This window comes from Pseudomonas sp. YQ_5 (genome assembly GCF_043103305.1).
Taxonomy (GTDB): Bacteria; Pseudomonadota; Gammaproteobacteria; order Pseudomonadales; family Pseudomonadaceae; genus Aquipseudomonas; species Aquipseudomonas putida_Y.
This window is the reverse complement of sequence record NZ_JBICJS010000011.1, coordinates 1-107,652: the sequence shown is the minus strand read 5'-3', so window position 1 is coordinate 107,652 and position 107,652 is coordinate 1. Positions and strand designations below refer to the sequence as shown.

Annotated in this window: 110 protein-coding genes, 1 tRNA gene, 1 pseudogene and 1 riboswitch; of the genes and pseudogenes, 70 read left to right on the top strand and 42 right to left on the bottom strand. The window is 60.9% G+C overall.

The features are described 5' to 3' along the window. The 31 genes and pseudogenes from ACF8EA_RS02085 to bfr form a co-directional block, all read left to right on the top strand. A pseudogene (locus ACF8EA_RS02085) lies at positions 1-231 on the top strand (elongation factor Tu); the annotation flags it as partial. Positions 232-373: 142 nt separating this feature from the next. Beyond that, positions 374-685, top strand: a complete 312-nt coding sequence (gene rpsJ, locus ACF8EA_RS02080) for a 30S ribosomal protein S10 (RefSeq protein ID WP_003186070.1) — start codon at positions 374-376, stop codon at positions 683-685. Positions 686-765: 80 nt separating this feature from the next. Beyond that, positions 766-1,401, top strand: a complete 636-nt coding sequence (gene rplC, locus ACF8EA_RS02075; RefSeq protein ID WP_003255486.1) for a 50S ribosomal protein L3 — start codon at positions 766-768, stop codon at positions 1,399-1,401. 12 nt (positions 1,402-1,413) lie between these two features. Continuing rightward, positions 1,414-2,016 carry a 50S ribosomal protein L4 gene (rplD, locus tag ACF8EA_RS02070; RefSeq protein WP_392521027.1) on the top strand — a complete coding sequence of 201 codons (603 nt, stop codon included), beginning with the start codon at positions 1,414-1,416 and terminating at the stop codon, positions 2,014-2,016. Next, complete coding sequence (gene rplW, locus ACF8EA_RS02065) at positions 2,013-2,312, top strand: 50S ribosomal protein L23 (protein WP_003255484.1); 300 nt, start codon at positions 2,013-2,015, stop codon at positions 2,310-2,312. Before rplD ends, rplW begins: the two co-directional genes overlap by 4 nt. Before the next feature lie 14 nt (positions 2,313-2,326). Continuing rightward, positions 2,327-3,151, top strand: coding sequence for a 50S ribosomal protein L2 (gene rplB / locus ACF8EA_RS02060; RefSeq protein WP_003255483.1), 825 nt, complete (start codon positions 2,327-2,329; stop codon positions 3,149-3,151). A 16-nt stretch (positions 3,152-3,167) separates the two neighbouring features. Beyond that, positions 3,168-3,443, top strand: a complete 276-nt coding sequence (gene rpsS / locus ACF8EA_RS02055) for a 30S ribosomal protein S19 (RefSeq protein WP_003255482.1) — start codon at positions 3,168-3,170, stop codon at positions 3,441-3,443. An 11-nt stretch (positions 3,444-3,454) separates the two neighbouring features. Then, positions 3,455-3,787, top strand: coding sequence for a 50S ribosomal protein L22 (gene rplV, locus ACF8EA_RS02050; protein ID WP_003103908.1), 333 nt, complete (start codon positions 3,455-3,457; stop codon positions 3,785-3,787). Positions 3,788-3,800: 13 nt separating this feature from the next. Then, positions 3,801-4,487 (top strand): 30S ribosomal protein S3, encoded by a 687-nt coding sequence (gene rpsC, locus ACF8EA_RS02045; protein WP_003255481.1) that lies wholly within the window; start codon positions 3,801-3,803, stop codon positions 4,485-4,487. A gap of 12 nt (positions 4,488-4,499) precedes the next feature. Further along, a complete protein-coding gene (rplP, locus tag ACF8EA_RS02040) occupies positions 4,500-4,913 on the top strand; it encodes a 50S ribosomal protein L16 (RefSeq protein WP_003255479.1) in 414 nt (137 codons plus the stop codon). Continuing rightward, entirely contained in the window at positions 4,913-5,104 is a 192-nt protein-coding gene (gene rpmC, locus ACF8EA_RS02035; RefSeq protein WP_002555481.1) for a 50S ribosomal protein L29, read from the top strand. Before rplP ends, rpmC begins: the two co-directional genes overlap by 1 nt. A 2-nt stretch (positions 5,105-5,106) precedes the next feature. Continuing rightward, on the top strand, positions 5,107-5,373 hold the full coding sequence (gene rpsQ, locus ACF8EA_RS02030) for a 30S ribosomal protein S17 (protein ID WP_003255478.1): 267 nt from the start codon (positions 5,107-5,109) through the stop codon (positions 5,371-5,373). Between the two features lie 23 nt (positions 5,374-5,396). Further along, positions 5,397-5,765, top strand: coding sequence for a 50S ribosomal protein L14 (rplN, locus tag ACF8EA_RS02025; protein ID WP_002555479.1), 369 nt, complete (start codon positions 5,397-5,399; stop codon positions 5,763-5,765). A gap of 11 nt (positions 5,766-5,776) precedes the next feature. Then, positions 5,777-6,091: a 50S ribosomal protein L24 gene (gene rplX, locus ACF8EA_RS02020; RefSeq protein WP_003255476.1), complete on the top strand. Its 315-nt coding sequence runs from the start codon at positions 5,777-5,779 to the stop codon at positions 6,089-6,091. Between the two features lie 20 nt (positions 6,092-6,111). Next, the gene (gene rplE, locus ACF8EA_RS02015; RefSeq protein WP_003255474.1) at positions 6,112-6,651 is read left to right on the top strand and encodes a 50S ribosomal protein L5; all 540 of its coding nucleotides are present in this window, start codon (positions 6,112-6,114) and stop codon (positions 6,649-6,651) included. Positions 6,652-6,664: 13 nt separating this feature from the next. After that, entirely contained in the window at positions 6,665-6,970 is a 306-nt protein-coding gene (gene rpsN / locus ACF8EA_RS02010; RefSeq protein WP_003255472.1) for a 30S ribosomal protein S14, read from the top strand. A 208-nt stretch (positions 6,971-7,178) separates the two neighbouring features. Then, positions 7,179-7,571, top strand: a complete 393-nt coding sequence (gene rpsH, locus ACF8EA_RS02005) for a 30S ribosomal protein S8 (RefSeq protein ID WP_003255471.1) — start codon at positions 7,179-7,181, stop codon at positions 7,569-7,571. A gap of 12 nt (positions 7,572-7,583) precedes the next feature. After that, positions 7,584-8,117: a 50S ribosomal protein L6 gene (gene rplF, locus ACF8EA_RS02000; protein WP_003255469.1), complete on the top strand. Its 534-nt coding sequence runs from the start codon at positions 7,584-7,586 to the stop codon at positions 8,115-8,117. A gap of 10 nt (positions 8,118-8,127) precedes the next feature. After that, the gene (gene rplR, locus ACF8EA_RS01995) at positions 8,128-8,478 is read left to right on the top strand and encodes a 50S ribosomal protein L18 (RefSeq protein WP_003255467.1); all 351 of its coding nucleotides are present in this window, start codon (positions 8,128-8,130) and stop codon (positions 8,476-8,478) included. A gap of 3 nt (positions 8,479-8,481) precedes the next feature. After that, a complete protein-coding gene (gene rpsE / locus ACF8EA_RS01990) occupies positions 8,482-8,982 on the top strand; it encodes a 30S ribosomal protein S5 (RefSeq protein ID WP_003255465.1) in 501 nt (166 codons plus the stop codon). 2 nt (positions 8,983-8,984) lie between these two features. Continuing rightward, the gene (rpmD, locus tag ACF8EA_RS01985) at positions 8,985-9,161 is read left to right on the top strand and encodes a 50S ribosomal protein L30 (protein ID WP_003255463.1); all 177 of its coding nucleotides are present in this window, start codon (positions 8,985-8,987) and stop codon (positions 9,159-9,161) included. Positions 9,162-9,164: 3 nt separating this feature from the next. Next, positions 9,165-9,599, top strand: coding sequence for a 50S ribosomal protein L15 (rplO, locus tag ACF8EA_RS01980; RefSeq protein WP_003255461.1), 435 nt, complete (start codon positions 9,165-9,167; stop codon positions 9,597-9,599). Then, entirely contained in the window at positions 9,600-10,931 is a 1,332-nt protein-coding gene (gene secY / locus ACF8EA_RS01975) for a preprotein translocase subunit SecY (protein ID WP_003255459.1), read from the top strand. A 28-nt stretch (positions 10,932-10,959) separates the two neighbouring features. Further along, positions 10,960-11,076, top strand: coding sequence for a 50S ribosomal protein L36 (gene rpmJ / locus ACF8EA_RS01970; protein ID WP_002555468.1), 117 nt, complete (start codon positions 10,960-10,962; stop codon positions 11,074-11,076). 131 nt (positions 11,077-11,207) lie between these two features. Beyond that, positions 11,208-11,564, top strand: a complete 357-nt coding sequence (gene rpsM / locus ACF8EA_RS01965) for a 30S ribosomal protein S13 (protein ID WP_012316515.1) — start codon at positions 11,208-11,210, stop codon at positions 11,562-11,564. Between the two features lie 18 nt (positions 11,565-11,582). Further along, positions 11,583-11,972: a 30S ribosomal protein S11 gene (gene rpsK, locus ACF8EA_RS01960; RefSeq protein ID WP_003255454.1), complete on the top strand. Its 390-nt coding sequence runs from the start codon at positions 11,583-11,585 to the stop codon at positions 11,970-11,972. Between the two features lie 15 nt (positions 11,973-11,987). Further along, positions 11,988-12,608 (top strand): 30S ribosomal protein S4, encoded by a 621-nt coding sequence (rpsD, locus tag ACF8EA_RS01955; protein ID WP_003255453.1) that lies wholly within the window; start codon positions 11,988-11,990, stop codon positions 12,606-12,608. A gap of 22 nt (positions 12,609-12,630) precedes the next feature. Next, positions 12,631-13,632, top strand: a complete 1,002-nt coding sequence (locus ACF8EA_RS01950) for a DNA-directed RNA polymerase subunit alpha (protein WP_003255452.1) — start codon at positions 12,631-12,633, stop codon at positions 13,630-13,632. A gap of 42 nt (positions 13,633-13,674) precedes the next feature. Beyond that, the gene (rplQ, locus tag ACF8EA_RS01945) at positions 13,675-14,061 is read left to right on the top strand and encodes a 50S ribosomal protein L17 (protein WP_003255451.1); all 387 of its coding nucleotides are present in this window, start codon (positions 13,675-13,677) and stop codon (positions 14,059-14,061) included. Positions 14,062-14,233: 172 nt separating this feature from the next. Continuing rightward, positions 14,234-15,673: a catalase gene (locus tag ACF8EA_RS01940; RefSeq protein ID WP_392521026.1), complete on the top strand. Its 1,440-nt coding sequence runs from the start codon at positions 14,234-14,236 to the stop codon at positions 15,671-15,673. Between the two features lie 163 nt (positions 15,674-15,836). Next, positions 15,837-16,301, top strand: coding sequence for a bacterioferritin (gene bfr, locus ACF8EA_RS01935; protein ID WP_003255449.1), 465 nt, complete (start codon positions 15,837-15,839; stop codon positions 16,299-16,301). 72 nt (positions 16,302-16,373) lie between these two features. Here the strand turns inward: bfr and uvrA are convergent, their stop codons facing one another. Next, the gene (gene uvrA / locus ACF8EA_RS01930) at positions 16,374-19,208 is read right to left on the bottom strand and encodes an excinuclease ABC subunit UvrA (protein WP_392521025.1); all 2,835 of its coding nucleotides are present in this window, start codon (positions 19,206-19,208) and stop codon (positions 16,374-16,376) included. A 129-nt stretch (positions 19,209-19,337) separates the two neighbouring features. Here uvrA and ACF8EA_RS01925 point away from each other — a divergent pair, with 129 nt between their 5' ends. Both ACF8EA_RS01925 and ACF8EA_RS01920 read left to right on the top strand, forming a co-directional pair. Continuing rightward, positions 19,338-20,732 (top strand): MFS transporter, encoded by a 1,395-nt coding sequence (locus tag ACF8EA_RS01925; protein ID WP_021783896.1) that lies wholly within the window; start codon positions 19,338-19,340, stop codon positions 20,730-20,732. A 9-nt stretch (positions 20,733-20,741) separates the two neighbouring features. Beyond that, complete coding sequence (locus ACF8EA_RS01920) at positions 20,742-21,284, top strand: single-stranded DNA-binding protein (RefSeq protein WP_021783897.1); 543 nt, start codon at positions 20,742-20,744, stop codon at positions 21,282-21,284. A gap of 90 nt (positions 21,285-21,374) precedes the next feature. On the opposite strand, the gene ACF8EA_RS01915 is transcribed toward ACF8EA_RS01920, so the two are convergent. Further along, positions 21,375-22,757, bottom strand: coding sequence for a PLP-dependent aminotransferase family protein (locus tag ACF8EA_RS01915; protein ID WP_392521024.1), 1,383 nt, complete (start codon positions 22,755-22,757; stop codon positions 21,375-21,377). A gap of 200 nt (positions 22,758-22,957) precedes the next feature. Between ACF8EA_RS01915 and ACF8EA_RS01910 the strand changes: the two genes are divergently transcribed. From ACF8EA_RS01910 to ACF8EA_RS01870, 9 genes are all read left to right on the top strand, one after another. Further along, positions 22,958-23,743: a TSUP family transporter gene (locus ACF8EA_RS01910; RefSeq protein ID WP_103443400.1), complete on the top strand. Its 786-nt coding sequence runs from the start codon at positions 22,958-22,960 to the stop codon at positions 23,741-23,743. A gap of 21 nt (positions 23,744-23,764) precedes the next feature. After that, on the top strand, positions 23,765-24,526 hold the full coding sequence (locus tag ACF8EA_RS01905) for an SDR family NAD(P)-dependent oxidoreductase (RefSeq protein ID WP_021783900.1): 762 nt from the start codon (positions 23,765-23,767) through the stop codon (positions 24,524-24,526). A 147-nt stretch (positions 24,527-24,673) separates the two neighbouring features. After that, positions 24,674-27,742, top strand: a complete 3,069-nt coding sequence (gene fdnG, locus ACF8EA_RS01900; RefSeq protein ID WP_392521023.1) for a formate dehydrogenase-N subunit alpha — start codon at positions 24,674-24,676, stop codon at positions 27,740-27,742. Continuing rightward, positions 27,742-28,692, top strand: coding sequence for a formate dehydrogenase subunit beta (fdxH, locus tag ACF8EA_RS01895; protein ID WP_021783903.1), 951 nt, complete (start codon positions 27,742-27,744; stop codon positions 28,690-28,692). Before fdnG ends, fdxH begins: the two co-directional genes overlap by 1 nt. Then, positions 28,689-29,345: a formate dehydrogenase subunit gamma gene (locus ACF8EA_RS01890; protein WP_021783904.1), complete on the top strand. Its 657-nt coding sequence runs from the start codon at positions 28,689-28,691 to the stop codon at positions 29,343-29,345. The genes fdxH and ACF8EA_RS01890 overlap by 4 nt, the downstream gene beginning before the upstream one ends. 4 nt (positions 29,346-29,349) lie before the next feature. Beyond that, positions 29,350-30,276 carry a formate dehydrogenase accessory protein FdhE gene (fdhE, locus tag ACF8EA_RS01885; protein WP_392521022.1) on the top strand — a complete coding sequence of 309 codons (927 nt, stop codon included), beginning with the start codon at positions 29,350-29,352 and terminating at the stop codon, positions 30,274-30,276. A 138-nt stretch (positions 30,277-30,414) separates the two neighbouring features. Beyond that, the gene (gene selA, locus ACF8EA_RS01880) at positions 30,415-31,842 is read left to right on the top strand and encodes an L-seryl-tRNA(Sec) selenium transferase (protein ID WP_392504462.1); all 1,428 of its coding nucleotides are present in this window, start codon (positions 30,415-30,417) and stop codon (positions 31,840-31,842) included. Continuing rightward, positions 31,839-33,761: a selenocysteine-specific translation elongation factor gene (gene selB / locus ACF8EA_RS01875; RefSeq protein ID WP_021783907.1), complete on the top strand. Its 1,923-nt coding sequence runs from the start codon at positions 31,839-31,841 to the stop codon at positions 33,759-33,761. Before selA ends, selB begins: the two co-directional genes overlap by 4 nt. A gap of 6 nt (positions 33,762-33,767) precedes the next feature. Continuing rightward, positions 33,768-33,863, top strand: a tRNA-Sec gene (locus ACF8EA_RS01870). 83 nt (positions 33,864-33,946) lie between these two features. Here the strand turns inward: ACF8EA_RS01870 and ACF8EA_RS01865 are convergent. Then, entirely contained in the window at positions 33,947-34,945 is a 999-nt protein-coding gene (locus ACF8EA_RS01865; protein WP_392521021.1) for an asparaginase, read from the bottom strand. Between the two features lie 63 nt (positions 34,946-35,008). Continuing rightward, a complete protein-coding gene (locus ACF8EA_RS01860) occupies positions 35,009-36,451 on the bottom strand; it encodes a sodium:alanine symporter family protein (RefSeq protein ID WP_021783909.1) in 1,443 nt (480 codons plus the stop codon). 178 nt (positions 36,452-36,629) lie between these two features. On the opposite strand from ACF8EA_RS01860, the gene ACF8EA_RS01855 reads away from it, so the two are divergent. Continuing rightward, entirely contained in the window at positions 36,630-37,439 is an 810-nt protein-coding gene (locus tag ACF8EA_RS01855) for a helix-turn-helix transcriptional regulator (RefSeq protein ID WP_021783910.1), read from the top strand. 11 nt (positions 37,440-37,450) lie between these two features. On the opposite strand, the gene ACF8EA_RS01850 is transcribed toward ACF8EA_RS01855, so the two are convergent. Genes ACF8EA_RS01850 through ACF8EA_RS01840 form a run of 3 tightly spaced genes read right to left on the bottom strand, consistent with a single transcriptional unit; the run spans position 37,451 to position 40,154 of the window. Continuing rightward, positions 37,451-38,296 (bottom strand): alpha/beta hydrolase, encoded by an 846-nt coding sequence (locus tag ACF8EA_RS01850; RefSeq protein WP_135192536.1) that lies wholly within the window; start codon positions 38,294-38,296, stop codon positions 37,451-37,453. 8 nt (positions 38,297-38,304) lie between these two features. Beyond that, positions 38,305-39,096: a TSUP family transporter gene (locus tag ACF8EA_RS01845; RefSeq protein ID WP_021783912.1), complete on the bottom strand. Its 792-nt coding sequence runs from the start codon at positions 39,094-39,096 to the stop codon at positions 38,305-38,307. Between the two features lie 17 nt (positions 39,097-39,113). Next, positions 39,114-40,154: a hypothetical protein gene (locus ACF8EA_RS01840; protein ID WP_392521020.1), complete on the bottom strand. Its 1,041-nt coding sequence runs from the start codon at positions 40,152-40,154 to the stop codon at positions 39,114-39,116. Positions 40,155-40,415: 261 nt separating this feature from the next. Here ACF8EA_RS01840 and ACF8EA_RS01835 point away from each other — a divergent pair, with 261 nt between their 5' ends. Next, positions 40,416-41,300: a sugar nucleotide-binding protein gene (locus ACF8EA_RS01835; RefSeq protein WP_021783916.1), complete on the top strand. Its 885-nt coding sequence runs from the start codon at positions 40,416-40,418 to the stop codon at positions 41,298-41,300. After that, entirely contained in the window at positions 41,293-42,225 is a 933-nt protein-coding gene (locus tag ACF8EA_RS01830; protein ID WP_021783917.1) for an NAD-dependent epimerase/dehydratase family protein, read from the top strand. The genes ACF8EA_RS01835 and ACF8EA_RS01830 overlap by 8 nt, the downstream gene beginning before the upstream one ends. Positions 42,226-42,255: 30 nt before the next feature. Here ACF8EA_RS01830 and ACF8EA_RS01825 read toward each other — a convergent pair whose 3' ends face one another. Then, positions 42,256-42,699 (bottom strand): helix-turn-helix domain-containing protein, encoded by a 444-nt coding sequence (locus ACF8EA_RS01825; protein WP_021783918.1) that lies wholly within the window; start codon positions 42,697-42,699, stop codon positions 42,256-42,258. Between the two features lie 102 nt (positions 42,700-42,801). Here ACF8EA_RS01825 and ACF8EA_RS01820 point away from each other — a divergent pair, with 102 nt between their 5' ends. Further along, a complete protein-coding gene (locus ACF8EA_RS01820; RefSeq protein ID WP_392521019.1) occupies positions 42,802-44,007 on the top strand; it encodes an MFS transporter in 1,206 nt (401 codons plus the stop codon). Here ACF8EA_RS01820 and ACF8EA_RS01815 read toward each other — a convergent pair. From ACF8EA_RS01815 to ACF8EA_RS01795, 5 genes are all read right to left on the bottom strand, one after another. Beyond that, complete coding sequence (locus ACF8EA_RS01815; RefSeq protein WP_021783920.1) at positions 43,995-44,678, bottom strand: OmpW family protein; 684 nt, start codon at positions 44,676-44,678, stop codon at positions 43,995-43,997. The genes ACF8EA_RS01820 and ACF8EA_RS01815 overlap by 13 nt on opposite strands. 109 nt (positions 44,679-44,787) lie before the next feature. After that, the gene (locus tag ACF8EA_RS01810) at positions 44,788-45,300 is read right to left on the bottom strand and encodes a DUF3299 domain-containing protein (protein WP_392521018.1); all 513 of its coding nucleotides are present in this window, start codon (positions 45,298-45,300) and stop codon (positions 44,788-44,790) included. Positions 45,301-45,426: 126 nt separating this feature from the next. Then, positions 45,427-46,692 (bottom strand): ABC transporter permease, encoded by a 1,266-nt coding sequence (locus ACF8EA_RS01805; RefSeq protein ID WP_392521017.1) that lies wholly within the window; start codon positions 46,690-46,692, stop codon positions 45,427-45,429. Beyond that, a complete protein-coding gene (locus ACF8EA_RS01800; protein WP_392521016.1) occupies positions 46,692-47,402 on the bottom strand; it encodes an ABC transporter ATP-binding protein in 711 nt (236 codons plus the stop codon). The genes ACF8EA_RS01805 and ACF8EA_RS01800 overlap by 1 nt, the downstream gene beginning before the upstream one ends. Then, complete coding sequence (locus ACF8EA_RS01795) at positions 47,403-47,990, bottom strand: DUF2796 domain-containing protein (RefSeq protein WP_392521015.1); 588 nt, start codon at positions 47,988-47,990, stop codon at positions 47,403-47,405. A 129-nt stretch (positions 47,991-48,119) separates the two neighbouring features. Between ACF8EA_RS01795 and ACF8EA_RS01790 the strand changes: the two genes are divergently transcribed. Continuing rightward, positions 48,120-48,464 (top strand): hypothetical protein, encoded by a 345-nt coding sequence (locus ACF8EA_RS01790; protein ID WP_392521014.1) that lies wholly within the window; start codon positions 48,120-48,122, stop codon positions 48,462-48,464. 151 nt (positions 48,465-48,615) lie between these two features. On the opposite strand, the gene trxA is transcribed toward ACF8EA_RS01790, so the two are convergent. From trxA to ACF8EA_RS01775, 3 genes are read right to left on the bottom strand one after another with little or no spacing between them, the layout of a single operon-like run. Further along, positions 48,616-49,488, bottom strand: coding sequence for a thioredoxin (trxA, locus tag ACF8EA_RS01785; protein WP_021783926.1), 873 nt, complete (start codon positions 49,486-49,488; stop codon positions 48,616-48,618). A gap of 31 nt (positions 49,489-49,519) precedes the next feature. After that, a complete protein-coding gene (locus tag ACF8EA_RS01780; RefSeq protein ID WP_021783927.1) occupies positions 49,520-50,179 on the bottom strand; it encodes a methyltransferase in 660 nt (219 codons plus the stop codon). After that, positions 50,180-50,626: a YbaY family lipoprotein gene (locus ACF8EA_RS01775; protein ID WP_021783928.1), complete on the bottom strand. Its 447-nt coding sequence runs from the start codon at positions 50,624-50,626 to the stop codon at positions 50,180-50,182. Positions 50,627-50,732: 106 nt separating this feature from the next. On the opposite strand from ACF8EA_RS01775, the gene nrdR reads away from it, so the two are divergent. From nrdR to ACF8EA_RS01715, 12 genes are all read left to right on the top strand, one after another. Continuing rightward, on the top strand, positions 50,733-51,197 hold the full coding sequence (nrdR, locus tag ACF8EA_RS01770; protein WP_003255402.1) for a transcriptional regulator NrdR: 465 nt from the start codon (positions 50,733-50,735) through the stop codon (positions 51,195-51,197). A 2-nt stretch (positions 51,198-51,199) separates the two neighbouring features. After that, positions 51,200-52,330: a bifunctional diaminohydroxyphosphoribosylaminopyrimidine deaminase/5-amino-6-(5-phosphoribosylamino)uracil reductase RibD gene (ribD, locus tag ACF8EA_RS01765; RefSeq protein WP_021783929.1), complete on the top strand. Its 1,131-nt coding sequence runs from the start codon at positions 51,200-51,202 to the stop codon at positions 52,328-52,330. A 42-nt stretch (positions 52,331-52,372) separates the two neighbouring features. Continuing rightward, complete coding sequence (locus tag ACF8EA_RS01760) at positions 52,373-53,038, top strand: riboflavin synthase (RefSeq protein ID WP_003255399.1); 666 nt, start codon at positions 52,373-52,375, stop codon at positions 53,036-53,038. Positions 53,039-53,056: 18 nt separating this feature from the next. Next, positions 53,057-54,148: a bifunctional 3,4-dihydroxy-2-butanone-4-phosphate synthase/GTP cyclohydrolase II gene (gene ribBA / locus ACF8EA_RS01755; RefSeq protein ID WP_021783930.1), complete on the top strand. Its 1,092-nt coding sequence runs from the start codon at positions 53,057-53,059 to the stop codon at positions 54,146-54,148. 91 nt (positions 54,149-54,239) lie between these two features. Further along, positions 54,240-54,716: a 6,7-dimethyl-8-ribityllumazine synthase gene (gene ribE / locus ACF8EA_RS01750; RefSeq protein ID WP_003255395.1), complete on the top strand. Its 477-nt coding sequence runs from the start codon at positions 54,240-54,242 to the stop codon at positions 54,714-54,716. Then, entirely contained in the window at positions 54,713-55,213 is a 501-nt protein-coding gene (gene nusB, locus ACF8EA_RS01745; protein ID WP_003255393.1) for a transcription antitermination factor NusB, read from the top strand. Before ribE ends, nusB begins: the two co-directional genes overlap by 4 nt. Positions 55,214-55,231: 18 nt before the next feature. Continuing rightward, positions 55,232-56,200, top strand: coding sequence for a thiamine-phosphate kinase (gene thiL / locus ACF8EA_RS01740; protein ID WP_028697793.1), 969 nt, complete (start codon positions 55,232-55,234; stop codon positions 56,198-56,200). Further along, complete coding sequence (locus tag ACF8EA_RS01735; RefSeq protein WP_028697792.1) at positions 56,197-56,700, top strand: phosphatidylglycerophosphatase A; 504 nt, start codon at positions 56,197-56,199, stop codon at positions 56,698-56,700. Before thiL ends, ACF8EA_RS01735 begins: the two co-directional genes overlap by 4 nt. A 16-nt stretch (positions 56,701-56,716) precedes the next feature. Further along, positions 56,717-57,460 (top strand): ABC transporter substrate-binding protein, encoded by a 744-nt coding sequence (locus ACF8EA_RS01730; protein WP_028697791.1) that lies wholly within the window; start codon positions 56,717-56,719, stop codon positions 57,458-57,460. Between the two features lie 180 nt (positions 57,461-57,640). Then, positions 57,641-58,258, top strand: coding sequence for a GTP cyclohydrolase II (ribA, locus tag ACF8EA_RS01725; RefSeq protein ID WP_003255389.1), 618 nt, complete (start codon positions 57,641-57,643; stop codon positions 58,256-58,258). After that, entirely contained in the window at positions 58,255-58,674 is a 420-nt protein-coding gene (locus ACF8EA_RS01720) for a hypothetical protein (RefSeq protein WP_021783934.1), read from the top strand. The genes ribA and ACF8EA_RS01720 overlap by 4 nt, the downstream gene beginning before the upstream one ends. After that, positions 58,674-59,486: a cobalamin-binding protein gene (locus tag ACF8EA_RS01715; RefSeq protein WP_021783935.1), complete on the top strand. Its 813-nt coding sequence runs from the start codon at positions 58,674-58,676 to the stop codon at positions 59,484-59,486. Before ACF8EA_RS01720 ends, ACF8EA_RS01715 begins: the two co-directional genes overlap by 1 nt. Here the strand turns inward: ACF8EA_RS01715 and ACF8EA_RS01710 are convergent. The 5 genes from ACF8EA_RS01710 to ribB form a co-directional block, all read right to left on the bottom strand. After that, positions 59,464-61,335, bottom strand: a complete 1,872-nt coding sequence (locus ACF8EA_RS01710; RefSeq protein WP_392521013.1) for a TonB-dependent receptor domain-containing protein — start codon at positions 61,333-61,335, stop codon at positions 59,464-59,466. The two genes, ACF8EA_RS01715 and ACF8EA_RS01710, sit on opposite strands and share 23 nt — an antisense overlap. A gap of 103 nt (positions 61,336-61,438) precedes the next feature. Next, complete coding sequence (gene dxs, locus ACF8EA_RS01705) at positions 61,439-63,334, bottom strand: 1-deoxy-D-xylulose-5-phosphate synthase (protein WP_103470211.1); 1,896 nt, start codon at positions 63,332-63,334, stop codon at positions 61,439-61,441. Positions 63,335-63,511: 177 nt separating this feature from the next. After that, positions 63,512-64,399, bottom strand: a complete 888-nt coding sequence (ispA, locus tag ACF8EA_RS01700; RefSeq protein WP_103443416.1) for a (2E,6E)-farnesyl diphosphate synthase — start codon at positions 64,397-64,399, stop codon at positions 63,512-63,514. After that, positions 64,396-64,638 (bottom strand): exodeoxyribonuclease VII small subunit, encoded by a 243-nt coding sequence (locus ACF8EA_RS01695; RefSeq protein ID WP_003255380.1) that lies wholly within the window; start codon positions 64,636-64,638, stop codon positions 64,396-64,398. The genes ispA and ACF8EA_RS01695 overlap by 4 nt, the downstream gene beginning before the upstream one ends. 244 nt (positions 64,639-64,882) lie before the next feature. Continuing rightward, a complete protein-coding gene (ribB, locus tag ACF8EA_RS01690; protein WP_392521012.1) occupies positions 64,883-65,533 on the bottom strand; it encodes a 3,4-dihydroxy-2-butanone-4-phosphate synthase in 651 nt (216 codons plus the stop codon). Between the two features lie 80 nt (positions 65,534-65,613). Next, positions 65,614-65,755: riboswitch (FMN riboswitch) on the bottom strand. A 149-nt stretch (positions 65,756-65,904) separates the two neighbouring features. Between ribB and ACF8EA_RS01685 the strand changes: the two genes are divergently transcribed. The 6 genes from ACF8EA_RS01685 to ACF8EA_RS01660 all read left to right on the top strand — a co-directional run bounded on the left by ACF8EA_RS01685 (position 65,905) and on the right by ACF8EA_RS01660 (position 77,812). Continuing rightward, the gene (locus tag ACF8EA_RS01685; RefSeq protein WP_031322473.1) at positions 65,905-66,885 is read left to right on the top strand and encodes a zeta toxin family protein; all 981 of its coding nucleotides are present in this window, start codon (positions 65,905-65,907) and stop codon (positions 66,883-66,885) included. A 446-nt stretch (positions 66,886-67,331) separates the two neighbouring features. Beyond that, complete coding sequence (locus ACF8EA_RS01680) at positions 67,332-68,912, top strand: diguanylate cyclase (RefSeq protein ID WP_392521011.1); 1,581 nt, start codon at positions 67,332-67,334, stop codon at positions 68,910-68,912. Between the two features lie 133 nt (positions 68,913-69,045). Continuing rightward, positions 69,046-70,176 carry a response regulator gene (locus ACF8EA_RS01675; RefSeq protein ID WP_392521010.1) on the top strand — a complete coding sequence of 377 codons (1,131 nt, stop codon included), beginning with the start codon at positions 69,046-69,048 and terminating at the stop codon, positions 70,174-70,176. 62 nt (positions 70,177-70,238) lie between these two features. Next, positions 70,239-71,936: a putative bifunctional diguanylate cyclase/phosphodiesterase gene (locus ACF8EA_RS01670; protein WP_392521009.1), complete on the top strand. Its 1,698-nt coding sequence runs from the start codon at positions 70,239-70,241 to the stop codon at positions 71,934-71,936. Positions 71,937-71,982: 46 nt separating this feature from the next. Continuing rightward, positions 71,983-76,860, top strand: coding sequence for a PAS domain S-box protein (locus ACF8EA_RS01665; protein WP_392521008.1), 4,878 nt, complete (start codon positions 71,983-71,985; stop codon positions 76,858-76,860). Continuing rightward, positions 76,850-77,812 carry a diguanylate cyclase domain-containing protein gene (locus tag ACF8EA_RS01660; RefSeq protein ID WP_392521007.1) on the top strand — a complete coding sequence of 321 codons (963 nt, stop codon included), beginning with the start codon at positions 76,850-76,852 and terminating at the stop codon, positions 77,810-77,812. Before ACF8EA_RS01665 ends, ACF8EA_RS01660 begins: the two co-directional genes overlap by 11 nt. A 186-nt stretch (positions 77,813-77,998) precedes the next feature. On the opposite strand, the gene ACF8EA_RS01655 is transcribed toward ACF8EA_RS01660, so the two are convergent. From ACF8EA_RS01655 to ACF8EA_RS01610, 10 genes are all read right to left on the bottom strand, one after another. Next, positions 77,999-78,457, bottom strand: coding sequence for a hemerythrin domain-containing protein (locus ACF8EA_RS01655; protein WP_392521006.1), 459 nt, complete (start codon positions 78,455-78,457; stop codon positions 77,999-78,001). Between the two features lie 568 nt (positions 78,458-79,025). Next, a complete protein-coding gene (locus ACF8EA_RS01650) occupies positions 79,026-79,727 on the bottom strand; it encodes an XRE family transcriptional regulator (protein WP_103443419.1) in 702 nt (233 codons plus the stop codon). Between the two features lie 186 nt (positions 79,728-79,913). Next, positions 79,914-80,441, bottom strand: coding sequence for an inorganic diphosphatase (gene ppa, locus ACF8EA_RS01645; protein ID WP_003255365.1), 528 nt, complete (start codon positions 80,439-80,441; stop codon positions 79,914-79,916). A gap of 92 nt (positions 80,442-80,533) precedes the next feature. After that, positions 80,534-81,349 (bottom strand): zinc-dependent peptidase, encoded by an 816-nt coding sequence (locus ACF8EA_RS01640; RefSeq protein ID WP_021783944.1) that lies wholly within the window; start codon positions 81,347-81,349, stop codon positions 80,534-80,536. 24 nt (positions 81,350-81,373) lie between these two features. Continuing rightward, a complete protein-coding gene (locus ACF8EA_RS01635) occupies positions 81,374-82,021 on the bottom strand; it encodes a DedA family protein (RefSeq protein WP_021783945.1) in 648 nt (215 codons plus the stop codon). A gap of 189 nt (positions 82,022-82,210) precedes the next feature. Further along, entirely contained in the window at positions 82,211-82,669 is a 459-nt protein-coding gene (locus tag ACF8EA_RS01630; RefSeq protein WP_028697785.1) for a GNAT family N-acetyltransferase, read from the bottom strand. A 108-nt stretch (positions 82,670-82,777) separates the two neighbouring features. Continuing rightward, complete coding sequence (gene eutC, locus ACF8EA_RS01625; RefSeq protein ID WP_392521005.1) at positions 82,778-83,596, bottom strand: ethanolamine ammonia-lyase subunit EutC; 819 nt, start codon at positions 83,594-83,596, stop codon at positions 82,778-82,780. An 8-nt stretch (positions 83,597-83,604) separates the two neighbouring features. Continuing rightward, complete coding sequence (locus ACF8EA_RS01620; RefSeq protein WP_021783948.1) at positions 83,605-84,999, bottom strand: ethanolamine ammonia-lyase subunit EutB; 1,395 nt, start codon at positions 84,997-84,999, stop codon at positions 83,605-83,607. 46 nt (positions 85,000-85,045) lie between these two features. After that, complete coding sequence (gene eat, locus ACF8EA_RS01615; protein WP_021783949.1) at positions 85,046-86,494, bottom strand: ethanolamine permease; 1,449 nt, start codon at positions 86,492-86,494, stop codon at positions 85,046-85,048. Positions 86,495-86,720: 226 nt separating this feature from the next. After that, positions 86,721-88,241: an aldehyde dehydrogenase family protein gene (locus ACF8EA_RS01610; RefSeq protein WP_392521004.1), complete on the bottom strand. Its 1,521-nt coding sequence runs from the start codon at positions 88,239-88,241 to the stop codon at positions 86,721-86,723. A gap of 254 nt (positions 88,242-88,495) precedes the next feature. Here ACF8EA_RS01610 and ACF8EA_RS01605 point away from each other — a divergent pair, with 254 nt between their 5' ends. The 4 genes from ACF8EA_RS01605 (at position 88,496) to ACF8EA_RS01590 (ending at position 92,837) form a co-directional block, all read left to right on the top strand. Then, positions 88,496-90,511 carry a sigma-54-dependent Fis family transcriptional regulator gene (locus ACF8EA_RS01605; RefSeq protein ID WP_392521003.1) on the top strand — a complete coding sequence of 672 codons (2,016 nt, stop codon included), beginning with the start codon at positions 88,496-88,498 and terminating at the stop codon, positions 90,509-90,511. Between the two features lie 66 nt (positions 90,512-90,577). Next, positions 90,578-91,927 carry a UDP-N-acetylmuramate:L-alanyl-gamma-D-glutamyl-meso-diaminopimelate ligase gene (mpl, locus tag ACF8EA_RS01600; protein WP_003255349.1) on the top strand — a complete coding sequence of 450 codons (1,350 nt, stop codon included), beginning with the start codon at positions 90,578-90,580 and terminating at the stop codon, positions 91,925-91,927. Beyond that, on the top strand, positions 91,924-92,553 hold the full coding sequence (gene ubiX, locus ACF8EA_RS01595; protein ID WP_021783952.1) for a flavin prenyltransferase UbiX: 630 nt from the start codon (positions 91,924-91,926) through the stop codon (positions 92,551-92,553). The genes mpl and ubiX overlap by 4 nt, the downstream gene beginning before the upstream one ends. Next, positions 92,550-92,837 carry a YceK/YidQ family lipoprotein gene (locus tag ACF8EA_RS01590; protein WP_209968201.1) on the top strand — a complete coding sequence of 96 codons (288 nt, stop codon included), beginning with the start codon at positions 92,550-92,552 and terminating at the stop codon, positions 92,835-92,837. The genes ubiX and ACF8EA_RS01590 overlap by 4 nt, the downstream gene beginning before the upstream one ends. Positions 92,838-92,912: 75 nt before the next feature. On the opposite strand, the gene ACF8EA_RS01585 is transcribed toward ACF8EA_RS01590, so the two are convergent. The 7 genes from ACF8EA_RS01585 to ACF8EA_RS01555 form a co-directional block, all read right to left on the bottom strand. Continuing rightward, positions 92,913-93,557 carry an oxidoreductase gene (locus ACF8EA_RS01585; RefSeq protein ID WP_392521002.1) on the bottom strand — a complete coding sequence of 215 codons (645 nt, stop codon included), beginning with the start codon at positions 93,555-93,557 and terminating at the stop codon, positions 92,913-92,915. 27 nt (positions 93,558-93,584) lie between these two features. Then, entirely contained in the window at positions 93,585-95,318 is a 1,734-nt protein-coding gene (locus ACF8EA_RS01580; protein ID WP_392521001.1) for a C13 family peptidase, read from the bottom strand. Between the two features lie 212 nt (positions 95,319-95,530). After that, positions 95,531-96,595 (bottom strand): 2,3-butanediol dehydrogenase, encoded by a 1,065-nt coding sequence (locus tag ACF8EA_RS01575; protein WP_223279163.1) that lies wholly within the window; start codon positions 96,593-96,595, stop codon positions 95,531-95,533. A gap of 52 nt (positions 96,596-96,647) precedes the next feature. Then, the gene (locus ACF8EA_RS01570; protein WP_103463366.1) at positions 96,648-97,754 is read right to left on the bottom strand and encodes an acetoin dehydrogenase dihydrolipoyllysine-residue acetyltransferase subunit; all 1,107 of its coding nucleotides are present in this window, start codon (positions 97,752-97,754) and stop codon (positions 96,648-96,650) included. Next, positions 97,751-98,773, bottom strand: coding sequence for an alpha-ketoacid dehydrogenase subunit beta (locus ACF8EA_RS01565; RefSeq protein ID WP_021783957.1), 1,023 nt, complete (start codon positions 98,771-98,773; stop codon positions 97,751-97,753). The genes ACF8EA_RS01570 and ACF8EA_RS01565 overlap by 4 nt, the downstream gene beginning before the upstream one ends. 33 nt (positions 98,774-98,806) lie before the next feature. Further along, entirely contained in the window at positions 98,807-99,784 is a 978-nt protein-coding gene (locus ACF8EA_RS01560; protein ID WP_010951830.1) for a thiamine pyrophosphate-dependent dehydrogenase E1 component subunit alpha, read from the bottom strand. Between the two features lie 22 nt (positions 99,785-99,806). Next, positions 99,807-100,862 (bottom strand): ATP-NAD kinase family protein, encoded by a 1,056-nt coding sequence (locus ACF8EA_RS01555; protein WP_392521000.1) that lies wholly within the window; start codon positions 100,860-100,862, stop codon positions 99,807-99,809. Between the two features lie 283 nt (positions 100,863-101,145). On the opposite strand from ACF8EA_RS01555, the gene ACF8EA_RS01550 reads away from it, so the two are divergent. Next, positions 101,146-102,999 carry a sigma-54-dependent Fis family transcriptional regulator gene (locus ACF8EA_RS01550; RefSeq protein WP_392520999.1) on the top strand — a complete coding sequence of 618 codons (1,854 nt, stop codon included), beginning with the start codon at positions 101,146-101,148 and terminating at the stop codon, positions 102,997-102,999. A gap of 55 nt (positions 103,000-103,054) precedes the next feature. On the opposite strand, the gene accC is transcribed toward ACF8EA_RS01550, so the two are convergent. The 4 genes from accC to ACF8EA_RS01530 all read right to left on the bottom strand — a co-directional run bounded on the left by accC (position 103,055) and on the right by ACF8EA_RS01530 (position 107,399). Continuing rightward, on the bottom strand, positions 103,055-104,410 hold the full coding sequence (accC, locus tag ACF8EA_RS01545; RefSeq protein ID WP_003255333.1) for an acetyl-CoA carboxylase biotin carboxylase subunit: 1,356 nt from the start codon (positions 104,408-104,410) through the stop codon (positions 103,055-103,057). A 17-nt stretch (positions 104,411-104,427) separates the two neighbouring features. Then, complete coding sequence (gene accB, locus ACF8EA_RS01540; protein WP_021783960.1) at positions 104,428-104,892, bottom strand: acetyl-CoA carboxylase biotin carboxyl carrier protein; 465 nt, start codon at positions 104,890-104,892, stop codon at positions 104,428-104,430. 99 nt (positions 104,893-104,991) lie between these two features. Next, positions 104,992-105,447, bottom strand: coding sequence for a type II 3-dehydroquinate dehydratase (gene aroQ / locus ACF8EA_RS01535; RefSeq protein ID WP_003255330.1), 456 nt, complete (start codon positions 105,445-105,447; stop codon positions 104,992-104,994). A gap of 179 nt (positions 105,448-105,626) precedes the next feature. Further along, on the bottom strand, positions 105,627-107,399 hold the full coding sequence (locus ACF8EA_RS01530) for a protein-disulfide reductase DsbD (protein WP_392520998.1): 1,773 nt from the start codon (positions 107,397-107,399) through the stop codon (positions 105,627-105,629). Between the last annotated feature and the right edge of the window lie 253 nt (positions 107,400-107,652).

The window sequence follows — 107,652 nt, the reverse complement described above, 5'->3', positions numbered from 1 at the left end:
CGTCACACTCCGTTCTTCAAAGGCTACCGTCCACAGTTCTACTTCCGTACCACTGACGTGACCGGTAACTGCGAACTGCCGGAAGGCGTTGAAATGGTAATGCCAGGTGACAACATTCAGATGACTGTTACCCTGATCAAGACCATCGCAATGGAAGACGGTCTGCGCTTCGCTATCCGTGAAGGCGGTCGTACCGTCGGCGCCGGCGTTGTGGCCAAAATCATCGAGTAATCACTCGACCGATTGAAAAAAACCCCCGCTCAGCGGGGGTTTTTTTTATTGGGTTGACACTAAATGGGGGCGTCTATAGAATCACGCCTCCTTTTAGCGGGCGTAGTGCGTCCGTTGGGAACAGCCTGGAGTCTGAAATCCAATGCAAAATCAGCAAATCCGTATCAGGTTGAAGGCTTTCGACCATCGCCTGATCGACCAATCCACCCAGGAAATCGTGGAAACCGCGAAACGTACTGGTGCACAAGTGCGTGGTCCTATTCCACTGCCTACCCGCAAAGAGCGTTTCACCGTTCTGGTTTCTCCGCACGTCAACAAAGACGCGCGTGACCAGTACGAGATTCGCACTCATAAGCGTGTTCTGGACATCGTCCAGCCAACGGATAAAACCGTTGACGCGCTGATGAAGCTTGATCTGGCGGCAGGTGTGGAAGTACAGATCAGCCTCGGCTAAGACTTCGGTCTAGTCGTGTAACGCTCTGAAATGGGCGGCCATAGCGGGTGAAAGCCCCGTACACTCATGAGGTTTACAACATGACTATTGGTGTAATCGGTCGCAAATGCGGTATGACCCGCATTTTCACCGAAGAAGGTGTCTCCATTCCGGTCACGGTCATTGAGATCGAGCCGAATCGCGTCACCCAGTTCAAAACTGAAGAAACCGATGGCTACCGTGCAGTGCAAGTCACTGTCGGCGAGCGTCGTGCTTCGCGTGTGACTGCCGCTCAGGCAGGCCACTTCGCCAAGGCCAACGTTGCCGCTGGTCGCGGTGTTTGGGAGTTCCGTCTTGAAGAAGGCGATTTCCAGGCTGGCGATCTGATCAAAGCTGAACTCTTCACTGCAGGCCAGCTGGTTGACGTTACTGGTCAGTCCAAAGGTAAAGGCTTCGCCGGTACCATCAAGCGCTGGAACTTCCGTGGTCAGGACAACACCCACGGTAACTCCGTGTCGCACCGTGTTCCTGGTTCCATCGGCCAGTGCCAGACTCCTGGTCGTGTGTTCAAGGGCAAGAAAATGTCCGGTCACATGGGCGCCGAGCGCGTGACTGTTCAGTCCCTGGAAGTAGTTCGCGTAGACGCTGAACGCAACCTGCTGCTGATCAAGGGTGCCGTACCTGGCGCTACTGGCGGCGACGTGGTTGTACGTCCAGCTGTCAAGGCTCGCGGTTAAGGGGAAACTGACATGCAACTTAATGTAAATGACGCTCAGGCGATCGAAGTTTCCGAACTGACTTTCGGTGGCGAATTCAACGAGACGCTGGTTCACCAAGCAGTCGTGGCCTACATGGCTGGCGGCCGTCAGGGCACCAAGCAGCAGAAGACCCGTTCCGACGTGGCTGGTGGCGGTAAGCGCCCATGGCGTCAGAAGGGTACTGGCCGTGCTCGTGCTGGTACCACTCGTGGTCCGATCTGGCGTGGCGGTGGTGTAACCTTCGCAGCTCGCCCTCAAGATCACTCGCAAAAGCTCAACAAGAAGATGTATCGCGCAGCTCTGCGCTCCATCCTTGCTGAGCTGGTGCGTAGCGACCGTCTGGTCGTGGTTCAGGACTTCGCTGTTGAAGCACCGAAAACCAAAGATCTGCTGAACAAGCTGAACGGCATGGGTCTGAGCGATGTATTGATCGTTTCCGACTCTGTTGATCAGAACCTGTACCTGGCTGCTCGTAACCTGCCGCACGTCGATGTACGTGACGTACAAGGTTCCGACCCGGTCAGTCTGATCGCATACGAGAAAGTGTTGATCACTGTCTCGGCCGTGAAGAAATTCGAGGAGCTGCTGGGATGAACCAGGAACGCGTATTCAAAGTCCTCCTTGGCCCGCACGTTTCCGAGAAGGCTACCGTTCTGGCTGAGAAAAAAGGCCAGTTCGTATTCAAGGTTGCTACTGATGCAACCAAGCTGGAAATCAAGAAAGCTGTCGAAGGCCTGTTCAACGTAAAAGTTGAAAACGTGTCGACTGTTAACGTTCTGGGTAAAACCAAGCGTACCGCACGTGGTCTGGGCAAGCGTAATGACTGGAAGAAGGCGATCGTCTCCCTTCAGCCAGGCCAAGATCTCGATTTCAGCAGCAGTGCTGAGTAAGGAAGGGGTGCATCATGGCAATCGTTAAATGCAAACCGACTTCCCCTGGCCGCCGTTTCGTGGTCAAGGTGGTCAACAAGGAGCTGCACAAAGGCGCTCCTCACGCACCGCTGATCGAGAAAAAATCGAAGTCTGGTGGTCGTAACAACAATGGCCGCATTACCACTCGTCACGTTGGTGGTGGTCACAAGCAGCATTACCGTCTGGTCGACTTCCGTCGCAACGACAAAGATGGCATTCCAGCCACTGTCGAGCGTATCGAATACGATCCAAACCGTACTGCTCACATCGCCCTGCTGTGCTACGCAGACGGTGAGCGTCGCTACATCATCGCGCCTAAGGGCGTGAGCGCTGGCGACCAGCTGATCGCAGGTGCCCTGGCCCCAATCAAGGCCGGTAACTCCCTGCAGCTGCGCAACATTCCAGTAGGTAGCACCATTCACGGCATCGAACTGAAGCCGGGTAAAGGTGCTCAGATCGCTCGTTCCGCTGGTGCTTCGGCTCAGCTGATCGCTCGCGAAGGTGTCTACGTGACCCTGCGTCTGCGCTCTGGTGAAATGCGTAAAGTCCTGGCTGAGTGCCGTGCGACCCTGGGCGAAGTCTCGAACTCCGAGCACAGCCTGCGTTCGCTGGGTAAAGCTGGTGCCAAACGCTGGCGCGGCGTTCGCCCAACCGTTCGTGGTGTTGCCATGAACCCGGTTGACCACCCACACGGTGGTGGTGAAGGTCGTACCTCCGGTGGTCGTCATCCGGTATCGCCATGGGGCTTCCCAACCAAGGGTGCTAAAACCCGTGGTAATAAGCGTACCGACAACATGATCGTCCGTCGTCGCAAGTAACTAGAGGGATACGACAGTGCCACGTTCTCTGAAAAAAGGTCCTTTTATCGATCTTCACCTGTTGAAGAAGGTCGAAGTGGCGGTGGAGAAGAACGATCGCAAGCCAGTTAAAACCTGGTCGCGCCGTTCGATGATCCTGCCACAAATGGTCGGTCTGACCATCGCGGTTCACAACGGTCGCCAGCATGTTCCAGTTCTCGTGAACGAAGACATGGTCGGCCACAAACTGGGCGAGTTCGCCGGTACCCGCACCTATCGCGGGCACGTGGCTGACAAGAAAGCCAAGCGTTAAGGGGTAAGGAAATGGAAGTAGCCGCTAAGTTGTCGGGCGCTCGCATCTCCGCCCAGAAAGCCCGCTTGGTCGCCGACCAGATCCGCGGGAAGAAGGTGGGCGAAGCGCTCAACCTGTTGGCCTTCAGCAGCAAAAAAGCCGCTGAAATCATGAAGAAAGTCCTCGAGTCGGCCGTAGCCAACGCCGAACACAACGAAGGCGCAGACGTTGATGACCTGAAGGTCTCCACCGTCTTCGTCAACGAAGGGCGTTCGCTGAAGCGCATCATGCCACGTGCCAAAGGCCGTGCTGATCGCATCGTCAAGCGGTCTTGCCATATCACTGTCAAGGTTGCGGACAAGTAACGGAGTCGATCAGATGGGTCAGAAAGTACATCCCACTGGCATTCGCCTGGGAATCGTCAAGGAGCACACCTCCGTCTGGTACGCAGACGGTGCTACTTACGCAGATTACCTGTTGAAGGATCTGAAAACGCGTGAGTACCTCCAAGACAAACTAAAAAGCGCGTCCGTAAGCCGTATCGATATTCATCGTCCGGCTCAAACTGCACGCATCACCATCCACACCGCTCGTCCCGGTATCGTTATCGGTAAGAAAGGTGAAGATGTCGAGAAGCTGCGTCAGGACCTGACCAAGCAGATGGGTGTGCCTGTGCACATCAACATCGAAGAGATCCGCAAGCCGGAACTCGACGCTATGCTGGTTGCGCAGAGCGTAGCTCAGCAGCTGGAACGCCGTGTAATGTTCCGTCGCGCCATGAAGCGCGCGGTACAGAACGCCATGCGTATTGGTGCCAAGGGCATCAAGATCCAGGTGAGCGGTCGTCTCGGCGGTGCTGAGATTGCTCGTACCGAGTGGTATCGCGAAGGTCGTGTGCCTCTGCACACCCTGCGTGCCGATATCGACTACAACACCTACGAAGCTCACACCACTTACGGTGTGATCGGTGTGAAGGTTTGGATCTTCAAAGGCGAAGTTATTGGTGGTCGCCAAGAAGAACTGAAACCACAAGCACCAGCGCCTCGTAAAAAAGCTGCTAAGTAAGGGGTACGCCAAATGTTGCAACCAAAGCGTACAAAATTCCGCAAGCAGATGACTGGCCACAACCGTGGTCTGGCACTGCGCGGTAGCAAAGTCAGCTTCGGCGAATTCGCCCTGAAAGCTGTTGCTCGCGGTCGCCTCACCGCTCGCCAGATCGAGTCCGCACGTCGTGCGCTGACCCGTCACGTTAAGCGTGGCGGTAAGATCTGGATCCGTGTGTTCCCGGACAAGCCGATCTCCAAGAAACCTCTCGAGGTTCGTATGGGTAAAGGTAAGGGTTCCGTGGAGTACTGGGTTGCCCAGATTCAGCCAGGCAAAGTCCTGTACGAGATCGAGGGTGTTTCTGAAGAGCTGGCGCGCGAAGCTTTCGCCCTGGCTGCTGCAAAGCTGCCTCTCGCCACCTCCTTTGTTAAGCGGACGGTGATGTGATGAAAGCGAATGAACTTCGTGAAAAATCGGCACAGCAACTGAACGAGCAACTGCTCGGCTTGCTGCGCGACCAGTTCAATCTGCGTATGCAGAAAGCAACTGGCCAGTTGGGGCAGTCGCACCTGCTCTCGCAAGTTAAGCGTGACATCGCTCGCGTGAAAACTGTGCTCAACCAGCAGGCAGGTAAGTGATCATGGCTGAAGCTGAAAAAACCGTCCGTACGCTGACTGGCCGTGTCGTCAGCGACAAAATGGACAAGACCATCACCGTTCTGATCGAGCGTCGCGTAAAGCACCCGATCTACGGTAAATACGTTAAGCGTTCGACTAAGCTGCACGCGCACGACGAAGCCAACCAGTGCAAGATCGGCGACAAGGTTTCCATCCGTGAAACCCGTCCGCTGGCCAAGACCAAGTCCTGGGCACTGGTTGAAGTCCTCGAACGCGCTGTTGAAGTCTAAGGGCTAGGGGTCGGAGAAATTTTATGATTCAGACTCAATCCATGCTCGATGTGGCCGATAACAGCGGCGCTCGTCGCGTCATGTGCATCAAGGTACTCGGCGGTTCGCACCGCCGTTACGCCGGCATCGGTGACATCATCAAGGTTACCGTCAAGGAAGCAATTCCGCGCGGTAAGGTCAAAAAAGGCCAAGTGATGACCGCTGTTGTCGTACGTACCCGTCACGGTGTTCGTCGCGCTGACGGTTCCATCATTCGTTTCGACGGCAACGCTGCTGTTCTGCTGAACAACAAGCAAGAGCCGATCGGCACTCGCATCTTCGGGCCAGTGACCCGTGAGCTTCGTACTGAGAAGTTCATGAAGATCGTCTCGCTCGCCCCTGAAGTGCTGTAAGGAGATCCGACATGCAAAAGATTCGTCGTGACGACGAGATCATCGTGATCGCCGGCAAAGACAAAGGTAAGCGCGGTAAGGTGCTGAAGGTTCTGGCTGATGACCGTCTGGTTATCGGTGGCGTGAACCTGGTCAAGCGTCATACCAAGCCTAACCCGATGGCGGGCGTACAGGGCGGTATCGTCGAGAAAGAAGCGCCTCTGCACGCTTCCAACGTTGCCATCTTCAACGGTGAAACCAACAAGGCTGACCGCGTTGGTTTCAAAGTAGAAGACGGTAAAAAAATTCGTGTCTTCAAGTCGACCCAAAAAGCGGTTGATGCTTGAACACTGCTAGGTAGAAGACCATGGCACGACTGAAAGAGATTTACCGGAACGAAATCGCTCCTAAGCTTAAGGAAGAACTTAAGCTGTCGAACGTGATGGAAGTTCCGCGCGTTACCAAGATCACCCTGAACATGGGTCTGGGCGAAGCGATCGGCGACAAGAAAGTCATCGAGCACGCTGTTGCCGACCTGGAAAAGATCACCGGTCAAAAGCCGGTCGTGACTTTCGCTCGCAAATCCATCGCTGGCTTCAAAGTCCGCGAAGGCTGGCCGATCGGCGTCAAGGTGACCCTGCGTAGCGACAAGATGTACGAATTCCTGGACCGCCTGCTGGCGATCTCCCTGCCTCGGGTTCGCGACTTCCGCGGCCTGAATGCCAAGTCCTTCGATGGTCGTGGCAACTACAGCATGGGCGTGAAAGAGCAGATCATCTTCCCGGAAATCGACTACGACAAGATCGATGCTCTGCGCGGTTTGGACATCACCCTGACCACCACTGCTCGTTCGGACGACGAAGGCCGCGCTCTGCTGCGTGCTTTCAAGTTCCCGTTCCGCAACTGATTGGAGTAGGAAAATGGCCAAGAAGAGCATGAAAAACCGCGAGCTGAAGCGTCAGCTCACGGTAGCAAAGTTCGCTAAGAAGCGTGCTGAGCTGAAAGCGACCATCGTCAACCTGAACGCCTCTCCAGAAGAGCGTTTCGCTGCCGTTGTCGCTCTGCAGAAGCAGCCACGCGACGCTAGCGCCTCGCGCCTGCGCAACCGTTGCCGCCTGACCGGTCGTCCTCACGGTGTATACCGTAAGTTCGGCCTGGGCCGTAACATGCTGCGTCAAGCTGCAATGCGCGGTGACGTACCAGGTCTGGTCAAGGCCTCCTGGTAATCGCTGCAGGCAAGGCACGGGTGGAAGGGGAGTAATCTTCCGACCGCCGGTGACCTTGCCAACAAACAAGCCCCTATATGGGGCTTGTTTCGTTTCTGCCTTGTGTCTAGAATGACCGGCTCACCTGAGCCTGGGTTTTTGCCCAAACCGTTCGGGTGGTTGTCATAGCCGCAAGGCTAATAATTCTTGTATCAGGAGCATCTAGCCCATGAGTATGCAGGACCCGTTAGCGGACATGCTAACTCGCATCCGTAATGCCCAGATGGCTGAAAAGTCCGTCGTAAGCATGCCTTCCTCTACCCTGAAGGTCGCGGTTGCCAAAGTTCTGAAGGACGAAGGTTACATCGCTGGCTACCAGGTAACTGGTGAGGCCAAGCCTTCCCTGTCGATCGAACTGAAGTACTTCGAAGGCCGTCCGGTCATCGAGGAACTGAAGCGCTCCAGCCGTCCAGGCCTGCGCCAGTACAAGGCCGTCACCGATCTGCCGAAAGTACGTGGCGGTCTGGGCGTGTCTATCGTCTCCACCAACAAAGGTGTGATGACTGATCGCGCTGCGCGCGCTGCCGGTGTCGGCGGCGAAGTTCTGTGCACAGTGTTCTAAGGGGGGATAGACATGTCTCGCGTCGCTAAGAACCCCGTTAAGCTGCCATCCGGTGTCGAAGTCAAATTCGCCGGTCAGCAGCTTTCGGTGAAGGGTGCCAAAGGTACTCTCGAACTGAACGTTCACTCGTCTGTTGAAGTTACCGAAGAGTCTGGTGAGCTGCGTTTCGTCGCTCGCAATGGTGACCAGCAAGCTCGTGCCATGGCCGGTACCACCCGCGCTCTGGTCAACAACATGGTCCAAGGCGTAAGCCAAGGCTTCGAGCGCAAGCTCCAGCTGGTCGGTGTTGGTTACAAGGCACAGGCTAAAGGCACCGTCCTGAACCTGGCCCTGGGCTTCTCTCACCCAGTGGACTACGAACTGCCAGCCGGTATCACCGCTGAAACGCCTAGCCAGACCGACATCCTGATCAAGGGTATCGACAAGCAGCTGGTAGGTCAGGTGGCCGCTGAAATCCGCGACTTCCGTCCGCCAGAGCCTTACAAAGGTAAAGGTGTGCGTTACGCGGACGAAGTAGTCCGTCGTAAAGAAGCCAAGAAGAAGTAGGGCCTAGTAAATGACCGACAAAAAAGTTATTCGACTGCGTCGCGCTCGCAAAGCACGTCTCAAGATGCACGAACTCGAAGTCGTGCGCCTGTGCGTGTTCCGCTCCTCGCAGCACATCTACGCCCAGGTCATTTCGGCCGACGGCAGCAAGGTTCTGGCAAGCGCCTCGACCTTGGACAAAGACCTGCGTGATGGCGCCACTGGCAACATCGACGCGGCCACTAAGGTTGGCAAGCTGGTAGCTGAGCGTGCGAAAGCCGCCGGTGTATCTCAAGTTGCCTTTGACCGTTCCGGCTTCAAGTACCATGGCCGCGTCAAAGCGCTGGCTGATGCTGCTCGTGAAGGCGGGCTGGAGTTCTAAGTTATGGCAAATAACGATCAAAAGCGCGACGAAGGCTACATCGAGAAGCTGGTTCAAGTTAACCGCGTTGCCAAAACCGTAAAAGGCGGCCGTATCTTCACCTTCACCGCGCTGACCGTGGTGGGTGATGGTAAAGGTCGTGTTGGCTTCGGCCGTGGCAAGTCGCGCGAAGTACCAGCCGCGATCCAGAAAGCCATGGAAGCTGCTCGCCGCAACATGATTCAGGTTGACCTGAAGGGCACCACCCTGCAGTACGCCACCAAGGCTGCCCACGGCGCCTCGAAGGTTTACATGCAGCCTGCCTCGGAAGGTACCGGTATCATCGCCGGTGGCGCAATGCGTGCTGTCCTGGAAGTTGCTGGTGTTCAGAACGTTCTGGCCAAGTGCTACGGTTCGACCAACCCAGTGAACGTGGTTTACGCCACCTTCAAGGGTCTGAAAGCCATGCAATCTCCTGAATCCATTGCCGCCAAGCGTGGCAAGAGCGTCGAGGAGATCTTCTGATCATGGCAACCGTAAAAGTAACGCTGATCAAGAGCGTCTCGGGCCGTCTGCCTAACCACAAGCTGTGTGTTAAAGGCCTGGGTCTGCGTCGCATCGGTCACACTGTAGAAGTCCAGGATACTCCCGAGAACCGCGGGATGATCAACAAGGCTTACTACATGCTGAAGGTCGAGGGCTAATCGATGAAACTCAATGATCTGAGTCCAGCGCCGGGTTCCCGTCGCGAGAAGCATCGTCCAGGTCGTGGTATCGGTAGCGGTCTGGGTAAGACCGGCGGCCGTGGCCACAAAGGTCAGACTTCCCGTTCGGGTGGTTCGATCGCTCCTGGCTTCGAAGGCGGTCAACAGCCGCTGCACCGTCGCCTGCCGAAGTTCGGCTTCGTTTCCCTGAAAGCCATGGACCGCGCTGAAGTGCGTCTGTCCGAGCTGGCCAAAGTGGAAGGCGACGTGATCTCCGTGCAATCCCTGAAGGATGCCAACGTGATCAACCAGCACATTCAGCGTGTGAAAATCATGCTGTCTGGCGAAGTTACTCGCGCAGTCACCATCAAGGGTATCGCAGCCACCAAGGGTGCGCGTGCGGCTATCGAAGCAGCTGGCGGCAAATTCGAGGAATAAATGGCTAAGCAAGGTGCTCTCTCTTCGCTCGGTAAGGGCGGGATGTCGGAACTCTGGGCTCGTCTGCGCTTTCTGTTCATGGCGATCATCGTCTATCGGATAGGTGCGCATATCCCGGTTCCCGGCATCAATCCGGACCGTCTGGCGGATCTGTTTCGGCAGAATGAGGGGACCATTCTTAGCTTGTTCAACATGTTTTCCGGTGGCGCGCTTGAGCGCATGAGCATCTTTGCACTGGGGATCATGCCGTACATTTCGGCATCGATCATCATGCAATTGATGACGGCGGTCAGCCCGCAACTGGAGCAGTTGAAGAAGGAAGGTGAAGCTGGCCGTCGCAAGATCAGCCAGTACACCCGCTACGGCACCGTTATCCTGGCACTGGTCCAAGCCATTGGCATGTCCATTGGCCTGGCCAACCAGGGCGTGGCGTTTTCTGCAGGCCTGGGCTTCCACGTCGTCGCTGTTTCCACTTTCGTGGCAGGCGCGATGTTCATGATGTGGCTGGGCGAGCAGATCACCGAGCGCGGTGTGGGCAACGGTATCTCGATGTTGATCTTCGCAGGTATCGTTGCCGGTCTTCCGAGAGCAATCGGGCAGTCTTTCGAGTCTGCGCGCACAGGCGATATCAACATTTTCGCCCTGGTCGCTATCGGTCTGCTGGCAGTAGCGATTATCGGTTTTGTGGTGTTCATTGAGCGTGGTCAGCGTCGTATCGCCGTTCATTACGCCAAGCGTCAGCAGGGCCGCAAGGTCTTCGCTGCGCAGACCAGCCACTTGCCGCTGAAGGTGAACATGGCAGGGGTTATCCCGGCCATTTTCGCGAGCAGCATTCTGCTGTTCCCGGCTTCGCTGGGTGCCTGGTTTGGTCAGTCTGAAGGTATGGGCTGGCTGCAGGACATCTCGCAGTCGATCGCTCCTGGTCAGCCGTTGAACATTCTGCTGTTTAGTGCAGGGATCATTTTCTTCTGCTTCTTCTACACAGCGTTGATGTTCAATCCGAAAGACGTAGCGGAAAACCTGAAGAAGTCCGGTGCCTTTATTCCGGGTATCCGTCCTGGTGAGCAGTCTGCGCGCTACATTGATGGCGTTCTGACCCGTTTGACCATGTTCGGTGCTCTTTACATGATGGCCGTCTGCCTTCTGCCCCAGTTCCTGGTGGTGGCAGCAAATGTGCCGTTCTACCTTGGCGGGACCTCGTTGCTGATTGTGGTAGTGGTTGTGATGGACTTCATGTCCCAAGTACAATCGCACCTCGTTTCGCACCAGTACGAATCCCTGATGAAGAAAGCCAACCTGAAAGGCTACGGTGGCAGCGGTCTGCTGCGCTGATACGCCCCTAAGGTTCGAGGAGTCGGTAATGAAAGTTCGTGCATCGGTGAAAAAGCTGTGCCGTAACTGCAAGATCATCCGTCGCGAAGGCGTCGTACGAGTGATCTGCAGCGCGGAACCGCGTCACAAACAGCGCCAAGGCTGAGTGTGATCTGCGCTTCAAACCCAGCAGCTAGTGTGCTGCTGGGTTGATTATTCGTTTCTACAGCGATATTATCTCGCGCCCTATTTCTTGGCTTCCGGGGCGTAGGTAGCTGTCAATTGGAGTCCCACTGAATGGCCCGTATTGCAGGCGTCAACATTCCAGATAACAAGCATACTGTTATCTCGCTGACCTACATCTATGGTGTCGGTCGCACAACTGCACAGAAGATTTGTGCAGACGCTGGTGTAAACCCAGCCGCTAAGATCAAGGATCTGAGCGACGAGCAAATCGAAACCCTGCGTGGCGAAGTCGCGAAGTTCACCACCGAAGGTGACCTGCGTCGTGACGTCAACATGAAGATCAAGCGCTTGATGGACCTGGGTTGCTACCGCGGCCTGCGTCATCGTAAAGGTCTGCCGGTTCGCGGTCAGCGCACCAAGACCAACGCACGCACCCGTAAGGGCCCGCGTAAGCCGATCCGCAAGTAATCGCCCAGGAATATAGACATGGCAAAACCTGCTGCTCGTCCTCGTAAGAAAGTCAAAAAGACAGTGGTTGATGGCATCGCCCACATCCACGCTTCTTTCAACAACACCATCGTGACCATCACCGATCGTCAGGGCAATGCTTTGTCCTGGGCGACTTCCGGTGGTTCGGGTTTCCGTGGTTCGCGCAAATCCACCCCGTTCGCAGCCCAGATCGCTGCTGAGCGTGCTGGTCAAGCTGCGCTGGAATACGGTCTGAAGAACCTCGACGTTAACGTCAAGGGTCCAGGTCCAGGTCGTGAGTCCGCCGTTCGTGCATTGAACAGCTGCGGCTACAAGATCGCCAGCATCACCGACGTGACGCCAATCCCGCACAACGGGTGCCGTCCGCCGAAGAAGCGTCGCGTGTAATCAGGAGACAGAAGAATGGCACGTTACATTGGTCCAAAATGCAAACTGTCTCGTCGTGAAGGCACTGATCTGTTCCTGAAGAGCGGCGTTCGCGCTCTGGAATCGAAGTGCAATATCGAAGCAGCCCCAGGTATCCACGGCCAGCGCCGTGGCCGTCAGTCCGACTACGGCACCCAGCTGCGTGAGAAACAAAAAGTCCGTCGTATCTACGGTGTTCTGGAGCGTCAGTTCCGCGGTTACTACCAAGCTGCTGCCTCGAAAAAAGGCGCAACCGGTGAGAACCTGCTGCAACTGCTCGAGTGCCGTCTGGATAACGTCGTTTACCGTATGGGCTTCGGTTCGACTCGTTCCGAGTCCCGTCAGCTGGTTTCGCACAAAGCGATCAGCGTCAACGGTAAGACTGTAAACATTCCATCCTACCAAGTTCGTCCGGGTGACGTGGTCGCAGTCCGCGAGAAATCGCTGGGCCAGTTGCGCATTGTTCAAGCCCTTGAACTGTGCGCCCAGCGTGGCCGCGTTGAGTGGGTTGACGTGGATGCTGCTAAAAAGTCGGGCGTTTTCAAGAACGTTCCTGCTCGCAGCGACCTGTCTGCCGACATCAACGAAAACCTGATTGTCGAGCTCTACTCCAAGTAAGGGCTAGAAAATAGGTGCATCCATGCAGATTTCGGTAAATGAGTTCCTGACTCCCCGCCATATTGATGTGCAGGTAGTCAGTCCGACCCGCGCCAAGATTACGCTCGAGCCTCTCGAGCGTGGTTTCGGCCATACCCTGGGCAACGCGCTGCGCCGCATCCTGTTGTCCTCCATGCCTGGCTGTGCAGTAGTCGAGGCCGAGATCGATGGCGTACTCCATGAGTATTCCGCGATCGAAGGTGTTCAGGAAGACGTAATTGAAATCCTGTTGAACCTGAAAGGCCTGGCTATCAAACTGCATGGTCGTGACGAAGTTACGCTGACCTTGTCGAAAAAGGGTTCGGGGGTGGTTACCGCTGCCGATATTCAGCTGGATCACGATGTCGAGATCGTCAACCCCGATCACGTAATCGCGAACCTGGCGTCGAACGGCGCTCTGAACATGAAGCTCACTGTAGCTCGTGGTCGTGGTTACGAGCCGGCCGACTCCCGTCAAACCGACGAAGACGAAAGCCGTAGCATTGGCCGTCTGCAGTTGGACGCTTCGTTCAGCCCGGTGCGTCGTATCGCCTATGTGGTCGAGAACGCCCGTGTTGAACAGCGTACCAACCTGGACAAACTGGTCATTGATCTGGAAACCAACGGCACCCTGGATCCTGAAGAGGCTATCCGCCGCGCTGCGACCATTCTGCAACAGCAGTTGGCCGCGTTCGTCGACCTCAAAGGTGACAGTGAGCCTGTCGTAGTCGAGCAGGAAGACGAGATCGACCCGATCCTGCTGCGTCCGGTTGACGACCTGGAACTGACTGTACGTTCGGCCAACTGCCTCAAGGCGGAGAACATCTACTACATCGGCGACCTGATTCAGCGTACCGAAGTAGAGCTGTTGAAGACTCCTAACCTGGGTAAGAAGTCCCTGACTGAAATCAAGGACGTTCTGGCCTCTCGTGGTCTGTCTCTCGGCATGCGCCTCGACAACTGGCCGCCTGCAAGTCTTAAGAAAGACGACAAGGCGACCGCCTGATCGTCGTAATCACCGAACGTAGTGTTTGGTAAGGAATGAATCATGCGTCATCGTAAAAGTGGACGTCACCTGAGCCGTACCAGCTCTCACCGCAAGGCTATGTTCCAGAACATGGCAGTGTCGCTGATCGAGCACGAGCTGATCAAAACCACCCTGCCGAAAGCCAAGGAACTGCGCCGCGTTGCCGAGCCGCTGATCACCCTGGCCAAGGAAGACAGCGTTGCTAACCGTCGTCTGGCCTTCGACCGTACCCGTTCGAAGTCCGCTGTTGGCAAACTGTTCAACGACCTGGGCAAGCGTTACGCCACCCGTCAGGGCGGCTACCTGCGCATCCTGAAGTGCGGTTTCCGCGCTGGCGACAACGCGCCTATGGCGTACGTCGAGCTGGTTGATCGTCCGGTCGGCGGTGCTGTAGAAGCTGCTGAGTAAGACGTTCTGTCTGCTACAAAGAACCGGGCCTAGTGCCCGGTTTTTTGTTTGTATGTCTATTGTTTATTTCTATTGATGTAAGTCATGTAATAAATTTGTACCTGTAATCTCGCTCGGCAATACTCTCTTTACAGCCGATAAGCCGGCGCTTGAAGACCGATAAGGAGAGCCCATGAGCAAGATTCTCACCACCGCTAGCGGTGCACCTGTAGCCGACAACCAGAACTCCCGCTCCGCCGGCCCGCGCGGTCCGCTGCTGCTCGACGACTTCCACCTGATCGAGAAGCTCGCCCATTTCAACCGCGAGAACATTCCAGAGCGCCGTGTCCATGCCAAAGGTTCGGGTGCCTATGGCACCTTTACCGTTACTCACGATATTACCGGCTATACCAGCGCCAAGCTGTTCGAAGAGATCGGTAAACAAACTGAGACTTTCTTGCGTTTCTCCACCGTTGGTGGCGAGCGCGGTTCAGCTGATACCGAGCGTGACCCGCGCGGTTTCGCGGTGAAGTTCTATACCGAGGAAGGCAACTGGGACATAGTCGGTAACAACACGCCAGTATTCTTCATTCGCGACCCACTGAAGTTCCCGGACTTTATCCACACCCAGAAGCGCCACCCGCAGTCCAACCTGAAGAACGCTCAGATGATGTGGGATTTCTGGTCGCACTCCCCTGAAGCGCTGCACCAGGTCACCATCCTCTTTTCCGACCGTGGCATTCCGGACGGCTACCGCCATATGCATGGTTTTGGCAGTCACACCTACAGCCTGATCAATGCAAAGGGTGAGCGTACTTGGGTCAAGTGGCACTTCAAGACTCAACAAGGCATCAAGAACCTCGCCCCGGCAGACGCTGCACGCCTGGCAGGTACCGACCCGGATTACGCCCAGCGAGATCTGTTTGAGGCCATCGAACGTGGCGACTATCCGCGCTGGACGGTCTGCATTCAGGTGATGAGCGAAGCCGAGGCTGCCAGCCGTGACGAGAACCCATTCGACGTGACCAAGACATGGTCGCAGAAGGACTATCCGCTCATCGAGGTGGGTGTGCTGGAGCTCAACCGTAACCCGCTCAACTATTTCGCAGAGGTCGAGCAGGCCGCGTTCGGGCCGAGCAATATGGTGCCCGGCGTCGGTCTTTCGCCAGACCGCATGCTGCAAGGCCGGGTTTTCGCCTACGCCGACGCGCACCGCTATCGCGTGGGTACCAATCACCAGCAATTGCCAGTCAATGCGCCACGCTGCTCGGTAAACAGCTATCAGCGCGATGGCTCCATGGCCACCGGCGGCTACGGTAGTGCACCGAACTATGAACCAAACAGCTACAGCGACGCCCCGAAACAGTCCCCACGCCATGCTGAGCCCGCATTGGCCATGAATGGTTCGGCTGATCGCTACGATCACCGCGAGGACACCGACTACTTCAGCCATGCCGGCGCTTTGTTCCGTTTGATGAGCGATGAGCAGAAGGCCCTGCTGATCAGCAACATCGCCGGTACCATGGCGGGCGTCAGCGAAGACGTGATCCAGCGTCAGTTACAGTACTTCTTCAAGGCGGATCCGGCCTACGGTGAAGGGATTGCGAAGGCTTTGGGCATCAATCTCGCCTAAGTCGAAGTGATAAGTAGAACCGCCCTCATTTGGGCGGTTTTTCAATGAATATCACTACTGTTTAACCGTTTTTTTGCGTCTGATTGCGCGTTTTTCAGTGACCGTAGACAAAAGCTGGTTCACACTATGTGGCATAGACGTTTTCACATGGAGAATCAGGGCGATGCAAGGCCACCCGGACGTAATCAACTATCTCGTCACGCTGCTGAAGGGCGAACTGGCGGCACGCGACCAGTACTTCATTCATTCGCGCATGTACGAAGACTGGGGCCTGTCCAAGCTCTACGAGCGCATCAACCACGAGATGGAGGAAGAGACGCAGCACGCCGATGCCCTGATGCGTCGTATCCTCATGCTCGAAGGTACCCCTGACATGCGTGCGGATGACCTGGAGGTCGGCAGCACTGTGCCGGAAATGATCGAGGCGGACCTCAAGCTCGAATACAAGGTGCGCGGTGCGCTTTGCAAAGGTATCGAGCTGTGCGAACTGCACAAGGACTACGTCAGCCGTGACATCCTGCGTGCTCAGCTGGCCGACACCGAAGAAGATCACACCTACTGGCTTGAGAAGCAGCAGGGCCTGATCAAGGCCATCGGGCTGGAAAACTACCTGCAGTCGCAGATGTAAGTTACCCACAGGCTCAAGTAAAAGCCCCTGGCACCGATGGTACCAGGGGCTTCTTCATTGCGCTGGCAACACTCAGGCCCGATCCCGCTCCAGCAATGGTTTCAGGTAATGGCCGGTATATGACTGCTTCATCTCGCTCAGCTCTTCTGGCGTACCGCAGGCAATGATCTGCCCACCCTTGGAGCCACCTTCCGGCCCCAGGTCAACCAGCCAGTCGGCGGTCTTGATCACATCCAGGTTATGCTCGATCACCACCACGGTATTGCCGTGGTCGCGCAGGCGATGCAATACGTCGAGCAGTTGCTGGATATCGGCAAAGTGCAGGCCGGTGGTAGGTTCGTCGAGGATGTACAAAGTCTTGCCGGTATCGCGCTTGGACAGTTCGCGTGACAGCTTCACGCGCTGTGCCTCCCCCCCTGACAGCGTGGTCGCTGACTGCCCCAGTTTGATGTACGACAGGCCCACATCCATTAACGTTTGCAGCTTGCGCGCCAGCGCCGGCACCGCATCGAAGAACTCTCGGGCATCCTCGATGGTCATTTCCAGCACCTCGTGGATGTTCTTGCCCTTGTACTTGATCTCCAGGGTTTCGCGGTTGTAGCGCTTGCTCTTGCACACGTCACACGGCACGTAGATGTCCGGCAGGAAGTGCATTTCCACTTTGATCAGGCCATCGCCCTGGCAGGCCTCGCAACGGCCACCCTTGACGTTGAACGAGAAACGCCCCGGGCCATAACCACGCGAGCGTGACTCCGGTACACCAGAGAACAGCTCGCGGATCGGTGTGAAGATACCCGTGTAGGTCGCCGGGTTGGAGCGCGGGGTCCGGCCTATCGGGCTCTGGTCAATATCCACCACCTTGTCCAGGTGCTGCAGGCCATCCATGCTGTTGTGTGGTGCGGCTTCCAGGCTGCTTGCGCCATTTAGGGCGGTGGCGGCCAAGGGGTAAAGGGTGTTGTTGATCAGCGTCGACTTACCCGAGCCGGATACACCGGTCACGCAGGTCAGCAGGCCGATCGGCACTTCCAGGTCGACGTTCTGCAGGTTGTTGCCACGTGCGCCCTTGAGCTTGAGTTGCAGCTTCTTGTTGCGCGGCGTGCGCTTGGCCGGTACAACGATCTTCTTGCGCCCGGACAGGTACTTGCCAGTCAGCGAATCGGGGTGGTCCATGACCTCCTGGGGCGAGCCCTCGGCGACGATCTGCCCGCCGTGCACACCAGCGCCAGGGCCGATGTCGACCACGTAGTCGGCCAACCGGATGGCGTCTTCGTCGTGTTCCACCACGATCACCGTGTTGCCCAGGTCGCGCAAATGGTTGAGGGTGGCCAACAGACGGTCGTTGTCGCGTTGATGAAGGCCGATGGACGGTTCATCGAGGATGTACATCACCCCCACAAGACCGGCGCCGATCTGGCTGGCCAGACGGATACGTTGCGCTTCACCACCGGACAGGGTGTCGGCACTACGATCCAGGGTCAGGTAGTCGAGGCCGACGTTGACCAGGAACTGAAGTCGTTCGCAGATTTCCTTGAGGATTTTTGCCGCGATTTCGCCACGGCGGCCAGTAAGGGTCAGTTCGCCAAAGTAGTTGCTGGCTTCACCGATCGGCATATTGGTTACTGCGGGCAGGGTCTTCTCGCCCACCCACACATGGCGCGCCTCGCGGCGCAGGCGCGTACCCCGGCAATCCGGGCATGGTTGCGTGCCAAGGAATTTGGCCAGTTCTTCACGCACCGTGGCCGATTCGGTTTCGCGGTAGCGGCGCTCAAGGTTCGGCACAATGCCTTCGAACGGGTGCGATCGCTTGACGATGTCGCCTCGGTCGTTGAGGTACTTGAAGTCGACACTCTGCTTGCCGCTGCCCTGCAGGATCACCTTCTGGTGTTCGGCCGACAGCTCGCCGAAAGGCTCTTCCAGGCTGAAGCCATAGTGCGCGGCTAACGAACCAAGCATCTGGAAGTAGTACACGTTACGGCGGTCCCAGCCGCGGATCGCGCCTTCGGCCAGGGTGAGCTCGGTGTTGACCAGGCGTTTGGTGTCGAAGAACTGTTTGACCCCCAGGCCGTCGCAGGTCGGGCAGGCGCCAGCCGGGTTGTTGAAGGAGAACAGCTTCGGTTCCAGCTCACTGATCGCGTGGCCGCACACCGGGCAGGCGAAGCGCGCGGAGAAGATCGTCTCTTCGCCTTGTTCGCCGTCCATCGGTGCCACCAAGGCAATACCATCGGCCAGCTTCAGCGCGGTCTCGAACGATTCGGCCAGGCGCTGTTGCAGGTCGGCGCGGACTTTGAAACGGTCCACCACCACATCAATGCTGTGCTTCTTCTGCTTGTCCAGCTTGGGCAACTCATCGAGTTCGTAGAGTTTGCCGTTGACCCTGGCCCGCACGAAGCCCTGGGCGCGCAGCTCGTCAAACACTGCCAGATGCTCACCTTTGCGCTCGCGCACTACCGGCGCGAGCAGCATCAGCTTGCTGCCTTCCGGGTTTTCCAGCACCAGGTCGACCATTTGGCTGATCGTTTGCGCCTCCAGTGGAATATCGTGGTCCGGGCAGCGTGGCGTACCGACGCGGGCGTACAGCAGGCGCAGGTAGTCATAGATTTCGGTGATGGTGCCGACCGTGGAACGCGGGTTGTGCGAGGTCGATTTCTGCTCGATCGAAATCGCCGGCGACAGGCCTTCGATGGTGTCGACGTCGGGTTTTTCCATCATCGACAGGAACTGCCGGGCGTAGGCCGACAGCGACTCCACGTAGCGGCGCTGGCCTTCGGCGTACAAGGTATCGAACGCCAGGGACGACTTGCCGGAACCGGACAGGCCGGTGATCACGATCAACTTGTCCCGGGGCAGGGTCAGGTCGATGTTCTTCAGGTTGTGGGTACGTGCCCCACGAATCAGGATCTTGTCCACTACGGCCTCGCTCGGCGGGCATAAACAAGGAAGTATACGGCGCCCTGCCAGTACGCGGCAAAGCGTCGCGTAGATGCCGTCAAGCTGTCGGACTGATAGAATCGCCGCCGGTTCACACGAGGTTAATCCATGCACGACACCCACAACGAGCGCATGAGTGGCGGCGAAACCCGCGCCGCTGGCGGCCTTGCCCTGGTCTTTGCCTTTCGTATGCTGGGCATGTTCATGGTCTTGCCGGTACTGGCCACCTACGGCATGGACCTGGCTGGCGCCACGCCTGCGCTGATCGGCCTGGCCATTGGTGCCTATGGTCTTACACAGGCGGTATTTCAGATCCCGTTCGGGATGATTTCTGACCGCATCGGTCGCCGGCCGGTGATTTATCTGGGGTTGGTGATCTTTGCCCTTGGTAGCGTGTTGGCGGCCCAGGCCGACTCTATCTGGGGCGTGATTGCCGGGCGCATCCTGCAGGGCGCCGGGGCAATTTCTGCTGCGGTCATGGCGCTGCTGTCCGACCTCACCCGCGAACAACACCGGACCAAGGCCATGGCCATGATCGGCATGAGCATCGGCCTGTCGTTCGCTGTCGCCATGGTCGTTGGTCCACTGCTGACAAGTGCCTTTGGTTTGTCAGGTTTGTTCCTGGTCACGGCTGGGCTTGCCCTGGTAGGCATCCTGTTGATCGCCTTTGTCGTGCCCAATACCCACAGCATCCTGCAGCACCGCGAGTCGGGTGTGGCGCGCCAGGCCATCGGCCCGACCCTGCGCCATCCGGACCTTCTGCGCCTGGACGTAAGCATTTTCATCCTGCACGCCATCCTCATGGCCAGCTTCGTTGCGCTGCCGCTGGCGTTCGTCGAGCGTGGCGGCCTGCCCAAGGAGCAGCACTGGTGGGTGTACCTGACCGCGCTGTTCATCTCATTTTTTGCAATGGTCCCGTTCATCATTTACGGCGAAAAAAAGCGCAAGATGAAACGTGTGTTGGCCGGCGCGGTCAGTGTCCTGCTGCTGACAGAGATATACTTCTGGGAGTGGGCTGACGGTTTGCGCGGACTGGTGATTGGCACCGTGGTATTCTTTACCGCATTCAACCTGCTGGAGGCTTCGCTGCCTTCTCTGGTGAGCAAGGTGTCGCCTGCCGGTGGCAAGGGGACGGCAATGGGGGTGTATTCCACCAGCCAGTTCCTCGGTGCAGCGTTAGGCGGGATTCTTGGTGGCTGGCTGTTCCAGCACGGTGGGCTGGACACGGTGTTCCTCGGTAGTGCGGCGCTGTGTGCTATCTGGCTGATCGTTGCCTTGCGCATGAACGAGCCGCCATATGTGACCAGCCTGCGCTTGCCCCTGACGCCTGAGGCGGTCCGGGAAGCCGGCCTGACCGAGCGCCTGATGGCCGTGCCGGGTGTGACCGACGCTGTGGTGGTTGCAGAAGAAGCCGCCATCTATATCAAACTGGATACGAAAATTTTGGACCGTGCGACCCTCGAGCGACTGGTGAATCCAGCCTCTTCGGCGTGCGAAGCCTAGGAGAACGTTATGGCCCGTGGGGTTAACAAAGTCATTCTGGTCGGTACCTGTGGCCAGGATCCCGAAGTCCGCTACCTGCCCAACGGTAACGCCGTGACCAACCTGAGCCTGGCCACCAGCGAGCAGTGGACTGACAAGCAGTCGGGCCAGAAGGTCGAGCGTACCGAGTGGCACCGTGTGTCGTTGTTCGGCAAGGTTGCCGAAATCGCTGGCGAATACCTGCGCAAGGGTTCGCAGTGCTACATCGAAGGCAAGCTGCAGACCCGCGAGTGGGAAAAAGACGGCATCAAGCGCTACACCACCGAGATCATCGTCGACATCAACGGCACCATGCAGCTGCTCGGCGGTCGTCCGCAGGGCCAGCAGCAGGGCGGTGACCCGTACAACCAGGGTGGCGGCAATTACGGTGGTGGCCAGCAGCAATACAACCAGGCACCGCCACGCCAGCAGGCCCAGCGCCCGCAACAGGCCCCCCAGCGCCCTGCGCCGCAACAGCCTGCGCCGCAGCCGGCTGCTGATTTCGACAGCTTCGATGACGATATTCCGTTCTGATCAGAGCGGTAAGGCGTTCAGCAGGACCAGAAACCCGGGGCAGTTGCCCTGGGTTTTTTTATGGGCAGCACCGCATATCTGGCATCGCGGTCAGTAGAACAATCGCGGCTCCGGCGAATCCAGCAGGCTTGCCAGCTTGGTCAGGGCAAAGGCCAGTTCCTGGCGGCTGGGTGCCATCAGGGCGATGCGCACACCGCTGGTGGCGTGGCTGCGTTCTGGCAGGAACTGGCTGCCGCTGACCACCGTTACGCCATTGTCACGCGCAAGGTTGGCAAACTCGTCGCTGGTCCACGGTTCTGGCAGCTCCAGCCAGATATGGAAGCTGTGAGGCTGAGTGCGGACCTTGTATCGGCCAAGAATCTCCCGGGCCAGGTGCTGGCGTGCTGCCGCCTCATCCTGTTGCATACGCACCAACTGTTCGGCCTTGCCGCTGTTGATCAGGTTGCTGGCCAGTTGCGCCATCAGTGGCGATGGCATCCACACGCTGCTGCGTACCATCGATGATAACCGTGACAGGGTTTGCGGCGGGGCGTACAGGTAACCGATGCGCAGCGCCGGCAGCACACTTTTGGACAGGCTGGTGAGGTATACCGAGCGTTCAGGCGCATACGCTGCAAGCGGCTTGTAGTCCGGGGTGGGCTCAAGAAAACCGTAGATATCGTCATCCACGATGTACAGGTCGAACTCCCGGGCGATCTCGGCGATGGCCTGGCGCCTTGCAGGGGGCATGATCGAGTTGGTCGGGTTCTGGTGCGTGGTGACGCACACCAGCAGGGAAGGGCGGTGTTCCAGGCAGGCCGCGCGCAATGCCTCCGGGATGATCCCGTGTTCGTCCATGGCTACGCCGCGCAGGCGCCGGCCCATGCTGTGGGCCAGGGATATGATGCCGGGGTAGCAAAGCGACTCGCACAGCACCACATCGTCACTCTTCGACAGGCTGCTGATGGTCACCAGCAGCCCATGCTGGGCGCCAGCGGTCAGTACTACCTGCTGCCAACGCGCATCAGGCAGCCAGCGCTGTATCCAGGTCGCACCGGCTTGTTTGTGGGACGTGTGGCCACCCTCTGTCACATAGTCGAGTACCTGCCCCAAGTCCGAGGAGGCGGCCATTTCGCTGATAGCCGCGCCTAGCCATTCGCTCATGTGAGCGTCGTTGGGCTTGATGATCGAGAGATCGATCTGGCTGCTTTCGCCGGCCACGGGCGCGGGCACCGACGGGGCGGTTAATGGCTGTCGCAATTGCCTGACAAACGTGCCTCGGCCTACCTCGCCCGCCACCAAACCACGCTTGGCTGCTTCGTCGTAGGCCCTGCCAACAGTGCCGGGGGTTACATTCAGCGCCTCGGCGAGGTCCTTGAGTGTGGGTAAGCGATCGCCTTCTGCAAGCCGACCACCTTCGATGTCCTGTTCAAGGGCATCAGCGATCATCAGGTAAACCGGCTGTGTTTGATGGCTGAATTGAGGGACCCACATGGAAATGGCACCAGACGCTGCAAGAGCGCGAAAGCCTAGCATGAAAGCTCGGATGCAGGTAATGATGGTAATTGGTTTGATTGAGTTGATTTTATTTTAGATTGAATCGATTCAATTTTTGAAATTACAATCATCGCCCGATCAGGCCAGCCGCACTCGCGCTGTGCCTGGCTTAAACGCTCCACTGGATGGACATTGCTATGGAAATTCTGGGTTCTTACTGGGCGGAGCACTGGTTGCTGGCCATCCTCATGCTTGGCGCGATCGCCTTCGTTGCGGGTTTCGTCGACAGCATTGCCGGTGGTGGTGGCTTGTTTCTGGTACCGGGCTTTCTGCTGGTTGGCATGCCGCCGCAGGTGGCACTGGGCCAGGAAAAACTGGTCAGTACCCTCGGCACACTGGCGGCTATACGAAACTTCCTGGCCAACAGCAAGATGGTCTGGCAGGTAGCGTTGGTCGGGGTGCCGTTTTCGCTGCTAGGCGCCTACCTGGGGGCTCACCTGATCGTGTCGATCTCGCAGGAAACTGTGGGCAAGATCATCCTGGCGCTGATCCCGCTCGGTATTCTCATTTTCCTTACCCCCAAGGACCGCCCGGTCGAGGAGCGCGAACTGTCATCGCGCATGCTGTTCACTGTGGTCCCGCTGACCTGCCTGGCCATTGGCTTCTATGACGGCTTCTTCGGCCCCGGTACCGGCAGCATGTTCATCATCGCTTTCCATTACCTGTTGCGCATGGACCTGGTCTCCAGTTCGGCCAACTCCAAAACCTTCAACTTCGCTTCCAACATCGGTGCGTTGGTCGCCTTCGTCAGCGCAGGCAAGGTCGTCTACCTGCTGGCATTGCCACTTGTGGCCTGCAACATCCTCGGTAACCACCTGGGCAGTTCCCTGGCCTTGCGTAAAGGCAACGAAGTGGTGCGCAAGGTGTTGGTGTTCTCGATGCTCTGCCTGTTCACCAGCCTGGGCGTGAAGTACCTGACTTGACCCATTGATAGGAGATAACGAATGAAAACCGCATTTGTAACCGGTGCTTCCTCAGGCTTTGGCCGCGCCATCTGCTGCACCCTGATCGGCAAAGGCTACCGCGTGGTCGGTGGGGCCAGGCGCATGGACAAACTGAAAGCACTGGAGGCTGAACTGGGCGCCAATTTCATTCCGCTGGCGCTGGATGTCACTGATTCAGTATCGCTCGAGAAGGCGGTCGAGCAGATGCGTGAGGCGTCGCTGCAGATCGATCTGCTGGTCAACAACGCGGGGCTGGCGCTGGGCGTGGACCGTGCCCAAGCCAGCAGTGCTGCAAACTGGCAGCAGATGATCGACACCAACATCACCGGCCTGGCCATGGTCACCCACAAGATTCTGCCGCAGATGGTGGAAGCCGATAGCGGCATGATCATCAACATCGGCTCGATCGCCGGCACTTACCCCTATCCCGGCGGTAACGTGTATGGCGCCAGCAAGGCGTTCGTCCGCCAGTTCAGCCTCAACCTGCGTGCCGACCTGGCTGGCACCCGCGTGCGGGTAAGCAACATCGAGCCGGGGCTGTGCTCAGGCACTGACTTCTCGATGGTGCGCCTGAATGGCGACGTGGACGCCGTGCAGGCCCTGTATCGGGATGTAGAGGCCCTCCTGCCGGAGGACATTGCAGCAACGGTAGCCTGGGTTGCCGAGCAGCCGGCGCATGTAAACATCAACACCATCGAGATCATGCCTGTGGCGCAGAGCAGTGCGGCGCTGAATGTGGTGCGCAACCTGCCACGTACCTGATCGGTGCTGTACCGCTGACTCAGGTCATCGCACCTTCTGGATTCTTGACTAGTCTTATCCTTTGGCGGCTATCAATTGGCCGCCACCGTGACTACCAAGAGGCGCCGGCAATGTTCCGTGCGTCCACCACCTGATCAGGAGTGCACGATGGACCTGAACCGTCGGCAGTTCTTCAAGGTCGCCGCCGTCGGCCTTGGAGGCTCGAGCCTTGCAGCGTTGGGCATGGCCCCGACGCCAGCATTCGCCGAGCAGGTGCGTCACTTCAAGCTGGCGCATACCAAAGAAACCCGTAACACCTGCCCCTACTGTTCGGTCGGCTGCGGCCTGATCATGTACAGCCAGGGTGATGCGGGAAAAAACGTCAAACAGAACATCATTCATATCGAAGGGGACGCCGACCACCCGGTCAACCGGGGCACCCTCTGCCCGAAAGGCGCCGGCCTGCTGGACTTTATCCACAGCTCGAGCCGCCTGCAGTACCCCGAGGTTCGCAAGCCGGGCAGCAAAGAATGGGTGCGGGTCAGCTGGGACGAGGCGCTCGACCGCGTCGCCGACCTGATGAAGCAGGACCGCGATGCCAACTTCATCGAAAAGAACGCCCAGGGACAAACAGTCAACCGCTGGCTCTCCACCGGTTTTCTTGCCGCTTCCGCCGCTTCCAGCGAGGCAGGCTACCTGACCCACAAGGTCATCCGCGCAACAGGCATGCTGGGGTTCGATAACCAGGCACGTGTCTGACATGGCCCGACGGTGGCAAGTCTTGCCCCGACGTACGGCCGTGGCGCCATGACCAACCACTGGTCCGATATCGCCAACGCGAATCTGGTCCTGGTGATGGGTGGCAACGCAGCAGAAGCGCACCCGTGCGGCTTCAAGTGGGTGACCGAGGCCAAGGCGCACAACAAGGCGCGGCTGATTGTGGTCGACCCGCGGTTTACCCGTACCGCTTCGGTGGCGGATTACTATGCACCGATCCGTACCGGTACCGACATCGCCTTCATGGGCGGGCTGATCAACTATCTGCTTAGCACAGACAAGATCCAGCACGAGTACGTGCGCAACTACACTGACGTGTCGTTCATCGTCAAAGAGAACTACGGCTTCGAGGACGGGTTGTTCAGCGGCTACGACGAGGCCAAGCGTGTGTACGCCGACAAGTCCGGCTGGGGTTACGAGCTGGGCGAGGACGGCTATGCCAAGGTCGACCCGACACTGCAGCACCCTCGCTGCGTGTTCCAGCTGATGAAGCAGCATTACAGCCGCTATACCCCGGAACTGGCGAGCATGACCTGTGGCATGCCACAGGACGCCATGATGAAGGTCTGGGAAGAGATCGCCTCCTGCTCGGTACCGGGCAAGACCATGACGATCCTCTATGCGCTTGGCTGGACGCAGCATTCGATCGGCGCGCAGATCATTCGTAGCGCGGCCATGGTTCAGTTGCTGCTGGGCAACGTCGGCATGCCGGGTGGCGGGGTCAACGCGTTGCGTGGACACTCCAACATCCAGGGCCTGACCGACCTCGGCCTGTTGTCCAACTTGCTGCCGGGTTACCTGACCTTGCCCGGCGATGCCGAGCAGGATTACGCCGCCTACATCGACAAGCGCGCCTCCAAGCCACTGCGCCCGGGCCAGCTGTCGTACTGGCAGAACTACGGCAAGTTCCACGTCAGCCTGATGAAAGCCTGGTACGGGGCCAACGCCACGGTAGAAAACAACTGGGGCTACGAGTGGCTACCCAAGCTCGACGTGCCGGGCTACGACGTGCTGCGCATGTTCGAGATGATGGACCAGGGCAAGGTCAACGGCTATATGTGCCAAGGTTTCAATCCGATTGCAGCGCTGCCGGACAAGAACCGTGTCACTGCGGCGCTGAGTAAGCTCAAGTGGCTGGTGGTCATGGACCCGCTAGCTACCGAGACATCGGAGTTCTGGCGCAATGCCGGGCCGTTCAACGACGTCGACACGGCCAATATCCAGACCGAAGTGATCCGCTTGCCCACTACCTGCTTCGCCGAGGAAGACGGGTCGCTGGTCAACAGCAGCCGTTGGCTGCAATGGCACTGGAAGGGCGCAGACGGCCCGGGCGAGACCCGTACCGACGTGCACATCATGAGCGAGTTGTTCCTGCGCCTGCGCCAACGCTACCAGGCCGAGGGCGGCACCTACCCCGACCCGATAATGAACATCAGCTGGCCGTACAAGGTACCTGAGGAGCCATCCCCGGAGGAGTTGGCCAAGGAGATGAACGGCTGGGCGGTGGCCGATGTCACCGACCCGACTGGCGCGGTGATCAAGGCGGGCCAGCAACTGGCGGGCTTCGGCCAGCTCAAGGACGATGGCAGCACCGCGTCTGGCTGCTGGATCTTCGCCGGCTGCTGGACCGAACAGGGCAACCAGATGGCTCGCCGCGACAACAGCGACCCGTATGGCATGCACCAGGTACAGAACTGGGCCTGGGCCTGGCCGGCCAACCGCCGCATCCTCTACAACCGTGCCTCCAGCGACCCGCAAGGCAAGCCTTGGGACCCGGAGAAAAAGCGCCTGGTGTGGTGGAGCGGCAAGGCCTGGACCGGCACCGACGTACCGGATTTCAAGGTCGACTCGCCGCCCGAGGCGGGTATGAACCCTTTCATCATGAACCCCGAAGGCGTGGCGCGTTTCTTTGCCATCGACAAAATGGCCGAAGGGCCGTTCCCCGAGCACTATGAGCCATTCGAAACACCGATCGGCATCAACCCGCTGCACCCGCAGAACAAGAAGGCCACCAGCAACCCGGCCGGGCGCATCTTCGATTCCGTGTGGGACACCCTCGGCACGCACGACGAGTTCCCCTATGCGGCGACCACCTACCGGCTGACCGAGCACTTCCACTTCTGGAGCAAGCATTGCCGGCTCAACGCCATTGCCCAGCCCGAGCAGTTCGTCGAGATCGGCGAGGTGCTGGCCAACGAGAAAGGCATCAAGGCCGGCGACCGGGTACGGGTATCGAGCAAGCGTGGGCATATCGATGCGGTGGCGGTGGTGACCAAGCGGATTCGCCCGCTGCAGGTCAACAATCAGACCGTGCACCAGATCGGCATCCCGCTGCACTGGGGCTTCACCGGCGTTACCCGGCATGGCTACCTGACCAATACCTTGGTGCCGTTCCTCGGTGATGGCAACACGCAGACGCCAGAGTCCAAGTCGTTCCTCGTCAAAGTGGAGAAACTCTGATGGCCAGCCAAGACATCATCGCCCGCTCGGCCACCACTACCGTTCCGCCCTCGGTGCGTCAGCAGCAGGAAGTCGCCAAGCTGATTGACACTACCAAGTGCATCGGTTGCAAGGCCTGCCAGGTGGCGTGCTCGGAGTGGAATGAACTGCGTGACGAGGTTGGCCACAACCACGGCACCTACGACAACCCCCAGGACCTCACTGCCGAGACCTGGACACTGATGCGCTTTACCGAGCACGAGCGCGATGACGGCAACCTGGAGTGGCTGATCCGCAAGGATGGCTGCATGCACTGTGCCGACCCAGGTTGCCTGAAGGCCTGCCCAAGCCCGGGTGCGATCATCAAACACGCCAACGGTATCGTCGACTTCAACCAGGACCACTGCATCGGCTGCGGCTACTGCATCACCGGCTGCCCGTTCAACATCCCGCGCATCTCGCAGAAAGACCACAAGGCGTACAAGTGCACCCTGTGTTCCGATCGCGTGAGCGTGGGGCTGGAGCCGGCGTGCGTGAAAACCTGCCCGACCGGTGCGATCGTGTTCGGCAGCAAGGACGAGATGAAAGTGCATGCGGCCGAGCGCATCGTCGATCTGAAGTCGCGGGGCTACGACAACGCCGGGTTGTACGACCCGGACGGCGTCGGTGGCACCCACGTGATGTACGTGCTGCACCATGCCGACACGCCGAAGCTGTATGCCGGCCTGCCGGACCAGCCAGTGATCAGCCCGTTGGTGGGGTTGTGGAAGGGCTTCACCAAGCCGCTGGCGCTGTTGGCCATGGGCGCGGCGGTGCTGGCGGGGTTCTTCCACTATGTGCGGATCGGCCCTCAGCGTGTCGAGGAGGATGAGCACCCGACACCGCCGGACGAAAGCGTGCATCAAGTGGACCCGTCGGTCCATGTCTATGATCCGAAGCAGCCCGGTGGGCAAGGGGAGCAGCGGCCATGAACGACAACAAACCCATCCTGCGCTACAACGCCAACGAGCGTAGCAACCACTGGGTGGTGGCGATCCTGTTCATCCTGGCTGGGCTGTCGGGGCTTGCGCTGTTCCATCCGGCGCTATTCTGGCTCAGCAACCTGTTCGGCGGCGGGCCGTGGACGCGCATTCTGCATCCCTTCCTCGGGGTAGCGATGTTCGTGTTCTTCCTCGGCCTGGTATTGCGCTTCTGGCGGGCCAACTTCATCACCGCCAACGACCGCCTGTGGCTGCGCCGAGTGGACCGGGTAATGCGCAACGAGGAGGAGGGTGTGCCGCCGGTCGGCAAGTACAATGCCGGGCAGAAGCTGCTGTTCTGGACCCTGCTGGTGTGCATGCTGGTGCTGCTGGTCAGTGGCGTGGTGATCTGGCGGGCATACTTCAGCCATTGGTTTGGCATCGATGCCATTCGTTTGTCTGCGCTGTTGCATGCGCTGGCGGCCTTCGTGCTGATTCTCAGCATCATCGTGCACATCTACGCCGGCATCTGGATCAAGGGCTCGATCAGCGCCATGCTGCATGGCTGGGTCAGCCGCGCCTGGGCACGCAAGCATCATGAGTTGTGGTACCGCGAAGTGACCGGCGACAAGACGCCGGGTGATCACGGACGAAAAGAAGGATGAGCGCTTGAGCAGCATACTCGAACCCGGGCAGATCGAAGCGTCGGCGGTCACGCCACCGTTTCTGCACCTGCCTGCCGCCAACCTGTTTGAACTGCGCGCCGCGCGCCTGGAGCATCTGGCTCAAGGCAACGCGCTTGGCGACTACCTGACGCTGATCGCGCGGTTATGCCGCATCCAGCAGCAGCTTGTGGATAACCCGCCCGGCGGTATGCCGGTGGCCGAGGAACGTCAGCGCCTGTGCATGGATCATGGTTTGCCGCCGCTGGCGGCTGACAGCCTGGTGCGTGAAGGGCCGTGGCTGGTCTGGTTGCAGGCACTGCTTGAGCACCTCAACAGCGAAAGCAGTGGCCCGCTGGGTGAGGCGCTGCAGCTGCTGCGAGGCAGTGATGACCATCAGCGCAAGGGCTGGGGCATTGCTTTGCTGGCAGGCCAGTACGATGGTGTGCCCGCAGCACTGGTGCCGTTCCTCGGGGCCGCGTTGCAGGCAGCCTGGTCCAGCTGGTTGCTGGCGCTGCCCGCACACCAGCTCAAGCCAGCCGGCAGCCTGGCCCAATGCCCGGCTTGCGGTTCGCCGGCGATGGCCGGGGTGGTGCGCAACCGTGGAAAGCACAACGGCTTGCGTTACCTGGCCTGTTCGTTGTGTGCCTGCGAGTGGCATGTTGTGCGAGTCAAGTGCGTGTACTGCGAGTCGAGCAAGGACTTGCGTTACACCAGCCTTGAGGATGATCGCCATGCACCAGGCAAAGCGCCGCTGCGCGCCGAGTGCTGCCCTGGTTGCGACAGCTACCTGAAGCAGAACTACCTGGAGAACGATGCGGCGGCCGAGCCCCTGGCCGACGACCTGGCCAGCCTGGCCCTGGATATACGCCTGGACGGGGAGGGTTTCCATCGCCTGGCGCCCAACCTGATGCTCGCCCCGGGTAGCGGGTGAGGGTCTACACTGAAACACCGACTTGCCTTCGTACCTACAGGTAATTGCGCCAACCTTCAGGATGACGCTGTACTTGTAGGAGCGGGTTCACCGCGAATGGGCCAGCACAGACAACGGATCAGTCCAAGGTAGTACCGCATGTCCAACAGCCTAGCCAGCGACACCCCACGCCTGCCGTCCATCGATAACCTCCTGCGCCACCCGGCTTGCCTCCCGCTGATTGACCGGCACGGCCGCGACGCCGTGCTGAATACCCTGCGCCAGTTGCTCGACGACCTGCGCCAGCCCGCCCGTAATGGCGAACTCGGCAGCGCCGAACTGGCCCCGGAAATCCTCCTTGGCCGCAGCGCAGAGCGCCTCGCCCTCCAGCAACGCAGTCAGGTCCGCCGCGTGTTCAATCTCACCGGGACCGTGCTGCATACCAACCTGGGCCGTGCCTTGCTACCGGAAGAAGCCATCGAGGCCATGCAGACCGCCGCTCGTTATCCGCTGAACCTGGAATTCGACCTGGCCACCGGCAAACGTGGCGACCGTGATGACCTGATCGAGGGCTTGATCCGCGAGCTGACCGGCGCCGAAGCCGTCACCGTGGTCAACAACAATGCCGCCGCCGTGCTGCTAGCGCTCAACAGCCTGGGCGCGCGCAAGGAAGGCATCATCTCTCGCGGCGAGCTGATCGAGATCGGTGGTGCCTTCCGGATTCCCGACATCATGGCCCGTGCCGGCGTCAAGCTGCACGAGGTCGGTACCACCAACCGTACTCACGCCCGCGACTACGAGGCCGCCATCGGCCCGCGCACTGGCCTGCTGATGCGGGTGCATTGCAGCAACTACAGCATCCAGGGCTTCACCACCCAGGTGTCTACTGCCGAGCTGGCACGTATCGCCCACCAACATGAATTGCCGCTGCTTGAAGACCTGGGCAGCGGCAGCCTGCTCGACCTTACCCGCTGGGGCCTGCCCGCCGAACCCACGGTACGCCAGGCCCTGGCCGATGGTGCCGATATCGTCACCTTCAGTGGCGACAAACTGCTGGGTGGTCCGCAAGCCGGGATCATCGTCGGCCGCAAGGACTTGATCACCAGGATCAAGAAAAATCCGCTCAAGCGTGCGTTGCGCGTCGACAAGATCACCCTTGCTGCACTCGAAGCGGTGCTGGCGCTGTACCGCAACCCCGATCGCCTGGCCGAGCGCCTGCCCAGCCTGCGCCTGCTGACTCGCAACCAGGCCGAGATCCAGGCCCAGGCCGAGCGCCTGGCGCCTGAACTCAAGGCACGCCTGGGTGAGCAATGGGCCATCAGTGTAGAGCCTGCGTTAGGCATGATCGGCAGTGGCAGCCAGCCGGTTGCGCGCTTGCCCAGTGCCGCGCTGTGCCTGCGCCCGCAAGTGTCGAAGAAGCTGCGCGGGCGCAGCCTGCATGTACTGGAACGAGCCCTGCGCGACCTGCCGGTGCCGGTGCTGGGCCGCATTGACGACGATGCTCTGTGGCTGGACCTGCGCCAACTGGATGACGAAGCCCAGTGGTTGGCCCAGTTGCCAGCCCTGCAACTGGGGCCAGTGCAGTGATCGTTGGAACCGCAGGCCACATCGACCACGGCAAGACCGCACTGCTACAGGCGCTAACCGGCCAAGCCGGCGACCAGCGGCAGGAGGAGCGTTCCCGTGGCATGACCATCGACCTTGGTTACCGCTATGCGGCGCTGAGCGAAGGCGCGCCGCTGACCGGCTTCATCGATGTGCCGGGCCACGAGCGTTTTATCCACAACATGCTGGCCGGCGCCCATGGTATCGACCTGGTGCTGTTGGTAGTGGCTGCCGACGACGGGGTCATGCCGCAGACCCGTGAGCACCTGGCGATCATCGAGCTGCTGGGCATTCCCCAGGCCTTGGTGGCGATCAGCAAATGCGACCGGGTCGAGCCGTCGCGCCTGGCCGAGGTGCAGATGCAAGTCAGTGAACTGCTGGCGCCTGGGGCGTATGCCGGTGCGCGGCAGTTTCCGCTGTCGAGCATCAGCGGGGAGGGCGTGGAAGCGTTGCGCCAGGCCCTGCTGGAGGCCGAAGCAGGTACGCGGCAACGCAGTGTGCACGGTGGTTTTCGCCTGGCCGTCGACCGTGCCTTTGCGGTTACCGGCGCGGGTGTGGTGGTCACCGGCACGGCACTGGCCGGGCGGGTCAGTGCAGGTGATACGTTGCTGCTGGGCAAGGCCGGCAAGGTGGTGCGCGTGCGTGGCCTGCATGCGCAGAACCAGGCCGCGTTGGTGGCAGAAGCAGGCCAACGGGTGGCGCTGAATATCGCTGCCGAACGCCTGGCCGTGGAGCAGGTGCGCCGGGGCGACTGGCTGGTGCCCGAATGGTTGCATGCGCCCAGTGTTCGGGTAGATATCGAGCTGCACCTGTTACCTGACGAGACGCGTACTTTCGAACATTTCAGCGCCGTGCATGTGCACCTCGGCACCCAGGATGTCACGGCCCGGGTCGCCTTGCTCGAAGGCGAAAGCCTGGCTGCCGGCCAACGCATGTTTGCCCAGTTGCTGCTCAACGCGCCGTTGCAGGCTGTGCACGGCGACCGCCTGGTGCTGCGCGATCAGCGCGCTCAGCGCACATTGGGCGGCGGCAAGGTGCTCGACCCGTTCGCACCAAGCCGCCAACGCCGCAGCGATGCCCGTCTGCAGCAGTTGCAGGTACTGCGCGATGCAGCGGATCTGGAGCAGGCGCTGCCAGCACTGCTCGCCAGTGCACCGGGCGGTATTAGTCCGCAGCGACTCGAACGGCAGTTCAACCGCCTGCGGGAAACCTGGCAGTTACCGGACGATGTGCGGGTGGTGGCCACCCGGCAGGGCCAACTGTTGTTCGCCAATGCCCAATGGCTGGCGCTCAAGCAGCAGGTTCTGGAACAGTTGGCGCGCTTTCACGAGCAAGAGCCCGACCAGCTCGGCCCTGACCGGGATCGCTTGCGGCGCTTTGTAGCCTTGCCCCTGGAGCGGCCGGCATTCGTCAGTCTGCTGGATGAGCTGCTCGACGACAGCGCCATCGCCAGCAGCGGGCCATGGCTGCATCTGCCCGATCACAAGGTGCAGTTGAGCGAAGCCGATAGTGCATTGTGGGCGCGTCTGCAGCCGAAGTTGATCGCAGGGCAATATGACCCACCCTGGGTCAGGACACTGGCGAGTGAGGAGAACCGTGCCGAAGCCGATGTGCGCCTGTTACTGCGCAAGTTGGCGCGGCTGGGCCTGGTGCATCAGGTAGTGCGCGACCTGTTCTACCCTGAGGCGACGCTACAGCGCATGGCAGCGTTGATGTTGGAGCAGGCCAGCGAAACGACGATAGTGCAGGTTTCCGCGTTTCGCGATATGTTGGGCATCGGTCGCAAGCGCAGTGTGCAGATTCTGGAATACTTCGACCGCATCGGCCTGACCCGGAGGGTGGCCGACCAGCGTCACATCCGCGCCGACAGCGCCCTGGCCCAACAGCAGGTCAGGCACTGAGTTCAAGGAAGGCAATCGCGCCCGGTGGCGCGGCCGGGCTTCAAACCCGGTTGGGGACGGCAGCCGTTCCCGGGCAGGTTCGACTCCCGCTGCCTTCCGCCATTTTTCACGCTTTAGGGCCTCTTCGCGGGCGAACCCGCTCCTACACAGGAAACCCTATCGTCGTAGGCCCTCAAGGGCGCTGATCAAGCCCGCTCGCCACACAGATCCAGGGCAAACCAGTGCTCTGCTGCGTCGGCATCCAACCCAGCGCCCAGCAGTGCCACCATCTTGCCCAGTGCCGCTTCACGGGTCATGCCACCGCCACTGACCAGCCCGGCCCCGCGCAAGCGGTTGCCCGCTGCATAGGTGTCGAACACCACTGAGCCTTCCGGGCACTGGCTGATAGCCGCCAGCATCACGCCGCGCTGGCGCGCTGCGCTCAGCACATTCAGCAGCGCCTGGTCATCCGACGGCCCGGTACCGCTGCCGTAGCACTCCAGCAACAAACCCTGCACACCACTGTCGATCAAGGCCTGCAAATGCCCGGCCTGCAGCCCCGGGAAAACCGGCACGACCGCCAGGTTGACCGGTTTGCGCGGCTGCTTGTAGCCCAGCTCGGCAGGGATCGTATCGGCCCGCTCAGCGTCACGATGGCGCGGCAGCGCAGCAAAGGCATCGAACGCTTCGCTGCGCAGCTTCGACGCCCGACAGCCATGCAGCAGTTGACCGTGGAAGTACAGCTGCACGCCCTCTTCCAGGCCTTGTTCGAACTGGCGCAATGCGCCGCACAGGTTGTCCCAGGCATCGCTGTCCGGGGTACCTGCCGGCAGCATCGAGCCGGTCAGCAACACCGGTACGGGCAAGCCAAGCAACAGGAACGACAACGCTGCAGCGCTGTAGGCCATGCTGTCGGTACCGTGCAGCACCAGCACGCCATCGTGGCCCGCTACATCCACCGCCTCGACGATGGCATCGCGCATCGCCAGCCAGTTGTGCTGTTGCATGTTGGCGCTGTCGAGCAACGGGTCCAGCTCTTGCAGCGTCCATTGCACCCGCGGTGCATTGGCCATCTGGGCAAAGTGTTCACGCATCCGCGCTTCAAAACCACCGCCCGGTGCCAGGCCTTCGGGGGTTTCGAGCATGCCGATGGTGCCACCGGTATAGAGAACGAGAAGATTCTTTACTGCGCGCATGGAAAGCATCCGTAGCGGTGAGCGGAGAAAGAAAAGCCGCCCGCGGAAGGGGCGGCTGGGCAGGGGAGGATATCAGCGCTGCGGCTGAACTTGGCCGACTGCTTTGTCAGTGGCTGTTTCCACCTGAGGATTGGCAGGCCAGGCATTGCGGTCCAGATCCAGGTCGGCAAACTTGGACGAGTCGAACACAGGCTGCTTTACACCGGCCTTGCGCTGGTCGTCGTAGTCGCGCATGACTCGCAGGCCGACCTTGAACAGCAGGGCCAGGGCCACCAGGTTGACGAAGGCCAGGCAGGTCATGGTGATGTCGGCGAAGGCGAACACGGTCGACAGGTCTTGCATCGAACCCCACACGACCAGTGCCAGCACCAGGCCACGGAACACCATCAACACTACGCGGTTACGGCTGAGGAACTGCAGGCTGTTCTCGCCGAGGTAGTAGTTGTAGAGGATGCAGGTGAAGACGAACAGCGACAGCGCCACGCTGACGAACACGCGACCCCAGTCACCGACTACGGCGGCCAGCGAGTTCTGGGTCAGGACAATGCCGTCGCCCTCGAAGCCCGGGGTGTAGAAGCCTGAAAGCAGGATCAGCAGTGCGGTGCAGGTGCAGATCAGGAAGGTGTCGAGGAACACGCTGAAGGCCTGGACCACGCCCTGCGCGCCCGGGTGTTTCACGGCAGCCACGGCAGCGACGTTCGGCGCACTGCCCAGGCCTGCTTCGTTGGCGAACACGCCACGCTTCACACCCATGACGATGGCGCTGCCGAGCAGGCCGCCGAAAGCAGGGTCGAGGCCGAAGGCGCTCTTGAAGATGGTTTCCAGCATGGCTGGCACGTGTTCGATCTGGGTGCCGATCACGTACAAGGTTACGCCGATGTAGGCCAGGGTCTTGACGGGTACCAGCAGGTCCGACACCGCCGCGATGCGCTTGATACCGCCGATGAAGGTGATGGCCAGCAGCACGGCCAGGACAATACCGCTGTGGCTTGGGTCGAAGGCAAAGGCGTTCTGCAGCGAGTGGGTCATGGTGTACGACTGCAGACCGATGAAGGCGAAGCCGTAGGTGACCAGCAGCAAGAGCGAAAACACGATGGCCATGCTCTTGCGCTTCAGCCCGTGCTGGATGTAGTAGGCCGGGCCGCCACGGTACAGGCCGTCGCCATCAGCGCGCTTGTAAACCTGGGCCAGGGTGCATTCGAAGAAGCTGCTGGACATGCCCACCAGTGCGGTGACCCACATCCAGAACACGGCGCCTGGGCCGCCCAGGGTCACTGCGATACCGACACCGGCGATGTTGCCGGCACCCACGCGGCCGGCCAGGCTCAGCATCAGGGCCTGGAAGGAACTCAGCTGGCCTGCCTGGCCACGCAGCGATTCCTTGAACACGCTGAACATATGGGTGAAGTGGCGGAACTGGACGAACCGGGAGCGGATGGTGAAGTAGCTACCCAGCCCTACGATCAGCACGATGAGGAGTTTCCCCGAAAGGAAATCGTTGATTACTTCGAGCATTGGAAAATGACCTCGATTCTTATTCTTCGTGTGGAAAGACCAGCGGACGGCAGGCGCACCGCTATTCGTTGGGGCGCATGGTTGGCTATGACAAGACTGGTTACAATTTCGCGGATTGCTCTGACTTGATGCGACTTGATGCTACAATGGCGTCATTCGCGTCACCTGGATTCCGCATATGAGCGATCACTTCGCTACCAACCTCAAACTCGCCTGCAGCCACTACCGCTCTATTTCAGAAGTTTGCCGCCAGCTCTCGATCAACCGCGCGCAGTTCAACAAGTACCTGAGCGGGCAAAGCCGTCCGACGGCTTTCAACCTGAAGCGCATTGGCGACTTCTTCGGTGTCGAGGATTACGAACTGAACCTGCCCGCCGAGCAGTTCGCCCGTCTGATCGGTGCGCGGGTATCGACCCTGGCCGAGCAGCCCAGTGACCCGATCAGCGAGTTGTTCCGCCCGTTACACGAACATGCGGGCAATCTGTCACGCTATTGCGGTTACTACTTCGAGTATTCCAACTGCATGTCGGTACCGGGCACGATCCTCGTGTCGCTGGTGCACCTGTGGGAAGAGCGTGGCCGTTTTCTGTTCGAGCGCCAGGAACGGCAGGAACGCTCCAGTGCTACCGATCAGCATGCCGAGGTACGCTGTCGCTACCTGGGGGCGGCGTTCCAGTTGCAGGACCGGATGTTCCTGATCGACTACGAGTCGCTGACGTTCAACGAGATGAGCCAGACCATCCTCATCCCCAGCTTCAAAAGCCGCATCACCCGGTTGAATGGCCTGAAGGCCGGGGTATCCAGCGGCGACCGGCGCAACCCGGCCTGTACCCGGGTGGTGTGGGAATACCTGGGCGAGGAGATCAATCGCATCAATGCGTATCGGCAGGTGAAACTGTACCGGCCGGATGATCCGCGCATAGATGACGATGTGCGTAAGCGGTTGAGTGTGGCGCCGTTGCGCGATGGTCTGTTCGAGATCGAGTAATGCTTAACGCCTTAAGCACTGTCGAGGATGAACGCTGCTACTGCGTCCGCAACCTGGTCCGCTATCGCGGGAGCCCTGCGCAAATGTGCCGCGATGCCATGGTCGCAGTCGGTAAGAAACAGGCATTGCAAGCGCGACGCTGAAACTGCTCGCATCAAGGCGAGGGTAACTTCTTCAGGAATCGGGCTATAGCGTTCAGTGCCGGCAATCCACAGGTTGCCAGCGCTGGTGCCAGGGCCTTTGCCGAATCTCTGGGAGTTGAGCCCGTCATACTCGCCGATCACCATCAATACTCTTCCACGAAACTGGTTGAGGAAGGTGTAGCTATCGCTCTCCAGAAAACCGAAAGGCTTGTTGATGGCAGCAGTGAATGCTGGGCCGAACGGCGCCTGGTAGGCATGGTCTGGATAAACTGCTGGGCAGATCAATACGATGTTGTCCACTTGTGGCAACTGTGCTGCAAGCTTGAGCGTAATTGCCGCGCCAAGGCTGTGGCCTATGAGCGTTCGGCATCGAGGCGCGATATGCGCGTGGAAACGCTGTGCTTCATCAAGGTTCGTAGCCAGTGACGGCGACATTGCGCCTGGCTCGCTGGCGAGGCTATGGCCTGACAGATTGCCAGTGAGTGAACCAATGCCTGCGGCTTGCAGGCGATAAAGCAGGGGGTTGAGCCGGGTAAAGTCGGAACGCGCGCCCCCCAAAACGAATGCTGGAGCTGCGCGCTCGATATCAGGTACCAGCAATCGCGCCTGTTGCTGGTAGTTTCCAAAGACTTCATTGATGAACAGCTCTTTGCCTGGGGCGGGCTCATCAAACTGCCACTTCACGCGCTGCGGGGAAGCCTTTTGAATGTGCATGGTGCTCTCTAGAAGAACTGGTTGAGCCATTCGCCGAGCGGGTTGCCCGTATCGAGCAGCAGTTTGAGTGCCATGATGCAGCAGACGCTGACCAGCAGCGGTTTTATGAGGCGTGAGCCGAAGCGTACTGCGCAGCGTGCCCCCAATTGCGCGCCCAGAAAGGCGGCGAGCGCCATTGCCAGCGCCAGCGGCCAGATGATCGCCCCGCTGAGAGAAAAAACTGACAATGCGCCCAGGTTACAGGCTGCGTTCAAAAGCTTGCTGGTGCATACGGCTTGAATGAGGTGCTGGCCCAAGAGGACCACGCAAGCCAGCATGAAGAACGAGCCGACTCCAGGGCCGAAGATGCCGTCATAAAAGCCAATGATTGGTGCAGCCGTCACGCAGAATAGGCTAGTCGATACCTTTGCCTTGCGCGCTTGTTCATTCGGCTTTGGACTGAAGGCAAAGTAGGCGGCGATCAGGATCAGCAGTGGTGGGACGCACGCCTGCAAAACGCTTTTGGGGACGTAAGTTATCGACAAGGCTCCCAACGCCCCACCGATGAACGACATGACAGCCATGGGACTGCCACGTCTCCAGTCGATCATGCCTTTGCGGGCGAAGGCGCACGTAGCCGAAACCGTAGCCGAAGCTGCCTGGAACTTGTTAGTGGCAATAGCTGCCAAGGGTTCTACGCCGGCAATAAACAGCACCGGGAGCGTGATAAGGCCACCGCCGCCGGCGATAGCATCAAAAAAGCCGGCCATCAGTGCAACCAGTGCGAGTAGCAGAACAAACGTCAAGTCGATTTCGATCATGGGGTATTTTCCTGTGCTCAACCACGGACCAGCAGCGGGTCTTCAGCGAGCACCAACGGTACGGCGAAGGGGGAGTATCCGAATTGACGGATAAGCAGGCGCCGGTTGTCCTGGACCTTGTCGCGGCCGTGCAAGGCTCGGCTGTTGTTGATCAACAATGCGCTGTCAGGTTGCAGGGCAAACGTCAGTGGTTGTGCAGTGCTCAGTGCTTTTTGAAAGGCGTTGAACGCGCGCGCCGCAGCGTTGCAGGCACGTTCATTCAGACTGAAGCGATAGCTGTTGTATCGAACAGAGAAACCACCATTGGGCTCGAACTGCAGCATTGAAACTGCTTTGCCAGCATTGCCCTGTCCCTGAGCGAAGCAGTCACTGCGTGTGAAGTCGAAAGACTTTGAAGTCAGCGCAAGTGTGTCCAGGTTACTCAAGCGTTCGATGATTTCCCGGAGTGGGAAGACATTCGTAGGTTCATTGGCGGGGTTCCAGCGCGCAGTGAGAATCAGTGCTGAGGGAGCAGGGGAGTGAGCGTTGCTGGCGTTTGTTGAGCAGTTGTAAGGTGCTTCAGTGTGTGGCCCCAAGCGCAAGCCCGCATGCGAGCTGGTTTCAACCTCCATGCAGGGATCTTCGTCGGGTCGCGGGACGCGGCCACCGCCCTTGAAGTTGCCGACCAGGCGGACCTGTTTGCCATCGTTGTCGATATCGAAGGCGAAACTGCGGTGGCGTACGAGTTCCAGCAGCAGTTGATTGCGCGAGGCAAGGTATTGGCAGCGAGGGCTTTGCGCCAGGGCGGTAATGTCGGGTAGGTATTCTGGTATTGGCTCGTTGGCACAGTGCATCTGCCTGTACATCAAGGCAGATAGATGGCCTTCACTGAAGCGCCGGAGGAGCGCACGCTGTTCTTCACTCAAGGCTTTTTCGAGTTGATCGGCGAATATACGAGCCTGAAGTGCTACTCCTTTAGCCTCCGGTCCACCCAAATCAGCAAGGGTTTGGCTTGCAAAGGCTATGGCCTGGCTTTGCTCTGGGTAGAAATCCAGGTAGGCAGCTTCCGAATGAGGCATTGAACGTTCCTTGTCGTTTTTATGTGAAACTCCCTGGCCGGCAAGTGGGGAGTCGACTATTCAATGCAGTTATGCCGATACGTGGAAGTCAGCCCATTCCTCGTATGTCGTAGGAGATTTCTGTCTGTGGCGGTATTGAGCGGTGAAACTGTGGAATCGCTCCCGCCTGCGGCATCCAACGGGGCCGGTGTTGGACTTCCCGGGCAGGAAACCGCAAAATAACCCCTTTACTTCATCAACCTCTCCGGATCTGCTGACTCTATGCGTATGCGCCTAATGCTGTTGGGTGGTGGCAATGCCCTCGGGCAAGCGCTGATTCGTCTTGGGGCCGAGGAGGACATCGCATTCCTGGCACCGCGCCCGCCCGAGAACGGCTGGGCGCCCTCAAGCCTTACTCAGCTGCTCGATGACCATCGCCCCGACGCGCTGGTCAACCTGGCCTATTACTTCGACTGGTTCCAGGCCGAGTCGGTCAGCGAGCAGCGCCTGGCCCAACAGGAGCGGGCGGTGGAGCGGTTGGCAGAGCTGTGCCAGCACCATCAGATCACCTTGGTGCAGCCATCCAGCTACCGTGTGTTCGATGGTGCGCGGGCAACGGCCTATAGCGAAAAGGACGAGCCAGTGCCGCTGGGCTTGCGTGGCCAGGCCCTTTGGCGCATCGAGCAGAGCGTGCGCGCGGCGTGCCCGCAGCATGTGCTGCTGCGCTTTGGCTGGTTGCTGGACGAGAGTATCGATGGCGCGTTGGGACGCTTCCTGACCCGTGCCGAGCAGCCACAGGAGCTGCTGCTGGCCGATGATCGACGTGGCAATCCGACGCCGGTCGATGATGCCGCCCGAGTGATCCTGTCGGTGCTCAAGCAACTCGACTGCAATGCGCCGCTGTGGGGCACCTACCATTACGCTGGCAATGAGGCGACCACGCCGCTGGCGCTGGGCCAGGCGATCCTCGCCGAGGCCGGCCAATACCGCCAGCTGGCCGTTCAGGCCCCCACGCCGCAGGCCCATGCCGCGCGCCCGGATGCCAGCGAAGAGCCACAGCACGCGGTACTTGCCTGCAAGAAAATCCTTCATACCTTCGGTATCAAGCCGCGTGCCTGGCGCGCTGGCTTGCCACCTCTACTGGACCGGTTCTACCGCCATGGCTGACGCCCCCATCCTGATCACCGGCGGTGCCGGCTTCATTGGCTCCCACCTGTGCGATGCGTTGTTGGGCAAAGGCTACGCCGTACGCATTCTCGACGACTTCTCCACCGGCCGGCGAAGCAACCTGCAGGTCGACCACCCACGGCTGGAACTGATCGAAGGTGATGTTGCCGATGCAGGGCTGGTCACTCAGGCTGCGGCTGGCTGCCGTGCTGTGGTGCATCTGGCAGCGGTAGCGTCGGTTCAGGCCTCGGTCGAAGACCCGGTGCGTACCCACCAGAGTAACTTCATCGGTACCCTCAACGTTTGCGAAGCCATGCGCGTGCATGGCCTGCGCCGGGTGCTGTTCGCCTCCAGCGCAGCGGTGTACGGCAACAATGGTGAAGGGGAGTCGATTTCCGAAGACACGCCCAAGGCGCCGTTGACCCCTTATGCCGTGGACAAGCTGGCCAGTGAGCAGTATCTGGACTTCTACCGCCGCCAGCATGGCCTGGAGCCGGTGGTGTTTCGCTTCTTCAATATCTTCGGGCCACGGCAGGACCCTTCCTCGCCGTATTCCGGAGTGATCAGCATCTTCTGCGAGCGTGCTGTGCAGGGCTTGCCGATTACAGTGTTCGGGGACGGCGAGCAGACCCGGGACTTCCTTTACGTGGGCGACCTGGTGCAGGTGATGGTGCAGGCACTGGAGCAGCCGCAGGTCGAGGAGGGGGCGGTGAACATCGGGCTGAACCAGGCGACCTCACTGAACCAGTTGCTGGCTGCGCTGGAGAAGGTTGTGGGGAGCTTGCCAGCGATCAGCTATGCGGCGGCGCGATCGGGTGATATCCGCCATTCGCGAGCGGATAACCAGCGGTTGTTGGCGCGGTTCGAGTTTGCGCAGGTGACGCCGATGGTTGAAGGCCTGGCAAAGCTTCTCGGTAAAGGCTGAACCCCTCGGGGCTGCGCCGCGGCCCTGAAATCACCCATGCCGCACCTTTCTGCGCTGGCAATCTTCGGGATGTAAGGCCCGCCCATCCTGGCTGCGGACCTGCAATATTTGAAGCGCTTGCCCCGTCACGCCGTCCACCAGTTCCGAACGCGTTTCACCCGCCTCGAACAGAAACCGCTCCCCCCACTGCCTCAAACCAACCACCACTGGAAAGACCGACTGCCCTTTGTCGGTCAGCACGTACTCTTTGTAGGCACTGCCATCCGACGCCGGCTGTGTCATCAGCAAACCACTTTCCACCAACAGCTTTAGCCGCGAGGTGAGGATGTTCTTCGCCAGCCCCAGGTTCTTCTGAAATTCACTGAAACGCCGCAGGCCGTCAAAGGCATCGCGCAGGATCATCAGCGCCCAACGGTCACCCAGCACCTCCAGAGCCCGGGCCACGGGGCACTGCGCATTGTTTTCATCGAGCATGGGGCACGCCTGTCTTGATTATCTGGTTGCAGATTAAAACCACATTTGTTAAATAGCCAGCGTGTGGTTTCAAATTGAAACCAGGTTCCAGAGACTGGCCCGATGACACCTTCGCTGACACGCTGGATAACCCTGTTGCTTGCCACCACCAGTGCGATGGCTGTGGCGACGGTGTACTTCGCTCAACCGCTGCTTGAGTCGATGGCTGCTGAGTTGGGGGTGGCGCAGCAGCAGATTGGCTGGGTAGTCGGCGCGACCCAGGCGGGCTACGCCCTGGGGCTGCTACTGATTGTGCCGCTCGGAGACTTGGTCGACCGTAAACGTCTGTTGCTTGGCCAGTTGCTGTTCTCGGCGCTTGCGCTGGTCGGCGTTGGCACGGCGCCGAACTGGGCAATATTGCTGCTGGCTCTGGCTATCACCGGGTTAATGGCCGTCATGGTGCAGGTGATGGTGGCTCATGCCGCGAGCCTGGCCTCACCTGGCCAGCAAGGGCAGGCGGTAGGCACTGTCACCAGTGGTGTGGTGCTGGGTATCCTGCTGGCACGGCTGGCTTCGGGCGGGCTTGCCGACCTGGCCGGTTGGCGAAGTGTGTACCTGGTCGCCGCAGGGCTGTTGATGTTGCTGGCGCTGGTGCTGTGGCGCAGTCTGCCCGGCGGGCAGCCGATGGGAAGCCGGCCGGGTTACCGGGCGCTGATCGTGGCCCAGTTCAGCTTGTATCGGCACGACAGGTTGCTGCGCCAGCGCGGCGTGTTGGGTGTATTGATCTTCGCCGCATTCAGCGTGCTGTGGAGTGCCATGGTCATGCCGCTAAGCGCTGCGCCGTTGGCGCTGAGCCATACCGAGATCGGCCTGTTTGGCCTGGCAGGTGTGGCGGGTACGCTGGCGGCTTCGCATGCCGGTCGTCTGGCCGACCATGGGCGGGGTGAGCGTTCGACCGGGGTGTCGTTGGCCCTGCTGACGCTGTCGTGGCTGCCAACAGCATTCGTCGAGCATTCACTGCTGGCCTTCGTGCTGGGTGTGCTGATGCTGGACTTTGCCGTGCAGGCAGTACATGTCACCAACCAGAGCCTGTTGCTGGCCGGGCGTGGTGCGATGGCTAGCCGTTTGATCGGCGCCTACATGTGTTGCTATTCGCTGGGCAGCGGTTTGGGGGCGGTGTTGGCGAGCTGGGTGTTTGCACACTGGGGCTGGGTTGCCGTGTGTGGGCTTGGCATGGGCATCAGTGCGGTCGCACTGTGCTACTGGCTATGGCTGCAACGCGCGAGGGCGGCCGAGGCCGCCCTGCAATGTTCAGGTCAGAACTTGTAGCCAAGGCCGACCATATATACCCACGGGTCGACGTCAACGTCGACCTTGGTCTTGCTGTAGCCAAGGGCGGTCGGGCCGTTGACGCTGGCCTTGGTATCGATGTCGACGTACCAGACCGAGGCGTTTACCAGCAGGTTGTCGGTCAGCATGTAGTCCATGCCCAGTTGGCCGGCGATACCTACCGAATCCTGCAGCTTGAGGTTGCTGAAGCCTTGTTGCTTGCGTGCGCTGCTCAAGTCTTCGTCAAAGAACAGGGTGTAGTTGATACCGACGCCAGCGTACGGCTGGAAGCGCGAATTCGGCTCCATTGGGTAGTACTGCAGCGACAGCGTCGGCGGCAGTTGCTTGATGTCCGCCAGCTTGCCGTCCAGCCCGCCGCCCAGACCTTTTACGGCGACGGTGTGCTTGAACGGGGTAGCTGCCAGCAGCTCCAGGCCGATGTGGTCGGTGAGCATGTAGGCAAAGGTCAGGCCCAACTGGGTATCGCTGTCCAGGGTCGCCTTGGTGCCCGACACCTTGTTACCGTCGAACTTGAGGTCGCCGCTGCTCTCGTTCGGGGCGGTGGTGATGGCGCCTGCGCGCAGGATCATGTCCCCCGCCTGATAGGCGTGGGCGGCAGGGGCGGCGAGCGCAAGGGCCACAAGCGAGGCACCCAGCAAGGACTTGTTCATGGAAGCTCCCAAAGGACGTTATTAATCGAATAGTCCAATGGTACGGAGCTGGTTAAACGGAAAGTTTGACCCAGCTCAACGAAGCGTCTTCACGAATTCGAAACAGTTCTCATCTCAGCTCATAAGCGTAGATTTTCTCGGCTTCCATCTGGTAACCGGCGTCGGCCAGCTCGCTGCTGGAAGCTCTAACCTGCATCTTTCCCTCGATCCAGTAGGGCTGGTAGAGGTCTTCGACGCGCACGCCCATCTCGCTGAAGATATGCACGATCTGGTTCGGCGGTGGCGGCGGCACGTGGATGCACGCACCGTAATAAGGGACCAGCAGGAATTCGGTGGTGCGGCCTTCTTCGCTGACCTCCAGTGGCACGATATAGCCGGGCAGCTTGACCTGTTGGCCGTCGAGGCTTTTTACCACTGGCGCATCGGGCGCCTGCTGGTGCGCGGGTGGGGCGGATTCGGCAGACAGGGCGTTGCTGAGCTGTGACATATCGTGCAGCGGGGTGAGTTGCGGCGGGATGACCGGTGCACCTTCAGGGATCAGTGCTGGCCAGTCCAGCTCCTTGGGTTCGGCGGCCCATAGAGGCATCGCTACCAGCAACAGCAGGGCCAGCAGCATTTGCATTGCCGGCCTCTTCGCGGGCATGCCCGCTCCCACAGGTACTGCCCAAGGTCCGAAGCCTGCGGGGCTTGCTGTGGGAGCGGGCGAGCCCGCGAAGCAGGCGGTGAGGTGTCTGATCATTACGCGCACTCAGAGGTGGATGGACAGGCCGTCGGCCAGCGACTGCCGGTAGGCCCGCCACGCCGGCACGCTGCCCATCAGCAACGCGGCCCCCATGATGATAGCCAGCAAGGTCCATTCATGAGTACTTGGCAGAGCCAGTGGCAAATACAAACCATAGTTGGCCTGCACATACCCCTGTGCCAGGGCGATACCCGCATATAGCAAGCCAAGCCCGGCCACGATCCCGACCGACGCCAGTGACAGTGCTTCCAGTACCAGCAACCCTGCAATATGCCAAGGCCGGGCCCCGACTGAACGCAAGATTGCCATTTCCCGGCGGCGTTCGTTGAGGCTGGTGAGAATCGCCGTGAGCATGCCGATCAAACCGGTCAGCACCACGAACAGTGACACCACGAACAATGCCTGCTCTGCGGTGCCCATCAGGCTCCACAGCTCCTGCAGGGCTACCCCAGGCAGGATCGCCAGCAATGGCTCGCTGCGGTATTCGTTGATTTCCCGCTGCAGACTGAAGGTTGCGATCTTGCTGTTCAGGCCAAGCATGAATGCAGTGATGGCAGCAGGTTGCAGGTCCATCGTACGGGCCTGTTCGGCGCTGATGCGCCCGGCGCCACGGGCGGGTACGCCGTTGTGCCAGTCGATATGGATCGCCTCCATGCCGCCCAGGCTGATATGCAAGGTGCGGTCGACAGGTGTGCCGGTGCGCTTGAGTATGCCGACCACGGTAAACGGCTTGTCGTCGTGCTTGACCAGACTGATTGCGGCCACACCGTGGGCCAGCACCAGCCTGTCACCCAGCTTGTAGTGCAATGCCTCGGCCACTTCGGCGCCGAGCACCACCTCGAAGGGGTCGTTGGCAAACTCACGCCCCTGGCTCAGTTCCAGATGCTGGCGGCGGCCGTACTGATAATGGCTGAAGTAATCTGTGGTGGTACCCATCACTCTGTAGCCACGGTGCGAGTCGCCCAGCGAGATCGGGATTGCCCACTTCACCCGTGGGTCCTGGGCATAGTGCTGAAAGCTGTCCCAGCGGATGTTATTGGTCGCGTTGCCAATACGGAACACCGAATACAGCAGCAGGTTCACCGAGCCAGAGCGTGCACCGACGATCAGGTCGGTGCCGCTGATGGTGCTGGCGAAGCTGGCACGGGCTTCGGTACGGACCCGCTCAACAGCCAGCAGCAGGCACACCGACAGGGCAATGGCGAAGGCGGTCAGAAAAGCGGTGAAGCGGCGGTTGGCCAGGCTGGCCAAGGCAAGGCGGAGCAGGTACATCAGGCCTCCCGGGGCTTGGCGGCACGGTTCAGTTCAGCAAGCGACAGGTGGCGGTCGAACAGCGGTGCCAGGCTCTGGTCGTGGCTGACAAACAGCAGGCTGGCACCGGCGGCGCGGCACTCATCGAACAGCAGACGGATGAACGCTTCGCGGGTGTCTGCATCCAGAGCCGAGGTCGGTTCGTCGGCAATCACCAGCTCAGGCTGGCCGATCAGTGCGCGGGCGGCGGCGACCCGCTGCTGCTGGCCGATCGACAGGCTGTCGGCGCGGCGGGCAAGCATGGCGGGGTCGCCCAGGCCCAGGTGGGTCAGCAGCGTGCTGGCCGCCTGGTCAACACTGCCATGGCGCTGCTCGGCGCGTGCCTTGCGGCTGCGCGAGAAGCGGCAGGGCAGCTCGACGTTTTCACGTACCGAGAGGAACGGCAGCAGGTTGAACTGCTGGAAGATGTACCCTGTGTGATCGACCCGAAAGCGGTCGCGGGCGCCCTGGCTCAGGCTGCCGAGATCCTGGCCGAGCAACTGGATGCGGCCCTGGGCCGGCACGTTCACCCCGCCCAGCAGGCCCAGCAAGGTCGTCTTGCCACTGCCGCTAGGGCCTTTGAGAAACAGTGCTTCACCAGCGTCCAGGCGCAATGCTGGAATATCCAGCAGCGGCGGGTGGCCTGGCCAGGCGAACACCAGGTCATGCAGATCGATCAACGGCTGTTTCATTCAGAAGGCGACCGCTGCCTTGGCCGGCGTGGTTTCCACGCCTTTCTGGCCATTGGGGCCGATCAGTTGCACGTTGATTTTCTGGGTGGCGGGGAAGGCCTTGAACAGCGGCGCCAGGTCCAGCTGGGTCAGTTTGTCGGGGTTGGCGCACGTCAGCTGGTAGTGGGCGCCGATGTCGCTGTGCTGATGGCCGTGTTCATGTTCATGTTCGTGCTCGTCACCATCGTCGTCGGCCTTCGAAGCGTCACCGAACAGAGGGCTTTCCAGCGCCTGCTGCTCTTCCTTGCAGTCCGCGGCAGCAGATAGGCCGAACAGCTTCAGTGGTTGTTCAAGTTGCTGGCGCACGGCGGCGACTTTGGCCTTGTCGGCATCGCTGCTGGCGGCATGCTCGAAGCCGACCAGGTTCATTGCCGGGCTGTCCAGCTCCAGTTCCAGGGTATTGCCATCGAGTACCGCGTTGAGCTTGGCCACGCCATGCTCGTGGGCGCCGAGCGAGCCGTGGGCGTGGTCATGATCATGGTCATCGTGGGCATGGGCAACGGCCAGTGGCAGCAAGGCGAAGGGCAGGGCGAGCAGCAGGCGACGCATGGACGACTCCGGAGCGGGCTGAAAGATTCGGTTATGTTATAACAACTTTTCTGCGTGCTGCCAGTCTGTGTGGCCAAGTTTCATGTTGCGGTAGCATGGGGACATTGACGTGACCTCAAGGAAAGCATCGTGAGAATTCGTGGACAGATTGGTGACTGGCCGGTGGACCTGACCATCGAGCTGACGCCTGAGGAGTGGGGGCAACTGGGGCGGCAGACCGAGGTGCCGGTGGCAGCCCAGGCGGCTGCGACAGCTGCGGTGGCCGGGCCGCGCCAAAATGACGCTCAGTGGGCTGCGGCGCGTGATGTGTTGCGTCTGGCAGGACATATGAGCGGGCCAGAATTGCTGGACCGGCTCGAAGGATTGGCCGGGAGTACGGCGGCGGGCAAACGGCTGCTGGTGCGTTTGCGGCACAGCAGTGAGGTCAAGGTGGAGAGTGGCGTGGATGCGCCGGTTTATCACTGGGTAGGGTGAGCGCTGTCTTGCTCAAAATCTGAAAAGCCTGCGCGGTCGCCCGTAGGCGCGGTTTTACCCGCGAACACCGGCGGAGCCGGTGCCATCCACCGCGTTGGCTTCTTCGCGGGCATGCCCGCTCCCACAGGTACAGCGCAGGCTTCAAGGTCACTCAGAACATCGCCGCCGACAGCTTGCGACGATAAACACCAACCAGCGGGTGATCGCCACCCAGCAATTCGAACACCTGCAACAGCGCCTTCTGCGGCAGCCCGTTCTCGTAGCCACGGTTACGCTGGAACAGCTTCAGCAGCCCTTCCAGCGCCGCCTCATACTGCTGGCGCGCCAGTTGCTGAATGCTCAGCTGATAAGCCGCCTCGTCGTCTTGCGGGTTCTGTGCCAGACGGCTTTTAAGGTCAGCCACTTCCGGCAGGCTGGCGGCTTGGCGCAGGAAGGTCAGCTGGGCCTTGGCACCGGCCAGTGCAGCTTTGTGTTCGTCAGTCTTGACCGCATCCAGTACCACTTGCGCTTCGCCCAACTCGCCACGCTCGGCCAGGCAGCGGGCATACAGAATCAGCGCTTCGGCATTGCTGTTGTCCTCACCCAGCAGCGTCTGCAACAGCGCTTCGGTTTCGGCAAAACGGCTTTCGGCATACAGCGCTTTCGCCTGCTCCAGTGGCGAGGCGGTGGGCGCGGCTGGCATTTGTACATGCGGCTCGAGCATGGCGCGGATCGCCGATTCCGGTTGTGCCCCGGCAAAGCCGTCTACCGGCTGGCCGTCCTTGAACAGAACCACTGTCGGCAGGCTACGGATGCCGAACTGGGCAACCACCTGTTGCTCCACGTCGCAGTTGATCTTGGCCAGCAGCAGCTCGCCCTGGTAACCCTCGGCAATCTTTGCCAGCAATGGCATCAGTGCCTTGCAGGGGGCGCACCACTCGGCCCAGAAGTCCACCAGCACCGGTTTGTGGAAGGAGTTCTCGATCACCAGTTGCTGGAAATTGGTATCGGTGGCGTCGAAAATGTAAGGCGTGTCTTGGGTCATCGCGACTCTCGCAAACTCGTGTATGGCAACACTATAAGGTGTCGCGGCTGGCGTGGTACAGGCTGACCCGGCGGAATTCGTGTGGCTCGGCCAGGTCCGGCAGGGTCAGTGCTTCGAGCACGCCCAATTGCTGGTACAACGGGTGGCGAAAGTCACGTACTCGCGAGTCGGCCACCAGGGCCTGGCGACCGCGGCTCAGGAAGGCATCCAGCAGCGGCAGGTTGGCGCGGTCGTACAGCACATCGGCAACCAGGATCAGGTCGAAGCGGTCTTCCTCGGCAAAGAAATCGCTGCTGTAGCTTAGTGTCACCCCGTTCAGTGCCGCATTCGCACGGCAGGCATCAAGGGCCAGCGGGTCGAGGTCGCAGGCCATCACTTCCAGTGCACCGGCGCGTGCAGCAGCAATGCCGGCGATACCAGAGCCGGCACCAAAGTCCAGCACGCGCTTGCCCGCCACCCACTCAGGGCGTTCGGCCAGGTAGCGGGCCATTGCCAGCCCACTGGCCCAGCAGAAGCTCCAATAGGGCGGCTCTTCGAGAATGCGCCGGGTTTCTTCGCTGCTGAAGGCGCGATCCATGTTCTGGTCGTCGATCAGCCATAGCTTCAGGTCGCAATCGGGCAGTTCGCTGACGATCAGGCGCGCCTCGCCGATCAGGCCGCTGAGGGCCTGTTGCAGGGCCAGCGGCGCCACTTAAGGCGCCTTCTCGAAACGCAACGGGCCGGTGGCCTGGGTCTGTGCCTGGGTAATGCGCACCGGGGGCAGGTGCATGATCAGCTGGCCGGAGTTGCTGGCGCGGCCACGCAGTTCGACCCGGGCGCCAGGCGGGAAGGCTTCGGGGTTGAAACGCAGGTGGTAGGGCAGTGCCTGGCCAGTACCGGTCAGGTTACTGCTGGCCAGCAGGCGCTGCGGGCGGTCGCGTTCGTCGATGACCAGCAAGGCCAGTTCCACGTCGGCACCCGCCGGGACTTCCAGCAAGGTGCCGCTCAGCTCGCGCTGGTAGGCCGGTAGCGGGCCCAGTACCTCGGCCTTGGCCGAGCGGGCTGGCGTGGGCGCCGGGTTGTCGGTCTTTGGCCTGTCGCTGCCGCAGGCAGCGAGCAGAGCGGCGCAGCACAGCACGACGAGCGCTCGGTAGTGCATGGGGGAGTCCTTCACGGGCATATTTCCCATGGATGTTAACCCCTTTGGCTTGTCTTGCCAGTGCAATGCGCTACCATGACCCTCCCTTTTTTTGTTGCCTGCCACCATGCACTGTCCCTTTTGCGGTGCCAACGACACCAAGGTCATCGACTCTCGCCTCGTCGCCGAGGGCGAGCAGGTGCGCCGCCGCCGTGAATGCGTGGCCTGCGGCGAGCGCTTCACCACCTTCGAAACCGCCGAGCTGGTGCTGCCCCGGCTGATCAAGCAGGACGGCACACGCCAGCCCTTCGACGAAGAAAAGCTGCGCGCCGGCATGCAGCGGGCGCTGGAAAAGCGTCCGGTCAGCGTCGAGCGCCTGGAAGCCGCGCTGGCGCACATCAAGAGCCGGCTGCGTGCCACTGGCGAACGCGAAGTCAAATCGCTGGTGGTCGGTGAAATGGTCATGGCCGAGTTGCGCAAACTCGATGAAGTGGCCTATATCCGCTTTGCCTCGGTGTACCGGCGCTTCCAGGACCTCGACGAGTTCCGCGAAGAAATCGACCGCCTGGCCCGTGAGCCAGCTAAAGAGTGAACATGCCCAGCCAAGCCGCCATCCTTGATGCCCACTACATGGCCCGCGCGCTGGAGCTGGCGCGCAAAGGCCTGTACACCACCCACCCGAACCCGCGGGTAGGCTGCGTGATCGTGCGTGATGGCGAGGTGGTTGGCGAAGGCTGGCACGTACGCGCCGGCGAGCCGCATGCCGAAGTGCATGCCCTGCGTCAGGCGGGTGAACTTGCCCGCGGGGCTTGTGCCTACGTCACCCTGGAGCCATGCAGCCACCATGGCCGTACGCCGCCGTGTGCCGAAGCGCTGGTCAAGGCCGGTGTGGCGCGTGTAGTAGCCGCCATGCAGGACCCTAATCCGCAAGTGGCGGGACAGGGCCTGCGGCGCCTGGCCGAAGCCGGAATCGAAGTGGCCAGCGGGGTGCTCGAAGCCGAGGCTCGCGCCCTCAACCCAGGCTTCCTCAAGCGCATGGAGCACGGCCTGCCGTTCGTTCGCGCCAAGCTGGCCATGAGCCTGGATGGCCGCACCGCCATGGCCAGTGGTGAAAGCCAGTGGATCACCGGCCCGGCCGCCCGCTCGGCGGTACAGCGCCTGCGCGCCCGTTCCAGCGTGGTGCTGACCAGCGCCGCCAGTGTACTGGCAGACAACGCACGCATGACCGTGCGTGGCGCCGAGCTGGGCCTGGATGCCGAAACCACCGCCCTGGCACTCAGCCGCACACCCTTGCGAGTGTTGATCGATGGCCGCCTGCGCCTGCCACTGGCTGCGCCGTTCTTCCAGGCCGGCCCGGCTCTTGTGGTGACTGCTGTCGCAGATGACCCGCGCTATGCCGCTGCCGGCCACGAATTGCTCAGCTTGCCGGGCGACAATGGCCAGGTCGACCTTGCGGCGCTGATGCAGGCCCTGGCCGCCCGCGGCGTAAACGAAATCCTGCTGGAAGCTGGTGCCGGCCTGGTGGGTGCCTTTGCCCGGCTGGGCCTGGTCGATGAGTTCCAGCTGTTCGTCGCCGGCACTTTCCTCGGCTCCCAGGCCCGCCCATTGCTGGACTGGCCACTGGAAAAGATGAGCGAGGCCCCGCGGCTGAAAATTACCGAAATGCGCGCAGTGGGCGATGACTGGCGGGTCACGGCCATCCCCCTGCCGGCGCCCGGCGTATAATGCCGGGCTTGCCCCGCGCAAACCGTTTTTGAGGAAGACCCCATGTTCACCGGCATCATCGAATCCATCGGCACCATCCGCAGTCTGACCCCCAAGGGTGGTGACGTGCGCGTCTACGTAGAGACCGGCAAGCTCGATCTGGGGGACGTCAAGCTCGGCGACAGCATCGCCGTCAACGGTGTTTGCCTCACGGCCGTAGAGCTGCCGGGCGACGGCTTCTGGGCCGATGTCAGCGTCGAAACCCTCAAGCGTACCGCCTTCATCGACCTCAAGAGCGGCAGCAAGGTCAACCTGGAGAAAGCCCTGACGCCCACCACCCGCCTGGGCGGGCACCTGGTCAGCGGCCACGTCGACGGGGTCGGCGAAATCATTTCGCGCAGCGATAACGCTCGCGCCATCCAGTTCCGCGTGCGTGCACCAAAGGAACTGGCCAAGTACATCGCCCACAAGGGTTCGATCACCGTCGACGGCACCAGCCTGACGGTCAACGAGGTCAATGGCGCCGAGTTCGAGCTGACCATTGTCCCGCACACTCTGTCCGAAACCATCATGGCCGATTACCGTGCAGGGCGTCGGGTAAACCTTGAGGTCGACCTGCTGGCCCGTTACCTGGAGCGCTTGCTACTGGGTGACAAGGCCGCCGAACCGAGCAAGGGCAGTGGCATTACCGAAAGCTTCCTGGCCGCCAATGGCTTCTTGAAATCCTGATTGAGAAGGGGGTGCCGCGTGGCGCTCAACAGCATCGAAGAACTGGTCGAAGACATCCGCCAGGGCAAAATGGTCATCCTGATGGATGACGAAGACCGCGAGAACGAAGGCGACATCATCATGGCAGCCGAATGCTGCCTGCCCGAGCACATCAACTTCATGGCCAAGCACGCCCGTGGCCTGATCTGCATGCCGATGACCCGCGAGCGTTGCGAAACGCTGAAGCTGCCGCTGATGGCACCGCGCAACGGCTCTGGCTTCGGCACCAAGTTCACCGTGTCGATCGAAGCCGCCGAAGGCGTCACCACCGGTATTTCCGCCGCCGACCGCGCACGCACTGTGCAGGCTGCTGCTGCCAAGGACGCCAAGGCCGAAGACATCGTCAGCCCAGGTCACATCTTCCCGCTGATGGCCCAGCCAGGCGGTACGCTGGCGCGTGCCGGCCACACCGAAGCCGCCTGTGACCTGGCGCGCATGGCCGGTTTCGAGCCAAGCGGCGTGATCTGCGAAGTGATGAACGACGACGGCACCATGTCGCGCCGCGCCGAACTGGAAGTGTTCGCCGCCGAGCACGGCCTGAAGATTGGCACCATCGCCGACCTGATCCACTACCGCATGATCCACGAGCGCACCGTGCAGCGTGTCTCCGAGCAATCGGTGGAGAGCGAGCTGGGTGAGTTCAACCTGGTCACCTACCGTGACGCGGTCGAAGGCGACGTGCACATGGCCTTGACCCTGGGCAAGATCTGCGCCGAAGAGCCGACCTTGGTACGGGTACACAATATGGACCCACTGCGTGACCTGCTGCTGGTCAAGCAGCCAGGCCGCTGGAGCCTGCGCGCGGCCATGGCCGCCGTGGCCGAGGCCGGTAGCGGTGTGGTCTTGCTGCTGGGCCATCCGCTGGACGGCGACGTGCTGCTGGCGCACATCCGCGAAAGTGCGGGCGATGCGCCGACCAAGGCACCGACCACCTACAGCACTGTGGGTGCCGGTTCGCAGATCCTGCGCGACCTCGGCGTGCGCAAGATGCGCCTGATGAGTTCGCCTATGAAGTTCAACGCGATATCCGGATTCGATCTGGAAGTTGTAGAATACGTGCCCTCCGAGTGACTTGAGGCGGCATTGACGCCCTCTGCTCGAGTCCAGACCCCTGTCGAGGCCGCTTGTATGCGGCCTCGCTCTTGAAGATGAGAATATCGGAATGACCCTGAAGACCATCGAAGGTACCTTCATCGCCCCCAAAGGTCGCTATGCTTTGGTGGTTGGCCGCTTCAACAGCTTCGTTGTCGAAAGCCTGGTAAGCGGTGCCGTTGACGCCCTGGTACGCCATGGTGTCAGCGAAAGCGACATCACCATCATCCGTGCCCCGGGTGCATTCGAGATCCCGCTGGTGGCACAGAAGGTCGCCCAGCAAGGCGCCTACGACGCGATCATCGCCCTGGGCGCCGTGATCCGTGGCGGTACCCCGCATTTCGAATACGTGGCGGGCGAATGCACCAAGGGCCTGGCCCAGGTGTCCATGGAGTTCGGTGTTCCGGTGGCCTTCGGCGTACTGACCGTCGACTCCATCGAGCAAGCCATCGAGCGTTCTGGCACCAAAGCCGGCAACAAAGGTGCTGAAGCTGCCCTGTCCGCACTGGAAATGGTCAGCCTGCTGGCGCAGTTGGAGGCCAAGTGATTAGCGACGAAAGCGATCGTTTCAACCCGCGTGATCCAAAACCTGCGGATGCCGGCAAGCCCTCGAAGAGCGCCAAGCGCCGCGAAGCCCGCAAGCTCGCGACCCAGGCCCTCTACCAGTGGCACATGGCCCAGCATTCGCTGAACGAGATCGAAGCGCAGTTCCGGGTGGATAACGATTTCACCGATGTCGACGGTGCCTATTTCCGCGAGATCCTGCATGGGGTCCCGGCAATCAAGGGCGAAATCGACAAGGCGCTGGTGCCTTGCATGACCATCGCCCTGGAAGAGCTCGACCCGGTCGAGCTGGCCGTGCTGCGCCTGTCCACCTGGGAGCTGATCAAGCGCGTCGACGTGCCGTACCGCGTCGTGATCAACGAAGGTGTGGAACTGGCCAAGGTCTTCGGTGCCACTGACGGCCACAAGTTCGTCAACGGCGTACTGGACAAGCTCGCTCCGGCGCTGCGTGAAGCAGAAGTCAAGGCGAACAAGCGCTGATCCTGGCGCTGCCTGGCCATGGGTGAGTTCGAGCTGATCAACCATTACTTCGCCGCTGCGCCTTGTGCGCAGGGCGGCGAGGGCGTGGCGCTGGGTATCGGTGACGACTGCGCCCTGCTGGACCTTCCCCCCGGTGAGCAACTGGCGGTGTCGACCGATACCCTGGTCGCCGGGGTGCACTTTCCTGCTGTTTGCGATCCGTTGCTGCTTGGCCAGCGTTCATTGGCTGTGGCGGCCAGTGACCTGGCAGCCATGGGCGCGACTGCAATCGGCTTCACCCTCGCACTGACCCTGCCTGACGTTGGCCCTGACTGGCTGGCGGCCTATGCCGACGGCCTTGGTCGCATGGCCCACCGTTGCCGCATGAGCCTGATCGGTGGTGACACTACGCGCGGCCCGCTGAGTATCACCGTCACCGTGTTCGGCCGCGTGCCGGCTGGCCAGGCCTTGCGCCGCAGCGGTGCAAGGCCGGGTGACCTGTTGTGTGTCGGTGGTTCGCTGGGCAAGGCCGCCGGTGCATTGCCGCTGGTGCTGGGTGAGCGCGAGGCGCCTGCCGCGCAGGCCGAACCGCTGCTGGCCCATTACTGGTCACCGATGCCGCAGCTCACACTCGGTGCCCTGCTGCGTGGCCGGGCCACGGCGGCGCTGGACATCTCCGACGGGTTGCTCGCCGACTGTGGGCATATTGCCAAGGCATCCGGTGTCGCGTTGGAGGTGAACCTGGCGCAAGTGCCAGTGTCTCCTGCTCTGGAGGCCTTCCTCGGCCGGGAAGCAGCGGTGAAGGCGGCGCTTACCGGTGGCGACGACTACGTACTGGCCTTCACCTTGCCACCCGAGGCGCTGGCGCCCTTGGCAGCCTTCGATTTTATCGAAGTGCATACCGTCGGCCGTGTGCTCGAAGGGCAAGGCGTGACCTTGCGCGACGCGCAGGGCCAGGACATCACTCCCGTTCAGCGGGGCTATCAACACTTCAGGGAGATACCGTGACCGATCACCCCAATCAGGTGCCTGCGGAGTTCGTTCCGCCTTCGGTCTGGCGCAACCCGTGGCACTTCATCGCTTTTGGCTTTGGTTCTGGCACCTTGCCCAAGGCGCCGGGTACCTGGGGCTCGCTGGTGGCCATACCGTTCATCCCGCTGTGGCAGATGCTGCCCGACTGGGGTTACTGGTTGTTGCTCGGCGTGAGCATGCTGTTTGGCTTCTGGTTGTGTGGCAAAGTTGCCAATGACTTGCGCGTACACGACCATGAAGGCATTGTCTGGGACGAGATTGTCGGCATGTGGATCACCCTCTGGCTGGTGCCGGAGGGCTGGCAGTGGCTGTTGGCAGGGTTCCTGCTGTTCCGCTTCTTCGACATCCTCAAGCCGTGGCCGATTCGCTGGATCGACCGCCATGTGCACGGGGGCGTCGGCATCATGCTCGACGATATCCTGGCCGGCGTGTTTGCCTGGCTGGGCATGCAGGTTCTGGTGTGGGCGGTTGCCTGAAACAGGGGGCGCGTGAATGGCCATAAGGACTGTGCTGCTGGCAATGCTGCTGAGTGTTGCCCCGTGGGTAATGGCTGCCGAGGGCGTGCCGAAACAGATCCATCTGGTTAGCGAGGAGTGGCTCGACTACACCAACGCCGACGGTACCGGGGTAGCCTGGGATGTGCTGCGCAAAGTGTTCGAGCCGGCCGGGGTCAAGGTGGTTACCCAGAGCGCGCCCTACAGCCGGGCGGTTGGCCTGGTCAAGCGCGGCGAGGCTGACGCCTGGGTTGGCTCGTACAAGGAAGAGAACGACTACAATCTGTACCCGCGCTGGCACTTCGATATGGACCATATCTATGCCCTGGGGCTGGCCAGCAAACCTGCGCCTACCCTGGAGACCATCGGCAAGTACCGGTTGGCCTGGGTGCGTGGTTACGATTACGGCAGCTACTTGCCCAATGTGCACGAGTTCCGCGAAATCCAGCGTCGCGAGGGCATTTTGCCAATGCTCGACCATGACCGGGTGGACTACTACATCGATGCACTGACCGAGATCGACTACGTGCTCGGGCAAGCCTCCCAGCCCGAGCGCTTCCGCCGTACTCATGTGGCCGAGTTGCCGTTGTACCTGGCCTTCGCCCGTAACGACCAAGCCAAGGCCCTGCGCGACCTGTTCGACAAGCGCATGAAAGAGCTGGTACGTAGCGGCGAGCTGAAGCCGATTTTCGAGCACTGGAAACAGCCCTATCCATTCAATGCGGATAGTCGCCCGCACTGAGACTGAATACATCAAGGTATAGCGCGGTCCGCTGTGGCAGCGGGCTTGTGATTGAGGGGTGGCTTTTAATAAGTATCGAATTTTTCGATCTTAACCCACTGTATACAGCCAGCCCACATCCCCCAGCCTGCTGATACAATCGGCCCACGAGAAATTTCCTACTTATTCCAGGAGCACAACGTGCCCGTCGTCTTTGTTGCCGCCTCTAAACTCCCGACGCCCTTCGCGACCTTCACCATGCATGGTTTCCTAGACGAAGCCACAGGCCGTGAGCATGTGGTGCTCAGCCTGGGTGATATCGCGGACGGCCAGCCGGTATTGGGGCGCCTGCATTCCGAGTGCCTGACCGGCGATGCACTGTTCAGCCAGCGCTGCGACTGCGGCTCGCAGCTGGAAGCCGCGCTGCAGGCCATCGCCCGCGAAGGCCGTGGGGTGCTGTTGTACCTGCGTCAGGAAGGCCGTGGCATTGGCTTGCTGAACAAGATTCGCGCCTACGAACTGCAGGATGGCGGCGCCGACACCGTAGAGGCCAACGAACGCCTGGGCTTTGCTGCCGACCAGCGTGACTACGCCATATGCCTGCCGATGCTCGAGCACCTGGGCGTGAAGTCGCTGCGCCTGATGACCAACAATCCGCGCAAGGTCAAAGCCCTGACCGACATGAACATCGTGGTTGCCGAGCGTGTGCCGCTGCACACCGGGCATAACCCGCACAACCGCTACTACCTGGCGACCAAGGCCGGCAAGTTGGGCCACATGCTGGGCAATGAACACCAGGGCGAGGTGCCCCAGGCGTGACCCGCGCCGAGGTCAAGCGGCGCCTGGCCCTGGCTTGGTGGCAGTACCTGGCGGTGGGCCTGGTGCCGCTGCCTGTCATGGCTTGGGCCTTTGGGGGAGGCGATGCGTTGATCCCGGTGCTGGCCATGCCACTGTTCATCGCCGGTGCGGCTACCATGTTTCTCAGCCTGCCGCGCTTCGGCGCCTACAAGCGCGCACTTATTGCCACCTCCAAGGTGCTTGGCACGGGCGAAGAACCCACTGCCTGGATCGAACTGGCGCGGGTACGGCGCATGGCCATGCTGTATGCCTGCTTTCCGGCTTGGGTCGCCGCACTGTCGGTGCTGGTCGGCCTGGAGGCTGTGCCGCAGATTCTGCTCGCACTGTCGACGGTTGTAGTGCTGTACCTCTATCGTATTCCGCGCCAGTTAGGCTGATGCGACTGCTACCTGGCCTGCTGGCGTTGTTCGCCTGTACCGTGCTGGCTGCAGAACCGCTGCGTGTTGTCAGTCTGGCCCCTTCTATGAGCGAGATCATGCTTGAGCTGCAGGCCGACGACCTGCTGGTGGGCGTGCTCGATGGCGGCGAACGGCCGGCTGCGCTGCGCCACTTGCCTTCGGTCGGGCGCCAGGGGCAACTGAACATGGAGCGCCTGCTCAGCCTGCGCCCTGACCTGTTGCTGCTGTGGCCAGGCAGTGTGCCACCGGCCCAGCGCGACCAGCTCAAGCGCCTGGGTATCGCCACCTTCAGCGCCGAACCCCACGACATCAGCCAGCTGATCGAGCAGATCGAGGCCATTGCCGGGCGTATCGGGCGTGCCGAGCAAGGTCATTCATACGCGCGAGCCCTCCGTGAGCGGCTGCAGCAGCTGCGCCAGCAGTATCGGCGTGATGAACCCTTGCAGGTGTTCTATCAAGTCTGGGATCGACCGTTGTACACGCTCGGTGGCCGCCAGGTGGTGACCGACGCCCTGGCCGTGTGCGGGGCGCGCAATGTGTTCGCCGACCTTGGCCAGCCGGCGCCACAGGTGAATGTGGAGTCCGTGCTGCTGCGTAATCCGCAGGTCATCCTGGCAGCCGATGAGGCGCAATTGGCCAGCTGGAAAGCCTGGCCGCAGATTCGAGCGGTTGCTGATGGTCGCCTGCTGGTGGTGCCGGACAAAGGGCTGGAGCGCCCCAGCGGGCAGATGATCGAAGCCACCGCCCGCTTGTGTGCGTTGCTGGACGCTAAAGCGCCGGGGTCCAGGTGATGCTCAAGAGTACAGTGCGGCCCTCTTCGCGGTAAGGGTGATACGCACCCTCGTAGCTGTAAAGGGCGCGGCTGTAGCTGCGGTCCAGCAGGTTATCCAGTTTGGCTTCGAGTTTCAGGTCGTCGCTAGCCGCCCAACTGCCGCGCAATCCCAGCAGACCATAGCCACCGATGCGGTTGCGGTTGGCCTCATCGTCATAACTGCTGCTGACCGCCTGCCAGCTGGCGCCCACGCTGAAGCGCCCGAACTCACGGTCCAGGTCCAGGCTCATGGTGCGGCGGGCGCGGCGTGCGAGGGTGTGGCCAGTGTCGCGGTCGCGTGGGTCGATCAGCGCCAGGCCAAGCTGGCTGTGCCAGGCGCCCCATTGCTGCGCCAGCGCCATTTCCACGCCATTGATTCGTGCCGAGGCGACGTTTCGGGGTATCGAGTCCTGGCCAAAGATGATCGCGTCGCGCAGGTCGGTGCGGTACAGCGAAGTCTCCAGCCGGCTCTCTGCAGTCAGCTGGCTGCGCCATTGCAGCTCGTAGCTTCTGGAGTGCTCTGGGTCCAGGTTCGGGTTGCTGAACTGTGGGTAATACAGGTCGTTGAATGTTGGAGCACGGAAGCCTTCACTGTAGGAAAGCAGCACATCGTTGTGCGCGTTCAGCGGTACGGTCAGGCTGCCGCTCCAGGTGGTCTGGCCACCAAACTGCTGGTTGCGGTCATGGCGCACGCCCAGCTCAGTGGAGAACTGCTTGCCCTGATAGCGGTGCTGGGCGAACACGGCACGGTTCCAGCGGCTGTCCTCAGTGAAATCGGTACTGCCGTGTACGCGGTCTTCGTACCAGTCGCCACCGATCAGTACTGTGTTCTGCTCGCCAAAGGCCAAGTCGTTCTGCCAGGTAGCCTGATCGCGGTAGGTGTTGAACACGAAGCGCTCAGCGCTGAGTTTGTCGCGTTTGTCGTCACGGTTCTCGCTATGTGCCAGTTCTAGGCGTGAATGCCAGGCTTCGGTGAACTGAACGTCAACGTAACTGCCCAGGCTGCTGACGCTGAAGTCGGTGTAGGGTTGTTGACCGAAGCTCTCGAAGGTCACGGGGTCGAAGCCGCCGAACGGGTTGTCGTACTCGCTGCGACCACGGCTATCGAGCAGGTTCAGGCCGGCTTCGAAGCGCTCACCGAAGGTATGGCTCAGGCTAAGGTTCAACGCCTTGTTGCGGTAGGCGTCGTGGTCACCATCGCTGGCGAAGGATGGCCCGGTCGAGTCAATGCCGGCTGTTTCATCCAGGCTGGCGCCAAGGTTGAAGCGAGTCGTGTCGTTGCCGCCAGAAAGCCCCAGGCTGCGTTGGAATGTCTGGTTGCTGCCGGCGGCCATGCGCAGGCGTGGCTGCAGGCCGGGGCCACTACTACGTCGGGTGAAGATCTGGATCACCCCACCAATGGCATCGCTACCGTACATCGCCGAGCGCGAGCCACGCAGCACTTCAACCCGCTCGATCTGGTCGACGTCCAGAAACTGCAGGCCGCTGTCGCCCGAAGTGGCATTGGCGATGCGTACGCCATCGACCAGCACCAGGTTTTGCGCCGCCTTGGTGCCACGGATAAAGATGCCAGGCAGGCTGCCACGGCCACCGGTGGGGGCCACTTGCACGCCCGGTACGCGGGAGAGCAGGTCGGTGACACTGGTGGGTTGCAGGCGGTCGATGTCGGAGCGGGTGAAAACCGTGTTTGCAGCACTGGTGGCGGTACGCGACTCGACCTGGCGGCTGGCGCTGATCAGCACGTCGGGGAGCTTGAGGGCGTCGTCGCGTTCAGCGGCCAGAAGGAATGTTGGAGCGCAGAGAATTGCGGCGCAGGCAGACTTCTTCATGGGCAGTTCCAAAGCATTCGCGGGTCAACCCGCTCCCACAGGACTTCCACAGATCTTGAGCACTGTGCAGTCCCTGTAGGAGCGGGGCACCCGCGAAAGAGCCCTAGAGGCCGAGCCTGGCCATGCGGGCCTTCACCGAGGCCTCGATCCCGGCCGCATCCAGCCCGCACTCAGCCAGCATTTGCGCAGGCTTGGCATGCTCGACATAGATATCCGGCAGCCCCAGGTGCAGAAGCGGCTTGAGCACTGCCTGGCTGGCAAGGAACTCACCCACAGCAGCGCCCGCGCCACCCATGATGGCGTTTTCTTCGATGGTTACCAGCAGCTCATGGCTGCCTGCCAGCTCCAGCACCAGTGCCTCGTCCAGCGGCTTGACGAAGCGCATGTCGACCACTGTGGCGTTGATCTGTTCGGCCACTTGCATGGCCTCGGCCAGTTGTACGCCGAACACCAGCAGGGCCACTTTCTCGCCCTGGCGGCGGACCACACCCTTGCCGATCTCCAGTGGTTGCAGGTCACCGCTGATCGGCGCATTCGGGCCGGTACCACGCGGGTACCGTACAGCTGCCGGGCCGTTGTACAGGTGGCCGGTGGTGAGCATCTTGCGCAGCTCGTTCTCGTCGCTGGGGGTCATCACCAGCATGCCTGGGATACAGCGCAGGTACGACAGATCGTAACTGCCGGCGTGGGTCGGGCCATCCTCGCCGACCAGGCCGGCACGGTCGATGGCGAACAGCACGTCGAGGTTCTGCACCGCCACGTCGTGGATCAGCTGGTCGTAGGCACGCTGCAGGAAGGTGGAGTAAATCGCCACCACCGGCTTGCTGCCCTCGCAGGCCATGCCGGCCGCCAGGGTCACGGCATGCTGCTCTGCGATCGCAACGTCGAAGTAGCGCTCAGGGTAGCGCTCGCTGAAGTCGACCAGGTCCGAGCCTTCCTTCATCGCTGGGGTAATGCCCACCAGGCGGTTGTCGGCGGCGGCCATGTCGCACAGCCATTGGCCGAACACCGCGGAATATTTCGGGCCGCTGGCTTTCTTCGGCGCGGCGGGCTTGTTGGCCGGCTCCAGCTTGGTGATGGCGTGGTAGCCGATCGGGTCGATCTCGGCAGGGGCGAAGCCTTTGCCCTTCTTGGTGACCACATGCAGGAACTGCGGGCCCTTCAGATCACGCATGTTGCGCAGGGTGGCAATCATGGTGGGCAGGTCGTGGCCGTCGATCGGGCCGATGTAGTTCCAGCCCAGCTCTTCGAACAGCGTGCCTGGCACCAGCATGCCCTTGGCGTACTCCTCGGTGCGACGGGCGATTTCCCAGGCACCTGGCAGTCGCGACAGCACTTTCTTGCTGCCTTCGCGCATGCTCGCGTAGGTGCGGCTGGAGAGGATCTTGGCCAGGTAGTTGGACAGGCCGCCGACGTTGCGCGAAATCGACATGTCATTGTCGTTGAGGATCACCAGCATGTCGGCATTGACTTCCTGGGCGTGGTTCAACGCCTCGAATGCCATGCCGGCGGTCAGCGCGCCATCACCGATCACCGCGATCGACTTGCGCGCGCTGTTCTGCAGGCGGGCAGCAATGGCCATGCCCAGCGCGGCGCTGATCGAGGTGCTGGAGTGGCCAACGCCAAAGGTGTCGTACTCGCTTTCGCTGCGGCGCGGGAAGGCCGCGATGCCGTCCTTCTGGCGCAGGCTGAGCATGCGGTTACGGCGCCCGGTGAGGATCTTGTGCGGGTAGGCCTGGTGCCCCACGTCCCACACCAGCCGGTCGTCCGGGGTGTCGAACACGTAGTGCAGGGCGATGGTCAGCTCGATCACGCCCAGGCCGGCACCAAAGTGCCCACCGGTCTGCCCGACGGTGTAGAGCAGTTCCTGGCGCAGTTCGTCGGCCAGCGTCTCCAGGTCGGCTTCGGCCAGCCGGCGCAGGCCGGCAGGCGTGTCAGCGCGGTCGAGCAACGGCGTGACCGGGCGTTCGCGGGGGATCTCTTGAAACGTCGTGGGCATCAGGCGAGTCGTTATAGGTGTGTGAAGACGCGGCAGTTTACCCCATTGTGGGAAAAGTGCCCATTCGACCACAGGTTACGCGGCCCCCTGTAGGAGCGGGTTTACCCGCGAATGCGTTGGCAAATTCAAGATCGCATTCGCGGGTAGACCCGATCCTACGGGGATAGGTGAAGCTGTTTAGTTACGGCGTTCGACGATGTAACGCGCCAAAGCCCGCAGCGGTTCGGCCGTTTCGCCGAACCCTTGCAGTGCGGCCAGCGCCTGGTCGCGCAGTTCGATTGCATAGGCTTTGGCGGCTTCCAGGCCCAGCAGGGCCGGGTAGGTCGGTTTGTCACGCGCTATGTCTGCACCTTGGCGTTTGCCCAGGGTGGCGGTGTCGCTTTCCACGTCGAGGATGTCGTCCTGCACCTGGAATGCCAGGCCAATGGCCTGTGCATATGTCTGCAGGGCATCCAGCTGTGCCGGTTCGGCGCGGGCGCTGGCCAGGGCGCCGAGGCGTACGCTGGCTTCGATCAGCGCGCCGGTCTTGTGCCGGTGCATGAACGCCAACGCCTGCTGGTCCAGCTTCTGGCCCACCGAACCGAGATCGATGGCCTGGCCGCCGACCATGCCGGCCGGGCCGGCAGCTTTGGACAGTACCTGAACCATGGCCAGGCGAATGCTGTCGATCTGCGGGCTCAGGCATGGGTCGAGGAGGGCACTGAAAGCCAGGCTCTGCAAACCGTCGCCAGCAAGGATGGCGCACGCTTCGTCAAAAGCCTTGTGGGTGGTTGGCTGGCCGCGACGCAAATCGTCGTCGTCCATGGCCGGGAGGTCGTCATGTACCAGCGAGTAAGCATGGATCAGCTCGACCGCGCAGGCTGCACCGTTGGCCTGCTCGGCCGGGGCGCCCAAGGCTTCGCAGGCCGCGTAGGCCAGCAACGGGCGCACGCGTTTGCCGCCGTTCATCACGCTGTAGCGCATGGCGGCGTAAAGGCGTTCCAGCTCTTTGGTCGGGGCGATGAACAGCGGTTCGAGGGCTGCGTCGACGCGCGCCTGGCAACTGGCCTGGTAGGTGCCAATCATGCTTCGGGCTCCGCGTCGAAGGGCTGGGCAGCCAGTTCGCCGTCGCGCTCCAGCAGAATTTGCACCTTCTGTTCGGCCTGGGCCAGGGCGCCCTGGCAATCACGGGTCAGGGCGATGCCTTGTTCGAAGGCGGCCAGCGACTCTTCCAGCGACAACTCGCCGTTCTCCAGGCGCTCGACCAGTGCTTGCAGGTCTGCGAGGGATTGCTCGAAATCGAGGGAGGCTTTTTTGCGGGCCATGGCGACTGTCTCGGTGGCATTCAGAACGGCGCGACACTAGCAGAGCGGGGCGGGGGGAGCAAACTTGTGTGGAGCAGGCTTCTGGGGCGAACCTCGATACTGTATGAAACAAACAAGGCGATCGCGCGCAGCACAGATGTTCCTGGCCCGAAAAATGTAGGAGCGAGCTTTGCTCGCGATGCGCCGCGCAGGCGGCGCTCGATTTCAGCGCCGCCATCTACCTCAAGTCAGGCGCAGAAAACCATCAAGCCGTAGCAGCTTCCCGTTCCACCATCGCTTCACGGTACCGCGCCAGTTCCTCGATGGTCAGCACCGGCAAATTGTACTGCCGTGCATATACCGCCACCTGCTCACCACGGGCCATGCTGCCATCGGGGTTCATCAGCTCGCACAAGACCGCTGCCGGGCGCAGGCCGGCCAGGCGCGCCAGGTCCACCGAACCTTCGGTATGCCCACGGCGGGTCAGCACCCCGCCATTGCGGGCGCGCAGCGGAAAAACATGCCCCGGGCTGACGATATGGCGCTGTTCGGCGCTGGAGCGCAGTGCTGCGCCAATGGTGGTGATGCGGTCCTGGGCACTAACCCCTGTGGTGATACCTTCGGCCGCTTCGATGGTAACGGTGAAACCGGTGCCGTGCCTGGCCTGGTTGTTCTGCACCATGGGCGCCAGCTGCAGTTCGTCGACGGTGGCTTCGTCCAGGCACAGGCAGACGATGCCGCTGCAATCGCGAATCATCATGGCCATGGTCTGCAGCGAAATGTTCTCGGCGGCAGCAATGATGTCCGCTTCGTCCTCGCGGTCGTCATCGTCGAGCAACAGTACAGGGCGCCCGGCCTTGAAAGCGGCGATGGCGGCGGAAACATTAGGGAATTGCGCGGGGTGCTGGGTGAACATGAAACGCTCCTCGTGAATGATCGATGAACGTCTCGGGGCGAACAAAATGCGCGCGCAAGGGCGCCCGGATGGCCCCTGCATAACGCCTTCTTTCATCCGGACTATGACCGTCGGCTCTGGAGTTGCACCAGATCTGCTGACCCCCGACATGGTCGGGGCGCTCGCGGGCTCATCTTTCGATTTACCGCCGGTGGGGACTTTCACCCCGCCCTGAAGACCGCCCAAGCATACAGCACAGTGCCACCTCACTGGCAACCCGCTGTTCTACTACCTTCGATGAGACTTGCAGCAGTAACCATCTACCCCTTTTCACCTGCCGCAGCGCCTACCTTCGTGACGGTCACATTGGCAAACCCAGGAAACGAACCGTCATGTCCTCTCTCTATCCTTTTACCGATACCGATCTCCATCTCGCATTCAGGAAGGTCGTCGACACATTGTTCGACAAGAAGCGCGACTACGTCGACGGCGTGCTCAAGCCCAAAATGCTCATCATTGCCGGTGCACAGGGCTCGGGTAAGACGTACTTGCTGGAAAACACGCTGCTGAAGAGCGGGCGCTACGACAATTATGTTCGCCTTTACGAAACCCATTTTCGTGAACTGCACCCTCATTATCGGGCGATGGAAGACAAAGGCGTGCTGCATGTCTATGAGCATACCGAGTCGTTCATCTGGCGCCTGGGGGCAATGATTTGCACGTATGCGATGGAAAACAAATACAACATCATCATGGAGACCGCCCTCGACAGCCCTCATTTCGCTGATTTTCCACCTGAAGCCGCCCGGCAGGGCTATCAGAGCGAGGTCCATCTGATAGCGTGCCAGAAAGAGTTCAGCCACTGGTCGACCCTGGACCGTGTGGTCAACAGCGTTGGCAATCATGAGATCGAGCGTGTGGTCAGCCTGACGCAGATCGAAGAGGCGCAAATCAATGGCAGGTCCATCATCGATGCTTTCGAAAACGCCTGTATCGAGGTGCCGGGTTCCGAAATCGTGATCTATCGACGTGGCCTGGAGACGGACAGGAATAGCCTGCCGGTCTGTCACAGCACCTGTCCTGAAAAAGGGCTCCTCGTGCCCCAGCAGACCTACCAGGGCAGGGCATTCTTCCGCGGGGCGGACCTGAAGATCAACTTCAAGGTCCAGCGCAGTCCCCAGGCCGATTTCCCCTGTTCCTATATTCAGTATGCGCAGGTGGTGCATGCCGGCCTGCTGGGTTCGGAACACCGTCGGACGATGGCCGAACTCAATTGCAAAACCCTCGGTCAGGCTCAGAAGCTGATGTCGCAGTTGCCTGTCGATGTCTATCGCGAGCTGTGCCTGTACGTGCTCAAGTACGCGCAACCTTGAGTCGGACAGGGGCAGGGCTGATCACTGGCCAGGCAGGCCTTCGATCACCCGCGCCTGTCGGACAATCGGCCATCCCGCAACCACAGTGATGGGGGGCATTTCCTTTGTCCTTTTGTCTGCTGCCCCTATATCCATTCTTCAGCGTCCAATGGGTTGTTGTCATTGGGTCTTCATTCTGGATGTTGGGGCAGGCTGACCCACGGAACTTCAATGCAATCATTGAGCACCTTAAACCGGGAGCTCACATCGCATTACGGGATATCAGCTAGTCCACTATGAGTTACCTGTTGGTCACAGGTGGGCAGGCATGAGAGACTGACTAAAAGTTAGACCGCTGTTAGGGATAATGCAGGTATCGCGCAAGGGCCGGAAAAGCTTGAGATTTCGCGTTTTTCATGAATCTTGTGATTTGACCAGGCTAGAACTCCCTGCTCTTGGAACACTGAATGCCTAGCCAATCGAAACCCAGGTTGAACCTGCGTATTGTACTGCTCACGTTTGCGTTGATCAGCGCGGCAGCCACGCTTGCCAACACATTCTGGGTAATGTTCAAAACGCAAGAGCAAGAGCTCATTGGGAACGCGCTAGATGCTAACAGAGCCTACGCTCTGCGCATCGCTACAGGCGTAGAAGAGGTACTAAGCTCGGACCTTGATCGTCTCGGATACAGCGCGACGATTGTCGCAGATACATTCACCGATCAGCAGCAACTAGAGCTTGAGGCTCGACGGCTGCTCGGACAGGATGACAGCTTCAATTCAGTGCTTATCGCCAATGCCGACGGCACCATCGTTGCGTCCGCACCAGAGCTTTTGCACCTGAATGGTCAAGCGCTTCAAAAGCGTGAGCCGCTGCAGCGGCGTCAGCCAATGATCAGTAATGCCTTTGAGTCCCTCTCCGGCAATCTGGTGGTTTTCGTTTCCTATCCGGTTTTCGATGTGCAAGGGCAATACCTTGGACTCGTGGGGGGCACGCTTCGTTTGGCGCAGGAGAATTCACTGCGAGCCCTGATGGATTTGAACCATCGACAAAATGGTGCCTACGTCTTTCTCGTGGACAGCCAGCGTCGTGTGCTTTACCACCCTGATCCTCGGCAGATCGGCAGGATCATCAAGCAAGACAAGATCGTTGATGCTGCATTGAGCCAAGCGCTTGGCTCCATCCGGGCGGTGGATGGTCAGGGTAATGAGATGCTTGCGGGCCATGCGATGATTTCCAGTAGCCACTGGGGGATAGTTTCTACGCAACCCATGGCTGGCATTCAGGATTCATTGTGTACGAGTGCGCTGAAGGTCGCCAAAGGCATCATACCGCTGGGCTTGCTGGGCTTGCTGCTGATCTGGTGGCTGGGCATTCGGCTTTCCAGGCCATTATCCCGATTGGCGGACAGTGCCGAACGGTTGGACTCACCCGAAAGCTATGAGCGCATTAGCACCATTCCTGTGGACTATGCGGAGAGCTGGCAATTACGTCGAGCGCTTTTGCTCAGCGCAACTCTATTGCAGGAAAAGATCGGCAGGCTCAACCGCCAGGCTCAAACAGATGCGCTCACGGGGTTGGCCAATCGTCGGGCTATGCAAGACGCACTTGCTGTTTGGTTGGAGACGAAAAACTCAATCGCTGTGATTTCGCTGGATATTGATCATTTCAAGCGTGTGAATGACACCTATGGTCATGCCGTCGGTGACGAGACACTCAGTGCGGTGGCCACGTTGATGAAGCAGAACGCTCGGCCCAGCGATCTGCTTTGCCGTACTGGCGGTGAAGAGTTCGTTGTGCTGCTTCCCGACAGTTCGATTGCATTGGCGACAGCTATCGCGGAGCGGTTACGGCTCTCGATAGCATCGGCCGACCTGGAAACAGTAGGCCACATCACTGTTTCACTGGGCGTGGCGCTGTGGCAGCCTGGCGACTCGATGGCCGAGGTTTTCGATAAGGCAGATCAACTGCTCTATCGTGCCAAACAGCAAGGGCGTAATCAGGTGGTAGCAGAAACACGATCAAGGGTAATCGAACGAGTGCTCTGATACACCCTTTGCCGGAGCGTGCTATACCCTAGGCACTTGCAGCACTGGTGCAGCCTGGCTTAGCTTCGTGGGTGCCCAGCGGCACTGCTGACAGCGAGCAGGCGTAAGGCCTTTTTCAACGGAGTGATTCGTCTTGTCGATACGCATCATGGTGGTAGACGATGATCCTTGGATGTCTGAGCTGATCCGCCAGATGATCCATGCCTCTAAGCCCGCGACCGAGGTCGAGTGCTTTTCTTGTGTCGAAGCTGCGATGGCGGCGTGGGCATGTGGTCACTACCAATTGGTGTTGTCTGACTGGAATCTTCCCGACGGTGCAGGTGTCGACTTGCTTCGCTTTATACGCACGTCTGATACGGAAATACCCTTGGTGGTCATTACTGGGCGCTCTGACCGGCAGAGCGTTTTGGAAGTAAGGCAATTGGGTATCAGTGCTTACATCACTAAACCTTTTGATGTTCCTGCCGTCATGGCAAAGATCAATGCACTATTGCCGGATGACGAGCTGGCCCCGGCGGCGCCTGCCCTCAGTGATAGCCTGGATACTTACCTGAGTCAGTTGTCGGCTTCCGATCTGGACCTTCCACTGTTTTCCAGTGTGAAAGAAAGCCTCCAGCAAGCCTTCAGTGGTGTGCCGGTGGATTTCCGCGAGCTGGCTATGCGCTGGCAAAACGAGCCGGCGCTGTGCGCTTACCTCATTTCGGCTGCGAACAGTGCCGCTTATGGCGGTGGGGTACAGCCGTGTGAGGGCTTGGCGCAAGCGTTGACGCGCCTTGGCGGGCGAACGGCGCTCAACCTGGCGATAGCGATGGCATTGCGTCAGGCATCGGTCGTTGAAGACCCGCTGATTGGATTATGGTTACAAGAGCAGTTTGTGGCCTCGGAGCGCTTGGCCGAGCGGGTTGTACCCCTCGCCAGGCAATGCGACCTGGACCCGGCGCCGCTGCATGCCGCTGCGTTACTTCACCGGATCGGCGAGCTGTGTGTCTTGTATCAGGCTGATCTTTGGGCTGGGCGCGGACATGCAATTGATGACGATATGCTATCGCTGGCGGTTGCAACTTATGGCCGCGCTTTCGCGCTTGCACTGAAGGCGCGTTGGGCACTGCCGATGTCGATGCGTGATTTGATCGGTGCTGTGTATGCTTTGCCAAAGTCCCATGTTCACCGCAATCAGGTGATCATGCGTCTGGCGGCTGCGCTCGAACACGATGAACCGACGGAAACGGTCACACGTCTGAAAGCCTTGGCGGGGCTCGTCTGACTGCGCAATTCGCAGCTCATCGTCTACGCTGACGCTTTGAAATGGATTTCCAGGAGCAACACATGCTTGATCTGGCAGATCAGATGAATTCTGTGATCCTGATCGTTGATGACCAATCAAGCGATCGTGAAATTCTTCAAGGGTCTGTCAGCAGCTTCGGTGAGGTTCATGTTGCCCATGACGGCCGTGAAGCGATGCAGGTGGCCGGGGAATACCGCCCCGACCTGATCCTTATCGACATCGAGTTACCCGACATGAATGGCTTTGCATTGTGCCGGGCGATTAAGACCGACCCAAAGCTCTGTGACGCTGCCGTCCTGTTCGTCAGCTCCCATACCCAGTGCGACAATCAAGTTCGTGCCCTGGAGTTCGGAGGGGTTGGCTTTATCCAAAAGCCTATCAATGTTCCCGTGGTGAGGGCCCATGTACGCGCCCACCTGAATCTGCGCAATGAAGCCAAGCGCTTGGCCTATTACGATGCGCTAACTGGCTTGCCTAACCGTCAACTATTCACGAACCGCGCAGCACAAGCGATCCAGCAGGCCCAGAGCAACGGCAGTAAGGTCGCGTTGTTACTGTTGGATCTGGACCATTTCAAGAGCATCAATGACTCATTGGGGCATTCAGTCGGGGATGCCATTCTAAAGTGCGTCGCTGAGCGTTTGGCCAGCAGCGTTCGGCCGCAGGATACGGTGAGCCGGCCAGGAGGCGATGAGTTCGTGATTTTACTGCCGCAAGTGGTCCGGCTAGAAGCGATCGGGGACTTGAGCGAACAGTTATTGCGGACGCTTGTGTCCCCGATGCAGATTGGCGAGAAGCGTTACAGCATCACCACCAGTATTGGTGTCAGTATCTACCCCGAGGACAGTACCGACCTGGAAGCGCTTTACAGTCACGCCGATGCAGCCATGTATCAGGCCAAACGTGAAGGCAGGAATCGCTCCCGCTTCTTTTCCCGGACATTGGAAACCAGCACCCGTGCCAGGCATATGCTTGAACAACATATGCGCAGCGCCTTGGAACAGGGGGTCTTCGAGGTTTTCTATCAGCCGAAAATGGATGCCCGAACGGGGTGTATACGTGGCATGGAAGCGTTGATTCGCTGTCGACAATCCGATGGTACGCTGCTTTCACCAGGTGAATTCATTCCGGTCGCAGAGGAGACTGGATTGATTGTTCCGCTGGGGCGTCAAGTACTGACGCAGGCCTGTAAAGACGCCTGCCTATTGATGGAATCAGGATTTCAAGTACCCGTCAGCGTCAATATTTCCGCTGTTCAATTTCGTGAAGATAATTTCTTCGACATGATACGTAGGGGGCTCCAGGACTCAGGGCTTCCTGCGTACTTGCTTGAGCTGGAAATCACGGAGGGCGTATTGGCAGACAATGTCGTCAAGGCGCGAGAAACACTTGAGGCGCTGAAGTGCATGGGTGTGCGGCTGGCAATCGACGATTTTGGTACCGGCTACTCTAGCCTGAGTTATCTCAAGCAACTGCCCATCGATGTGCTGAAAATCGACCAGAGTTTTGTGCGCGACATGCTTGACGACCACAGTGATGCCGCCATCATCGAAGCCATTGTGCGTATGGGCCAGGCGCTGGGGTTGGAACTGATTGCCGAAGGTGTGGAAAACCAGGAGCAGGCGATCAGCCTCATGGCACTGGGTTGCTGGCTGATGCAAGGATATCACTACTGCCGCCCGGTACCGTTCCTGCAACTGCAACAGATGCTGAAGACCGGCAATCTGAGGCCAATCTAGCGCAATCGATTTTTCTCGTTCGGCCAGCCGCTGATGTGGGGTGAAATTGAAAGATCGTATTCTGAAGCTTGGATCTGTTACAGCGATGATCGCTGTGTTTGTTGCAGGCCTGGCGGTTACCCTTATGGCCTCCTACGTTCTGATGAATCAGAACAGGGCGCATGCCGAGGCTGCATTGACCCGTGCAGTCCAGCGTACAAGCGATGCTGTTGCTGCTCGCATCCATCTTTATGAGTTCGGCTTGAGAGGGGCGCGTGGTGCTCTTCAGGTCATGGGCGAGCAACAGGCCAGCCGTCATGGCTTTTTGACTTACATCAAGACTCGAGACCTCGATACCGAGTTTCCGGGGGCTCGCGGCTTCGGTTTCATTCGTCGCGTTCCAGCCAGTGCCGAAGCGGCTTTCCTGCAAAAGGCCAGGCTCGATGGCAAACCTGATTTCACGATACGCCAGCTTACGCCACGTGAGGGCGAGCGCTTCGTCATTCAGTACATCGAGCCTCAGGAGAAGAACCTGGCAGCGGTAGGTTTGGATATCGCGTCAGAAAAGAACAGGCGAGAGGCTGCTGACGCGGCAATGCGCACGGGAGCTGCGCGTCTCACGGGCCCGATCACCTTGGTTCAGGCAACGGGCAAGCCGCTGCAGTCATTCTTGTTCCTGCTGCCGATCTACCGAACGGGAAATACGCCGGATACCGTTGCCGAAAGAATGGCACAAGGTTTTGGTTGGAGTTATGCACCGCTGCTGACCGAGGATGTCCTCGAAGGGCTTCCATTGCCATCTGATGGAGTGTGGTTGCGTTTACGGGATGTGACCGATGTTGCCAGCCCGGTGCAATTCTACGAGCTCAAACACAATGGTGGGGATGAGCAGGAGGTCATGCGCACTCATTTGACTCAGGTGGTTTCTGGTCGGCGTTGGGATATCGAGTTGGTTGCATACCCCTCTTTCGTACAGGAGTTACGTCAGTTCTCTCCCCGCAGTGCCTTTGGCATCGGGCTGTGCAGCACCCTGTTGATTACGGCATTGGTAGGGGTTTTCAGTGTCAGCCGTAGACGTCGACGCGACGTTCTGGCGGAACAGGCCAAGCTCGCGGCCATTGTTGAGAACTCCAACGATGGAATCATTGGCCAGACCCTGGATGGCATCGTCACGGCCTGGAACCATGGCGCCGAGAAGATTTTTGGCTATGGCAGCGACGAGGTACTGGGTCGCACTTTACTGGGCCGGATATTGCCCTGCGAGTTGGCGGACGAGGAAGTGCATTTGCTGGAGAAAATAGCTCGCAGCGAGCGTATCGAGCACTTTGAGACCCGACGAGTGCGTAAAGACGGCCAGTCCTTAGACGTTTCGGTAACAGTCTCGCCTATTTGTGATGCTGCAGGGCGGGTTGTTGGGGCCTCCAAGACCGTTCGCGACATCACCCAGCAGAAGCGGGCAGAGGCACGCATTCTGGAACTGAATGTTGGCCTGGAGCATCAGGTGGCCGAGCGCACGACAGAGCTGCGCGAGCTGAATGCCCTGCTGACCAACGTCCTGCACTCGGCATCACAGGTCTCGATCATCGCGACCGACCTCGAGGGCATCATCACCGTTTTCAACAGAGGGGCTGAGCAATTACTTGGCTATACGGCCGAGGAAGTCGTTGGCCTTCGCACCCCCGGTATGTTCCATCTGGATGAGGAGATGGCACAACGAGGCGAGGAGTTGAGCCGGGCCTATGGAGAAACGATAGGGGGCTTCCGCGTTTTTGTGCACAAGGCTTCTCTGGGCGAGGCGGAGGTTCGGGAATGGACGTACGTGCGCAAGGACGGCACGCGTTTCAGTGTTACGTTGCTGGTCACCGGCATGCACAATGCCGATGGCAGGTTGAGTGGATACCTGGGTATCGCTATCGATATCAGCCGGCGCAAGCAGGTAGAGGAGCGCTTGGCCGACAGCCTGGCACTGACACAGACCATTCTCGATACAGCCGTCAACCCTGTCATCAGGATCGATCGGACAGGGCTGATTCAGTCTTGCAATCGTGCTACGCAGAACGTTTTCGGCTACCAACCTGACGAGCTTGTCGGCAGTGACGTTGGAGTCTTGTTGCCTGCTTTATTCGAGGGTGACTTGTCGCTCTCGCAGGATGCGCTTGGTGATCCGGCCAGCAGCAATATGACCGGGGTTTCCCGAGAAGTGGAGGCTCGACGCAAGGATGGGCTTATCTTCCCCGCGCAGGTCACGCTGGGCTGCATGCAGATTGGCGGTCAGCCCATGCTCGTCGCCGTGCTCTTCGATCTTTCCGAACAGCGGCGTCAGCATGATGCCATCGCTTCGGCACGCGACCAGCTGGCCTTGGCTTCGGATGTGGCGAAACTGGGGGTGTGGACGTGGTCTCCCGAAGACGATGATCTGCAGTGGAATGATCGAATGTTCGAGATTTATGAACAGCCGCTCGCCTTGAAAGCGGTTGGCCTGAGTTACAAGCACTGGCAGGAGCGCCTGCACCCCGACGACGCTGAAGTTGCCGCCCGATTGCTACAGGGATTACTTGATGGGAACGGCGTATTCGAGACACTGTTCCGTCTTCAGTTACCCGATGGCGGTATTCGTTATGTTCAGGCCGCTGCCAGGATCGAGTATGTTGCTGAAACAGGCTGCCGGAAAGTTATAGGCATAAATCGCGATGTCACTGTAGAACATGAGCTGCAGTCACGCTTGTTTCTCGCTAAAGAACAGGCGGACGCGGCCAATGCCGCCAAGAGTGCTTTCCTGGCCAACATGAGCCATGAAATTCGCACACCCATGAATGCTGTGCTGGGCATGCTGCATTTGGTTCAGGCCACAGAGCTTGATGCGCGGCAGCTTGACTATATCCGCAAGGCGCACGGCGCTGCCAAATCGCTTTTGGGGTTGCTCAATGACATTCTTGACTACTCCAAGATCGAAGCCGACAAGCTGCAGCTCGATCCACATCCCTTCGAGATCAATGGGCTGATGACGGACCTTGCTGCGGTGCTGGGGGGCAACCAGGCAGATAAGGATGTCGAATTGTTGTTCGATCTCGATACCTCATTACCCCCATGCCTGGTGGGCGACAGCCTGCGTCTGCAACAGATTCTTATCAATCTGGCTGGCAATGCGCTCAAGTTCACTGAGCGTGGCGAGATTACCGTTAGTATCAGAGTCTGTGATCGTCGGCCCGATGCTGTTCGGCTGCGAATTTCTGTGACCGATACGGGAATAGGTATCAGCGAAGAGCAACTCCAGCGGATCTTCGACGGGTTCAGCCAGGCCGAGGCCTCTATCAGTCGACGCTATGGTGGGACGGGCCTGGGGCTGGCGATCTGTAAGCGGCTGATCGAGCTGATGGGCGGCACCCTGAGAGTGGACAGTCAGCCAGGGGCGGGCAGCTGTTTCTGGTTCGAGCTGGAGTTCGCTTTGGCGAATACCATTGAGACAGAGCACACGACAGTTTTTCCTGACCTCAATGTGTTGGTGGTCGACGACAATCACACGGCCCGCGAAGTACTTGCTAGAACTGCTGTCGCGTTAGGATGGCAAGTCGATCAGGCCAGTAGAGGGCGAGAGGCGGTGGAGCGCGTGCTAACTGCCGCGAATGTGCGCCCTTACGATGTAGTGTTGATGGATTGGCGCATGCCGGATGTCGATGGCCTGACTGCTGCTCGCCTTATACGGGACTCGCTCATGGATTCTGCGCCGGTAGTGGTGATGGTTACTGCGCATAGTCACGAGGTGTTCGCGAGTTTACAGCAGGGGCCACAGGAGCCTTATGTTGCGGTCTTGAGCAAGCCAATCACCCCTAAGCAGCTTGCCACTACTGTGGGGCTTGCAGTTTCAGGTACGCAACCCTCCAATGTCACTGGGCCCGTGAGCCCGCTATCCAGGCTCGACGGTATCAAGTTATTGGTGGTTGAGGATAATCCGCTCAATCGCCAGGTGGCTCAGGAACTGTTGGAACTCGAGGGGGCCAAAGTGACGTTGGCTGAGGGGGGACAGCAGGGTGTCGAGGCCGTGTTGAATGGCGTGCAAACCTTCGATGCGGTACTGATGGATATCCAGATGCCTGACATGGACGGGCTGGAGGCAACCCGTCGGATTCGTCAAAGCCCCCTTCATTGGGGCTTGCCTATTGTCGCCATGACTGCAAACGCCTCAACCTCCGAGCGTGAGGCGTGCCTGGCCGCAGGAATGAATGAACATGTAGGCAAACCTGTTGATCTGGAAAACCTTGTAGCGGTTCTCAGGAAGCTGCTGGACCGAGAGGTGCCTGTCCGGCCGGCCATTCAATCGAGCGACTCGCCGAGCGATGAGTCAACCGAGAGTGTGTTGCGGCGCTTCGGCGGTAACCTGACACTGTTGCGTAATGTGCTGCAGCGTTTTCCAGATGAGATGCGACAAAACCTTGATAAGCTGGAGCGGCACTGCAGCAACGGCGAAAAGGCCGGTGTGTTGATGCAATTGCACACCATCAAGGGCAGTGCCGGCACCATGGGTGCCAGTGGGCTATCCGCGCTGGCTGCCGAGCTGGAGCTGCGCCTCCTGCAGGCGTCGCCGGAGGAGGGGCAGTCGTTCATGGCCAATCCTCGGTGGCTATTGCACCTGCACATGCAACTCGCGTCTGACTGCACACGGCTCAATCTTGCCTTTGCCACTCCCGTGGTATTCGCTACTGAACGACCACTTGCATTCACGGAGAGGGACTGGGAAAGTGAATTGGGTGGCCTGCGAGCGCTGTTGGTCAGCAGCAATCTCGTCGCACTCCAGCGAGCTGAGTCCTTGCAGGATGCGGTACCGTTACACAGCAAAGCGATCTTTGACGCGCTTAAGCAGGCCGTCGACGATCTAGATTTCCAGTCAGCCACCCTGTGGTGCGATAAGCTGACCGACTCACTCAAAAGGAATGTTGATGGACGATGAATCTGGACATCCAAAGGTCAAGCCGCGTTTATTGATCGTGGATGACCAGGCACTCAATATCCACGCGCTGAATGAGTTGTTTCGTGCTGACCATGAAATTTACATGGCCATGGATGGAAATAAGGCAGTGGATATGGCCCTGACACAGTTCCCGGATTTGATCCTGCTCGATGTGATGCTCCCCGGCATAGACGGCTATGAGGTATGTCGTCGACTTAAGGCCAGTCCGTTGACCGCGGGCATTCCTGTGATATTCGTAACCGCCAAGGGGGAAGAGGCGGACGAGGCAAAAGGACTTGAGCTTGGCGCTGTTGACTACATTAGCAAGCCATTTCATCCCGGTATTGCCCGCGCTCGGGTAAAAACCCATCTGACTTTGAAGTTGCAAAGCGACTACTTGAAGAGCCAGGCGTCGATCGACGGTTTGACAGGCATAGCCAACCGACGAGCGTTCGAGCAACACCTCCATGCAGCTTGGAGTCACTTGTGCCGTGACGGAGGGTGGCTGGGTCTGATTCTTGTCGACATCGATTACTTCAAACGCTTCAATGACCACTATGGGCATCTAGCGGGGGACCAGTGCCTGCGCCTTGTTGCAGCGGCTCTGGACAGTGGGATCAGACGACCTTTGGATATGGTTGCGCGCTATGGCGGTGAAGAGTTTGTCTGCGTTCTGCCCGGCACCCACCTCAGTGGCGCCGCTACCGTTGCTCAGCAGTTATCTGATGCTGTGGAGAATCTGAAGATCCCTCATGTGGAGTCATTGGTCGCTGACCGGGTGACTATTTCACAAGGTGTAGCCTGTCTCCAGCCTAAGCAGGGGCAGGACGCACATCAGCTTGTAGGCCTGGCAGATCAAGCTTTGTATCAGGCCAAGGAGAGTGGCAGAGCAAGGTTCAGGCTTTCTGAGGTATGCAACAGAAAGCTGCAAAGTCCTCCAGTCGGTCACTGATAGTACGCATCGGACTGAGCGTCAAGAATGTGCTCTCTGGAACCCTATCGTATGCGTCCGGCTAATCCACCTTACGGTAAATTGCCATAGGAGGGTATATGTCCCATCGGGTATCAGTGCAATAAAGTTACGAGTTTGAGTATTAAGCAGTACCCTGATTTTAATACACGATATTTAAAACGCTGATTAGTGCCATTTAAGCTTTATTTCCTGCCATTGGCTGTCTGACAACCACTTGTCTGCCACCGGAAAGAAAATATTCTCCTCGGCATCCATATGATCATAGTATTTCTTGATGAAGTCTTCGATCGTATCAGCGATTACTCTCGCTTCCTGCGTTGACTGCTCCAACATCTTGAGTTGTCCGGCAATTCGCTTGAAGGCTTGATGATCTTGCTCGATAGCCATGACCCGTTGGTGGATCGGGGCTTCGGTTGCCAGCAAGGCCAGCCGAATAAGCTCTTCATTTTCATGGTGGTGCCGCTCTGCATCGCCATGCAAGGCTTCCAGTTGCTTAAACAACAGCTTGCGGTCATCGGCACCCGCAGATCCGTGCCTAATCCTCTCCAGTAACTCTTTGATCTGAGTAATTTTGGTAGCCACCTCATGATGATAGGCGTGCAGCTCTTTCAATAAGGCGTTCATGCTAAGTCCTCATCAATACACCAAGCCGTTACAGATTAAATATTATTATTAAGCAATCTCTAATGATAGCTGCACGTGTGGCATACATCTAATCGTTTAATTATAGTCAAGAGCGAAACACCCACCTTCGAAAAAACCGCCCCATTGGAAGATTTCGAAATATCAATTTGATGTTTATATGCGTTACAAGAAGAAACAGACACACCAGGATAGGTTGCGGGCTGCCCTTCAACAGCGGGGGCTGAGCAGAGCGGGAGGCGCAAAGGGCTGCGTTCTATGCACGGAGGTAGGGGTTGGAAACCCGCGGGTTGTGAATGCTGTTTTTGAAGGTTTGTTAAATTAAAAAGCCGGCTTGTGGCCGGCTTCTCGGGGACGCTTCCGACTAATTTATGGTAAGCCGCAATCGCCTTAACTGTGTGGCCATCAAGGGCCTGAAAGAGATGGCAGATGCCCGTGTGGGATATCGCCGAGCCCTCTGGACCGCGGCTTGCGCCGGTCGGGGCTTAATGTGCGGCGTAGCATACAAGGGCGGGCGCAGGATGCCCAGCAAAAAATTGCGCAGGGTGCTTCAACTGGGCCGCTGCTGGCGCAAATGTGACCAATGGAACACCCAGCCAAGAATTTCCAGGCCCTGCGCCTGGCGCTGAGCAGGGGTGTAGCGTTCGACCGCGTAGTTGCGCCGGTCATGGCTGTGCAGGTACAGGGTTTCGTGCGGGCCAAGACTGAGGTTGTTCACCCTGAGCATGCCGTTTTGCAGCAGGGCATAGGTTTCGCCCTCGACCACCTTGGTCATGCCCAGGTCGATGGCCAGGGTAGCTTCCAGCGGAATCAGCGGGAGCATGTTGCTGGCCGGCATTGCCAGGCAGATTGCGTTGCCGGCTTGCACACCCAAGCCCTTCAGGGTGTTTGCCGGCAAGCGCAGGTGCTTGCTGCCCACCGGCGACAGCAAGCCGTTGTGCACTTCGTAGTAGGGCACCTTCAGTACCCGGCCACGATGTTCCGAAAGCGGGGTAAGCGGGTTGGCGGGCGCTGGCCGTGGACAGCCGTTACGCAGGAGCGGGTGGGGGTGTTTGGGACCTTCACCGGTGCGCAGCCAACGGCGGTGTACACAGAACAAATCGGCCAGTTCGTCCAGCCGGGCCAAAGGCACACCGCGTTTGAACCAGTTGTTGACGTGCTGTGCTGTGACGCTGCGCTGAGCGGCGAAATCGGAAGGGGTCAGGCCACATTCATGGAGCAGGGCTCTGAGTCGGTCGCCGGAAGTGTTCATGGCAGCGAGTGTAGCGGCGAGTTGTCAGCAAGGATATGAACCGGATGTTGACTGAACTTGTAAGAAAAGAGGCTGCTTGTAGGATGCTAGCGTAGGACTGTGTAGGATTTATTCCCGGAAATGCGCGCGTTGCCCATTCAGGCATAAAAAAACCCCGCCAAAGCGGGGTTTTTTCTGCAGTCGGAATCAGCCCTTGTAGGCAGCGACCGATTTGGTGATCGCGGCACGGGCGGCGTCGGCGCCTTCCCAGCCTTCGATCTTGACCCACTTGCCCTTCTCGAGATCTTTGTAGTTGGCAAAGAAGTGCTCGATCTGCTGGATCAGCAGGGCTGGCAGGTCGGTGTATTCCTTGACGTCGACGTACAGCTGCGACAGCTTGTCGTGAGGAACAGCGATGACCTTGGCGTCGCCGCCACCATCGTCGGTCATGTTCAGCACGCCGACCGGACGGGCGCGGATAACCGAGCCTGGGGCCACCGGGTAAGGGGTAACCACCAGCACGTCCAGCGGATCACCGTCGTCAGCCAGGGTGTTCGGGATGAAGCCATAGTTGGCTGGGTAGAACATTGGGGTAGCCATGAAACGGTCGACGAACAGTGTGTCGCTGTCCTTGTCGATTTCGTATTTGATCGGCGCGTGGTTGGCCGGGATCTCGATGGCGACGTAGATGTCGTTCGGCAGGTCTTTGCCCGCCGGAATCTTGCTGTAGCTCATTGGGCAGTGCCCCCGTGTTTGACCAAAAAGTGGCGGCGATTATAGGCACATTCTGCCGGGGCATGCCACGCTTGGCCTGATGTGCGGGCCCGTCAGGCTTGGCTTTCGCGGTACTCGGGGTGTTCCGCCTGCAGCCGGCACAGGCGCGCCAGCGGGTCTTGCCGGTAGAACAGCGACAACTGGTGGTAGACCTGTGGATAAGCCTGATGAAGCAGGTCGGGGGCACTAAAGAAGTACTCGCTGGTAACGGCAAAGAACTCTGCCGGGTTTTCCGCAGCGTAAGGGTCGATGGCAGTTTCGGCGTCGGGGTTGGCGTCCAGTTGCTGGTTGAGATCGTCGTAAGCCTGCTGCATGGCGCTTGCCCACTCATCAACTGGCATGCCGCTGTGCAACGGTGGCAGGCCGTTGGCATCGCCATTGAGCATGTCGAGCTTGTGCGCCAGCTCATGGATGACCAGGTTGTAGGCCTCCCAGCCACCACTCGCCAGCACGCCGTTCCAGGCCAGGATGATCGGCCCCTGCTGCCAGGCTTCGCCGCTGTGCTCGCCGTCCCATACATGCTCCACGCCACTGGCATCGCGGTGGCGCTGGGGGCTCTTGAAGTCGTCGGGGTACAGAATGATTTCGTGGAAGCCTTGGTACCAGTTCAGCTCACCCAGGTGAAGCAGCGGTAACTGTGCCTGGGCAGCCAGCAATAGGCGCTGCTCGTCGTCCAGCTCGACACCGGGCAGGCAGGTGAGGTGCTTGTCGAGCAGGAACAGGATGCAGGCTTCGCGCAGCCAGTGGTCTTCAGCGTCGCTGATGCCGTCCAGCATCGGCAGCCGCTCGCGTACGGCCTGCCATTGCTGTGGCGTGATCGGGTAGCGCGCCAGAGTACGCTTGCGCCGCCAGGCGCTGAATGACCACATGCCGTTTGTTCTTTACCTGTTTGTTCAGTGAGCCTTGGCCGTACGGCCCAGGCGGCCACGCAGCAAGCCGATGATCATCGGCACCAGCGACAGGATGATGATGCCCACCACCATCAGCGACAGATGCTGCTTGATGAACGGGACGTTGCCGAAGAAGTAGCCCAAGGTGACCAGGCCGCCGACCCATAGCAGCGAACCGGCAACGCTGAAGCCGAGGAAGCGTGGGTAGTGCATGTGAGCGATGCCCGCGACGAACGGTGCAAAGGTACGCAAGATAGGCAGAAAGCGCGCCATGGTCACGGTCTTGCCGCCATGGCGTTCATAGAAATCGTGGGTACGCTGCAGGTAGTCGCGGCGGAAGATCTTGGAGTTGGGGTTGTTGAACAACCGCTCGCCGACCGTTCGGCCGATCACGTAATTGGTGCTGTCGCCCAGGATTGCAGCGGCCATCAGCAGGCCGGCCAGCAGCACCGGGTCCATGCCACCACCCGCCGCAACGGCGCCGGCGATGAACAGCAGCGAGTCGCCCGGCAGGAATGGCATGACTACCAGGCCGGTTTCGCAGAAGATCACGGTGAACAGGATGGCGTAGATCCAGGGACCGTAATTGGTGACCAGCAGATCGAGGTAGGCATCGAGATGCAGGATAAGGTCCAGCGGGTTGAAATCCATGTACAGCACCTGTGTTCTTGGGCGTAGGCTTGGTTACCGGGGGAGGGGTAAATTTTCACACATGACAGGTGCGCCATTATACGGCTAAGTGAGGATCATGCCCGAGGAGTTTGTAGCGGGGGGTTACGGTAGAGGGGGATTCCTTCATCAGCCTCTTAGCGGGCACGCCCGCTAAGAGGTCGGTGCCGGTCAATCCTGACTGATCGGCAGGATGTAGCTCTTGAACTCGGTATCCTCGCGAAAACCGATGGATTCGTAAGTCTTGTGCGCAACTTCATTGTTCGCGCTGGTCGACACCCGCATGCGCACAGCATTGGTCTCTTTGGCCATTTTCTTCGCCTCGCGAATCAGGTGGTCGGCCACCAGCATGCGCCGGGAGTCCTCAGCTACATAGATATCGTTGAGAATCCATACCCGCTTCAACGACAGCGACGAGTAGCTCGGGTACAGCTGGCAAAAGCCCAGCAGTTTGCCGTCGTCATCATCCGGAAGTGCCAGGTAAATCACCGATTCATCCCGTTTCAGGCGCTTTTCCAAAAAGCTGCGCGAGCTGTCGGGGTAGGGCAACTGCCCATAGAATTCACGGTATTTGACGAACAACGGCGTGATCAGGTCGAGGTGTTCCAGGGTTGCCTTGATGATGCGCATGTGCGGCCCTCAGAGTCCATTTGGAAAACAGCGGAATGCCAGCAGCGTTCAAGGGCATGCTGCCCCAATGCACGGCACAAGTGCAATCCGCCTTCCGTGACAGGTTTTTTACCCTTTGCCGAGCAGGAAGTTACCTTTTTGGCTGGCGCTGTCTTCACTCTCCAGGCTGTGGACCTCTGCTTCGTCCTTCAGATTCACCCCGGAAAGTTGGCGCCGGCAGGCTTCGCGCATCAAGTACAACAAGCGGTGCGCCGCCATGCCATAGCTCAGCCCCTCCAGGCGGATATTGGAAATGCAGTTGCGGTAGGCATCGGTCAGGCCGACCTTGGGGGCATAGGTGAAGTACAGGCCAAGGCTGTCGGGCGAGCTCAGCCCCGGGCGCTCGCCGATCAGCATCACTGTCATCCGGGCGCCCAGCAGCTCGCCGACCTCGTCGGCAACTGCCACACGGCCCTGCTGCACCAGCACCACCGGGGCGCTGGTCCAGCCGTCGGCGGCAGCCTGTTCCTCGAAGCGGGTCAGGAACGGTAGCGTGTGGCGATGCACGGCCAGTGCCGAGAGGCCGTCAGCCACCACGATGGCCAGGTCGACGCCGCCTGGGTTGGCCTGGGCGTGCTGGCGAAGGGTCGCAATCGAGTCTTCGTTCAGCCGGCGGCCAAGGTCCGGCCGCTGCAGGTACTGGTGGCGGTCGCTGGCCGCGCTGTGCAACACCAGGCTTTCGCGCCCGCGGTCACTGAGCTGGCTGGCCAGGCCGGCGTGGTCGAAAGCCAGGTGCACGGCATCACGTGCCTGGGCATGGGCGAACTGGAAGTCCAGCTGCGCCCCGGTCGGCAGGCTGGTGCCAGTGCGGCCCAGGGCGATGCGCGCCGGGGTCAGGTTGCGCAGGGCCAGCCAAGGGTTGTCGGGGGTAGGCGTGCGATGGTCCATGGTCATCCCTATGCAAGCTGTGCCAAGGCCTGGCGGAAGGCCGGCGGCAGGTTGTCACCGAAACGCACCCGGCCGTCGGCCTGGGTGAAAATGCCGGTGCGGGCCAGCCATGCCTCGAATTCCGGCCCAGGCTTCAGGCCCAGGGTCTGGCGCGCGTACAGCGCGTCATGGAACGAGGTGGTCTGGTAGTTGAGCATGATGTCGTCGGAGCCGGGGATGCCCATGATGAAGTTGATGCCGGCCACACCCAGCAGCGTCAGCAAGGTGTCCATGTCGTCCTGATCGGCTTCGGCATGGTTGGTGTAGCAGATATCGCAACCCATCGGCACGCCCAGCAGTTTGCCGCAGAAATGGTCTTCGAGGCCGGCGCGGATGATCTGCTTGCCGTTGTACAGGTATTCCGGGCCAATGAAACCGACCACGGTGTTGACCAGAAACGGCTTGAAGTGACGGGCCACGGCATAGGCGCGGGTTTCGCAGGTCTGCTGGTCGACGCCGTGGTGGGCGTTGGCCGAGAGCGCGCTGCCCTGGCCGGTTTCGAAATACATCAAGTTCTGCCCGAGGGTGCCACGTTTCAGCGACAGACCTGCTTCGTAGCCTTCCTGCAACACGTTCAGGTTGATGCCGAAGCTGGCGTTGGCCGCCTCTGTGCCAGCGATGGACTGGAACACCAGGTCTAGTGGCACGCCACGGTTGATCGCTTCGATCGAGGTGGTGACGTGGGTCAGCACGCAGGACTGAGTGGGGATGTCGTAGCGCTGGATGATGGCGTCGAGCATTTCCAGCAGGGCGCAAATCGAAGCGATGCTGTCGGTGGCCGGGTTGATGCCGATCATGGCGTCGCCGTTGCCGTACAGCAAACCGTCGAGAATGCTGGCGGCAATACCGGCCGGTTCGTCTGTCGGGTGGTTGGGTTGCAGCCGGGTCGACAGGCGCCCGCGCAGGCCCATGGTGCCGCGGAACCGGGTGACCACGCGGATTTTCTGCGCCACCAGCACCAGGTCCTGCACGCGCATGATCTTCGACACGGCAGCGGCCATTTCCGGGGTCAGCCCGGGCGCCAGGGCGCGCAGGCTGTCTTCATTGGCTTCCTCGCTCAGCAGCCAGTCGCGCAGGCCACCCACGGTCAGGTGGCTGACCGGGGCGAAGGCCTGGGCATCGTGGGTGTCGATGATCAGGCGGGTCACTTCATCTGCTTCGTAAGGGATCAGTGCTTCATTGAGAAAGTGCGTCAGCGGAATATTGGCCAACGCCATCTGCGCGGCGACACGCTCGCCGTCGTTGCTGGCCGCCACGCCAGCCAGGCAGTCCCCGGAGCGTGCCGGGCTGGCCTTGGCCATCACGTCCTTGAGGCTGTCGAAGCGGTAGACCAGGTGGCCGACCGTGTGTACGAAACTTGCCATACAGAATCTCCAGAGCCGCGGGTTGCCCCGCGGCGGGTGGCGGCGATCAGTGCAGGGCCTCTTCGGCCTTCTGGATCGCGGCGAATTCCTCTTCCGGTGTGCCCGCAACCAGGTGGTGGCGGCTGTAGAAAGCAAAGTAGGCAATTAATACCGCATAGATCACTGCAGCGCCAATGACTACCCGCGGGTCAACCAGGAATCCGGCGACCACGGCGATACACGCCAGCACCAGCGCCAGGCCGGAAGTAAAGATGCCACCCGGGGTGCGGTAGGGGCGTTCCATCTTTGGCCGGCGGATGCGCAGGGTGATGTGCGCAGCCATCATCAGCACGTAAGACAGGGTAGCGCCAAACACTGCCACCAGGATCAGCAAGTCACCCTGGCCCGTCAGCGACAGGGCAAAGCCGATGATGCCCGGGATGACCAAGGCCATTACCGGGGCCTTGCTTTTGTTGGTTTCCGACAATTTGCGCGGCAGGTAACCGGCGCGGGACAGGGCGAAGATCTGCCGGGAATAGGCATAGATGATCGAGAAGAAGCTGGCGATCAGCCCGGCCAGACCGACCAGGTTGACGAAGCCGCCCATCCAGGTGGAGCCGCCGTAGGCCTTCGACAGGGCTTCGACCAGCGGGTTACCGGAGGCCTTCAGCGCCTCGGAGCCTGCGCCGCCCGGGCCGACCACCAGGATCAGCAAGGCGAAGGCCAGCAGTACCAGCATGGCGCCGATCAGGCCGCGAGGCAGGTCACGCTTGGGGTTCTTGGTTTCTTCTGCGGCCAGCGGCACGCCTTCGACGGCAAGGAAGAACCAGATGGCGTAGGGGATGGCTGCCCACACGCCGACATAGCCAAACGGCAGGAAGCTGCTGGCGCCGACGGCGTCCGTTTTGGCGATGTCGAACAGGTTGGCTGCATCAAAATGGGGCACCATGCCTATCAGGAATACGGCCAGGGCAATGGCGGCGATGGCGGTGATGATGAACATCAGCTTCAGTGCCTCACCCACGCCGAAAATGTGGATGCTGATGAACACGATGTAGAACGCCAGGTAGATCATCCAGCCGCCGATACCGAACAGCGATTGGCAGTAGGCGCCGATGAACACCGCAATGGCGGCAGGGGCGATGGCGTATTCGATAAGGATCGCCGTGCCGGTCAGAAACCCGCCCCACGGGCCGAAGGCACTGCGTGCAAAACCGTAGCCGCCGCCAGCGGTGGGGATCATCGACGACAGCTCGGCCAGCGAGAAGCACATGCACAGGTACATGGTGGCCATCAGCAAGGTGGCCAGGAACATGCCGCCCCAGCCGCCCTGCGCCAGGCCGAAGTTCCAGCCGGCGTAATCGCCTGAAATGACGTACGCCACGCCCAGGCCGACCAGCAGTACCCAGCCGGCAGCGCCTTTTTTCAGTTCACGTTGCTGGAAATAGTCAGAGCCGACTTTCTCGAAGTCGACGGAAGAGCCTGCCGGCGATCCGGCGGAATGTTCGCTTGGCATAGATTCACCTGTTGTTTTTCTTGGTGGCCGGAAGGGTTCCGGGCCGATGGTGATGGGTGCTGCAGGAAGCGAGCCAGAGCGGCTGGTGCACGGTTGCCGCCCTGGGTTCAGGGTATGCCGGCCTGGCCTCTTCGCGGGTGAACCCGCTCCCACAGGGATTGCGCAAAATTCAAGACCAGCGCAGGACCTGTAGGAGCGGGTTTACCCGCGAAGAAGGCGACGCGGTCTAGAAGAAGCCCAACGGGTTGATGTCGTAGCTCACCAGCAGGTTCTTGGTCTGCTGATAGTGATCCAGCATCATTTTGTGCGTCTCACGCCCGACCCCCGACTTCTTGTACCCGCCGAATGCGGCATGCGCCGGGTACAGGTGGTAGCAGTTGGTCCACACACGGCCAGCCTTGATCCCGCGGCCCATGCGGTAGGCACGGTTGATGTCGCGGGTCCATACGCCGGCACCCAGGCCGAACTCGGTGTCGTTGGCAATCGCCAGTGCTTCGGCTTCATCCTTGAAGGTGGTGACGCTGACCACCGGGCCGAAGATTTCCTCCTGGAACACGCGCATCTTGTTGTTGCCCTTGAGCAGGGTCGGCTGGATGTAGTAACCGGTAGCCAGCGCACCTTCCAGCTTCTCGACCTTGCCGCCGGTGAGCAGCTCGGCGCCTTCGTCCTGGGCAATCTGCAGGTAAGAGAGGATCTTTTCGAACTGCTGCTGCGAGGCCTGGGCGCCGACCATGGTGTCGGTGTCCAGCGGGTCGCCGCGCTTGATCTGCAGCACCTTCCTCATCACCACTTCCATGAACTGCGGGTAGATCGACTCTTGCACCAGGGCACGCGACGGGCAGGTGCACACTTCGCCCTGGTTGAAGAACGCCAGCACCATGCCTTCTGCCGCCTTCTCGATGAAGCTTGGCTCGGCCTGCATGATGTCTTCGAAGTACACGTTCGGCGACTTGCCACCCAGTTCGACGGTGGACGGGATGATGTTCTCGGCCGCGCATTTCATGATGTGCGAGCCCACCGGGGTAGAGCCGGTGAAGGCGATCTTGGCGATGCGCTTGCTGGTGGCCAGGGCTTCACCGGCTTCGCGGCCGTAGCCTTGCACCACGTTGAGCACGCCAGGTGGCAACAGGTCGCCAATGACTTCGAGCAGGACGGTGATGCCCAGCGGCGTCTGTTCGGCAGGCTTGAGCACCACGCAGTTACCAGCGGCCAGTGCCGGGGCAAGCTTCCAGGCAGCCATCAGGATCGGGAAGTTCCAGGGGATGATCTGCCCGACCACGCCCAGTGGCTCGTGGATGTGGTAGGCCACGGTGCCTTCATTGATTTCGGCAGCGCCGCCTTCCTGGGCGCGGATGCAGCCAGCGAAATAGCGGAAGTGATCGACTGCCAGCGGAATGTCGGCGTTGAGGGTTTCGCGGATCGGCTTGCCGTTGTCCCAGGTTTCGGTGATGGCCAGCAGTTCGAGGTTCTGCTCGATACGGTCGGCAATCCTCAGCAGAACGTTGGAACGATCCTGCACTGAAGTGCGGCCCCAGGCGTCGGCCGCAGCATGGGCGGCATCCAGGGCTTTCTCGATGTCTTCGGCAGTAGAGCGGGGGAATTCAGCGATCAGCTTGCCATTCACCGGGGAGGTATTTTCGAAGTACTGCCCCTTTACCGGAGCAACGAACTCACCACCGATGTAGTTGCCGTAGCGGTTCTTGAAGGAAACCTTCGCGCCCTCGGTACCGGGATGTGCATAACGCATGGTGTGTCTCCTTGGTATTGTGCTTTTTAGGGAGTTGAAAAGCATAGAGCAAGGGTTGGGCCAGTGTTGGCCGTGCCAGGCAAATCAATGACTTGGGTCATTTTTACCGGCCTGATCAAGGAGGGCTGTGCCGGCGTCGGTACGCCAGGGGTGACACTTTGTGCCGTTTGCGACACGTCACCGGTGTGTGCATTGCAAAGCCTACCCGGGTGGAGGATGCTGGGCTGACGCTCTATCTGCGGAGAATTACAACAATGCAGAGCAATCACTTCACTCGCCATGCCCGGCAGGTCCATAGCGTTGCCCATGGTGGGGCTGGGGAGGGCGGCAGTGACCCGTCCATCGCCCGTTCCTGGCTGCGCTGCCTGGAGGACTACCACCTCGACCCGGCGGTGATCGAAGCCCCGGTGGTGCTTGAGCATGGGCGCCTGCTGGAAAGCCGCGAGCGCCTGCACCAGGTGCTGCAAATTGCCGACCATGAAATGAACAGCCTGCACCAGCAGCTTTCCGGCGCGGGCCACGCGGTGCTGCTGACAGACGCCCGCGGGGTGATCCTCAACTGCGTTAGTGCCCCCACCGAGCGGCGCAGCTTCGAACAGGCCGGGCTGTGGCTGGGCGCCGACTGGAGCGAGGCGCGCGAGGGCACCAATGGCATCGGCACCTGCCTGGTCGAACGCCAGGCGCTGACCATCCACCAGAACGAGCACTTCCGTGGCCGTCACACCGGCCTGACCTGCTCGGCCAGCCCGGTGTTCGACCCGCATGGCGAACTGCTGGCGGTACTCGACGTGTCCTCGGCGCGCCCCGACGTATCGCGGCAAAGCCAGTTCCACACCATGGCATTGGTCAACCTGTCGGCGAAGATGATCGAAAGCTGCTATTTCCTGCGCCATTTCGAGCAGCAATGGTTATTGCGTTTTCACCTGCAAGCCGAGTCGGTCGGCCTGTTCAGCGAAGGCTTGCTGGCGTTCGACGGCGATGGCCGCATTTGCGCTGCGAACCAAAGCGCACTGAACCTGCTGGGCACGGTACGGGGTGGCGTGCTGGGCAAACCGTTGGAGTGCTTTTTCGCGTGCAGCCATGACGAAATGTTCAGCCGTGCCACGCCCGGAGGCAGCACTGCCTGGCCGCTGCGCACCCTGGATGGTCGCCAGGTGTTCGCCAGCCTGCGGGGGCAGGCCCGGGCGCCGGTTTGGTCAGTGCCGTCCGCCCAGCCGCGGCCTGCACGTGAAGTGGAGCCGCTGGTCTGTCTGCTGGACCCTGCGTTGCAAAATGATTTCCGCCGCAGCGTGCGGGTGTTCGAGCGCGATGTGCCATTGCTGCTGCGCGGCGAGACTGGCTGTGGCAAGGAGGCCTTCGCCCAGGCTGTGCATCAGGCCAGTGAGCGGCGCGGCAAGCCGTTCGTCGCCATCAACTGCGCTTCTATCCCGGAAAGCCTGATCGAGAGTGAGCTGTTCGGGTACCGCGGCGGCAGTTTTACCGGCGCGCGCAAGGAGGGCATGCGCGGCAAGCTGTTGCAGGCCGACGGCGGCACCTTGCTGCTGGACGAGATCGGCGACATGCCGCTTGCCCTGCAAACCCGCCTGCTGCGGGTGCTGGAGGAGCGCCAGGTGGTGCCGATAGGGGGAGAGCCACAGGCGGTGGACGTGCGCATCGTCAGCGCTACGCACCGTGACCTGCTGGAACGGGTTGAACAGGGCAGTTTCCGCGAGGACCTGTATTACCGCCTCAATGGCCTGGAGGTGGCGTTGCCGGCGGTGCGAGAACGCAGTGACAAGGCGCAGTTGCTGGACTTTCTGCTACGCCAGGAGACGCAGGGGCAACGCATAGACATCGAGCCCAGGGCGCGGCAGGCGTTGCTCGAATTTACCTGGCCGGGGAACGTGCGGCAGATGCGCAATGTGCTGCGTACTTTGGTGGCGCTTTGCGAAGATGCCCGCATTACCTTTGCGGACCTCCCCGCAGTCATCCGCACCAGCCCACCTACCGTGAGGGCGGGTGAGCCCGTGAAGATGTCCGACCAGGCAATAGAGGGCGAGGGCGTTGCCCTCGTTCGCGGGCAAGCCCGCTCCCACAGGTCCGGCGGTGCCGCAGAGATTGAGGGTGAATCTGTAGGGACCGAGGTTCTGCTCGACGCGGAGCGGCAAGCGCTGAAGGAGGTCCTGGAGGCAAAACACTGGCATCTCACCCGCGTCGCCGAGCACTTGGGCATCAGCCGCAATACCTTGTATCGAAAACTGCGCAAACACGGTATTACCAGGGGCGACTGAGCGAAACAGCGGGTGCGATTTGTCGCGCCCTGGGCTACCCTGCCTCGATGTTTTGCGAGGTCGACCATGCATATTCACATTCTCGGTATTTGCGGCACTTTCATGGGTTCGCTGGCGGTGCTGGCCAAGGAACTTGGCCACCGCGTCACTGGCTCCGACGCCAACGTCTATCCCCCGATGAGCACCCAGCTCGAAGCCCAGGGTATCGAACTGACCCAAGGCTATGACCCGGCCCAGCTGGATCCGGCGCCAGACCTGGTGGTCATCGGCAACGCCATGTCGCGCGGCAATCCAGCGGTTGAATACGTGCTGAACAAGGGCCTGCCCTACGTCTCCGGCCCGCAGTGGCTGGCCGACCACGTGCTGCAAGGTCGCTGGGTGCTGGCCGTTGCCGGCACTCACGGCAAGACCACCACCAGCAGCATGCTGGCCTGGGTGCTGGAGCACGCTGGCATGAGCCCGGGCTTCCTGATTGGTGGTGTGCCGCAGAACTTCTCGGTGTCGGCCCGTTTGGGCGACACGCCGTTCTTTGTGGTGGAGGCCGACGAGTACGACAGCGCCTTCTTCGACAAGCGCTCGAAGTTCGTCCACTATCACCCGCGTACTGCGATCCTCAACAACCTTGAGTTCGATCACGCAGACATCTTCCCGGACCTGGCCTCGATCGAGCGGCAGTTCCACCACCTGGTGCGCACTATCCCCAGCGAAGGCCTGGTCATCCACCCGACCACCGAGCAAGCGCTGGAGCGTGTGATCGGCATGGGCTGCTGGACCCCTGTGCAAACCACCGGTGAGGGCGGCCAGTGGCAAGCCCGCCTGCTCAGCCCCGATGGCTCGCGCTTTGAAGTACTGTTCGAGGGCGAAGTGCAGGGTGTGGTGGACTGGGCGCTGACCGGCCAGCACAACGTCGCCAACGCCTTGGCCACCCTGGCAGCCGCGCGTCATGTAGGCGTGGTGCCAGCCATGGGCATTGACGGCCTGAGTGCTTTCAAGAGCGTCAAGCGGCGCATGGAGAAGGTTGCCGAAGTACAAGGTGTGACCATCTACGATGACTTCGCCCACCATCCGACTGCCATTGCCACCACGCTCGACGGCCTGCGCAAGCGGGTGGGGGAGGCGCCTGTGATCGCGGTGATCGAGCCACGCTCCAACTCGATGAAACTCGGTGCCCACCGCGACGGCCTCCCAGAAAGCGTCAACGACGCCGACCAGGTGATCTGGTATGCGCCGGCCAACCTCGGCTGGGACCTGGCCGCCACCGCCGCGCAGTGCAAGGTGCCGAGCGTGGTGGCCGATAGCCTCGAAGCGATCATCGAGCGGATCAAAGGCCAGGCTCGCCCAGGCACCCATGTGGTGATCATGAGCAACGGCGGCTTCGGCGGCCTGCACGGCAAGCTGGCCGAGGCGCTGAAGTGAGCGGGCCGGAACGCATCACCCTGGCCATGACGGGCGCCTCGGGTGCCCAGTATGGCCTTCGCCTGCTCGATTGCCTGGTACGCGAAGACCGCGAGGTGCACTTCCTGATCTCCAAGGCCGCACAGTTGGTGATGGCCACCGAGACAGATGTTGTGTTGCCGGCCAAGCCCCAGGCGATGCAGGCGTTTCTGACTGAATACACCGGCGCGGCCGACGGGCAGATCCGCGTGTATGGCAAGGAAGACTGGATGTCGCCGGTAGCCTCGGGTTCTGGCGCCCCGGCGGCAATGGTGGTGGTCCCCTGTTCCACTGGCACTTTGTCGTCCATCGCCACTGGCGCCTGCAACAACCTGATCGAGCGGGCTGCCGACGTCACCCTCAAGGAGCGGCGTCAACTGATCCTGGTGCCACGCGAAGCGCCATTCTCCACCATCCACCTGGAAAACATGCTCAAGCTGTCGCAGATGGGCGCGGTGATCCTGCCGGCGGCACCGGGGTTCTATCACCAGCCGCAGACCATCGACGACCTGGTCGACTTTGTCGTGGCGCGTATCCTCAACCTGCTGAACATCCCCCAGGACATGTTGCCGCGTTGGGGCGAGCACCACTTCGGGGTGGATGATTGAAGCGAGCACTGGCGGGGTTGCTGGCGCTTGTGATGCTGGGTGGGTGCGCCACTGTGCGCACGCTGGATGCCAACAAGCCCGGCGCACCGGTGGTGTATGCCGGTACCCGGCTGGATTTGTATGTGATCAATGGCGGGTGTTGCCCGCGGGATCATTACGGGGCGGACGCTCCGGCGTATCCGCGCCTGGATCTGCCCGGCAGCATGCTGCTCGATACCCTGCTGCTGCCGTTGTCTTTGCTGACAGCGGCCGGCATAGGCTTCCAGGCTACCGGCGGCCTGTGATGGCCTCTTCGCAGTCACTGGAAGATTATGGAGACCCTGCGGGCGTGCCCGCGAAGAGGCCAGCACAAGCGAAGCCTAGATCCTGCCCAGCTTGCGCAACTCATCCGACTCCACAACCCGCACGCCGTCTTCTTCTTCCAGCGCCAGCCGCCACAGGGCCCGCGCCAGGGTACAAGCCTCGATTCCCCGGTATTTCCCGGGTATGAACCGGGAAAACGGTGCAACTAGCTGTTCAGTCAGCCGTGGCTCCAGCCGCTCGCCCAGCAGGAACGAGGGCCGCACGATGGTCAGCTGTGGCCAGTCCTGAGCCTTGAGCGCTTCTTCCATCTCGCCCTTGACCCGGTTATAGAAAATTGACGACTTAGGGTCGGCGCCCACTGCACTGACCACCAGCAGATGCCGCGCACCCATTTCCCGGGCACGCTTGCTGAAGGCGACCACCATGTCCAGATCCACTGCGCGAAAAGCCGATTCGGAACCCGCCTGCTTCAGCGTGGTGCCCAGGCAGCAATAGGCGATGTCGACCCGCCCGGCCAGTTGCGGAAGGAACACCGCCGGGTCGCCCACCGGGTTTTCCAGGTGCGGGTGCTCGGCCAATGGTCGGCGCGTAGGCGCCAGTACACGGGTGATGGTGGGCTCGTTGAGCAAGCGGTCCAGCAGGTGTTCACCGGTCAGGCCGGTGGCTCCGGCAAGCAGGACATGCTGAGGCGTCAAGTACATGATGTCTCTCCCTTGTTACACACAAGTCTAGTGAGTGCCGGGCGTTTTTGCCTGTTCCCTCACGTTGGCCTGTGCGGCGTTACGCAACGCTTCTTCGGCTTGTTGCTGGCGCAGGTGCTGCCAGTGCTCAAGCACGGCGGGCGGAGCCCACAGCTGCGGCTCGGAGGCCTCGAAGCCTTCCCTATGTTCTCTTTCGGCAACGCTGGCGCGCGCCAGTTCAAACGCCTGTTTCAGGTCGTCGGTCTGGTTCAGCGCTTCCGCGAACAGGGCATCGCCAAAGTAGGTGAAGTCGGCTTCTTCCGAGCAACCGAAGGAGACGCGGTCGGCCCGGGCAGCGGTCATGATCAGCGTGCGCTCGTCTTTGAGCGGGGCGATATAGCCCCCTGAATAGCAGGCGGAGATGACGATTACCTTGTCGCGATCCTTCAGCGGGGCCAGGGCAGTAGCCAGCTCGTCAGCGGACAGATCGGCCAGTTGCAGGCGGGGCTGGTCGAGCACCAGTTGGTGGTCCTGGCTGCCATGGCTGGTGAGGTAGATGAACACCAGGTCTTCGGGGCCGCTGCGCTCTGCCAGGGTGGTGGCGGCGCGGGACAGGTTCTCGCGTGTGGCCATGGGGCGTGTGGTCATGTGGTCGCGGTGGTTGACCAGCGTCACTTGGCCGCTCGCACCAAAGCGCACCTTGAGCATGTTGCTGACGTAGTCGGCTTCGCGCAGGAATACGCTTTGCTGGCCATCGCCGGCCACTACCAGGCTATACAGCTGGATCGGTGGCGCCGAGCGTGGTACCCGAGCCAGTGCCTCGTTCAGCAGCCGGCCCTGGTTGAGCAAAGCCAGGTCCAGTGGGTCTGGTAGCAGCTTGCCATTCTGGTCGCGCACGCGCACGCCGTTGGCCCATGTTCCGCTTTCGACCTTGCCACTGGCCAGGATCAGTCGCCCGTGGCCATGGTAGGCATCGTTCAGGAACCCGCCGATGTACTTGCTGCCGTCGGGCAGTTGCAGGCTGCCCTGACCCGACAGGTGCCAGTCGGCGAACTCACCCTTGTAGTGGCTGCCATCGCTGCCCAGCAGTTCCCCTTCGCCGTTCAGCGAGCCGTCCTTGAATTCACCGATCCACACATCGCCATCGGCATTTTCGTAGCGGCCACGGCCCTCCAGGCGGTTGTCCTTGAACTCGCCGATGTACTGCTCGCCATCAACGCTGTCGTAGGTGCCGGCGCCTTGTAGCTGGCCGTTGACGAAGAGGCCGCTGAACTGGTTGCCGCTGGCATCGCTGCGCACCCCGGCGCCGTTGGGCTTGCCCTTGGCGAACAAGCCTTGATAGCGACTGCCGTCGGCCAGCTCCAGCTGGCCTGCGCCGTCGTACAGGTCGTCCTTGAACTGGCCGCGGTAGGTCTGGTCGGCTTGCTTGAGGGTGCCCTCGCCGTCGCGGCGGCCGTGGCGGAAGGTGCCGCTATAGTGGCTGCCCGGGGTGGTCAGGTCGCCCAGGCCCTGAAACAGCCCCTCGGCGAACTGGCCGCGGTAGACCTCGCCGTTCTGGCCATGCCATTCGCCCTGGCCGTGCCACTGGCCGTCCTTGAAGCTGCCGGCGTACCAGCTGCCATTGGGGTAGTCGATCCGGCCCTCGCCCTGCAGCAGGCCATCGACCACCTGCCCCCGGTAACGCCCACCGTCAGGCAGCCGTGCGTCCGGCGGGAGCAGCGATTCGCCATCGCCACAGGCGGCGAGCAGCAGGACCAGGGTAATGGGGAGCAATGGACGCATGGCAAGGACCGGGCAATAGGTCTGCCGAGTATGACGCAGAATGGGATCCTGAGACAGCGAGCCCATGTGTCGGCGCACAGCCTTGGAACCTTGCGCGTGCCCTGTAGGAGCGGCTTCAGCCGCGAACACCGGCGAAGCCGGTGCCCTCAACCGTGTTGCTTCTTCGCGGGCGCGCCCGCTCCCACAGGTGCCACGTTGCCTTCAAGGTGCAATCAGCGCACACCCGGTGAAACGATGATCTTCACATTCTCCTCTTTGTTGTTCACCAGTTCCTCGAAGCCCAGCTCGACAATCTGCTCCAATCCGATCCGGCCGGTTACCAGCGGGCGAATATCCAGACGACCATCAGCAATGAAGGCAATCACGTCGGCAAACTCGCCGTTGTACGCCAACGCCCCCAGCACCTGCTTCTCGGTGGACACCAGCTCGAAGAAGTTGAACTCGCTGGGCTCTTCGAAAATACCCACCAGCACGCACTTGCCTGCTTTGCGGATGGTGTCGATGGCCAGCTTGGCCGTATGTTTGTTGCCGATGCACTCAAAACTCACATCGGCGCCCAGCCCTGCTGTCAGTGCGCGGATTTCCGCCAGGGCATCGCACTGGCTGGGGTCCAGCACAACGTTGGCGCCTACCTCTTTGGCTTTGGCTTTGCGCGCAGAGGACATCTCAAGGGCGATGACCTGCGCCGCCCCCGCAGCCTTGGCGCACATGATGGTGCAAAGGCCGATGGTGCCGGCCCCCACCACTACAACGGTTTGCCCAAGCAGGCTGCCAGCCTTTTTCACCGCGTGCATACCCACCGCCAGCGGTTCGATCAGTGCCCCGGCTTCGGCAGGGAAGCCCTGCGGCAGCCGGTAGAGCAGGTTGGCGGGCACGTTGACCAGCTCGGCGAAGGCACCGTTGTTCATCAGGCCGGTGAACGCCAGGCGCTCGCAGATGTTGTACAGGCCATGGGTGCAGTAATAGCAGGTGCCGCAATGCTGGCAGGCGTCTGCCGCCACCGGATCGCCTACGGCATAGCCTTCCACGCCTTCGCCAAGCTTGGCGATGTGGCCGCAGAATTCGTGGCCGAGGATGCACTGGCCCTGAATGCCGGTCAGCGGGTGCGGGGCCTCTACCGGGATGAACACCGGGCCGGCAACATACTCGTGCAGGTCGGAGCCGCAGATGCCGCACCAGTCCACCTTGATCTGTACCCAGCCCGGCGCAGGGTCGGCCGGCAAAGGTACCTGTTCGACACGAATATCGTTGCGGCCATGCCAGACGGCCGCGCGCATGTGGGTGTGGCTCAGGTCATTCATTGTTGTTCTCCAGGCTCACGAAAAGGGCTTAGTGCTTGCGCAGGAATGCGAGCAGTTGCTGGTTGACCTGTTCGGCCGCCTCCATTTGCACCATGTGGCCGGCCTCTGGCAGCACCATTACTTCGGCTTCCAGACCCTCGGCATGGCTGGCCGGGATGATCGCATCCTTGCCGCCCCACACCACCAGCGCCGGGTGATTGCCCAGTACCCCGCGCAAGTCGTGGCGCTGCCGGTCGCCGTCGGCGAGTGCGCCTGCCAGCTGCTGCAGGGCCTGGTCCACACCTTCCAGGCGCTTGAACTTGAGCATGTCCTCCAGCATTTGCCGGGTGACCAGCGCCGGGTCGGCAAACAACTGCACCATCTGCGGTTTGAGTGCATTGCGGTTGGCAGCGGTGACGAAACCTTGCAAGTACTGCCCGTTGATCGCTTCGCCCAGCCCGGCGCTGGCCACCAGGCTCAGGCTGGCTACCCGTTGCGGTGCCAGGCGCGCCACGTTGAGGCTGACGGCACCGCCCATGGAATGGCCGGCCAGGTGGGCCTTGGCGATGTCCAGGTGGTCGAGCAGGGCGAGCACGGTTTCGCTCAGTTCATCCAGGTCGCCCCGTTGCAGGCCCTTGGCCGACTCGCCGTGGCCCGGCAGGTCGAGGGCAATGACACGGCGTTCTGCAGCCAGCGCCGGGTGGTTGAACAGCCAGTTATTGAGGTCACCGCCAAAACCGTGCACCAGCACCAGCGGTGTGCCGCCTTCACCCAGTTCGAACCAGCGCAGCAGGCGCCCGCCTACTTCCGCCTTCTGTGGGGCCGGCCCCTGGCTCTGGTCGGCCGCACCTTCGGCGACAAACTCGGCCTGGAAGCGCTGTACCACAGCATCGATCTCGGCCTCTTCTGCTTCGCCTTCGACGACCACCGCCAGCAGTGCGCCGACGGGCAGGGTTTCATCCGGTTTGGCCACCTGGCGGCGCAGCACGCCGTTGAACGGCGCTTCGACGCTGCTGCTGATCTTGTCGGTCTCGACGTCCAGCACCTCGTCGCCCTTGCTGATTTCGTCACCTTCCTGCTTGAGCCAGGTGTCCACCCGGCCCTCGGTCATCGACAGGCCCCACTTGGGCATGGTCAGGGTATGGATCTGGCTCATGCGGCACTCCTTGCGGCTTCGATTACCTTGCGCACGGCGGCTTCGATCTTCGCCGCGTCAGGGATATACAGGTCTTCCAGGGCATCGGAGAACGGCACCGGAGTATGCGGCGCGGTGACCATTTCGATCGGGCCCTTGAGTGCGGCAAAAGCCTTCTGCGCCACCAGCGCGCTGATGTCGGTGGCCATCGAGCAGCGCGGGTTGGCTTCATCGATCACCACCAGGCGGCCGGTCTTCTCCACACTTTCCAGAATGCTGTCCTCGTCCAGCGGGCTGGTAGTGCGCAGGTCCAGCACTTCGCAGTCGATGCCCTGGCGGGCCAGGTTGTTGGCGGCCTCCAGCGCCACATGCACCATGCGCCCGTAGGTAACAAGGGTCACATCGTCGCCGTCGCGCACGAAGTTGGCTTCGCCGAACGGTACGGTGTACACCTCTTCCGGCACCTCGCCCTGCATGCTGTACAGCAGCTTGTGTTCGCAGAAGATCACCGGGTCGTTGTCGCGGATCGCCTGGATCAACAGGCCCTTGGCATCGTAAGGCGAGGATGGGCACACCACCTTCAGGCCGGGGATGTGCGTCCATAGCGAGGTGAGCATCTGCGAGTGCTGGGCCGCCGCGCGCAGGCCGGCGCCATACATGGTGCGCATCACCAGCGGGGTCACTGCCTTGCCGCCGAACATGTAGCGGAACTTGGCGGCCTGGTTGAGGATCTGGTCCAGGCAGCAGCCGGCGAAGTCGACGAACATCAGTTCGCACACCGGGCGCAGGCCCTGGGTGGCAGCACCGACGGCCGCGCCGACGTAGCCGATTTCCGACAGCGGTGCATCAAGCACGCGGCCGGGGAATTGGTGGTACAGGCCTTTGGTCACGCCCAACACGCCACCCCAGGCGTCATCCTCACCGGGCGCACCGGCACCGCCAGCGACGTCTTCGCCAATGATGAACACCGTGTTGTCGCGGCGCATTTCCTGGGCCAGGGCTTCGTTGATGGCCTGCTGGTAGCTGATCTTTCTTGCCATGGTGGTTCTCCTGTTGTTCTTGTAATCCGCGGCTCAGGGGTAGGCGACGTAGACGTCGGTGAGCAGGTCGGCGGGCTGTGGCTTGGGATCGGACTTGGCGCGGCGAACGGCGTCTTCGATCAGGTCCTCGACGCGGGCGTCGATGGCGTCCAGTTGCTCGGCCGTGAGCAGGCCGGCGCGGGTGGTCTTGTTGCGAAATTGCATGAGGCAGTCGCGGGATTCGCGCAGGTTCTTCACTTCATCAGGGGCGCGGTAGGTTTGCGCATCGCCTTCGAAATGGCCGTAGTAACGGCTGAGCTTGACCTCTATCAGCGACGGCCCTTGCCCGGAACGGGCGCGCTCGATGGCGGCGCCGGCGGCCTCGTATACGGCAAAGAAGTCGAAGCCGTCGATGGTGACGCCAGGCATGCCGAAGCCGGCAGCGCGGTCGGCAATATGGTCGCAGGCGACGGACCAGTTGGAGGCAGTGGCCTCGGCGTAGCCGTTGTTCTCGGCCACGAAGATGCAGGGCAGGTTCATGATCGACGCCATGTTCATGGCTTCAAACACGGCGCCCTCGTTGGATGCCCCATCGCCGAAGAAGGCTACCGACACGTCATCGCGGCCCTTGAGCTTGGCCGCCAGCGCCGCCCCGGCCACCAGTGGTGCGCCGGCGCCAACGATACCGTTGGCACCGAGCATGCCTTTTTCCAGGTCGGCAATGTGCATCGAGCCGCCCTTGCCGCCGCACACGCCGGTCTTCTTGCCGTAGATCTCGGCCATCATGCCGTACACGTCCACGCCTTTGGCGATGCAGTGGCCATGGCCGCGATGGGTCGAGGCGATGCAGTCGCTGTCGCGCAGGTGGGCCATGACCCCGGCGGCAGAGGCTTCTTCGCCGGCATACAGGTGGACGAAGCCGGGAATTTCGCCGGTGGCGAACTCCACATGCAGGCGTTCTTCGAAGGCGCGGATGGTCCGCATGACTTCATAGGCATGCAGCAGTTGTTCAGTACTGAGTTGATTGGACATCTTGTTGTTCTCCGGGGTTGTCTCAACACGGGTTTGCAGGGTGCAGGCGGTGGCCGCGCGGGACGGCCAGCAAGTGGTGGCGGGCGGCATGCGCCAGCACGGCCTCGACGTCCACGCTGAGTGGGCCTTGGTGGTCGAGGGTGATGGTGGGCGTGTCATGCTTGGCAAATTCGATTTCGCGTTCGCCGTCCAGGGCCAGGGTGCCGCTGGCCAGGCTCAGGCGATGGGCGACGCCGGGCGTCAGCGGACCGCAGGCGGAGATGCCGCAGGCTTGCAGTAGGCCGGGCGCCAACGGTGCCAACAGCGCCTGTTCGGCACCGGGGGCCAGGCGTACCCAGGCGCCGTGCGGATCTTGCCGTGACACCGGGCACCACAGGCCGCACAGGGCCGACAGGCCGATGGCGTGGGGTTCGGCGAAGCAGGCGAAGACTTCGCAGAGGTCCTCGCTGCGGCTGAGCGCACGGGCACCGATGAAGCGCTGTGGCGACACGGCCACCTCGACCAAGGCCCATTCGGCCAACTGTTGTTCGGGCACTTTCACTAGTAAGCGCTTGTTACGGCGCAAGCCGATGCTGGCCGCTACCCGGCCACTGGCAAGCAGGCCACCGGCCAGGCCTGCGCTGGTGGCTTCGCGAAGTTCGGGGAAGGCGTTGTTGGTGCCGGTGGACAGGGTCAGCAGCGGCACGTCACCGGCCTCGGCGGCGACCGCCTTGTGGGTGCCATCACCGCCCAGCACGGCGATCATCGTCACGCCGCGCTCGACCATGCGCCGGGTTGCCAGGCGGGTATCGGCCACGGTCTGGGTCAGTGGCAGGTCGAGTATCTCGATGGCCGGCCAGTGCTGGTCACGGGCCCCCGGGCCTTGGCTGGCCTTGAGCACTGCGGCAGCAATGCCGGTCATGTCGCTGGGCAGCAACACCCGGCCAATGCCGGTGGCACCGAAAGCGGCCAGCAGGCGCTGGATGGCCGAGGCCTTGTCGGTGCTCGAATAGAGCCCGGCATTGGCGGTCAGGCGGCGCAGGTCGCGGCCAGAGGCAGGGTTGGCAATGATCCCGACAATCGGGGCGGGTAGCGGCATGGCGCACCTCGTATTTTTGTTTGCAAGGGCAGGAGCAAGCGGGGTGCCAGCTTTCTTCGCGATGGCTGAAGTGGCCGGGCTAGAGGGCTCTGGTCGTGATCGGTCAGGGCTTCACGGGTGTGGCGGCGAGACGCCGGGTACCAGCGCCGGGCCTCTGTTGCCGAGACGCTGAGACGCTGCGTCTCAAGCCATCCGGTAATCACACAGTGCTTGTCGGGGCATGCCCAGAGGCGCTTAATGGCCGGACAACGATAAAAACAGCAACGAGAACCGGAGGGCCTGAATGCTTGCCGCGAACTCCCGAGCCCATGTGGACTGCGTCAGCAGGGTGGTGAAGAATGCCGACCGCCTGCCGCAGGTGCCGGTACCACCACTGATTCTCGATTCATGGCGTCGCTCCATGGATGTGTACCGCCTCGACCCCGGTTCCCAGCAGGGGCCGCGTATCCTTTCCCAAAGCCTGCTCAACGAATGCCGCGAACGCGCCGAGCTGTTCCTGCGCATCGCCAGCGATGCCGTGGCGCGCTTGCACGAACGGGTGCGCGGCGCTGACTACTGCGTGCTGCTTACCGATGCCCAGGGGCGAACCATCGATTACCGGGTCGAGTCGGCCATCCGTAACGACTGTCGCAAGGCTGGGCTATATCTGGGGACCTGCTGGTCGGAGGGCGAGGAGGGCACATGCGGCGTGGCGGCGGTACTGACCAGCAAGGCCCCGGTCACGGTGCACAAGCGCGATCACTTTCGCGCCGCCTTCATTGGCCTGACCTGCACAGCGGCGCCGGTGTTCGACCCGTTGGGCGAGCTGCTGGGCGTGGTTGATGTGTCGGCCTTGCAGTCGCCGGACGATCGGCGCAGCCAGCACCTGATCCGCCAACTGGTCGAGCAGACGGCCCGCGAGATTGAAAACGCCTTCTTCATGCACAGCGCCCAGGGCCACTGGGTGATGCGCGCCCACGGCACGCCTGGCTATGTGGAGAGCCAACCCGACTACCTGCTGGCCTGGGATGCCGATGGCCGCTTGCAGGCAATAAACAGCCTGGCGCGGCAACGGCTGATGGAACGCCTGGGACGCTTGCCCGAGCACATTGGTGAACTCTTCGACATCGACCAGCTGCGCCGGGTGAGCGCGTCGTCCGCCCAGCGTCTGCCTGGTCTGGGCGGTTTGTATGGCAGGGTCAGCGCACCGCAGCAACGCCAGCGTGCGCAGCCTGTGCGCCAGGCCCAGGACACCCGCATCGAGCAGCACCTGCGGTTGGCCACGCGGGTCAAGGACTGCAACCTGGCGGTGCTGGTACTGGGGGAGACCGGGGCCGGCAAGGAAGTATTCGCCCGCCAACTGCACCAGCAAAGCCAGCGCTGTGATGGCCCATTCGTTACCCTGAACTGCGCGGCCATCCCGGAAACCCTGATCGAAAGCGAGTTGTTCGGCTATGTGGCCGGGGCCTTCACCGGGGCTTCCAGCAAAGGCATGCAAGGGCTGTTGCAGCAGGCCGATGGCGGCACGTTGTTCCTCGACGAGATCGGGGACATGCCGCTGAACCTGCAAACCCGCCTGCTGCGGGTGCTGGCGGAGGGGGAGGTGGCGCCGCTGGGGGCGGCACGGCGGGAGCGGGTGGATATTCAGGTGATCTGTGCGACCCATCGCGATCTGGCGTCGATGGTGGAGGACGGGCGATTTCGTGAAGACTTGTACTTCCGCCTGGCCAATGCCCGCTTTGAGCTACCCCCCTTGCGTGAGCGTGATGACCGGCTGGGGCTGATTCACCAGTTGCTGGCCGAGGAGGCTGCGGCTTGCGGGGTGGAGGTGGTGTTGGCGGATGACGCGCTGCAGGCATTACTGGTTTATCGCTGGCCGGGCAATTTGCGCCAGCTGCGGCAGGTGTTGCGGTATGCCTGTGCGGTGAGTGAGGGCGGGCAGGTGCGGCTACAGGATCTGCCGCAGGAGGTGCGTGGTGAAGCGGTTGGCTCGGCTGAAAGTGGGGTGTCGTGCCCGGCCCGGCAGCTGTTGCTGGACGCGCTGATCCGCCATCGCTGGAAGCCGGCGGATGCGGCGCGGGCTTTGGGTATTTCGCGTGCGACGCTTTATCGGCGAGTGCATGAGCATCGTATCGACATGCCGCGGATGAAGAGCTAGGGGCAATAAAAAACCCCGGCACAGGGCCGGGGTTCTGGTACATCACACTACGCGATCACTCCTGGTTGGCCAGTTTGTGCTCAAGGTAGTGAATGTTGACGCCGCCTTTGCAGAAGCCTTCATCACGCACCAGGTCGCGGTGCAGCGGGATGTTGGTCTTGATGCCGTCGACGACGATCTCGTCCAGGGCATTGCGCATGCGCGCCATGGCTTCGTCGCGGTCCTTGCCGTAGGTGATCAGCTTGCCGATCAGCGAGTCGTAGTTCGGCGGAACCGAGTAACCGCTGTACAGGTGCGAATCGACGCGTACGCCGTTGCCGCCTGGGGCGTGGAAGTGCTTCACCTTGCCTGGGCTCGGGATGAACTTCTTCGGGTCTTCGGCGTTGATCCGGCACTCCAGCGAGTGGCCACGGATCACCACGTCTTCCTGGCGGAACGACAGTTTGTTGCCAGCGGCGATGCTCAGCATCTCCTTGACGATGTCGATGCCAGTGACCATCTCCGATACCGGGTGCTCAACCTGCACGCGGGTGTTCATCTCGATGAAGTAGAAGCGGCCGTTTTCGTACAGGAACTCGAAAGTACCCGCACCACGGTAGCCGATCTCGATGCACGCATCGACGCAGCGCTTGAACACTTCCTGGCGGGCTTTCTCATCGATGCCCGGGGCTGGTGCTTCTTCCAGTACTTTCTGGTGACGGCGCTGCAGCGAGCAGTCGCGGTCGCCCAGGTGAATGGCGTTGCCCTGGCCGTCGGACAGTACCTGTACTTCCACGTGGCGTGGGTTGGTCAGGAACTTCTCCAGGTAAACCATCGGGTTACCGAAGGCTGCACCGGCTTCGGTACGGGTGAGCTTGGCCGAGGAAATCAGGTCCTCTTCCTTGTGCACCACGCGCATGCCGCGACCACCACCGCCACCGGCGGCCTTGATGATCACCGGGTAGCCGACGTCACGGGCAATCGCCAGGGCAACTTCTTCGTCTTCTGGCAGTGGGCCATCGGAGCCCGGTACGGTCGGTACGCCCGACTTGATCATCGCGTCCTTGGCCGAAACCTTGTCGCCCATCAGGCGAATGGTGTCGGCTTTCGGGCCGATGAAGGCGAAACCGGATTTTTCCACCTGTTCGGCGAAGTCGGCGTTTTCTGCCAGGAAGCCGTAACCCGGGTGAATCGCAGTGGCGCCAGTCACTTCGGCGGCAGCGATGATCGCAGGGATATGCAGGTAGGAATCCTTGGACGATGCAGGGCCGATGCAGACCGACTCGTCTGCCAGGCCCAGGTGCATCAGTTCACGGTCGGCAGTGGAGTGCACGGCGACGGTCTTGATACCCAGCTCTTTGCAGGCACGCAGGATCCGCAGGGCAATTTCCCCGCGGTTGGCGATCAGGACTTTTTCGAGCTTCCCAGACATCGTTGGCTCTCCGCGATTCAAACGACGGTGAACAGCGGCTGGTCGAACTCAACCGGCTGGCCGTCTTCTACCAGGATGGCGTCGATGACACCGCCAATATCGGCTTCGATGTGGTTCATCATCTTCATGGCTTCGACGATGCACAGGGTGTCGCCTTTCTTCACGGACTGGCCAACTTCAGCGAAGTTAGGCGAGGTCGGCGAAGGCTTGCGGTAGAAGGTACCTACCATCGGCGAACGGATCACGGTGCCTTTCAGGGCCGGGGCGGCAACAGCAGCGGCTTCGGCGGCTGGGGCAGCAGCGGCGACCGGAGCTGCGGCAGGGGCGGCAGCCATAGGCGCCGGTGCATAGAACTGCTGGGCAGCTGGAGTCTTGCTGTGACGGCTGATACGGACCGACTCTTCGCCTTCCTTGATCTCCAGTTCGTCGATGCCAGACTCTTCCAGCAGCTCGATCAGTTTCTTGACTTTACGGATATCCATTAATCATCAACTCCCAAAGGTTCGGTCAGGGGGCGAAATACAAAAAACGTATCTGAAACGTTTCTCTCGAACCCCGGCCCATTTAGGCCAGGGTTTTCATCATTTGGGCTGTGCGTTGGCAGCCAGTTGTTCCAGTGCGGACTCCAGGGCCAGTCGATAACCGCTGGCGCCCAGACCGCAGATCACCCCTACGGCAACATCGGAAAAGTAGGAGTGGTGACGGAACGGTTCGCGTTTGTGCACGTTGGACAGGTGCACTTCGATGAATGGGATGCTCACCGCAAGCAATGCGTCACGTAATGCGACGCTTGTGTGGGTGAAAGCAGCCGGATTGATCAGGATGAAGTCCACACCCTCGTTGCGTGCGGCGTGAATGCGGTCGATCAGTTCGTATTCAGCATTGCTCTGCAGGTACTGCAGATGGTGGCCTGCGGCGCGGGCACGTTGCTCCAGGTCCTGGTTGATCTGAGCCAGGGTCACGGCGCCATAGTGGCCTGGCTCGCGAGTACCGAGCAGGTTGAGGTTGGGGCCGTGGAGCACCAGTAGCGTTGCCATCTGCGGATTCCTTGGATTTGTAGGGCAATTCGACACAGCGCGGCGAGTGTGCCGTAAAGCAACGGCAAGTGTCCAGTTCCCGGCAATAGCCAGCACGATGTCCGAGGTTCGCGCGAAGTATGTGACCGGATAATTAAATCCGGTCATTCATTTCAGGATTTTTCCCGGCTCGCGGGAAGTTATAGACCGACTTTGCCGCGTACGCGCGTCAGAATCTGCGCAAATTCACCGGCATTTATCTCGCCAATCACCCGATCAGCGGTAATTTCGCTGCCGTTCGCAGCAAAAAACAGCAGGGCGGGTGGGCCGAACAGTTGGTAGCGGTCGAGCAGCTTGCGTTGCTCGGCATTACTTTCGGTGATGTCGAAACGCAGCAGTTTGAAGCCGGACAGCTGAGTTTGCACCTGCGGTGCATTGAGCACCTCATGCTCGATCACCTTGCAACTGATGCACCAGTCGGCGTACCAGTCCAGCAGCACTGGCTGGCCGGCGGCCTTGGCTTGCGCCAGGGCTGCGTCCATGGCGCCAGGTGTGGTGATGGTCTGCCAGGCATCGGCTTTTGCTGCCGGCAGACCGCCGCTGGCGGCCAGTGACTCAACCGGCAGTGGACGCAGTGGGTCGCCCTGGCCAGTGAGGGCGCCGTACCAACAAGCCAGCGCGTACACCAGCAAGGCCAGACCGAGCAGTTGCGCCAGGCGCTGGGGCGTCGTCTTGACGACGAATTCCAGGGCGCCGAGGAACAGTGCCACACCCGCAGCGAGGAAACCGACCAGCAGCAAGGTCACAGGGCCTGGCAGTACACGGCTGAGCAAGCCGATGGCCAGCCCCAGCAGCAGTACGCCGATGGCGTTTTTCACCGTGTTCATCCATGGGCCGCTTTTGGGCAGCCAGGCCGCGCCCCCGGTGGCCACCAGCAGCAACGGCGCACCCATGCCCAAACCCAGGGCGAACAGCTTGAGCGCACCACCCAGGGCATCGCCACTGGCACTGATATAGAGCAAGGCACCGGCCAAGGGCGCCGATACACACGGAGAAACCAGCAAGCTGGAGAGCACTCCGAGCACTGCTGCGCCCAGCAGCGAGCCGCCCCGGGTGTGGTTGGCGACGTTGTTCAGGCGGTTACTCAGGGCCTGGGGCAGCTTCAGCTCGAAGAGGCCGAACATGGCCAGGGCGAACACCACGAAGAACAGCGCGAAGGGAACCAGCACCCAGGCCGACTGCAGGCGCGCCTGCAGGTTCAGGCTTGCACCGAACAGACCCATCAGTGCGCCGAGTACCGCGAAGCTGGCCGCCATTGGCAGCACGTAGGCCAGCGACAGCGCCAGGCCGCGTACGCCGCCAACCTGGCCGCGCAGCACCACACCGGAGAGGATCGGCAACATCGGCAGGACACAGGGGGTGAAGGTCAGGCCGACCCCGGCGAGGAAGAACAGCAGTAGCGACTTCCAGTTCCAGCCGTGTTCGCGGGTGGCCGGCGCGCTTGCAACGCCTTCGCCATCGATACTCAGGCGTGCGGTTTCCGGTGGGTAGCACAAGCCCTTGTCGGCGCAACCCTGGTAGCCCACCAGCAGGGTGAAGGCGCGTGGGTCTTTGCGTGGCAACTCGATATCGAGCACGCCGTGGTAAACCTCGACGTCGCCGAAAAATTCATCGTGCTTGGGCTCACCCTTGGGGATGTTCGGCGTGCCCAGGGTGATATCGGCCGGTTCCGTGTGGAACTGGAAGCGGTGCCGGTAGAGGTAGTAGCCATCGGTGGCGACGAAGCGCAGCTTGATGGTTTGCGCATCGGCCTGGACAAGGTTGAGCTTGAAGGCCTCGTGTACCGGCAGGAAGTCGGCGTTGTTGGCCAGCGAAGCGGCGCCGAGGGTGGCGCTGGGGCGGTTGTCGAGCAGGCCTGCGGCGAAGGCAGGGCTGGCCAGCAGCAGGAACAGCATGAAAAACAGGCGGCGCATGGCGGACTCGCGAGGTGGAACTTGCTGCGCATGATAGCGGAGTTGGTGTGGGTTGGGGCCAGTAGTGCTCGCACATGACATGTGCAGTGCCTGGGCGATCGAGCGCCGCCCGTGCGGCGCATCGCGAGCTGCGCTCGCTCCTACGTTTGTTTCGGGCCAATTTTTCCTGGGGGAGTTGCGCGCGACCCCCTTGGCGCATGGCGTGATATCGCGTCGTAAAAACAAGGCGGTCGCGCGCGCCTGTCACTGGCGT

What these genes read in the sequence shown, in the direction of transcription:
- trxA (WP_021783926.1), bottom strand. Translation starts at nt 49,488, where the DNA reads ATGACCCAAGACACGCCTTACATTTTCGACGCCACCGATACCAATTTC.
- ACF8EA_RS01920 (WP_021783897.1), top strand. Translation starts at nt 20,742, where the DNA reads ATGGCCCGTGGGGTTAACAAAGTCATTCTGGTCGGTACCTGTGGCCAG.
- ACF8EA_RS01695 (WP_003255380.1), bottom strand. Translation starts at nt 64,638, where the DNA reads ATGGCCCGCAAAAAAGCCTCCCTCGATTTCGAGCAATCCCTCGCAGAC.
- dxs (WP_103470211.1), bottom strand. Translation starts at nt 63,334, where the DNA reads ATGCCCACGACGTTTCAAGAGATCCCCCGCGAACGCCCGGTCACGCCG.
- ACF8EA_RS01940 (WP_392521026.1), top strand. Translation starts at nt 14,234, where the DNA reads ATGAGCAAGATTCTCACCACCGCTAGCGGTGCACCTGTAGCCGACAAC.
- ACF8EA_RS01865 (WP_392521021.1), bottom strand. Translation starts at nt 34,945, where the DNA reads ATGCTTTCCATGCGCGCAGTAAAGAATCTTCTCGTTCTCTATACCGGT.
- ACF8EA_RS01680 (WP_392521011.1), top strand. Translation starts at nt 67,332, where the DNA reads ATGCCTAGCCAATCGAAACCCAGGTTGAACCTGCGTATTGTACTGCTC.
- bfr (WP_003255449.1), top strand. Translation starts at nt 15,837, where the DNA reads ATGCAAGGCCACCCGGACGTAATCAACTATCTCGTCACGCTGCTGAAG.
- ACF8EA_RS01830 (WP_021783917.1), top strand. Translation starts at nt 41,293, where the DNA reads ATGGCTGACGCCCCCATCCTGATCACCGGCGGTGCCGGCTTCATTGGC.
- rplE (WP_003255474.1), top strand. Translation starts at nt 6,112, where the DNA reads ATGGCACGACTGAAAGAGATTTACCGGAACGAAATCGCTCCTAAGCTT.
- accC (WP_003255333.1), bottom strand. Translation starts at nt 104,410, where the DNA reads ATGTCTGGGAAGCTCGAAAAAGTCCTGATCGCCAACCGCGGGGAAATT.
- ACF8EA_RS01710 (WP_392521013.1), bottom strand. Translation starts at nt 61,335, where the DNA reads ATGAAGAAGTCTGCCTGCGCCGCAATTCTCTGCGCTCCAACATTCCTT.
- fdxH (WP_021783903.1), top strand. Translation starts at nt 27,742, where the DNA reads ATGGCCAGCCAAGACATCATCGCCCGCTCGGCCACCACTACCGTTCCG.
- eat (WP_021783949.1), bottom strand. Translation starts at nt 86,494, where the DNA reads ATGCCAAGCGAACATTCCGCCGGATCGCCGGCAGGCTCTTCCGTCGAC.
- rpmJ (WP_002555468.1), top strand. Translation starts at nt 10,960, where the DNA reads ATGAAAGTTCGTGCATCGGTGAAAAAGCTGTGCCGTAACTGCAAGATC.
- rplX (WP_003255476.1), top strand. Translation starts at nt 5,777, where the DNA reads ATGCAAAAGATTCGTCGTGACGACGAGATCATCGTGATCGCCGGCAAA.
- ACF8EA_RS01580 (WP_392521001.1), bottom strand. Translation starts at nt 95,318, where the DNA reads ATGCGTCCATTGCTCCCCATTACCCTGGTCCTGCTGCTCGCCGCCTGT.
- ACF8EA_RS01635 (WP_021783945.1), bottom strand. Translation starts at nt 82,021, where the DNA reads ATGGATTTCAACCCGCTGGACCTTATCCTGCATCTCGATGCCTACCTC.
- ACF8EA_RS01530 (WP_392520998.1), bottom strand. Translation starts at nt 107,399, where the DNA reads ATGCGCCGCCTGTTTTTCATGCTGTTCCTGCTGCTGGCCAGCCCTGCC.
- ACF8EA_RS01565 (WP_021783957.1), bottom strand. Translation starts at nt 98,773, where the DNA reads ATGGCAAGAAAGATCAGCTACCAGCAGGCCATCAACGAAGCCCTGGCC.
- thiL (WP_028697793.1), top strand. Translation starts at nt 55,232, where the DNA reads ATGGGTGAGTTCGAGCTGATCAACCATTACTTCGCCGCTGCGCCTTGT.
- ACF8EA_RS01640 (WP_021783944.1), bottom strand. Translation starts at nt 81,349, where the DNA reads ATGTGGTCATTCAGCGCCTGGCGGCGCAAGCGTACTCTGGCGCGCTAC.
- rplP (WP_003255479.1), top strand. Translation starts at nt 4,500, where the DNA reads ATGTTGCAACCAAAGCGTACAAAATTCCGCAAGCAGATGACTGGCCAC.
- ACF8EA_RS01670 (WP_392521009.1), top strand. Translation starts at nt 70,239, where the DNA reads ATGCTTGATCTGGCAGATCAGATGAATTCTGTGATCCTGATCGTTGAT.
- ACF8EA_RS01685 (WP_031322473.1), top strand. Translation starts at nt 65,905, where the DNA reads ATGTCCTCTCTCTATCCTTTTACCGATACCGATCTCCATCTCGCATTC.
- rplV (WP_003103908.1), top strand. Translation starts at nt 3,455, where the DNA reads ATGGAAGTAGCCGCTAAGTTGTCGGGCGCTCGCATCTCCGCCCAGAAA.
- ACF8EA_RS01550 (WP_392520999.1), top strand. Translation starts at nt 101,146, where the DNA reads ATGCTTGCCGCGAACTCCCGAGCCCATGTGGACTGCGTCAGCAGGGTG.
- rpsN (WP_003255472.1), top strand. Translation starts at nt 6,665, where the DNA reads ATGGCCAAGAAGAGCATGAAAAACCGCGAGCTGAAGCGTCAGCTCACG.
- ACF8EA_RS01890 (WP_021783904.1), top strand. Translation starts at nt 28,689, where the DNA reads ATGAACGACAACAAACCCATCCTGCGCTACAACGCCAACGAGCGTAGC.
- ACF8EA_RS01815 (WP_021783920.1), bottom strand. Translation starts at nt 44,678, where the DNA reads ATGAACAAGTCCTTGCTGGGTGCCTCGCTTGTGGCCCTTGCGCTCGCC.
- rplR (WP_003255467.1), top strand. Translation starts at nt 8,128, where the DNA reads ATGACCGACAAAAAAGTTATTCGACTGCGTCGCGCTCGCAAAGCACGT.
- ribB (WP_392521012.1), bottom strand. Translation starts at nt 65,533, where the DNA reads ATGTTCACCCAGCACCCCGCGCAATTCCCTAATGTTTCCGCCGCCATC.
- ACF8EA_RS01835 (WP_021783916.1), top strand. Translation starts at nt 40,416, where the DNA reads ATGCGTATGCGCCTAATGCTGTTGGGTGGTGGCAATGCCCTCGGGCAA.
- rpsQ (WP_003255478.1), top strand. Translation starts at nt 5,107, where the DNA reads ATGGCTGAAGCTGAAAAAACCGTCCGTACGCTGACTGGCCGTGTCGTC.
- ACF8EA_RS01575 (WP_223279163.1), bottom strand. Translation starts at nt 96,595, where the DNA reads ATGCGCGCGGCCGTCTGGCATGGCCGCAACGATATTCGTGTCGAACAG.
- ACF8EA_RS01630 (WP_028697785.1), bottom strand. Translation starts at nt 82,669, where the DNA reads ATGCGCATCATCAAGGCAACCCTGGAACACCTCGACCTGATCACGCCG.
- rpsE (WP_003255465.1), top strand. Translation starts at nt 8,482, where the DNA reads ATGGCAAATAACGATCAAAAGCGCGACGAAGGCTACATCGAGAAGCTG.
- ACF8EA_RS01660 (WP_392521007.1), top strand. Translation starts at nt 76,850, where the DNA reads ATGGACGATGAATCTGGACATCCAAAGGTCAAGCCGCGTTTATTGATC.
- aroQ (WP_003255330.1), bottom strand. Translation starts at nt 105,447, where the DNA reads ATGGCAACGCTACTGGTGCTCCACGGCCCCAACCTCAACCTGCTCGGT.
- ACF8EA_RS01860 (WP_021783909.1), bottom strand. Translation starts at nt 36,451, where the DNA reads ATGCTCGAAGTAATCAACGATTTCCTTTCGGGGAAACTCCTCATCGTG.
- ACF8EA_RS01840 (WP_392521020.1), bottom strand. Translation starts at nt 40,154, where the DNA reads ATGCCTCATTCGGAAGCTGCCTACCTGGATTTCTACCCAGAGCAAAGC.
- secY (WP_003255459.1), top strand. Translation starts at nt 9,600, where the DNA reads ATGGCTAAGCAAGGTGCTCTCTCTTCGCTCGGTAAGGGCGGGATGTCG.
- ACF8EA_RS01915 (WP_392521024.1), bottom strand. Translation starts at nt 22,757, where the DNA reads ATGTGGGTCCCTCAATTCAGCCATCAAACACAGCCGGTTTACCTGATG.
- ACF8EA_RS01775 (WP_021783928.1), bottom strand. Translation starts at nt 50,626, where the DNA reads ATGCACTACCGAGCGCTCGTCGTGCTGTGCTGCGCCGCTCTGCTCGCT.
- rplQ (WP_003255451.1), top strand. Translation starts at nt 13,675, where the DNA reads ATGCGTCATCGTAAAAGTGGACGTCACCTGAGCCGTACCAGCTCTCAC.
- rpsD (WP_003255453.1), top strand. Translation starts at nt 11,988, where the DNA reads ATGGCACGTTACATTGGTCCAAAATGCAAACTGTCTCGTCGTGAAGGC.
- rpsJ (WP_003186070.1), top strand. Translation starts at nt 374, where the DNA reads ATGCAAAATCAGCAAATCCGTATCAGGTTGAAGGCTTTCGACCATCGC.
- ACF8EA_RS01560 (WP_010951830.1), bottom strand. Translation starts at nt 99,784, where the DNA reads ATGTCCAATCAACTCAGTACTGAACAACTGCTGCATGCCTATGAAGTC.
- ACF8EA_RS01820 (WP_392521019.1), top strand. Translation starts at nt 42,802, where the DNA reads ATGACACCTTCGCTGACACGCTGGATAACCCTGTTGCTTGCCACCACC.
- ACF8EA_RS01845 (WP_021783912.1), bottom strand. Translation starts at nt 39,096, where the DNA reads ATGATCGAAATCGACTTGACGTTTGTTCTGCTACTCGCACTGGTTGCA.
- selA (WP_392504462.1), top strand. Translation starts at nt 30,415, where the DNA reads ATGTCCAACAGCCTAGCCAGCGACACCCCACGCCTGCCGTCCATCGAT.
- ACF8EA_RS01810 (WP_392521018.1), bottom strand. Translation starts at nt 45,300, where the DNA reads ATGCAAATGCTGCTGGCCCTGCTGTTGCTGGTAGCGATGCCTCTATGG.
- nrdR (WP_003255402.1), top strand. Translation starts at nt 50,733, where the DNA reads ATGCACTGTCCCTTTTGCGGTGCCAACGACACCAAGGTCATCGACTCT.
- rpsH (WP_003255471.1), top strand. Translation starts at nt 7,179, where the DNA reads ATGAGTATGCAGGACCCGTTAGCGGACATGCTAACTCGCATCCGTAAT.
- rpsC (WP_003255481.1), top strand. Translation starts at nt 3,801, where the DNA reads ATGGGTCAGAAAGTACATCCCACTGGCATTCGCCTGGGAATCGTCAAG.
- rplN (WP_002555479.1), top strand. Translation starts at nt 5,397, where the DNA reads ATGATTCAGACTCAATCCATGCTCGATGTGGCCGATAACAGCGGCGCT.
- ACF8EA_RS01585 (WP_392521002.1), bottom strand. Translation starts at nt 93,557, where the DNA reads ATGTACTTGACGCCTCAGCATGTCCTGCTTGCCGGAGCCACCGGCCTG.
- rpsK (WP_003255454.1), top strand. Translation starts at nt 11,583, where the DNA reads ATGGCAAAACCTGCTGCTCGTCCTCGTAAGAAAGTCAAAAAGACAGTG.
- ACF8EA_RS01715 (WP_021783935.1), top strand. Translation starts at nt 58,674, where the DNA reads ATGCGACTGCTACCTGGCCTGCTGGCGTTGTTCGCCTGTACCGTGCTG.
- rplD (WP_392521027.1), top strand. Translation starts at nt 1,414, where the DNA reads ATGCAACTTAATGTAAATGACGCTCAGGCGATCGAAGTTTCCGAACTG.
- rpmC (WP_002555481.1), top strand. Translation starts at nt 4,913, where the DNA reads ATGAAAGCGAATGAACTTCGTGAAAAATCGGCACAGCAACTGAACGAG.
- ACF8EA_RS01800 (WP_392521016.1), bottom strand. Translation starts at nt 47,402, where the DNA reads ATGAAACAGCCGTTGATCGATCTGCATGACCTGGTGTTCGCCTGGCCA.
- ribE (WP_003255395.1), top strand. Translation starts at nt 54,240, where the DNA reads ATGACCCTGAAGACCATCGAAGGTACCTTCATCGCCCCCAAAGGTCGC.
- rplW (WP_003255484.1), top strand. Translation starts at nt 2,013, where the DNA reads ATGAACCAGGAACGCGTATTCAAAGTCCTCCTTGGCCCGCACGTTTCC.
- ACF8EA_RS01795 (WP_392521015.1), bottom strand. Translation starts at nt 47,990, where the DNA reads ATGCGTCGCCTGCTGCTCGCCCTGCCCTTCGCCTTGCTGCCACTGGCC.
- ACF8EA_RS01655 (WP_392521006.1), bottom strand. Translation starts at nt 78,457, where the DNA reads ATGAACGCCTTATTGAAAGAGCTGCACGCCTATCATCATGAGGTGGCT.
- ribD (WP_021783929.1), top strand. Translation starts at nt 51,200, where the DNA reads ATGCCCAGCCAAGCCGCCATCCTTGATGCCCACTACATGGCCCGCGCG.
- eutC (WP_392521005.1), bottom strand. Translation starts at nt 83,596, where the DNA reads ATGGACCATCGCACGCCTACCCCCGACAACCCTTGGCTGGCCCTGCGC.
- ACF8EA_RS01950 (WP_003255452.1), top strand. Translation starts at nt 12,631, where the DNA reads ATGCAGATTTCGGTAAATGAGTTCCTGACTCCCCGCCATATTGATGTG.
- rplO (WP_003255461.1), top strand. Translation starts at nt 9,165, where the DNA reads ATGAAACTCAATGATCTGAGTCCAGCGCCGGGTTCCCGTCGCGAGAAG.
- ppa (WP_003255365.1), bottom strand. Translation starts at nt 80,441, where the DNA reads ATGAGCTACAGCAAGATTCCGGCGGGCAAAGACCTGCCGAACGACATC.
- ispA (WP_103443416.1), bottom strand. Translation starts at nt 64,399, where the DNA reads ATGATTGGCACCTACCAGGCCAGTTGCCAGGCGCGCGTCGACGCAGCC.
- ACF8EA_RS01910 (WP_103443400.1), top strand. Translation starts at nt 22,958, where the DNA reads ATGGAAATTCTGGGTTCTTACTGGGCGGAGCACTGGTTGCTGGCCATC.
- rplC (WP_003255486.1), top strand. Translation starts at nt 766, where the DNA reads ATGACTATTGGTGTAATCGGTCGCAAATGCGGTATGACCCGCATTTTC.
- ACF8EA_RS01610 (WP_392521004.1), bottom strand. Translation starts at nt 88,241, where the DNA reads ATGCGTTATGCACATCCCGGTACCGAGGGCGCGAAGGTTTCCTTCAAG.
- ACF8EA_RS01855 (WP_021783910.1), top strand. Translation starts at nt 36,630, where the DNA reads ATGAGCGATCACTTCGCTACCAACCTCAAACTCGCCTGCAGCCACTAC.
- ACF8EA_RS01730 (WP_028697791.1), top strand. Translation starts at nt 56,717, where the DNA reads ATGGCCATAAGGACTGTGCTGCTGGCAATGCTGCTGAGTGTTGCCCCG.
- ACF8EA_RS01605 (WP_392521003.1), top strand. Translation starts at nt 88,496, where the DNA reads ATGCAGAGCAATCACTTCACTCGCCATGCCCGGCAGGTCCATAGCGTT.
- ACF8EA_RS01650 (WP_103443419.1), bottom strand. Translation starts at nt 79,727, where the DNA reads ATGAACACTTCCGGCGACCGACTCAGAGCCCTGCTCCATGAATGTGGC.
- accB (WP_021783960.1), bottom strand. Translation starts at nt 104,892, where the DNA reads ATGGATATCCGTAAAGTCAAGAAACTGATCGAGCTGCTGGAAGAGTCT.
- ACF8EA_RS01555 (WP_392521000.1), bottom strand. Translation starts at nt 100,862, where the DNA reads ATGCCGCTACCCGCCCCGATTGTCGGGATCATTGCCAACCCTGCCTCT.
- mpl (WP_003255349.1), top strand. Translation starts at nt 90,578, where the DNA reads ATGCATATTCACATTCTCGGTATTTGCGGCACTTTCATGGGTTCGCTG.
- ACF8EA_RS01570 (WP_103463366.1), bottom strand. Translation starts at nt 97,754, where the DNA reads ATGAGCCAGATCCATACCCTGACCATGCCCAAGTGGGGCCTGTCGATG.
- ACF8EA_RS01825 (WP_021783918.1), bottom strand. Translation starts at nt 42,699, where the DNA reads ATGCTCGATGAAAACAATGCGCAGTGCCCCGTGGCCCGGGCTCTGGAG.
- ACF8EA_RS01760 (WP_003255399.1), top strand. Translation starts at nt 52,373, where the DNA reads ATGTTCACCGGCATCATCGAATCCATCGGCACCATCCGCAGTCTGACC.
- ACF8EA_RS01925 (WP_021783896.1), top strand. Translation starts at nt 19,338, where the DNA reads ATGCACGACACCCACAACGAGCGCATGAGTGGCGGCGAAACCCGCGCC.
- rpmD (WP_003255463.1), top strand. Translation starts at nt 8,985, where the DNA reads ATGGCAACCGTAAAAGTAACGCTGATCAAGAGCGTCTCGGGCCGTCTG.
- ACF8EA_RS01805 (WP_392521017.1), bottom strand. Translation starts at nt 46,692, where the DNA reads ATGTACCTGCTCCGCCTTGCCTTGGCCAGCCTGGCCAACCGCCGCTTC.
- rpsM (WP_012316515.1), top strand. Translation starts at nt 11,208, where the DNA reads ATGGCCCGTATTGCAGGCGTCAACATTCCAGATAACAAGCATACTGTT.
- ACF8EA_RS01905 (WP_021783900.1), top strand. Translation starts at nt 23,765, where the DNA reads ATGAAAACCGCATTTGTAACCGGTGCTTCCTCAGGCTTTGGCCGCGCC.
- rplB (WP_003255483.1), top strand. Translation starts at nt 2,327, where the DNA reads ATGGCAATCGTTAAATGCAAACCGACTTCCCCTGGCCGCCGTTTCGTG.
- ACF8EA_RS01850 (WP_135192536.1), bottom strand. Translation starts at nt 38,296, where the DNA reads ATGCACATTCAAAAGGCTTCCCCGCAGCGCGTGAAGTGGCAGTTTGAT.
- ACF8EA_RS01620 (WP_021783948.1), bottom strand. Translation starts at nt 84,999, where the DNA reads ATGGCAAGTTTCGTACACACGGTCGGCCACCTGGTCTACCGCTTCGAC.
- rplF (WP_003255469.1), top strand. Translation starts at nt 7,584, where the DNA reads ATGTCTCGCGTCGCTAAGAACCCCGTTAAGCTGCCATCCGGTGTCGAA.